Source organism: Streptomyces sp. 5-10, from assembly GCF_014712245.1.
GTDB lineage: Bacteria > Actinomycetota > Actinomycetes > Streptomycetales > Streptomycetaceae > Streptomyces > Streptomyces violaceusniger.
In genome coordinates, this window is record NZ_JACVYG010000008.1 from 57,672 (window position 1) to 170,192 (window position 112,521).

Below are 112,521 nucleotides of genomic sequence, written 5' to 3' on the forward strand. Positions count from 1 at the left end.
GTCGCGCCCGTGCGGCTGGGGGGCCGACGCCGGCCCGCGCGAGGAGGCGGGCCTGCGCCGGTGGGCGCGGCGTTCGGTGGCGCGGTGGGCGAGGTCGGCGCGGTAGGCGGTGGGGCCGCCGTTGCGCATCACCTCACGCGTGATCGTCGAGGTCGGGCGGTCCAGGCGCCGGGCGATCTCGGCGTAGGGGAGGCTGTCGGCCAGCCCCAGTGCGATCTGCTGGCGTTCCTGCTGGGTGAGCCTGCCTCCCGGCATCGCGATCTCCTTGGTGATCCTTCGTGGTGGTCCGCTGCCTCCGAGGATAGCGTTCACTTCTCGCTCATTGCAATGGCTGCGATGACTGCCGTTGCGTTACCGTCTCATCCATTGCAACAGTTTCCTTGCTCTCACCTGCATACATGGCCGCTGTATGCAACGAACTCGTTGCCTGATTCTGGAAAGCAACGTAGCGTTTCTGGCATCGGAAACAACGAGCCAGCGCAGGAGAACATGATGCGGAAGTTCGACACCCCCGCCCCGATCCACGCCGTCCTGGCCATCCCCGCCGGGCGCGTCCAGTTCATCGCCGCCGACCGCGCCGACACCACCGTCGAGGTGCTGCCCGCCAACCGCTCCAAGAGCCGTGACGTCCAGGCCGCCGAGCAGACCACCGTGGCCTACGCCGACGGCGTCCTGCGGATCCACGCCCCCGAGCCCAAGAGTCAGCTCTTCGGCCCCTCCGGATCCCTGGAGGTCACCGTCCAGCTGCCCGCCGGCTCCCGCGTCGAGGTCAAGGCCGCGGGCTCCGAGCTCCGTGGCGTCGGCCGCCTCGGCGACGTCGCCTTCGACGGCGCGTACCGCCAGGTCAAGCTCGACGAGGCCGCGAGTGTCCGCCTCACCGCGCTCGACGGTGACGTCGAGGTCGGCAGGCTGGGCGGCCCCGCGGAGATCAGCACCGCACGGGGCGACATCCGGATCGCCGAGGCGGTGCGCGGCAGGGTCGTGCTCCGCACCCAGTCCGGCGACATCTCGGTCGGTGCCGCCGCCGGCGTCTCCGCCGCCCTGGACGCCGACACCGGCTACGGCCGCATCAGCAACGCCCTCAAGAACGACGGCACCGCCGAACTCGACATCCGCGCCACCACCTCCCACGGCGACATCGCCGCCCGCAGCCTCTGAAGGAGCTGAGCCCGGCCTGCCCGGCCGGGCTCGCAAAGGGCTTCCCGGCCATCGCCATGAGTATTGACATGTTCGCGGGCGGTCCTTATGGTCCAGGCCATTCCTGTCCGCATGTGGGAACTGTGTTCTCATCCATGAACAAAAAGAGGTCATCGGATGGCACGAACCAGAACCGCGTTATTCAGTGTTCTCGCCCTGCTGGCCGGTCTGCTGAGCCTTCAGCTCGGCGGACCGGCCCCGCGGGCCACGGCCGCGCCGGCCGCCTTCACCCATCCCGGGGTGCTGGTGAGCCGGGCCCAACTCGACTACGCCCGCTCGAAGGTGCAGGCCGGCCAGCAGCCGTGGAAGGCCGCCTACGACGACATGATGGGCAGCTCCTACGCCTCGCTGTCGCGTACCCCCCAGCCGCGCGCCGTCGTGGAGTGCGGCTCATCGTCCAACCCCAACCACGGATGCACCGAGGAGCGCCAGGACGCCATCGCGGCCTACACCGACGCGCTCGCCTGGTACTTCACCCGGGACAGCAGATACGCCAAGAAGTCGATCGAGATCATGGACGCCTGGTCCGCCACGATCACCGATCACACCAACAGCAACGCCCCGCTCCAGTCCGGCTGGTCCGGTGCCACCTGGCCGCGCGCCGCCGAGATCATCAAGTACACCTACGACGGCGGCTGGCCGGGCGCCGGACGCTTCGCCACCATGCTGCGGGACGTCTACCTCCCCGAGGTGATCAACGGCGCCGCCACCAAGAACGGCAACTGGGAACTGGTGATGACCGAGGCTGCCATCGGCATCGCGGTCTTCCTCGAGGACCGCTCCGCCTACGACAAGGCGGTCAGCACCTACCTCGACCGCGTCCCGGCGTACGTCTACCTGACCAGCGACGGCGACCTACCCAAGCCGCCCGCGGACAGCAGCATCGACACCGAGGCCGAGATCATCAAGTACTGGCAGGGGCAGAGCACCTTCGCCGACGGCCTCGCCCAGGAGACCTGCCGCGACTTCGGGCACACCGGCTGGGGCATCGCCTCCATCGCGGACGTCGCGGAGACCAGCCGCATCCAGGGCCAGGACCTCTACCCGAAGATCCAGGACCGGCTGCGCTACGCCCTGGGCTTCCACACCGCCTACGAGAACGGCACCGCCGTGCCGTCCTGGCTGTGCGGGGGCTCGGTCAAGAAGGGGCTCGACCAGGTCACCGAGGTCGGCTACAACGCCCTCCACAACCGCCTCGGCATCAGCATGTCCAACACCCAGAAGTACACCGAGGCCCACCGCCCGTCCGGCACGGACAACTACTTCAACGCCTGGACCACCCTCACCCACGCGGAGAACCCGTCCTGACCGGACGGTGCCCCGGCCCCCGCTGCCGCCGGGGGGCCGGGGTGCGCGAGCGGTAGACGACATAGGGCCTGGCGAGGTAGCCGACGGGGGCGGTGAAGGCGTGGACGAGTCGGCTGAAGGGCCAGAGGGCGAACAGGGCCATCGCCAGCAGGGCGTGGAGCCGGTAGACCAGGGGCGCGTCGGCCATGGCGGGCACGTCGGGGTCGAGGGTGAACAGGCTGCGGAACCAGATCGAGACGCCCTGCCGGTAGTCGTAGGAGTGGTGTCCGGCGCCGGTGGCGGTGGCGGTGAGCCCGGCGAGCAGGACGGTGGCGAGCAGCGGGTACACGACGCGGTCGCCGCGGCTGGTGGCGGCGCGTACGGCGGGCACGCGCAGCCGCCGGTACAGCAGGATGCCGAGGCCGGTGGCGGTGGCCAGTCCCGCGGTGCCGCCGACGAGCAGGGCGTTGGCGTGGTACAGCGATTCGCTGACGCGCAGCCGTTCGGTGAGCGTTTCGGGGATGAGCAGGCCCACGACATGGCCGGCGATCACGAACAGCAGTCCGTAGTGGAAGAGCGGCCCACCGATGGAGAGCAGGCGGTGTTCGTGGAGCTGGCTGGAGCGGGTGGTGAAGCCGAACCGGTCGTAGTGGTAGCGCCAGGCCGCGCCGGCGATGAAGAGGGTGAGGACGAGGTAGGGCAGGACGCCCCACAGGGCGATGTGCAGGTGGTTCATCGACCGGATCCTCTCGCGAGGGGGGTGTCGGTGGGGGTGGTCGCGGCGAAGGGGGCCAGGCCCACGGTTTCGGTGGGCGGTCCGCCGCGGGCGAGCGCGAGGGCCGCGGCGCGGTCGGCCGGTGAGGGGCCGGGCAGGGTGTCGCAGACGGCGCACAGGACGTCGGCGTACGGACTGCCGTGGTCGGTGAGGGACATCCGCAGCAGTTCCAGGGCGGCGCGGTGGTCGCACAGCAGCTGGGTGCCCGGGGCCGGGCAGCGGGCGGCGAACTCCAGCATCAGCGGCAGGTGGTCGGGGAGTTCGTCCTCGGGGGGCGCCCAGCCGTGGGTGCGGTAGTGGGCCTTGAGCGCGGCGAGGGTGCCGCCGCGGCGGCGGGTGTCGCCGTCGGTGTAGTAGGTGAGGTGCAGGGTGCGGCGGCGGCTGCGGTCGAAGGTCCGGACGTAGGCGGAGGCCAGGTCGAGCACCGGGACGCCGTCGACCCCCGCGCAGAATCGCAGCAGCGGCGCGGCGGCGGGGGTGGTGAGTTCGGTCAGGCAGTCCCGTACCAGGGCGTGGCGGGCGGGCCAGTCCGGCCCGGGGTAGCCGAGGAGGAGGGCGGCGGCCTGGTGCACCGCGGGGGTGGCCGGGTTCACCGGGCGCCCTCGTCGCGCTGGGGGAACAGCCCGGCGGGGCGGCCGCGGCCGTTCCAGTTCAGCAGGTTGAGCCGGCCGGCGAGGCCGGATCCGGCGCCGGCGGGTTCGGGTGCCGGGGGCGCGTGGAAGGCGCCGGCGCCCTCGTACGGCATCATGCCGGGCAGCCCGTCGCCGTCGAGGCTGCAGGTGTCGGTGGGGGCGTCGCCGCCGGGTGTGGCGGTGTAGCTGGTGGGGATGACGTACCGCTCCTCGTACTTGGCGAGGGCGAGCAGCCGGTACATCGCCTCGATGCCGTCCTGGTCCAGGCCGACGGCCGCCGCGATGGCGGGGTCGCGCTCCTCGCCGAGGTTGATCCGGCGCATATGGCTGCGCATCGCGGCCAGCCGGCACAGGGCGGCCTCGACCGGTCCGGGGTCGCCCGCGGTGAAGAGTTCGGCGAGATAGCCCAGGGGGATGCGGAGGCTGTCGATGGCGCCGAAGAGGTTGACGGGGTCCTCGCCGTCGTGGCCGGTGGCGGTGAGCGCGTCGACGACCGGGGACAGCGGGGGGACGTACCAGACCATGGGCATGGTGCGGTATTCGGGGTGCAGCGGCAGGGCGACCCGGTACCGGCTGATGAGCGCGTGCACCGGGGAGCGCCGGGCGGCCTCGATCCAGTCGTGCGGAATGCCCGAGTCGGCGGCGGCGCGGGCGACGTCGGGGTCCTCGGGGTCGAGGAAGCAGCCGAGCTGGGCCTCGTAGAGGTCCTTCTCGTCGGTGGTGGCGGCGGCCTCGCCGACCTTGTCGGGGTCGTAGAGCATGACGCCGAGGTAGCGCAGCCGTCCCACGCAGGTCTCCGAGCACACGGTGGGCTCCCCGGCCTCGATGCGCGGGTAGCACAGGGTGCACTTCTCGGCCTTGCCGCTGCGGTGGTTGAAGTAGACCTTCTTGTACGGGCAGCCGCTGACGCACATGCGCCAGCCGCGGCAGCGGTCCTGGTCGACCAGGACGATGCCGTCCTCGATCCGCTTGTACATCGCGCCGGAGGGGCAGACGGCGACGCAGGAGGGGTTGAGGCAGTGTTCGCAGATGCGCGGCAGGTAGAACATGAACGCCTGCTCGTACTCGAGCCGGACCTTCTCGCTCATCTTCGCCAGGACCGGGTCGCCCGCGAGGTGTTCGGGGCCGCCGCCGAGGTCGTCGTCCCAGTTGGGGCCCCAGGTGACGGCGGTGGGGCGGCCGTCGACGAGGGAGCGGGGCGGGGCGGTGGGCACGTCGTCGCCGAGCGGGGCGGTGGTGAGGGTGTCGTAGTCGTACGTCCAGGGCTGGTAGTAGTCGTCCAGCCGGGGCAGTTCGGGGTTGGCGAACAGCCGGGCGAGGCGGCGGGCGCGGCCGCCGGTGCGGGGCACCAGCTTGCCGCCCTTGAGGTGCCAGCCGCCCTTCCAGGTGTCCTGGTCCTCGTAGCCGCGGGGGTAGCCCTGGCCGGGGCGGGTCTCGACGTTGTTGAACCAGACGTATTCGGTGCCGGAGCGGTTGGTCCAGGTCTGTTTGCAGGTGACCGAGCAGGTGTGGCAGCCGATGCACTTGTCGAGGTTCATGACCATGGCTACCTGGGCCATCACCCGGGGGCTGCGCGGCCGGTGGCGCGGCATGTCAGTACTCCACGTTCTGGGAGCGGCGCCGGATGACGGTGACCGCGTCCCGCTGGTTGCCGGTGGGTCCGTAGTAGTTGGGGGCGAAGGAGAGCTGGGCGTAGCCGCCGATGAGGTGGGTGGGTTTGATGAGGAGCTTGGTGAGGGCGTTGTGCACACCGCCGCGGCGGCCGGTGGCCTCGGACTTGGGCACGTTCACCAGCCGTTCCTGCACGTGGTACATGAACACGGTGCCGGTGGGCATGCGGTGGGAGACCACGGCGCGGGCCACCACGACGCCGTTGGCGTTGACGGCCTCGATCCAGTCGTTGTCGGACACCCCGATGGCCTCCGCGTCGGGGACGCTGAGCCAGATGACCGGGCCGCCGCGGGCCAGGGTCTGCATGAGGAGGTTTTCCTGGTACTCGGAGTGGATGGACCACTTGGAGTGCGGGGTGAGATAGCGGACGGTGACCGAGCGGCCGGTGTCACCGTCCGTCCCGGGCTGGGCCTCGCCGAGGGCGGCGAGGTCCAACGGCGGCCGGTAGACGGGGAGTTGTTCACCGAGCTCGGCCATCCAGGAGTGGTCGAGATAGAAGTGCTGGCGTCCGGTGAGGGTGTGCCAGGGCTTGCGGTGTTCGGTGTTGATGGTGAACGGCGCGTAGCGGCGGTCGGGGGCCTCCTTGCCGGACCATTCGAAGCTGGCGCCGACCTGCACGGGGCGGGCCTGGGTGTCGGAGAACACCACGCGGCGCTCGGCCACCGAGGCGCCCAGTTCGGTGAGGCCGGAGCCGGGGCCGCACTGCTCGGCGAGCCGGGCGAATCCCTCGGCGGCGAGGCGCCCGTTGGTGGTGCCGGACAGCGCGAGGATGGCCTCGCACATCTTGGCGTCGGTGTCCAGGAGGGGCCGGCCCGCCGCGGCGCCGCCGGTGGCGGTGGAACAGCGGTCGGCCAGCCAGGCGACCTCCTGGTCCGGGGTGACGGTGACGCCCTTGACCTGCATGCCCGCCTGCTGGGCCAGCGGGCCGAAGGCGGCGAGGTGGTCGGCGACGGCGGTGTAGTCGCGGGTCACGAGGGCGACGTTCGGCAGGTTCACGCCCGGTACGGCCGGGGTCTGGCCGTCGCGCCAGTCCGGTACGGTCCCGCCGGGCTGGGCGGTCTCGCCCGGGGTGTCGTGCATCAGGGCGGTGGCGACCAGGTCGTGGGCGGTGTCCAGCCGTCCGGCGGCGAGTTCGCTGAGCTTGCGGGCGAGGCCGTGGAAGATGTCGAAGTCGGTGCGGGCCTGCCAGGGCGGGCTGATGGCCGGGCTGAAGGCGTGTACGTAGGGGTGCATATCGGTGCTGGACAGGTCGTGCTTCTCGTACCAGGTGGCGGCGGGGAGCACGAGGTCGGCGAAGAGGGTGGTGGAGGTCATCCGGAAGTCCAGCGCGAGCAGCAGGTCGAGCTTGCCGTGGGGCGCCTGGTCCTGCCAGGCGAGGTCCGCCGGGCGGCGGTCCGGTGGGGTCTCCTCGGCGGTGGAGTTGTCCTGGGCGCCCAGCAGATGGCGCAGGAAGTACTCGTTGCCCTTGGCCGAGGAGCCGATCAGGTTGGCCCGCCACACGGTGAGCACACGCGGCCAGTTCTCGGGCGCGTCGGGGTTCTCGCAGGCGAACTCCAGCTCCCCCGCGGCGAGTTGTTCGGCGACCCACTCCTGTGCCGGGCGTCCGCTCTGCCGCACCCGGCGGCCGAGCTCCAGGGGATTGGCGGAGAAGGTGGGGTAGGAGGGCATCCAGCCCAGCCGCATCGACTGGGCGACCAGATCGGCGGTGTGACGGCCGGTGAACAGCCCCTGGCCGGTGGGCGAGGCGAGCGCGTCGGCGCCGTACCGTTCGTAGCGCCACTGGTCGGTGTGGAGGTACCAGTACGGGGTGCCCGCCATCTGCCGGGACGGCCGCGTCCAGTCGGCGGCGGTGGCCAGCTGCTGCCAGCCGGTGAAGGGGCGCACCTTCTCCTGGCCCACGTAGTGCGCCCAGCCGCCGCCGTTGACGCCCTGGCAGCCGGTGAGCAGCAGCAGGGTGAGGAAGGAGCGGTAGATGGTGTCGGAGTGGAACCAGTGGTTGGTGCCCGCGCCCATCACGATCATGCAGCGGCCGCGGGTCTTCTCCGCCGTGCCCGCGAACTCGCGCGCCGCGCGGATCACGGCCGCGGCCGGGACCGAGGTGATGGCCTCCTGCCAGGCCGGGGTGGCGGGTGCCGAGGCGTCGTCATACCCGGTGGGCCATTGCCCGGTGAGGCCGGGGCGGCCCACCGCGTACTGGGCCAGGAGCAGATCGAAGACGGTGGTGACCAGCCGTCCGCCGAGCCGCCGTACGGGGACGGCGCGCCGGATGGTGGCGCCGGGTTCGTCGAAGCGGGGCAGCTCCACCTCGGCGACCTGGGCGCCGGGGGTGCGGTGGAGGGTGAGCCGGGGGGTGATGCCCTCCAGGTCGAGGTTCCAGCGGCCTTCGCCGCCCTTGCTCCAGCGGTCGCCCAGGGTGCCGTGGGGGACCACGGGCCGGTCGGTCTCCGCGTCGTAGAGCACCGGCATCCAGCGCCGGGCCGCCTCGTCGGCGTGGGCGCCCAGGCGCGGTTCGGTGTCCGCCAGGGCGGCGGCGGTGAGGAAGGCGCCCGGGGTGCGGCGCCCGTCCCGTTCGGTCAGTTCCACCAGGAAGGGCAGATCGGTGAAGCGCCGGACGTAGTCCGTGAAGTAGGGGACCTGGCGCTCGACGAAGCACTCCTTGAGGATGACGTGGCCCATCGCCATGGCGACCGCCCCGTCGGTGCCGGGGTGGGGGTGCAGCCATTCGTCGGCGAACTTGGTGGCGTCCGCGTAGTCCGGGGAGACCACGACCACCTTCTGGCCCCGGTAGCGGGCCTCGGCCATCCAGTGGGCGTCGGGGGTGCGGGTGACCGGCACGTTCGAGCCCCACAGCATCAGATACGCCGCGTCCCACCAGTCGCCCGACTCGGGGACGTCGGTCTGGTCGCCGAAGACCTGCGGGGAGGCGATCGGCAGATCCGCGTACCAGTCGTAGAACGAGATCATGGGCGCGCCGATCAGCGCCATGAAGCGGGCGCCGACGGCGTGGGAGGCCATCGACATGGCGGGGATCGGGGAGAAGCCGGCGATCCGGTCCGGGCCGTGGGCGCGCAGGGTGTGGACATGGGCGGCGGCCGCGATCTCCAGGGCCTCCTCCCAGTCGATCCGCACCAGCCCGCCCTTGCCGCGGGCCGACTGGTAGCGGCGCCGCTTGTCCGGGTCGCCGGTGATCTCGGCCCAGGCGGCCACCGGGTCGCCGAGCCGGTCCCGGGCCTCCCGGTAGAGCTCGACCAGCACACCGCGGGCGAGGGGGTGGCGCACCCGGGTGGGGGAGTAGGTGTACCAGGAGAACGAGGCGCCGCGCGGGCAGCCGCGCGGTTCGTACTCGGGGCGGTCCGGGCCGACCGAGGGGTAGTCGGTCTGCTGGGTCTCCCAGGTGATCAGCCCGTCCTTGACATAGACCTTCCAGGAGCAGGACCCGGTGCAGTTGACGCCGTGGGTGGAGCGGACCACCCGGTCGTGCGCCCAGCGTTCGCGGTAGGGGGAGTCCTCCACGGTCTGGTCGGTCCGGTAGACGGCCCGCAGGTCGGGGGTGGCCGGGAGGCGGCGGAGCGCGGTCCCCGCCGCGAGCAGTCTCTCCGTCACCGCCGAGGCGGCGGTCCCGGCCTTCTCTCGTGCTGTGCGGCGCACCACGGTCCAGCTCCTTCGGCTGAGGCTCCGCGCCGAACGGTCGGCCGGGGCCTGATTGCGTGTCGCGCGACAGCATCACTCGCGCATCAGCCGTGCCGTATGGCTCCTTTAAGTCGTTTAGCATCACCTAGCTCGCTTTTTCCTTGCGGTTTGCCTTTCCTGTGGTGGACATGTGTGCCGATGGAGGCGGTGCGATGAACGGAATTTGACAAGGTGTCATCATTGCCTGGTGGGCAAGCGGGGAGAGCTCACCGGTTCGATGAACAACGTCCGTCGGCCGGATTTTCATGTCTCTTGACCCAGTTTCTGGCTTGAATTCGCCGCCGCCGTCCGATGGCAGCGCACCCCCACCAGACCGGCCGCGACCAGCGACCACACACCCAGCGCCACCCAGACCGCGAGATGTCCGAGGAGCACCAGGCGGTGGATTCCCTCGGCCTCGCCGAGCGTGGTGGTGGACATGGCGTACATGCCCGTGGGGAAGACGATGGTCCACCACGTCGGCTCGTACCTCAGAGGCACCCGGTGCAGCAGATGCCGCCAGATCCCGGCGGCCAGCAGCGGTGGCAGCAGGCAGGTGGCCCAGCCCCACAGGGCGAGCAGGACGACGCGGATCGGCGCCCGGAGCTGGGGGGTGTCGAGCCCCTGGTGCACCAGCCGGGCACCGGCGAGCAGGCTGATCGCGCAGGCCCCCATCGTGATCCAGTACGGCGGTGACAGCTCCCGGGGCCGGATCCCGAACCGCGCCAGCCGGCACGCGACCACCGTGGCCACCGCCGCGTACAGCAGCACCCCGGCCGCCCAGCCGAGCGCTTCGGCCGGCCGGGCGCGACCGGGGGCCAGCGCGGCCACCGCCAGGACGGCGGACTGGAGCCCCACTACGCACAGGAACCAGACCCCGTCCGCGCGCCGCACCATCCCGCCCGCGCCGAGCCGGTGCGCCATGAACGCCACACACCCCAGCAGGAGGACGGCCACGGGTACGGCAAGCACCGGCAGGGCCGCCGCGGCCGCCCGCGCGGGGCCCGGGGCCAGCCGGACGGCGAGCACATCGGAGCCGGCGACGAAGGTGAAGAAGCCGAAGAGCCGCGCGGGATCCCGCAGGTCGGCGGCCACCTCGCGCGGATATCGCGCCACCCGCCACATCAGTCCCACCAGTAACCAGCCGTAGAGCACCACGGCCACGGCCAACAGGGCGTCCGACAGCCGTCGGGCACCCACCGCCGCCAGTCCCTGGGAGACGATTCCGGTCGCCATCACGGGGGCGAAGGCACTGGGCGGCAGGTCACGCGCCGTCACCCCGTTCATCGTTCGCAGCACGCCAGCAGGCTGCCACCCCATCGGAGTCCGGGTGGAGTGGTGGAGAGGGGCGTCGGAACGCGGCAAGGAGTTCGTCGGCCACCGGTTCCCAAGAACCTCACGGGTCCTGCTTGGTGCGCGCTTGAACCAGTGCAGACCTCTGCGATAACCAAGGGGTCCCGGGCCGATCGTGGGAAAGGGGCCACCGTGGCGCGAAGGCGCACCCCGAACACCTGTCCCCGGCCCGTCACGCGGCCGGACGCGTGGGGGCCGTTCTCGACCAGAGCCGACTTCGGGGCTGAACGGCTGAGGCGTGTTCATGAATGCCGACATGGGCCTGACCCCACCACTGGTGGCGGGGCAGGCCCATGTCGGTGGCCGACGGTCAGATGCGGTCGGCCGCGATGAGCAGGTACTGGAAGGAGCCGTCCTTATAGGAGTTGATGAACGCTTCTTCAATGCCTGTGACCAGCGAGGACGTGGCCCGCAACTCCCAGTAGGGCAGGGTCGCGGGAGTGAGGTCGATGACGGCCTGCGGTACGAGGCGGTTGTCGGCCATGGCGCGCAGGTATTCCCGGCGGGAGTGGATATTGCACTCGAAGTGCGCGTTGATCTGGGAGACATACTTCGAGGGCTGGCCGTAACGCGGGTTCCAGCAGCCGGTGATGGTCACGTAGCGGCCGCCGATCGCGAGGATGCGGGAGTGCTCGGCGAAGAGGTCTTCCAGGTCGACATACATGCTTGACTCGTTGTTCCACGAGGCCGCGACCCGCCCGGTCTCGAAGGGCGTACCGAGCATGTCGCAGACGCGGGCGCGGACGTGGCCGTCGATGCCGAGTTCGCGGGCACGCTGGTTGGCGAAGTCGGCCTGCTTGGCCGACAGTGTGACGCCCTCGACCCGGCACCCGAAGCGCTGGTGGGCCATGACCATCGAGCCGCCGCGGCCGCAGCCGGCGTCAACGAGCGTGTCATCACGCTCAATGGGGCCGAGGTGGTCCAGGAGGAGTGCGGCCTGCGCCGACTCCAGGCGGTGGAGCTCGGCGATCAACTTCTTCTCGTAAGTGCTGTCGTCGGAGTCGCCGAGGGCGGTGCGGTCGACGTCCCCAATGCCGTAGTGGTGGTGGTAAAGGCCGTCAACATCGCCGAGACGCAGGTTCACGGGCCTGGCCTCGCGGTCCCAGTAGCGGGCGATGTCCCCCTGGTAGGGGGTCGCCGGGGCGGGGATGAACACGGAGGTGCCGGCGGAGGCGGCGACGTCGGCGCTGAGGTTGGTGCTGAGGTCGGTGCTGGTCACAAGGGTTCCATTCTTCTTACCAGAAGTCGGGCAGGCTGTAGCGGAAGGTGTTGGTCTGGTGCCAGTAGTGGTTGCCGTCGACCCACGTGGCCACGCCCCGGAGAAAGCGCTGCACGGTCGGGACGGGGAAGGCGACGGCCACGGCCGCGGCTTCGGCCTCGAAGTCGTGCATGAGGTCGTTGTGGACCTCGACCGCCTTCAGATAGGCGTCGCGGTCGGAGAGGCCCTCCCGTTCGGCGATCACCACGGGCAGGTTCAGATGCCGGCCGGGGCTGTCCAGTTCCTTGGTGTACGAGTACAGGTCGTTCACGATGGTGGTGGCGTTTCCGGCGAGCGCGATGACCCGCTGCATGGCGGGCTGGGCGTGCAGATCGGCCGGTAGTTCGTAGCCGCCGACGGTGTCGGTGATGGTGGGGCACGGGCGGAAGTTGTTGAACTGGCGCATCGCCAGGTACTCCCACACCTCGGGGACGTGGTCCGTCTGCGCCCAGGCGGCCTCGGCGAGATACCCCATGTGCAGACGGGCCATGTCATGCCGGAACCGGTCGGCCTGGGAGGGGCCGGCCGCTCGGACGAAGTACTCCATGGCGGAGCGGTAGGCGCGTCGGGGCGCGTCCGAGTGGAGCGACTCCGCCCACCGCGGCTGGTACTCCCGCGTCGTGTGCAGGGGGTCGAGGGCGGTGTGCGCCAGCAGAAGGCGTCCGCCGAGGCCGATGGGCGAACCTCCGTGGTCCTCGCAGTAGCAGTCGTCCACCGCGTTCTCCGCCACCATCAGGCGCGTGGCGAGCATCAGGTGGTCGACGGTGGGAGCGTCCGGATGGCAGGCGACCATGTAGCGCCCCACCGAGAAGCCGTCGAACTGGTCCTCCCACTCCCCGGGGTACAGGTCGACCTCGTCCAATGCCCAGGCCTTGATCCTGCGGCCGACCTCCTCCACCCGCACGGGGTCGGGCTCCGGTACCGGGTGGTGGTAGAGGCCCGGGATCGGGTTGCCTTCCGCCGGAACCGGCGGTGGCGTCGGCGGCGCCTCGCGCCGGGCCAGGTGCAGGCCTGCCGTGCCGAGGCCGTTCGGACCACGCAGGATCCGTTCGACGTCGGCGCCGGGTGTCCGCACCTCGGCGGCGGGGAGGTCGACGGCGGGGATGCCGGAGCGGGAAGCGGCCGCGGGCAGGACGGTCATCGGGCGGGCTCTCTTTCGTAGGGGGTGGGTGGCGTGCGTGCGTGGCACCGAAAAGAGGAAGGGAGGGGGCAAACGTTAGGAATCCGTCCAGATCCCCAGGGACACTAGCGGCTGGTGCGCCCAGTCGGCCCTGGGAAGCCGTTGACATTAACTCGATAAGATGATCTAGTCCCGCGCGATGTTTGCCCGGTGTCGCGGCGTCCGGCTCGGCCGCAGGAGCCGCCGCCCTCTCTGACGTCTGAATCTGTAAATCAGATTGGCTTCCACGGAAACATCTGTTGGACAGAACCACGGCCATGTCCAAGGATCCCTCGTGCGGTGGCCCGGTCAACGCGACACCGGGATGAACCGCCGCCCGAGTGGAGGCTGAACGTTGAGTGAAGAGACCGAAGTAGTCGTCGTCGGGGCGGGCCAGGCAGGCGTGGCGATGAGCGAGCACCTGGGGGCCCACGGTGTGCCGCACATCGTGCTGGAGCGGCACCGTATCGCCGAGCGGTGGCGGTCGGAGCGGTGGGATTCCCTGGTGGCGAACGGGCCCGCGTGGCACGACCGGTTCCCGGGGCTGGAGTTCTCCGACGTCGACCCCGACCTCCACCCCGATGCCTTCGCCTCGAAGGACCAGATCGCGGACTACTTCGTCACGTACGCCGAGAAGATCGGTGCCCCGATCCGGTGCGGTGTCGAGGTGACCTCGGTGCGCAGGCCCCCCGGTCGGCCCGGCTTCCGGGTCGAGACGTCGGAGGGCCCCATCGACGCGCGCTTCGTCGTCGCCGCGACCGGACCGTTCCAGCGGCCCGTGATCCCGCCCATCGTCCCGGACGGCGCCGTCCCCGCGCAGATCCACTCCAGCGCGTACCGCAACCCGGAGCGGCTTCCCGAGGGCGCGGTCCTGGTGGTCGGGGCCGGGTCCTCGGGGGTGCAGATCGCCGACGAGCTGCGCCGGTCCGGTCGCCGCGTCTTCCTCTCCGTCGGTCCGCACGACCGCCCCGCCCGCCAGTACCGCGGACGTGACTTCTGCTGGTGGCTCGGTGTGCTCGGGCGCTGGGACGCGGAGACGCCGCCGCAGGGTGCCGAACACGTCACCATCGCGGTGAGCGGCGCGCGCGGCGGCCACACCGTGGACTTCCGTGCCCTGGCCGCCGACGGCATCGAGCTCGTCGGTCTGACCGCGTCCTACGACGATGGCGTGCTGCGCTTCGCGCCGGATCTGGCCACGAACATCGCGCTCGGCGACGCCAAGTACCTCGAACTCCTCCGGGCGGCCGACGCGTACGTCGAGCGCAATGGGCTCGACCTCCCCGAGGAGCCGGAGGCCCACATCCTCGGGCCGGACCCGGAAGGCGTGGCCGACCCCCGGCTGGAGCTCGACCTGGCCGGGGCCGGGGTCACCTCGATCGTTTGGGCGACGGGCTTCGCCACCGACTACAGCTGGCTCGAGGTCGACGCGTTCGACGAGCACGGCCGGCCGGACCAGCGGCGCGGCGTGTCGTCCGAGCCCGGCGTCTACTTCCTGGGCCTGCCCTGGCTGTCCCGCCGGGGATCGAGCTTCATCTGGGGCGTCTGGCACGACGCCCGGTACGTCGCCGACCACATCGCGACCCAGCGGGGCTACCTCGCGTACGGCACCGGCGACCGGCCCGGTGCCGCGCCGACCGCCTGGAAGAACTGAGCAGCGACTGAGGAGCAGATGATGACCTCCACGAGCGAGGGCCGCCGGGCGAAGGCCAAGGCCACCAGGGCCCCGATCGTCGCCGGCGGACACACCCGGATCCGCCCGTTCAACACCCGCGACACCTATCCCGAGCAGAACCTCGACAACGACCTCTGCCAGGCCGTGGTCGCCGGCAACACCGTGTACGTCCGGGGCCAGATCGGCCAGAACCTCGACACCAGCGAGTCCGTCGGCATCGGCGACGCCGAGGCGCAGGCCGAACAGGCCATGGCGAACATCACGACGCTGCTCGAAGAGGCGGGCAGCCGGATCGAGCACCTGGTCAAGCTGACCATCTATCTGATCGACCCGCGCTACCGCGAGGCGGTGTACCGCACCGTGGGCCGCTGGACCAAGGGCGTCCACCCGATCTCCACCGGCCTGGTGGTGTCGGCCCTGGCCCGTCCTGAGTGGCTGTGCGAGATCGACGCCGTCGCCGTGATCCCCGAGGAGGAGCAGGCATGACGTTCTCCCTGGTGGTACGCGACGGCGAGCGGTTCGGCATCGTGGCCAGCTCCTCCAGTCCGGCGGTCGCCGCCCGGGTCGCACATCTGCGGCCCGGGGTCGGCGCGGCGACTTCGCAGAACATCACCGACCCCACGCTCGGCACGAGCCTGCTGGAGGGGCTGGCGGAACACGGCGACGCGGAGCGCGCCCTGGCCGGTGTCACCGGCGCGGCGCGGAACGCGAAGTCCATCGCCTACCGGCAGCTGACCGTGGTGGGCCGCTCCGGGCCCGGGTTCGCCTACAGCGGGTCGCACACGCTGGGCAGGTACGCCTCGGCCACCGCCGAGGGCGCGGTGGCGGCCGGCAACCTGCTGTGCGGCGAGCACATCCCCGACGTCCTCCTCGACGCGTACTCCGCCGCCCCGGGGGAGCTGGAAGAGCGGCTGGTCACCGCCCTGAAGGCGGCCGTCGCGGCCGGTGGCGAGGAGGGGCCGGTGCACTCCGCGGGCCTCGCGGTCGTCGCGGACGTGGACTGGCGGGTGACCGACCTGCGCGTGGACTGGGCCGACGACCCCGTCGACCGGCTCGCCGAACTCCTCGCCGTCTGGCTGCCGCAGCGGGACGACTACGTGCGCCGTGGGCTCGATCCCGCCTCCGCCCCCTCGTACGGCGTACCGGGCGATCGGTGACGGAGGCGATGGAGGTGACGGACGCGATGAAGGCGATGGGGACGTTGGGGCCGCTGAAAGAGGCCGCCCGGTATGAGGTCGACCGGCACGCCGAGGAGCTGATCCGGCTGTCCGAGCGGCTGCACGCCGACCCGGAGACCGCCTGGGAGGAACACCGGGCGGCGGCCGCCGTACCCGAGCCGCTGGACCGCGCCGGATTCGACGTCACCTCGTCCTATCTGGGCCTGGACACCGCCTTCCACGCCCGGTTCGGCAGCGGGCCGGTCCGGATCGCGCTGTGCGCCGAGTACGACGCGCTGCCCGGCCTCGGCCACGCGTGCGGGCACAACCTCATCGCGGCGAGCTCGGTCGGCGCCGCGCTGGGCCTGGCCGCCGTCGCCGACGACGCGGGCCTGACCGTCGAGGTCTACGGCACCCCGGCGGAGGAGGGCGGCGGCGGCAAGATCGAGATGCTCGACCGGGGCGCCTTCGCCGGGGTGGACCTGGCGATGATGGCGCATCCGGCGCCCGTCGACGTCGCCGAGGCCCGTCCGTTCGCGGTCAGCCACTCCAGGGTCTCCTACACCGGCAGGTCCGCGCACGCCGCGGCCTACCCCGAGGCCGGGGTCAACGCGGCCGACGCCTTCACCGTGGCCCAGGTCGCCATCGGGCTGCTCCGCCAGCAACTCCCGGCCTCCGCCCGGGTGCACGGCGTGGTGACCCACGCCGGGGACGCCCCGAACGCCATCCCGGAGCGGGCCACCGGCCGCTGGTACGTCAGGGCGGAAACCCTCGCCGAACTGGCCGAGCTGGAACCACGGGTCATGCGGGCCTTCGAGGCGGGCGCCCTCGCCACCGGGTGCGAGCTGGAGATCGAGCCGGAGAGCAAGCCGTACGCGGAGTTCCGCAACGACGAGACCGCCCTCGGCCACTACCGCGCGAACGCGCTCGCCCTGGGGCGGGAGTTCGCGCCGCCCGGGCAGGCCGCCCGGATGAACCGCGCCTCCACCGACATGGGCAACGTCTCGCAGGTGGTGCCCGCCATCCACCCCTACATCGGCATCGGCTCGCTGCCCGCCACCAACCACCAGCACGAGTTCGCCGCGTTCTGCGTGGGCGGGACCGCCCAGCGGGCCCTGCTCGACGGGGCGACGGCGCTGGCCTGGACCGGTGTGGACCGGAGCCCGGCCCGAGACGCGAGCCACTGACCGAGGCGGCACCCGCACAGCTCCGGCTTCTTCCACCCATCCCAAGGAGGCGCGCAATGCCCACCACTCACACCGACGTCACCACGGCCGAGGTCGAGGTGGCCACCGACGCCGCCGCACTGCGCAGGAGCGTGGCCGCGGGAGCCGTCGGCGTGTTCGTGCACTGGTTCGACTGGGCCGCCTACGCCTATCTCGCCGGTACCGTCGCCACCGTGTTCTTCCCGGACGAGAACGGCACCACCGGACTGCTCGCCGTGTTCGGCGTGTTCGCCGTCTCCTTCGGTATCCGGCCCATCGGTGCCATGGTGTTCGGACCGCTCGGCGACCGGATCGGCCGCAAGCGCACACTGTCGCTGGTCATCTTCATGATGTCCGGCGCGACCCTGACGATTGGCCTGCTCCCCGGCTACGCCGCGATCGGGGTCGGCGCCCCGGTGCTCCTGGTGATCCTTCGCCTGATCCAGGGATTCGCGGCGGGCGGCGAGTTCGGCAGCGCGGCGAGCTTCCTCGCCGAGAGCGCCCCCCGGCGCCGTCGCGGATTCGGGGTGAGCTGGCTGGAGGTCGGCTCCCTGCTGGGCTTCCTCGCCGGTTCGTTCGTCTATCTGCTGCTGTCGACGGGGCTCGACGAGGCCCAGCTGACCTCCTGGGGCTGGCGCGTCCCCTTCCTCATCTCCGCACCGCTCGGCGTCATCGGCTTCATCATCCGCAACAAGATCGAGGACACCCCCGAGTACCGTACCCTCGAGGCCAACGACACCGTGCCGCGCACCCCCGTACGGGAGCTGCTCCGCCACCACAAGCGGCAGCTGCTCCAGGCGGCGGGCCTGATGGCGGCCATGCACGTGCCCTTCTACGCGGTGCTGACGTACCTGGTCACCTACGAGACCGACCACCTGGGGCATTCGGCCGGCAGCGCCGCCCTGCTGTCCACGGTGATCTCGCTGCTGGGGCTGGTGCTGGTCCCGGTGTTCGGGCTGCTGTCCGACCGCGTGGGGCGCAAACCGGTCTTCGTCGGCGCCACCGCGGCCCTCCTGGTCCTCGCCACCCCCGCGTTCCTCCTGATGCGGACCGGGCTCGCCGGAACCTGGGTCGCCGGTCTGCTGCTCGGTGCGATCCTCGCCGCGATCCTGGGCACCTACGCGGTGTGGTCGGCGGAGATCTTCCCCACCCGCACCCGCCAGAGCGGCCTGTCCATCGCCTACAACCTCACCGCCGCGCTGTTCGCCGGCACGGTGCCGTATCTGATGACCGTGCTCATCTCCGCGACCGGTTCCACCCTGGTGCCCGGCCCCTATCTGATGGTCTTCGCCGGCGGCGGTCTCATCGCCGCCCTGACCCTGAAGGAGACCGCCGGTTCCGCCCTGCTGCGCCCCGAGGACGTCTCCAACGCGGCCCCTGAGCGCGACTAGGCGGATAGGTGGCAGCGGCTGCGGTTCGGTGGCGCCCCGAAGGGGCGCGGGGCTGTGCCGATATGCGGCTCCGCGGCGCGGCTGTGTCGATATGCGGCTCCGCCGCGTGGGACCAGCCACGACGGCGCCGCGGACGATCGGCGGCAGGTCAGGGCGCTTCCAGCGGAGCGCTTGGGCGCCACCGCGTAAGGTCGGCACCGGCACGGACACCGATCACCAGCGCGAGGGTCACGCATGACGTCACCGGTGGGTTTCACCCTCCTGCAACTCCGCTACTTCCTCGTCGCCGCCGAGCGCGGTTCGATGACGGAGGCGTCGGGGGCGCTCCACATCGCGCAGTCCGCCGTGTCCGCGGCCATCCACAACCTGGAGCGCGACCTGCGGGTGCAGCTGTTCATCCGCCGCAGGGGCCGGGGACTGACCCTGACACCCGCGGGGGAGCGGCTCCAGAGCCACGCGCGGGAGTTGCTGGCCCGCGCGCGCGAGGTCGAGCGGGAGGCCCGGGGAGACGGCGAGACGATCTCCGGGCCGGTGGCCGTCGGCTGCTTCGTGACGCTGGCCCCGTACTATCTGCCGCCCCTGTTCAGCGAGTGCACCCGCCGCTACCCGGGCATCGAGATCGACGTGGTGGAAGCGGAGACGGACCAGCTCGTCCAGGCCCTGGGCGCGGGGCGCATCGACTTCGCCCTCACCTACGGCCTCGGCCTGTCGGCCGAGCCGGACCTGCGCAGCGAGACGATCGCGCGGGCCCCGGCCTACGTCATCGTCCCGGCCGATCACCCGCTGGCCCGGCAGGGCACCGTGGAGCTGGCCGAACTGTCCGCGGAACCCCTCGTCCTGCTCGACCTGCCGCACAGCCGCGACTACTTCCGCTCGCTGGTGGCCGCCACCGGCACCGCGCCCGATGTCCGCTACCGCACCCGGAGCTATGAGACGGTGCGTTCCCTGGTGGCCCGGGGGCTCGGATACTCCGTGCTGAACCAGCGGCCGGCGACCAGCCAGACCTACGGCGGCGGGGAGATCGCGGAACTGGAGCTGAGGGACGGAAGCCCCCCGCTCGAAGTCAAGATCGCCTCGGTGAAGGGCATGACCCAGACCGCCCGCGCCCAGGCCGTGATGGAGCTGCTGCGGGAGGTCGCCGCCCCCACGCCCCCGTGACCGGCGGTGTGGCGGGCGGACCATCTCTTCAGGACATCGCCGCGCTCTACGGCCGGGATGCGCAAGGGCGGCTGACGTCAGGTTGACGCGGGCGGGGCCTCCTCGTTGAGCCGTCGCAGCAGGCCGAGCAGGGTGGCCCGGTCCGCGGACGGGAGGGGCGAGAAACACTCCTCCAGGACCTTTTCGCTGACCTGGTGGCCGGCGGCCAGGGTCTGTTCGCCGGCGGGTGTGAGGCGGTGTTCGATGCGGCGCCCGTGGCCCGGCCTGCGCTCCACCAGTCCCTGTGCGGCCAGACGGCCCACGAGCGCCCCGAACGCCTGCTCGCTCTGGAACGTCACCGCGGCCAGCTCGCGTGCCGACGCTCCGGGCCGGCCGCTGATGGCACGCAGCGCGTCCCACTGCGCCAGCGTCGTACCGACCTCGCCCAGTGCGCTGTCCAGCGCCCGGTGCTGTCGGTACTGCGCCTGCTTGACCGCGCGCCCCAGAACCTGCAGATCAGCATCCATGTCGCAAGTCTACCCGCAATGAAACTAGCTTAATTAAAGAAGCTTAGTTAGAGTTTGAGTCATGACAACGGACATCAACTCCCTTGCCCATGCGGCCGCGTGCGACGATCTGGCCCTCACCCTCTCCGAGGCGGGCACCGGCCGCCCGGTGCTCGTCCTGCACGGAGGCGGCGGGCCCGCCACGGTCGCCGGTATCACCGCACACCTCTCGCGCACCGCGCACACGCTCGCGCCCGTGCACCCCGGCTGGGAGGGGACGCCCCGCCCCGACTGGCTCACCGGCGTGGACGATCTGGCCCTGACCTACCTGCATCTCCTGCACGACCGCGGCCTGCGCGACACCCTGGTCGTCGGCTCCTCGCTCGGCGGTTGGATCGCGGCCGAGATGGCGGTACGGGACACCGCGGGTGTCATCGGCGGCCTCGTCCTGATCGACGCGGTCGGGGTGGACGTCCCCGGCGAGCCGATCACGGACTTCTTCGCCCTGGACGCCCGCGGTGTGGCGGAGCATTCCTGGCACGACCCGGACCGCTACTACGTGGACCCCGCCGACGTACCGGCTGACCAACGCGCCATCCGGCAGGCCAACATGGCCACCATGCGCGTTCTCGCGGGCGAGCCGTACATGCACGACGCGAAACTGCTGCGCCGCCTGCGCCGGGTGGAGACACCGGCACTCCTGCTGTGGGGGGAGAGCGACCGCGTGGTCACACCGGCCTACGGCGCCGCCTACGCCGCGGCCTTCGCCAACGCCCACTTCGAGGTCATCCCCGGAGCCGGCCACCTGCCCCAGATCGAACAGCCCGAAGCCACGCTCGCTCTGATCGACGCCCACGCCCACCGCACGGCCAACTCCAGCGCCATCTGAAGTCCGGGCGGACGAGCTCTGACGGACAGGCTCTGACGAACGAGCTCTGACGGACAGGCTCTAGTCGAGTGCGGCCAGCGCGGCGCGGAGTTGGTCGAGGGTGTGGCGGGTGAGCTCGGTGAGCGTCTTCCGGCTCGCCGGATCGGCCCACTGGTCGAAGGCGTCGTGGTAGGCGCGGATGCCGAGTTCGGCGGCGAGGCTCGCGGTCGGTTCCGGCACGCCGCGCTTGTGGAGCGCGTCCGTCACGGCCTCGGCGAGCTTCGCGCGCTTCAAGGCCGAGCGCTCCTGCAGTTCGGTGTGGCCTGCGATGACCGGGCGGAGTCTGGCGCCGAACTCGCGGCGGTCGTCGGTGAAGGTGGCCGTGAGGGCGTCGAGTGCGGCGCGGACCGCCTCGAGCGGTGTCGCGGAGCCGGGCGCCGCGTCGATCGCGTCGGCGAGGAGCCGGGTGTGGGTGTCCTGGCCGGCGAAGAGCACTTCCCGCTTGTCGGAGAAGTGCCGGAAGAAGGTGGTCTTGGTCAGACCGGCCCGATCGGCGATCTCGTTGACGGTGGTGGCGTCGTAGCCCTGCTCGGTGAACAGGTCGAGTGCGGCGCGCACCAGCCGTTCCCGCGCGTTCGGTTCCCATCGAGCCATGCGCACAGCATAAGTGATGTGACTTGGTAACGTCACTTCGGCTATGGTGACGGCACCAAGTCACATCACTTCGCTTCGCTTGGGCGGAGCATCCCTCGAGGAGAGCCACGCATGCGTGTTTTCGTCACCGGCGCCAGCGGCCACATCGCGTCGGCCGTGGTGCCCGAACTGCTCCAGGCCGGACACGAGGTCGTCGGCCTGGCACGGTCCGACGCCTCGGCCACCGCCGTCAAAGCCCTGGGTGCCGAGGTGCGCCGTGGCGACATCGACGACCTGGACGGTCTGCGCGAGGCCGCCGCCGACGCGGACGCGGTCGTCCACCTCGCGTTCAACCACGACGCCATCCCCGCCGGGAAGTTCGCCGACGCCGTGGCCGCCGACCTGGCCGTGGTGCGGACACTCGGCGACACGCTGGCCGACACCGGCAAGACCCTCATCGGCGTCGGCTTGACGCCCACCGGCGACGCGGAGCGCGACGCGGCGATAGCGGCCAACCCCCGCTCCGCCGTCTCGCGCGCCCTCCACGACCTCACCGAACGCGGCGTGCGGACCGTGCTCGTCGCGATCCCGCCGGTGACGCACAGCACGCGGGACAGGGGCGGCTTCATCCCGACGCTGATCAAGATCGCCCGCGACACGGGTGTGTCCGGCTACGTCGGCGACGGCACCAACCGCTGGCCCGCCGGTCACACCCTGGACGTCGGCCGCCTCTACCGGCTGGCGCTGGAGAAGGCCCCGGCCGGCTCACAGCTGTACGCCGCGGCCGAAGAAGGCATCACGGTGCGCGAGATCGCCGAGACCATCGGCCGCCACCTGAACGTTCCGGCCGTGAGCATCCCGGCCGAACGGGCCGCGGACCACTTCACGGGCTTCCCGTTCATCACGATGGACATCACCATGCCCAACGCGGACACCAGGCAGTTGCTGGGCTGGGAGCCGGTTCACCCCGGCCTGATCGCCGACCTCGACGACGGCCATTACTTCACCATCGACTGACGCCGACGGGCGCGGCCGGGGCGGGGCCGGGGCGTCCCGGTCCGCACCCGGCCCGAGCGTCTCAGTGGAAGAGCACCATGTAGGACGAGGTGAGGCCCGAGGCCAGCCAGAAGGATCCGAAGGCGATACCGACGATGATCAGTACCGCCAGGGCGCTGTCTATCTTTTCCACCAGGGGGGATGGAGGCCGGGGCTCCAGGTCATGAGAACTCATCCGTCCAACATATGCCAAGAAGTAGGTGTGTGCGGCGGCCTGTTGAGGTTTCCGCCGCACCGGCGGCCGGTCGTCCTCGTGGAGAGGGGCCCCTCGAACCGGCCTCTCAGGTCTGCTCGGTCTGCGGCGTCAAGGACGGCCCCATCCCGTAGGTCGGCGAGTTTTTGTCGGTCAGGCGTCCGTCGACGTGGTGGTGGTCGTGCCGATGCGCGGCAGGACGACGATGAGCACGGCCGCCGCCGCGAGCAGATGCAGCACTTCGAGGGCCACGACGGTCAGGGCCTGATCGGCGCCCACCAGCGGCCCGACCAGTAACAGCGCCACGGCGATGGTCACGATCGCGGCGAAGGTCCGCGTCGGCCGGGCCGTGCGCCGCGCGACGAGCAGCGCGGCGGTGCCGCCGACCAGGCTCACCAGGAAGGCCGCGAGGCACGCCTGAACTGCGGTGACGGTGCTCTCGGTGCCGGACATGGTGACGTCGAAGTCGGCTCCGGCGGCGTCGAAGATCAGGTAGCCCACGAGGACGGCGGCCGCCGCGGCCAGGGCCGCGGGTATGAGGAGGCGGGCGATGGCAGCGACGGGGCGGGTGGATGTGGTGTCAGTCATGGAACTTCTTCCGTGGAGGGGGGAACGTGGGTGGTGAGCAGCCCCGCGGGTCGGGTGGGGCAGGAGTGCGGGGCTGTCAACGGCCACGTCAGTCTGCTCGTTGATCGTTTCGGAGGGCGCGCTTCCGGCCACGGCCCGGCCACCGACGAACATGGCGAAGTCCCCGGGATCTCAGCCCCGCTTCGTTCACCGCTCCGTCGGCGCGGCCAGTGCCGGGTTCTGTCCGGACCGGCCGAGCGCCTCGGCGACGAACCCGGAGGCCGTCAAGTGGGCCACGGTCTCGCTCAGGAAGCGCACGGTCTCCGGACGTCGTGTCCTCGTTGTCCCGACGGCCCGCCGGATGATCATGAAAGCGGGCGGAGCGCGTCAATCCCTTGGGGCGCCGACCGGGCGGCGAGCGGACCTGGTCACCCAGCGTCGGGTGGCCGGATCGCGCTGTGCGCCGACCGGTCTCTTCGCCGTGTCGGCCGCTGAGGCGCTGTGCCGGTTGTGGAGCGATCTTGTGAGATTCGGACACGTTTTTGAACCTCACCCGCCGGTGGCTCGTCATCCAGTGCTGGAGCACCGGGATGTCTTCGCTTCGCGACGGAACGAAGGCCCCCGCGTGATGAACCGCACCACGAACGAATGGACAAGCACACCATGGGGCGACACCGACGCATATCCCGGCTTCCCCGGACCACGCTGGCGTCACGAGCGGCGCTGGCCGCCGGGGCGCTCGTGCCGACGATCGCCTCGGTGGGGTCGGCTCACGCGGCCGCCCCGCAGGCGGCGATCTGCACCTCGGACGAGCCGGGGCTCGCCGACAAGCTCTCCGAAGACATCAACTCGGCGCTGGACGGCTCCACCGCGACGACGGCGATCAGCCTCCACGACCGCGCCACGAACACAACCTGCACTCTCGACGCGGACCGGACGTTCGACTCGGCGAGCACGGTCAAGGTGACCGTGCTCGCCACGCTGCTGTGGGACGCGCAGAAGGAGGACCGCGCCCTGACACAGGAGGAGAGGGACCGCGCCACCGCCATGATCACGAAGTCCGACAACGATGCCACCACCGCGCTGTGGAAGCAGCTCGGAGCGGACAAGATCAACGGATTCCTGCGGGCCGCGGGGATGACCAACACCGTCCTCGACGGCGAGGGGCACTGGGGGCTCACCCAGATCACCGCGAACGACGAGGAGAAGCTCCTCAACCTGGTGACCCACGCGAACCCGGTGCTCGGCGAGGGCTCCCGCGGCTACATCCTGAAGCTGATGGGCGAGGTCGTCCCCGAGCAGCGCTGGGGGACCCCGGCCGGCGCGCCGGGCGACGCACAGGTGCATGTGAAGAACGGCTGGCTGGAGCGGGCCACGAACGGTTGGCGGGTGCATAGCCTCGGCGCTTTCACCGGCGGCGACCACGACTACACGATCACGGTGCTCTCGCAGGACAACGCCACGATGGACGACGGCATCGCCAACATCGAGGGCATTGCCCGCGTGGTCCACCAAGACCTCAACGTGCCCGGGGCCGCGTCCGTGTCCGCGCGCAGCGCTCAGCGCTAGGGGGTGTCCGGCGGGTGATGACGCCTGCGGCGGGCCGCTCCCCTCCCCGCCCCTTCCCGAAACCGGGGCTCCGCCCCAGCCCCCGGGGCTGTGCCCCGGACCCCGAGCCTGGGGCTCTGCGCGAGCGACAAGGTCGCCGCTCAGCGCGCCCAGATCCAGTACACGCTGGGCGAGGGCCCCGCCTCCGGCCGCATACCCAGGGCCCCACCGCCCGCACCGACAGGGAATGCCGTGACGGGCAGCAACCGCAGGCATATCTCACGCAGCCGGGCCGGGCCGCGCATCCGCGGTGGTTCCTCCGTCTACTTGTCGGCAATTCGCCGTCTATTTGCCGCGCCCGGTCACGATGTCGCGGGCCCGGTCGACCAGTCCCGCGCCGGGAGCCAGGAGCTTGTTGCCCGGGGGAGTGTCCGGTGCGCTGGGGTGCGGCCTGGTGGGCGCCATCTTCTTCGCCCTCCGCACGCTCTCACCGAGCTCGTGCAGATCCTCCTTGCCGCACGCCTGACGCAGCTGGGCGAAGAGGGTGGTTTCCTCGTCGTGGACATGGGCCGTGACCTCGGTCTTCAGCTTCAGCACCAGGTCGTTGAAGTCGGCGGCGTCCGCGTCGAGCCCCTCCAGCGCCTTGAGGAGCTGTTCCACCCGGGAGTGATCGGCGATCTCCTTGTCCGCGATCGCGTCGCCGTCCGCGATGTGGCGGCGGACGGCCGGATAGAGGTACTGCTCCTCGGCCACGGAGTGCCACGGAGTGCCGCACCAGTTCGATGGTCGCCTGGTCCATCAGACGCTTCCGCTCGGGGCTTCCCGGCGCGGCGGCCTGGACCTTCTCGAAGAGGTCGTCGACCTCACGGTGGTCGGTGGTCAGCTCGTCAATGACGTCTCCGCCATGGCCCACAACGATCACAACCCTTCTGGTTCGTGGCGCTGACGGTCGCGAGCGCCACGCTCCGTGTCCCCGCGATGCGCGCCTCATAACGCGGCGGAGCGAAGCCCGCACGGCCGGCCCATCGGGGTCAGGAGGTCCCGGTGTGGTGGTCGAGCAAGCGGGTGAGCAACCGCGTGAACTGGTCGCGTTCGGCCGGGTTCAGCGGCGCGAGCAGTTCGTCGTGGAGTTCGTCCAGGACCTTGTCGAGGCGGTGCAGTTGACGGCGGCCCCGGGAGGAGATGGTGATGGTGTTGCGGCGCCGGTCGTCGGGGTCCGGCGCCCGCTCGACGAGGCCGCGCTCGGTCAGTTCGTTGAGCACACCGACCATGTCGCTGCGGTGGATGCCGGTGCGCCTGCTCAGCGTCGCCTGGCTGCCCGGGCCGTATTCCTCCAGCGAGGCGAGCACGGCGTAGTGCCACTTGCGGGCGTCGGCCCGGGCCAGGCCCTCGTTGATCAGCCGGTCCGACCGCATGGTCAGCTGCGACAGCAGCCGGCTCGCCAGCCGACGCAGCCGTCCGGGCGTCTGGGGCGCGCCGGCGTCGGGGACGTCCGCGGCTTCGGCTCTGGTCATGGCGCTCATCCTACCGATTGCGTTGGTCCCACTAACGATGTACGTTCGCACGCGCCAACAACGTTGGTGTGACAAACGTTTGTTGAGCGAACTCCATGGAAGGAACACCTTGCCCACCACGACACTGCGGATCCCCACCCCGGACGGTCAGGCCGACGCCTTCGCCGCCTTCCCCGACGGCGGCGGGCGGCACCCGGGGGTGCTGCTGTACGCGGACGCCTTCGGCATCCGGCCCGTGCTGCGGGAGATGGCCCGCGAACTGGCCGGGCACGGGTACTACGTGCTCGTCCCCAACTTCTTCTACCGGCATGGCCCGGCACCGCTGATCGAACTTCCCGAGCACATCGGAGAAGAGGTCCGGCCCGCGATCGTCGGGCAGTTGATGCCCCTGATCGAGGCGCACACCACCGAACGGATCCTGTGCGACGCCGATGCCTACCTGAGGTTTCTCACCACCCGGCCCGAGGTCGGCGCCGGACCGGTCGGCGTGATCGGCTACTGCATAGGCGGCCTCCTGGCGATGCGCACCGCCGCGGCCCACCCCGGCCAGGTGGCCGCCGTCGCCGCATTCCACGGCCCCCTGGTCGCCGACGGGCCCGACGGCCTGCACGGCCTCCTCTCCAAGGTCACCGCCCAGGTCCACCTCGGCCACGCCGAAACCGACATGACGCCCGAGGCCCTGCGCGAGCTCAACCAGGCCCTGGACGCCGCGGGGGTCGGCTACACCTCCGAGATCTACCCCGGCACCGTCCACGGCTTCACCATGTCCGACACCGACGCCTTCAACCCCTCGGCACTGCAACGCCACTGGGACCGGCTGCTCCCGCTCCTGGACCGCACCCTGGCCGACGGCTGAGGGGGCTGCGGCCCGGAGAGCGAACCTGGCGGACGGATTTCCTACGGCCCAACCTCTTCACGCATCCGGTGCATGCACTGTATACAGAGTATATGAGCCGAGAAGACAGAGGCCGCCGCGGTGATGCCCAAGGCGCCGACGCCCTCACCGACGAGCTGCGCCGGCTGATCGTCGAGGGCGTCTACCCGCCGGGTCACCGACTGGTCCAGGACGAACTCGCCGACCGTTTCGGGGTGAGCCGCATCCCGCTGCGGGAGGCCATGCGCACCCTCGCGAGCGAGGGCCTGCTGCGCTCGACACCGGGCCGCGGCACGTTCGTCACGGCGCTGGACCTCGAGGAGATCGACGAGATCTACAACCTGCGGCGGCTCATCGAGCCGAGTTTCGCCGAGCACGTCACCGAGCGGGTCTCCCGGCGCGACATCAGCCGGTTCGAGGAGATGGCGACCGCGATGGAGCGGGCCGCGGGGTCCGGCGCCGACATCTGGTCGCGGACGAATCTCGCCTTCCACCTGGACATGTACCGGCTGTCCCGGCTGCCCATGCGCTACGAGATCATCTCGCAGATGTACCACCGGCTGGAGCCGTACTCCCGGTTCTACGTCCACGGCACCTCGGCGTACGGCCGGGTCCACCACGAGCACGCCGCGATGGTCCAGGCGCTGGCCGACGGGGACGCGGAGGAGCTGGCCCGGCAGATCACCGCGCACATCGACGGCGGCCAGGAAGGGCTGCACACGGCCTGGGAGAACAGCAGCGGCGCCCTCCAGGCGTACTGGGCGGAGTCGGCCCGGTGACCGCCCTCGCGCTCAACACCGATGTGGGCGAGGGGTTCGGGGTCTGGGGGCCGGCCGACGAGGGTGAGCTGCTGGACCAGGTCACCGCGGCCAATGTGGCCTGCGGGTTCCACGCCGGAGACCCCGACATCCTGCGCCGCACCTGCGAGGCGAGCACCGCCCGGGGCGTGGCGATCGGGGCCCAGGTCTCGTACCGCGACCTGGCCGGATTCGGCCGCCGCTTCATCGATGTGCCACCGGCCACGCTGGTCAACGAACTCCTGTACCAGATAGGCGCGTTGGAGGTGTTCGCCCGGCTCGCGGGCGGTCGCGTCGGCTATGTGAAGGCCCATGGCGCGCTCTACAACGCGGCGGCCCGGCACACCGGGCACGCGGCCGCGATCGTCGAGGCCGTCGCCCTCTACGACCGCGCGCTGCCGCTGCTGTGCCAGCCGCGCACCGCGGTCTGGGATCGGGCGGTGGAGGCCGGGGTGCGCCCGCTGGCCGAGGGGTTCATCGACCGCGGCTACACCGACGAGGGGCTGCTGGTGCCCAGATCCGCGCCCGGGGCCCTGATCACCGACCCGGCCGAGGCGGCCGAACGGGCCCTGCGGATGGCGGAGTCGGGGACCGTGGTCTCGGTGAGCGGCAGTGTCGTACGGATCGCCCCGGACGGCGGGGAGCTGGCCGCGCTGTGCGTGCACAGCGACACCCCCGGCGCGGCCGGGCTGGCCGCCGCCGTACGGGAGGCGCTGGCGTCGGAGGGTGTCGCGGTGGGCCCGCCCGGCCCCACCGCCGACCGGGTCGGAGTAGGGCCATGACCCCGGCGAACGTGCCGTCTGCGGACGCGACCCCTGCGGACCTGCCTCTGGCGGACGGGGCCCCTGCGGACGTGACGTCTGTGAACGTGTCCTCGGCGGACGTGCCTCGTGCGGATGGGCCCTCGGCGGACGGGGCCCGTGCGGACGCGACCCCGGCGGCCGTGCCCTCGGCGGCCGTGCCCCCGGCGGACGCGACCCCTGTGAAGGTGGCCCTGGCGAACGTGAGCTCTGGCAAAACGATTCTGCGGAGGGCCGGTGACCGGGGTTGGCTGATCGAGTGTGCGGATCGGCGGCCCGCCGACGTCGCCGCCTCGATCCGCGCCCAGCCCTGGGCGTCGGGGCTGCGGGAGGTCGTGCCCGCCGCCACGACCGTGCTGGTGGTGGCGGAGACCGCCGCCGGGATGGGTAAGCTCGCCGCCGGGCTGCGCGCCGTGCTCGACGGGCCCGGCGCCCACCGCACCGGACCGCCGCCCGGCCGGCGCATCGTGATCCCGGTCCGCTACGACGGCCCGGACCTGCCCGAGGTCGCCGAACGCCTCGGCCTGGCACCGGAAGAGGTCGCGCGGCGGCACGGCGCGGGGGAGTACCGGGTCGGCTTCTTCGGCTTCGCGCCCGGCTTCGCGTATCTGGACGGCGTACCGGAGAGCCTCCGGCTGCCCCGGCTGTCCAGCCCGCGGCCGAGGGTGGCCGCCGGGGTGGTGGCCATCGCCGGGAACCAGACGGTGGTCTACCCCGGCGGAACCCCCGGCGGCTGGCACCAGATCGGCGTCACCACCACCCGGCTGTGGGATGTGACCGCCGATCCGCCGAACCGGCTCGCGGTCGGCGACCGGGTGGTCTTCGAGGCGGTGGCGCCATGACGGTCGCCTCCGCCGCCCCGGGCCGCCGGGTCCGCACCCGGCACCGGCCACCGGCCCCCGGCACCGGCCCGGAGCCCGCCGTACTGACGGTCATCCAGGCGGGGCCGGCGGCCAGCGTGCAGGACCTGGGCCGTCCGGGGATGGCGCATCTGGGCGTCCCCGCCTCCGGTCCGGCCGACCGGCGCAGCTTCCGGCTCGCCAACCGGCTGGCCGGGAACCCGGAGGACACCCCGGCCCTGGAGGTCACCCTCGGCGGCCTCGCGATCACCCTCTCCACCACCCGCCATGTGGCGGTCACCGGGGCCCCGGCGCCGCTGACGGTCGACGGGGTGCCGGTCGACGGCGCGCCGCGGCTGTGGCTCCGCGCCGGATCGGTGCTCGCCATCGGCCGCCCCTGGGCGGGCTGCCGTACCTATCTCGCCGTATCCGGAGGGATCGAGGCGGAGCGGGTGCTGGGGTCGGCCTCGCGCGACTCCCTCACCGGGCTCGGCCCCGACCCGGTGCGCGCCGGGGCGGAGTACGGCCTTGGCCCGGTGCGCCCGGTCCCGGCGATCCCGCTGGAGCTGGCGTTCAGCGTCGTCCCGTGCGGCGCACCGGCCACCGTCCGGTTCCGCTGGGGCCCGCGGCACGAGCTGTTCGACGCCGCGGACCGGCACCGGCTCACCACCACGCCCTGGCGGGTCTCCGCCCAGTGCGACCGGGTGGGCGCGCGGCTGACCGGGCCGCCGCTGGCCATCGGCTCGGTCGACCTGCCCAGCGAGGGGACGGTGCGCGGCGCCATCCAGGTGCCGCCGTCGGGCGAGCCGATCGTCTTCCTCGCCGACCATCCGGTCACCGGCGGCTACCCCGTCATCGGGGTGGTCACCGACGCCGACATCGATCTCGTCGGCCAGACCCTCCCCGGGGACGCGCTGCGGCTCGCCCCCGTCCACTGAACACCCTGAAACAGACTCCCTGAAACGCCATCAGAAGCCCCATCAGAAGCCCAAGGAGACACGCACATGACCGCTCAGCCCGCCTCCCTCGTCCCCTTCCACCTGGCCATCCCGGTGGACGACATCGAGGCCGCCCGGGAGTTCTACGGCAAGGTGCTCGGCTTCGCCGAGGGCCGCTCGGACACCAAGTGGATCGACTGGAACTTCGGTGGCCACCAGGTCGTCACCCACCAGGTCGGCGACGGCCCGTCCGGGACGCCGCGCGACGGCATCGCCGGGACCAACCCGGTCGACGGCCACCAGGTGCCGGTGCCGCACTTCGGCCTGGTGCTGCCGGTGCCGGAGTTCCAGAAGCTCGCCGAGCGGCTCACCGCGGCGGGCACGGAGTTCGTGATCGAGCCGTACGTCCGCTTCCAGGGCGAGCCCGGTGAGCAGTGGACGATGTTCTTCCTCGACCCGGCGGGCAACGCGCTGGAGTTCAAGGCGTTCGCCGACCTCGGACAGCTCTTCGCCGTCTGATCCGCCACTCCGCCACCGCCCGGCGGTCTTCATCCGCCCGGCGGTCCGCACCGACCCACCGGCGGGCGGCGCCCGGCCCGGCAGGACGACGGTCATCAGCGGGAGGGCTGGTCCCGCGGATGACCGTCGTACGGGCCCCCGGCGCCGTACCGGCGGCACTGACAGCACATCCCGGCAAAGGACAGGTCAGACCCGGAGGAACCCATGACGAGCGTATCAACGGCCTCGACGGCACCCGGAGACACCGGGGGCGCGGCCGCCGTGGCCACCGCGGCGCGCGGCGGCCCGCGCCGGGCGGCGCTGGCGGCGGCCGCCGGCACCGCCATCGAGTACTACGAGTTCGGCGTCTACAGCTATCTGGCCGTGGTCATCGGCCCACACTTCTTTCCCGGGGACGACCCCACCGCCGCCCTGCTGGCCACGCTCGCGGTGTTCGGCAGCGCGTTCCTGATGCGGCCGCTGGGCGGCATCGTGCTCGGCCGGCTCGGGGACCGCGTGGGCCGCAAGCCCGTACTGATCCTCACCGTGACCGGGATGGGCGGCGCCACCGCGGCCGTCGGGCTGCTGCCCACGGCCGAGACCGTGGGCGTGGCCGCGCCCGTCGCCCTGCTGGTGGTGCGGCTCGCGCAGGGGTTCTTCGCGGGCGGTGAGGTGACCGGCTCGGCCACCTACCTCGCCGAGTCGGCCCCGGCCGGGAGGCGCGGCTTCTTCGGGGCCTTCACCCCGGTCGGGGTGGCCCTCGGCGGCGGGGCCGCGGCGCTGGTCGCGGGCGTCACCACGACCGCGCTGAGCGAGCGCCAGCTCGACGCCTGGGGGTGGCGCATACCGTTCCTGCTCTCGCTGCCCCTGATCGCCGTCGCCCTGATCGCCCGCAACCGGCTCGCGGACTCCGAGAGCTTCCTCGCGGCGAAGTCGGAGCGGGCCACCGCCAAGGCGCCGCTGACCGAGGTGTTCACCCGCCACCGCGGCCCGGTGCTGAAGGTGACCCTGCTGGCCATCGGCTCCAACTGCGGCTACTGGGTCGGCCTGATCTTCATGAACATCTACCTGACCACCGACCTCGGCTACCCCAAGGACTCCACCTTCTGGATCATGGGCGGGATCAGCCTGTTCGTGGCCGTCCTGATGCCGGTGTGCGGGGCGCTGTCGGACCGGTGGGGCCGCAAGCGGCTCATCACCGTCGGCTTCGCCGGGTACGCGGTCCTGGTCGTCCCCGCCATGCTGGTCATGGGTCTCGGCAGCTTCCCGCTCGCCGTCGCGGCCATGGTGGTGCTGGCCCTGCCGATGCCGGTCGTCCAGTCCGTCACCTACCCGACGTACGCCGAGCTGTTCCCGACCCGGGTGCGGTACACCGGGCTCTCGTTCAGCTTCAACATCGGCACCATCGTCGGCGGCGGACTCAGCCCCTATCTGTCCACCTGGCTGATCTCGGCCACCGGCAGTCTGCTCGCCCCGGGCTTCCTGCTGATGGCGGCCGTGGTGGTCGCCCTGCTGACGCTGCGCACCGTCACCGAGTCCAGCCACGGGGAACTGGCGTGACGGCCCCGGCCCCTTCGGGAGACGGCCTTCCCGGGGACGTCCCCGCCACCCCGGCGGCGCTGCGGCGCCTGGTGGCGGACGGCCGGTGGACCGGGCCCACGGCCGGTCTGCTGGACGGGTACCAGCAGGCCAACCTCGTGATCGTACCCAGCGAGCTGGCCTTCGACTTCCTGCTGTACTGCACCCGCAACCCCGCGCCCTGCCCCGTCCTCGCCGTCACCGAGCCGGGCGACCCGGTGGTGCGGCTCGGCACGACCGTCGCCGACCTGCGGACGGAGCTGCCCCGCTACCGGGTCTGGCACGACGGCGAATTGGCCGCCGAACCCCACGACATCACCGCCCACTGGCGCCCGGACGCGGTCGGCTTCCTCCTCGGCTGCAGCCACACCTTCGAGGGCCCGCTGCGCGCCGCGGGCGTCCCGGTCCGGTACGCGCCGGAGTCCGCGGCGCCGCCCGTCTACGTCACGGACGTGGCCACCCGACCCGCCGGGCGGCTGTCCGGGCCGCTGGTGGTGAGCATGCGCGCGATACCGGCCCGGCTGGTGGCGCGCGCCGTCGAGATCACCGCCCGCTATCCGGCCGGGCACGGGGCGCCGGTGCACATCGGCGACCCGGCGGCGCTCGGCATCGCCGACCTGGCCCGGCCGGACTTCGGCCCCTCCCCGGTCGTCGAGGACGGCGACGTCCCGGTGTTCTGGGCCTGCGGGGTGACACCCCAACTGGCGCTCCCCGCCACCCGGGCCCCGTACGCCATCACCCACTACCCGGGGCACATGTTCGTCTTCGACCACACGGTCGACGCGGGCCCGGCACCGGGGTGAACGGCCCTCCGCGGCCCGGGCGGCGGGTGATTCAGGGAGCGATGCCCACGCCGTCGATCCGGCTCCAGGCCCGCTCCTGGGCGGACGTCATGGCCGGCCAGGTCAGCCCGCCCGGCCGGGGCCGGACGTGGGAGGCGTAGGGCTTGGGGCGGTAGCCGGGGTCGTAGAAGCACCCGGTGCCGTAGACGCGGTCGAACGTGGCGCAAGAGGCTGCGATGGACCGCGGTGTGGGCTTGTTTCCGGTGCGCACCCAGGAGTCAAGGGCGGCCATGGAATTGGCGTACTCGGCGTTGCTCAGCTCGCTGTGTTCGCTCTCCTCGGTGAAGGTCTGCACGACCTTCTTCCCGCGGTGCGCGCCATCGACGGTCGCCCGGTACGCGGCCTCGTGCTCGACGAATGCCGTGGGGTCGTCGATGGCGTGCATCGTCAGCACTGGGATGGACACGCGGCCGGTGAGGTCGCTGTCGTAGGAGAGGTCACGCCGGGCGTCGGGGGTGGCGGAGAAGCGCTCGACGCCCGCGTTCAGCGCCGTGTCGTCGTGTGAACCGGAGTACCACACGCCCCGGTTGCCGAAGGGATTGCGGTCGCCGAGCCGGCTGTGCACGATGTCGCGGAAGGTGAACACCGAGAAGCGCAGATGGGACTCCAGCGTCCGCTCCGGGATGCGGGTCACGGCGAGGATGTCGTCGAGGTTGCGCTGCTGCGACGCGGTGCGCTCCTGGGGCGCGGAGGCGTAGCCGGTGCACTCCTGGAGGCGGGCGCGCAGCCCGGCCGTCGTCAGGGTCGATCCGGGGCGCAGCCCCTGCCACAGCGGGTACTGGGGCTCGCCGGGGCGGGGCAGGTTGCGGCAGTAGTACTGGTAGACCACCCGCAGATCGACGCGGTAGTCATAGCCCCGGGAGCCGCCGCCCAGGACACCGCTGGTGAGGAGGGCACCGTCGTAGGGGCCGTTCTCCTTGCCGTACGTCTCCACGACCTTGGCGGCGACGTTTCCGCCCCAGGACTGGCCGTGTACGTACGTCCGCTCGGGCTTGCCGAAATCCGCCACGAACAGGCGGCGCAGATTCTCCGTGTCGGCGGCCGCCATCCGCGTCCCGTAGCCACCTCGCCGGTAGGACGAGCCTGCCCAGGCGTAGCCCTCGGACACCATCACCGACCAGCGGTCCAGATCGCCGACGCTCCGCTCGGGATCGGACCCGTCGCCCAGGTCGGGGCCGCCGTGGGAGTGGACGACCAGCGACCCGTTCCACTTCTTCGGAATGGCGATCGCGTAGTACGCCCCGTTGCTGTCCTGGCCGGTGTAGCACGTGGCCTTGTCGCCCACGCTCGCCGGACACGCGACCGGCGCGGGGCGCGGCTGGGCCGCCCGCACCGGACCGGCGTTGCCCAGCGTCCCCGCGACGATGCCCGCGATGCCGACGGCCGACGCCACGGTACGCCGCACACGCGTCAGGCGTCGCGGGGAGGAGGACGGTACGTTCCGACTCGAGCTGTGCACAGCAACGCTCCTGACCTCGGTGGCGCTCCCTCGCGCCAGGCGTTGCGATGGTAGGGACACCTGTTCCGCCGACACCATTGAGCGGGGAGTTGTGTTCTTAACGTGCACGGCGCTTCGGGCGCGCGCTCCTCCGCCCGGCCCCATGGGCCGCCGCCTCGCGCAGCGCGTCCAGTCCGGCCGACACCAGCGGATGTGCGGCACTGCCGCGCCGTACGGCGGTCAGGAACGCGGTCAGGAACCGCCATGCGGGCACCGGTTCGCCCCGCAGGGGGACCCGCGTGACGGCGTGCCGGGGGAGTGGCACGATCCTCGGCACGCGGCAGACGCCGAGCCCCTCGGCGACGAGCGCCGAGACCGCGTACCACTCCTTGACCTGGTGGACCACGCGGGGAGTGAACCCGGCCGCCGCGCACGCCGCCGTCACCAGCGGGTAGGTGTCGTTGTTCCGCTGCTTCACGACGGGGCGGAACCCGCCGGAGGTTCCGCCCCGTCCCCGGTGCGTCAGGTGGCGGCCGTCAGAAGCGGTCCGGGGAGCGCTGCGGAAGCGGGGCCCCGGGACGGACGTCCGGCTTCCGGTCCTCCCGGGCGCCGCCGCCCGAGTCGCCCGTCGCCTCGCAGGTCACATCCTTCGTCGGCAGCGTGCCGGTGGTCAGGTAGTCCGCCACCGTGCCGTCCGTGCACGCGTTGCCACTCGGGTAGACGCCATGGCCCTCGCCACCGAGGACCGTCAGCATCCTCGAGCCCTTCAGATCGGCGTGCAGGGCCTGACCGCTCGGCAGCGGGGTCTGGGAGTCCCACTCGTTCTGCACGAGCAGCGAGCCGACCTCGTTGTTCACGACGGTGGCCCGCTCGACCGACCTGTCCCAGAACGCGCAGGGCTTGATGCTGGACGCGAAGTCGCCGTAGAGCGGGTAGCGGCCCTTGTCCTCGATGGCGTCCCGCCGATAGCTCTCGGGGTCGCGGGACCAGGCGGCCGAGTTGTCGTTGCACACCACGGCCCAGAAGCTCGCGGTCATGTTGTCGCTCGGCACATCGGCGGAGCCGGCGGCCGGGCGCGGCGTTCCGGCCGGATCCGGGAGCCCCTTCGCGGAGGCGGGCTTGCCTGCCGCGGCCTTCTTCAGCGCCACGACCAGGTCGGTACCCTCCCGCACACTGAAGACCGCCCTGCGCATCATGCTCCGGACGTCATCGCCGGTGTACTTCTCCCCGTCCATCTCGATGGGCTTCTCGTCCGCCCGCTGGACCAGGTCCCAGAACGTCCGGTCGACCTTCTTCGGGGTGTCGCCGAGGCCGTACTTCTCGGACCGCGCGGCGGCCCACTCGGTCCACCGGTCGAACGCGGGCTCGGCACCCTCCGCCCACCACTGGATCATCTTCCGCCAGGCGCGCGCCGGATCGACCGCGCTGTCCAGCACGATCCGGTCGGCCCGGCCCGGGAACAGCTGGGTGTAGACGGCGCCGAGGTACGTGCCGTACGAGGTGCCGAAGTACGAGAGCTTCCGCTCGCCGAGGACCGCCCGGAGCAGATCCATGTCCCGCGCCGTGTTGCGCGTGGTGATGTGCTTGAGCGTGGCGCCCGACTTCTCACGGCACTTGCGCGCCACATCCCGCGCCCAGGCGACGTCCTTGTCGAACGTCGCCTTCTTGTACGGCCGCAGCCAGTTCTCCTCCTCCGGCTCCAGACCGCAGGTGACGGGCGTGGACCGGCCCACCCCGCGCGGGTCGAAGCCGATGAGGTCGTAACTCTGCCGTACGGACTCGGGCAGCTCGCTCTTCAACTGCAGCGGCATGTCGAGCCCCGGTCCGCCGGGGCCACCGGGGTTGGCGAGCAGGACACCGTGCCGCTTGTCCGGTGTGGTGGTCCTGATCCGGGATATGGCCATGTCGATCCGCTTGCCGCCGGGAGCCCGGTAGTCCAGCGGCACCTTGATCGTCGCGCACTGGTACTCCGCGGGCTGATCGGCCTCGCACCGCCGCCACTTCGGCTTCTGCTTGACGTACGGCTCCAGGGCGCTCGCGGTGGCGGACGTCGGGGCGGCGGTCTGGGCGGCGGCCCGGGCGGCGCCGACCTGCGCGGTGCCGGTCTGGGCGGCGCTCGCCGTCGAGGTGGCGAGCGCGGGAGCCAACGTCGCCGTGACCCCCACGGCCAACAGCGGCGCGAGACCTCGTCTACGCACGACATCGTTCCTTCCGGTCGCGTATCGGGACAGGAACGATCATTCAGGTGGGGTGCGCCGGGGAACATCGGCCGTGCGTCCCCAACTCCCCTCCCTCTTGGGAGGGATGTGACGGCCGCATGTGGTCCCCTGGGTGTACGGCCCGCCCGTGCCGCCCTCAGGGTTGCGGTACCTCCTGGCCGTTGACGAACACCCGCCGGAAGGTCAGGTCGTCGGTGTGGGCGACGCTGTCGGGGCCGCTGATGCCGGTGAACGTGGAGCGGGAGAGGTGCACACCGCGCAGGTGGTCGGTCTCCAGGCCGACCAGCCGCAGCACGGTCTGGGCGCCGTCGATCTCCATCCGGTCCAGGTCGATGTTCCGCACCGATACCGGCAGCGTCCCGTCCTCGCCACCGTTGTAGTCCATGGTCACGAAGGCGATGTCACGCTCCACGCCCTGCCCGGTGAAGTTCCGGATGTGCACACCGTCGATGGAGCCACCGCGCTTCTTGTTCGCCTTGACGTACAGCGCGTACTTGACGGGGTAACGACCGGGGAAGTCCGGAGGGTTGACCTCGCAGTCCTCGGCGAAGATGTCACGCACCCCGCCGGACATCTCGCTGCCGACCGTCATCCCGCCCCAGCGGCCGGAGAACCGGCAGTCGCGCACGACGATGTTCCGGCTCGGCACGCCCACCCGGTGGCCGTCCTCGTCCCGGCCGGACTTGACCGCCACACAGTCGTCGTTGGTGTTGAACCGGCAGCCGGTGATGAGCACGTCGGAGCAGCACTCCGGGTCGCAGCCGTCGGTGTTGTAGAGCGTGCTGTCCACGGTGACATCGCGCACGGTGACGTTGCTGGAGAGCACCGGATGTACGGTCCACATCGGTGGGTCGACGATGGTCAGGCCGCTGACCAGGACGTTGCGGCAGCGGTAGAACTGCACCAGCTGCGGGCGCAGATGGTGGCCGTCGCCGAAGACGCGCCGCGCCACCGGCACCCCCGTGGAGCCCATCTGGCGCAGCAGCTTCTGGTCGGCCCCCTGCGGTCCGCTGTCGCGGTACCAGCTCTCCCACGGCCCGAGCCGCGCCTGCCCGTCGAGCGTGCCACGGCCGGTGACCGCCACGTCCCGCTCGCCGTACGCGTAGATGAAGGGCGAGTAGTTGTACGCCTCGGTGCCCTCCCAGCGGGTGAGCACCACCGGCAGGAAGTCGCGCGGATCGGGGCTGAAGGCGATGGTGGCGCCCGCGGAGACATGCAGGTCCACCCGGCTGCGCAGATGGATCGCGCCGGTGAGGAACCGGCCCTCGGGGACGACGACATGGCCGCCGCCCGCGCGGTGGCAGGCGGCGATGGCGGCCCGGAACGCGGCGGTGTTCATCGTCCGCCCGTCGCCGACCGCCCCGTAGTCGGTGACCCTGAAGGTACGCCGGGGGAAGGCGGGCGGCCTGATCCGGGCCAGGATCCCCGGCACCGCGCGCCACGCCCCGGTGTAGGCGGCGGCCGCGCCGGTGTGCGGGGTGGCCGCGCCGGTGTGCGCGGTGGCCGCGTACGCCTGCTCCGGGAGCAGCGCGCCCGCCGCCAGCAGACCGCCGGTGCGCAGCGCCGCGCGGCGGGATGGTCTCGGGTGCATGGCCTGCCTCCTTGGCAACGGTGTACGGGGTGTCCGCCGCGTGGCGGGGGCTTCGCCCCTGGGCCCCGGCGTCTGGGGCGGAGTCCCCACGCGGCGGAGCCGCACATCGACGCTGCGTGGGAAGGGGCGGGAAGGGGAGCGGCCCGCCGCAGGCGTCACGACCCGCCGGACACCCCCTGGCTGACGGAGATCCGGTCCAGGTCGGGCGCGGACTCGGTGTCGTTGGAAATCCTGATGGTGTTGGCGCCGGGCTTCAGGGTGACGGGGAGGGAGGTCGTACGTGGCGTGGTGTTCCCGGTGTCGGTCACCGTCACCTTGGCCGCCGGGCCGCCGTTGACGCTCACCTGGAACGAGCGGGTGCCGTTGACCGTGTAGTCGAGGTACAGCGTGTGCTCCCCGCCGTCGGGGACGACCACATCGGGGAACACCATGGCCGCCTGCTCGCTGCCACCGATGTTGCGCACCTTCTCGGCCCCGGAGCAGGGGCCGCAGCCGGTGATGCCGGTGCTGCCGAACCGGTTGGCCGAGTCCTCCGCCTCACGCGCCCATATCCGGCCGGCGGGCAGTGGCCGCACCCGGACCTGGTCCGAGACCGACTTCTGCCGGCCGAGCAGCGCGTAGTCCGCCGTGACGGGGATGTCTGCCGACCCGGCGTCCTGGCCGGGCGGGGAGGTGACGGTCCATGTGCCCCGCACCGTCTGGCCGAGCCGCAGCGACCGGGCCGTCACCGGCCCGCCGTCCGCGGTCCAGCCGGCCGGCAGCCGGGGGGCGAGGCTGACGTCGTCGAGCTGCTCGTCGTCGTCCAGCCGGAGCGTCGCCGTGATGGTGAGGGACCGCTGCCCGGGGCCGACCCACTGCAGACCGTGGGGCCGGACGGTGAGCGTGGTCTTCGGGGTGTACGGGGCCGGGGGCAGCGGGGCCACCGCGATCCGGTCAAGGCCGGGGCCACGGCGGGCGGTGCTGAACACCTTCACCGTATTGGCACCGGCCTTGAGCGGCACGGACACCGCCGTGCTCGCCGGCACCCCGGGGCTGTCCCCGGCCACGGGCACCTCGACCGGTGCCGCGCCGTTGACGCTCACCGACAGGGAGGAGTCGGCCGAGGCGGTGTGGTCCAACTGGAGCCGGTAGTCGCCGCTTTCGGGTGCGCGAACGTCGCGGTACGTCACGGAGTTGCGCGGCCCGCCGCCGAGGCCGTCCACGCGCCGGGCACCCGAGCAGGCGCCGCACGCCACGGAGTGGGCCGCGCCCGACGGCCGGTTCCGCCGTGCCTCGGCCTCCAGCGGCAGCGCGGTGCGGGTGGTCTTCGAGCGGCCGTACGCCACCTGGATCTCGTCGATGCGCAGCTGGTTGTAGAACTCCGGCGCCTGCGGACCGCCCCACAGGCTGCGCACCTCCAGCTTCAGATAGCGGGCGGCGCGGTCGCCGACGTCGATGGTGCGCACCCCGCGCGCACTGGGCAGCGTGCCCGAGCGCACCTGGGTCCAGCGCTTGCCGTCGCCGCTGGCGTAGACGCGGTAGTCCTTGATGCGGGCGGAGTCCTCGGGGCGGCCGAAGGACGAACGGGCGTGCGTCGGGGACCACTCGCGCTGGTTCACCGCCAGCGATGTGGCGTGCTTGCGCGCGCCGAGGTCGAGGGTGACGGAGACGGGCAGCTCGCCGTCGCTGTCCCAGTAGGTCTCGAAGTCGCCGTCGGCGAGGTCGGCCGCCGGGTGTCCGGTGCGTGCGGACGTGGCGGTGGCGCCGACACCCGACTGCGGGTAGAGGGGCCGCCGGCCGTCGGTCTCGACCTTGAAGACGGTGTCGTACGGATCCCAGTCCTCGATGCCGAGGATCGACAGATGGCCGCCGGACTGGCTGAAGCGCATCGCCTCGCCGGTGCGCGCATCGGTGACCCGGCGCACGGTGTAGCCGTTGTCGCCCAGCCGCACCATGTCGGTGCGGGGCCGGGTGACCACGTGCACGTACTGGGTGCGGTCGCCGTTCTCGCCCCGGCCCACGGTGACCACGCCGTGGGCGCCGTCGTTCCAGAAGCCGGGCTGCATACCGCCGTACATGTAGCCGCCGCCCTCGACGCCGTACACCGACTCCCGGATGGGCTCGACCCACTTGCCCATGAAGTCGTTGAACTCCTCCTGCTGCGGCGGGAGTTTGCCGTTCACCATGGGTGTCTCGGCCATGAGCGACTTGATGGAGGAGCCCGCGTTGGTGATGTAACGGCCGGTGCTGAGCCGGGCGTCGACCTCGTGGTCGCCGCCGTCGTACCACCAGTCGCCGGTGGTCGGCAGCTTGTAGTCGGCCTCGGTGAGCCGTGGCATGGGAACCGTCACGGCGGAGGGGTAGTCGTACGCCGGGGTCATGCCGGTCTTCTGCTCATTGCTGACCGTGTCCATGATCGGCGTGTCTTCGTTGTTGTTGCTCAGCAGCCAGTCCGGTCGGCGCTCGCGGATCTTCTCGTAGAGACCGTTCTCCTCCCAGTACTCGTTGTCGTTGTCGATCCAGAACCCCGACAGGTCCGGGTACTTGTCCATGACCTCGAGGAACAGGTCGTAGCTGTACATGCCGAAGCCGCGGCGCGTGGTCAGGTCCACCTGTTGGCCCTTGTACTTCGAGTAGGCGGCCGAATCCAGCGTCTCGGTGCCCGACGCGTTGTGCCACTGCGGGTCGTCGGTCATGTAGAGGACGACGCGCACGCCCTTGGCCTTGGCCGCGGCCACGAGTTCGCCGAGCAGATCGCGCTCGGTGGCACAGCTGCCGGGGACCTTCGAGGGCCAGGGGCGTGCGTAGCCCAGCCTGCTGTGGAAGGTCGCGAGCACGATGTACGAGGCGCCGAGCTTGCGCGCCTCGTCCACCCAAGTGTCGGCGCTCCAGCCGCCCTCGGTGACATCGCGTTCCCAGGTGGCGCAGTCGCGGTGCTGGGGGTGGGTGAACATGCCCCAGTGCAGGAAGAGCCCGGCGGTGGACTGGCGCAGCCACTCCTGCCGGGGGTGCTGGACCTCGGCCTGGGCGGGGGTGGCCAGGAGGCCGATGGCCAGGGCGAGTACGACCGCCGCGCACAGCGCGCGCCACCGGGAGCGGGTGGCACGGGCAGTACGTGCGGTGCGTGCGGTGCGTGCAGCGCATGCGGTGCGGGCAGCACCGGCGGCGCGGGCCGCGGGGATGCGAATGGGGCGGAGCGGGATCCTCGGCGTGGGCATGTCCTGTCCTCCGTGAACGTTCCCGTGAGCGTTCACGGAGCACTGTCCGGCCCACCCGACCGCCGTGTCAATATGTGTGCGAGGTTGGGGTGTTCCGCTGTGGGGTTCCGTTGACGCCCGTCGCCGCCGCGGTGATGATCGAGGAGGAGCGCTACGGGGAACACCTCCGTGAGCGGTCCCGAGTGCCACGTCGTACCACGTCGTGACCCACGTCCGAGGGTGGGAGAGGGGTGGGCCCGTGCCCATGAGCGCCAGGCCGCGCCGCATCACCATCGAGGACGTGGCGCGCTCGGCCGGGGTGTCCCGGCAGACGGTCTCCCGCGCGGTCAACGACAAACCGGAGATCGACCCCGCCACGCGGCAACGGGTCCTGCGGGTGGCCCAGTCGATGGGGTACCGGCCCAGCCGGTTCGCCCGTGGCATGGTCGGCCCTCGGCTCACCACGCTGGGGCTGGTCATCGCGGATGTGCTCAACCCCTTCTTCCCCGAGGTGGTTTCCGGTGTGCTGGCGGCCGCCGACGAGCGCGGCTGGCAGGTCGCCGTCTACAGCACCGGGTCCGCACTGGAACGGGAGACCGCGGTGGCGCGGACCGTGGTGGACCACGTGGACGCGTGTGTCGCCTTCCTGCTCGACCCCGGCGCCATCGAGCTCATCCACCGCTCCGGCATGCCCTTCGTCCTGCTCGACAACGAGCACCGGCCGCCGAGCGTGAACGGGGGGCGGATCGACTTCGCCACCGGCATGCGGCAGGCGGTCGGCCACCTCGTCGAGCGTGGCCACCGGCGGATCGCGATGCTCGACGACCGCGGCCGCCCGGACGCCGGCGGCCACGGCACCCGCCACTCGCTGTTCCTCCGCGCCGCCGCCGAACTCGGGCTGCCCGCCGACGAGGACTGGGTGTTCCCGGCGGCCAACTCCCTCGAGGGCGGGGCGGCGGCCATGGACGACGTGCTGGCCGGCGGCTTCGCGGCGACGGCGGTGCTCGCGTACAACGACCTCATCGCCATCGGCGCCATGCGCCGCGCCCGCGACCGCGGTATGCGGGTGCCGGAGGACTGCGCGTTCGTCGGCTGTGACGGACTGACGCTGAGCCGGCTCGTGGACCCGCCGCTGACCACCCTGACGGTCGACAAGGAACTCCTCGGCCGGGCCGCGGTGCGGCAGGTCGCCGCGCAGATGACCGGCGCCGCGACGGGGGAGACGGTGATCGTGCCACGCCTGGTGGTACGCGCCTCCTCCTGACCTGGTGGTGCTCGTGCTCCGTACCGACGATGACCCCATTTAGTTGTGTCTATATAATGATTATGGCAACACAACCAAATGGAAGGTCCTTCATGCCGGATCTCGCTCCTCGGCGACGATGGCTCGTGCTGGCCATCTGCTGCATGAGCCTGCTGATCGTCAGTCTCGACAACACGATCCTGAACGTCGCCCTGCCCTCCATCCAACGCGATCTGCACACGTCGGTGTCCGGGCTGCAGTGGACGGTCGACGCGTACACGCTGGTGCTGGCGAGCCTGTTGATGCTCTCCGGTTCGACCGCCGACCGGGTGGGGCGGCGCCGTACGTTTCAGGTCGGGCTGGTGATCTTCACCGCGGCCTCGCTGCTGTGCAGCCTGGCTCCCGGGCTCGGCTGGCTGGTCGCCGCGCGGATGCTTCAGGCGGTCGGGGGGTCGATGCTGAACCCCGTCGCCATGTCGATCATCAGCAACACCTTCACCGACCCCCGGGAACGCGCCCGCGCCATCGGTGTGTGGAGCGGGGTCGTGGGCATCAGCATGGCCGCCGGGCCGATCATCGGGGGTGCGCTGGTGGAGTCGGCCGGTTGGCGGGCGATCTTCTGGCTCAACGTGCCCATCGGCCTCGCCGCGCTCTTCCTGACCCGCAGGTATGTGCCGGAGTCCCAGGCGCCGCGGGCTCGCCGGGTGGACCCGGTCGGGCAGGCGCTCGTCATCGTGCTGCTCGTCGCGCTGACGTACGCGATCATCGAATCGCCGAACCTCGGCTGGACCTCGCCCGTGGTCGCCGGGTGCGCGGCCGCGGCGCTGGGCGCGCTGCTGGGGCTGCTGTGGTACGAACCGAGGCGCGCCGACCCGCTCATGGACCTGCGGTTCTTCCGTTCCGCGCCGTTCTCGGGCGCCACCGTGATCGCGGTCGCCGCGTTCGCCGGTCTGGGCGGTTTCCTGTTCGTCAGCTCCCTGTACCTGCAGGACGTGCGGCAACTCGATCCGCTGCACGCCGGGTTGTTCATGCTGCCCATGGCGGTCATGGCGCTGCTGACCGCACCCGTGTCCGGCCGCATGGTGGCCTCGCGGGGGCCGCGTACTCCGCTGCTGCTCGCCGGGGCGGCGTTGTGCGCGAGCGCCGTGCTCCAGGCGCTCACCTACTCCGACCACCTTCCGGTATCCCTGCTGGTCGTCGCGTATCTGCTGTTCGGCACCGGATTCGGGCTGGTCAACGCGCCCATCACCAACACCGCCGTCTCGGGGATGCCCCGTGCGCAGGCCGGTGTCGCGGCCGCGGTGGCCTCCACCAGCCGGCAGACCGGCCAGTCCCTCGGCGTGGCCGTCATCGGTGCCCTCATGGCCGGGGGAGCGCACACGGACGCGGCCGCCTTCACGGACGCGGCACGGACGGCATGGTGGATCATCGCCGGCTGCGGCGCCGCGGTGCTGGTCATGGGTACGCTCACTTCCGGCCGCTGGGCTCGGGCAACGGCCCAGCGCACGGCGAAGCGGCTCGCCGCCGAGGAGACCAAGGAGACAGTGAACGTCTGATGGAGCGCCCACACGACAACGAGCCGCACAAGGGGGAGGAGCGGGACGAGCGGGACGACGAGACCGTCAGGACGGCGGCCCGAGCCTGGCAGGGGCTGAACACACTCCTGATGGAGCGCTACAACCGCCGCAAGGCGGTCGCGGAAAACCTCGGCATGAGCTTCAGCCGCGTCAGAGCGTTGCGCCGACTCGCCGCCGGCCCGATCACCCTTCGCGAACTGGCCGAGCGACTGGGCGCCGACCCGCCCTACACCTCCGTCATCGTCGACGATCTCGTACGGCGCGGCCTCGCCGAACGCATCACCAACCCGGCCGACCGCCGGTCCAAGCTGGTCCACCTCACCGAGGAGGGCCAGGCGTTGGCCGCCCGCGCCATCGCGATCCTCACCACCCCGCCCGACGCCCTGCTCGCCCTGCCTCTCGAGGACATCAAGGCGCTCGACCGCGTGGTGGCCAAGCTCCTCGACTGAACGAGGAGCGTGGTCCACGGTGTGCCGGGCGAATACCGCGGGGGAACGGTACAGCCTGGATCCGGTCAGTCCAGGCCGTGGTCGCGGGCGTAGCGGGTGGCCGCGACGCGGTCGCGGGAGCCGGTCTTGGCGAAGACCCGGTTGATGTGGGTCTTCACGGTGTTGCCGCTCAGGAAGAGGGCGGCGGCGATCTCCGCGTTGGTCATACCGCGTGCCATCAGCGTGAGGATCTCCGCCTCACGACGGGTGAGGCCGTCCGGGAGCGGCCGGCCGGCGGCGTCGGGCCCTCGGGGAGCGGCGGCGGGCCCCGAGGGAGCGGTGTCGGGCTCCGGGGGAGGGGCGGTGGGAGCGCTCGCCGCGGCGAGCAGGGTGGCCTGGACCCTGGGGTCGAGGACGGAGAGCCCCGCGACGGCGCTGTGCAGGGTGCGGGCGATGTGCAGCCGGTCCGCGTCCTTGGTGAGGTAGGCGCGGGCCCCGGCCCGGAGCGTCTCCAGGACGGAAGTGTCGTCGGCGTAGGTGGTCAGGACGACGACGGCGACCTCGGGGTGCTCGGCGGTGAGCCGACGGGTGGCCTCGGTGCCGTCGAGCACCGGCATGTGCAGGTCGAGCAGGATCGCGTCCGGGTGGTGCTCGGCGACCCGGTCGAGCGCCTGTTGTCCGTTGGCCGCGGAGCCGACGACGTCGATGTCCGGCAGCAGGTCGAGCATGAGGACCAGCCCTTCCCGGACGCTGGCCTGGTCGTCGGCGACCACGATCCGCAGCGGCCGGGCGTCCTGGGCGCTCATCGCGGCACCTCGGCCCGGACGCGCCACTGTCCGTCCCGTACGCCCGCGTCGAGCGTCCCGCCCAGCAGCAGGAGGCGCTCGCGCATCCCGGTGAGGCCGTAGCCGCCGTCGACGGTGGCGAGCGCGGGTGCTCGCCGAGGGGATGGCGGTGCGCCGAGCGGGTTGTCGACGGTGAGCGTCACGTGTTCGTCCTCATAGGTCAGGGTGACCTCCACCGGCTGGGCGGGGGCGTGTTTGGCGGCGTTGGTCAGAGCTTCCTGTGCGGTGCGGAAGAGGGGGAGGGCCTGGTCCGCCGGGAGCGGGGAGGGCTCGCCCTCGACCCTGAGCCGTACCGGAACGCCGTGCCGCTGCCGGTGGGTGTCCGCCATCGTGCCCAGTTCCTCGTCGAGCGGCGCGAGGTCGGAGCGCAGGGCGTGCACCGCGCGGCGGGTCTCGGCGAGCCCGTCGGCGGTCAGCCGCCTCGCCCCGTCGAGCACGGTGACCGCCCGGTCGATGTCCCGGTGATCCGTCAACAGAGCACTCGCGGCCTGGATCTGGATGCTCAGGGCGCCCAGCGAATGGGCCAGTACGTCATGGATCTCACGGGCGATCCGGGTGCGTTCGTCCAGTACGGCCACCCGGCGCTGCTCCGCGCGGAGCAGCTCGCTCTGGGCGAGCATGGCGGCCGATTGCTCGGCGCGTATCCGGTAGGCGCGCCGGTTGTGGCTCGCGACCAGGATCAGCGCCACCAGCATCGGATAGCCCAGTGCGAACCGGCGGCTCGCCCCGGCGACCAGGACCCCGGTCTCCAGGGCCACCACCGTGCAGCCCGCCACGGCCCAGCCCACCGGGAGGCTCAGCTCGGTGCCCAGGTGCATGACGGCCATCAGCGAGAGGCCGATGAGCGCTCCGGCGTGCGGGAAGGCGCTGGCGTAGCCGGAGAGGGCGGCGGCGACGCCGAGCAGGATCCGCATCCGCATCCGCGGCGCGCGCCTCGCGGCCTCGTCGCCGCGGGCGTGGGTGAGCTCCCACAGCAGCAGCGCCAGGCCGCCCAGCGCGTACGTGACGACGGCCAGGGTCACCGCCCCGGGCCCGGCCGGAGGGCCGGTGAAGGTATGCAGGCCGATGAACGCGTACGTGCCGACCCTCATCAGCCATGACACCGTACGCAGCACGGATGCAGGATAGCGACCCGCGGACCGCTCGGCCGCGGCGCCGGGGTGTACCGCGTCATGGGCCGAGGGCCCGGCTGTTCCGTCGCCTGGTGTGGGGGCCGCGAGGGTGCCTTCCGGGTGCCGCCGTCCGGTCATCGCCGTCCCCGGCGGCCCCGGTCGCGTAGGAGGTCACTCGCCGATCGGTCGTACGACTCCGTGAGCCGGGGCTGCCGCGTGGGCCGCTCCGCGACGGGCGCCGACGGGCCGCCCGGCCCGCCCAGCAGTCCCGACAGCGCGCCCCGCACATCGAAGGGGCGGCCGTCCTTCTCCGGCGCGAACGGCACACCGGAGGCGAGGGCGCGCGGTGTGACGACGGCGGCCTGGCCGAGCCGGTTGAGGCCGAGCAGCATCAGGATGGGCGCCGAGGAGCCCGCCACGGGAGCGTGCAGCGCCATGGCGACGACCGTCATCACGACCCGCGAGACCACCAGCGCGAGCCACAGCCACAGTCCGTACACCGGCATCCGCGCCCACAGCACCCCGTCGCGCGGCTCCAACCGCAGCAGCGCTCCCTGGGCGGTGCCGATTCCCGCCGCGATCACCGCGCTGATGACGAGGCATGCGAGATCGGTCGTGGTGAGGTGGCGGCCACCCTTGCCGAGGCTGGTGAAACCGATGATGGCGAGGATCGCGGGAAGCAGGATCAGCCGCTTGCCGCGCAGCGGCTCGCCGCGTAGCTGACGTGCGATGACGAAGATCACGACGACGATCGCGGTCAGCACTTGCAGCACGTTCACTGGAGGACTCCCGTCGGCCACGCTTCGGTCGCGTACGCCTGTTGACTCGCCCCGAGGCTAGGAAGGCCCGCGGGGTACCGCGTCACCCCGAGCGGTGACCTCCGGGGTGACTCACGGGGTGATCCGCGGGTGGTACCGGCACCGGGAACCGGTACCACCGGGCGGCCGAAGTGATCACCCCGGAGGTCACCCCCTGCTACGGCGCGCGGGAACGCGTACCGGAACGAGCCTGAGCGGGCCGAATCCGCGGCAAACCGTCCACCGAGAGGCTCGCCATCCCATGTCCACCATCGGTCAAGCCATGATCATCAACGGTGCGGTCCTGCTCGCCGTCCTGGAGGCGGACCTCGGGCCCCACCGCAAGATCGGGAAGCTGCGCATCCTGCGGCCGCTGCTGATGGCCGCCGCGATCGTCCCCCTCTTCATCAAGAGTCCGGCCACCCACGGCGCCGGCCTGGCGCTCGAACTCGCCGCCGTCGTCGCGGGGTTGATCGTCGGCCTGCTGGCGGTGGCCTTCACCACGGTCTACGCCAGCCCCACGACCGGCAAGCCGGTCAGCCGCGCGGGCTTCGCCTACGCGGCGCTGTGGATCGTCGTGATCGGCGCACGGGCCGCGTTCTCGTACGGATCGGAGCACTGGTTCGCCCGGCAGCTGGGCCGCTGGATGGCCGACCACCAGGTGACCGCCGACGCCCTCACCGACGCGCTGCTGCTGATGGCCGTGGCGATGACGCTCACCCGCACCATCGGACTCGCCACGCGAGCGGCCACCGTCGGCCGCGGGGTGCCCGCCGCGCCCGCGGCCGAGTAGCGGTGGAGTGGGGAATGTCGTCGACGAGGCCACAATGAGGTTCGCATTGTCTCGTCTCGTCTCGTCGGATCGGAGAGAAATGCGGCCCGGACAGGATGAAGAAGTGGCCGACGCCGCGGAGCTCGCGGCGCGGCTGCGTCACGTGTTCTGGATCGGTGGCGGGAGTGGCGCGGGCAAGTCGACCATCGCCCGCCGGCTCGCCGAACGCTACGGGTGGCGGCTCTACGCGACCGACGATGTGATGCGGGAACACGCCGGGCGGGCCACCCCCGAGGAGGCGCCGCTTCTGTACCGGTTCATGGCCATGGACATGGACGAGCGATGGGTGAACCGGTCGCCGGAGGTCATGCTCGAGACATTCCACTGGTTCCGGGGCGAGGGCTTCGGCCTGATCGTCGAAGACCTCCTTCGCCTGCCGCCGGAGCCCCGCGTCATCGTCGAGGGCTTCCGGCTGCTCCCGCACCTCGTGAAGCCGCTGCTCGACGCTCCTCAGCGCGCCGTCTGGCTTCTGCCCACACCCGACTTCCGCCGGGCCGCCTTCTGGAGCCGGGCGGTGCCGGGGGAGGGGTTCGTCTGGAGGACCAGCGATCCGGCGAGGGCCGGTCGCAACCTCGCCGAACGGGATCGCATGTTCACCACGCGCCTCGAGGAGGAGGCCGAGCGCCTTCGACTGCACACCATCGAAGTCGACACCACGATGACGGAGGACGATCTCACCGAGCGGGTGGCCAGGGCGTTCCGACTCTGACGCGTCCGTTCGCCCGTGTCAGAGCCGCTGGAACCCGGGCTCACGTACCGAAGACCGCCCGCGCGATCTCATCGGGCGCGGCGCTCGTCTCGGCGAGCAGCCCCCCGTCCGCGGACCAGATGCCCGAACGGCCCGACGTGCGGTCGAAGCCGCCACCGGTCGGACCCGCGAAGGCCGCCGTGGCGACCCACACGCCGTGGTCGGCGGCGACGCGGCGGGCGCGCTCGCCGTGGAGCCCGGCCTCGTGTTCGGCGTGGACCACGCCGGCCACGTAACCGTCGATGCCCAGCGCCGCCGTCTTCGCCGCGTGCTCGGGGAAACCGGTGTCGCGGCAGACGGCCAGCCCCAGCCGCCACCCGTTCACGTCGATCACGGCGGGCTCCCCGGGCACGAAGCGTACGGCCTCGCTGCGGTGCAGGTGGACCTTGCCGTAGACCACCCGTGCGCCATCTCCGTCCAGGGCCAGGACGCCGATGCGCGGACCCGCCACCGGCGCGCCGACCAGGGCGAGCGTGCCGGTCGCGGCGCACGCGGCGACGATCGGGGCCAGCCGTTCGTCGTCCGGGGCGACCGGCGTCGCGTCCAGCTCGTATCCCGTCAGCGACATCTCGGGGAAGACCACCACCCGCGCGCCCGCCGCCCGAACCGCCTCCGCGTGGGCCACCGCGTTGGCCGCCACGTCGTGGGCGGCGCACCTCGGCTGCGCCACCGCGATGCTCAACGGCCGTGCCACCACCCCGAACTCCTCTCGCCGAGTCGCGCGGTCAGCCTACCCAAGCCCGTACGGCGGACCTCGCCGGCAGTCCGGACCACGGGGTCGGACTGCCGGCGAGGGGCCCCGCTCACCGGACCTCAGGCGGACGTGGCGGGCGAGGAGGCCGGCGAGGCCGTGTCGGTTCGGGGCCTCCGGCCGTCGTCCGCCGTGCTCGGGGCCGGCGGCTCGCCGTCGCGTTCCTCGGGGAGCTTCAGCAGCAGTGTGAGGACGAGAGCGACCAGGTAGAGCGCGAGGAAGATCAGGGTGACTCCACCCGCGCCGACGAGGGGGAGGAAGAGGCTGGCGATGGCCGGGCCGACGAAGGCCGCGCCGCCCGCGCCCAGGTTGAGCAGGGCCATCGAGCCGCCCTTGTTCTCCGGCGCCATCGACGGGATGAGGGCCGAGATGGGGACGAATCCCGCGAGGGTCGCGCCGTAGAACATGCCCGCGAGCACCGCGACCCAGTAGTAGTCCGGGCCGAGCCAGGTCGGTACGAAGTACAGCGTCGTGACGCTGATCGCACAGCCCAGCGCGCCGAAGCCCGCGATGGTCGTGCGCCAGCCGATGCGGTCGGAGAGGACGCCGAAGATGAGGTTGAAGAAGATGTTCGTGCCGTAGATGATCGCCAGCAGCTGGAGCCACTTGTCCTCGCCGAAGCCGACGTCGTCGGAGAACATCCGCGGCAGGTACACCAGCATGCCGAACTCCGGGGCCGTGTTGATGATCCGGACCAGGCAGCCCACCAGCACGCGCGGATGGGTCCAGATGATCGAGACGGAGTTGAGCAGGCTCTCGCCGGTGGTGACCTCGGGGGGTGCCATCCGGTCGCCGCCGGGCCGCTTCCGGGCGCCGACCAGGGCGATGGCGCCGCCGATGAGGATGAGGACGAGTGCCGACCACAGCGTGCCCAGGCGGCCGAACGAGGGGATCGTCAGGCTCGACCACAGCGAGCCCAGGGTGGGCAGGCCGCCGGTGAAGGCGAAGTAGAACCAGCCCACCGCGGTGCCCAGCCGGGCCTTCGGCGCCGTGTTGGTGATCCATACGAGGAAGCCGAACGCGAAGAGCGGATAGCCGAAGCCCCGGATGCCGTAGAAGATCAGCATCATCGGGTAGTTCTCCGTGCCCAGCGCGAAGAGCAGATACGCGGCGTCGAACACGGCCCAGATCGCCAGGCCCGTCCACATCACCCGGCGCGGCCCCCACACCTGGCAGAGCGCGCCGGAGAACCACGACGCCAGCATGACGGCGATGCCGTAGACCGTGATGACGTACCCGGCCCGTACGTCCGTCGCCGCGCCGTGATCGGCCATGTACGGAGCGATGAAGCCGGATTCGACACCGTCACCGATCATGAACAGGAGTACGCCCAGATAGCCCAGGACCAAGGGTTTCGGCATCGCTTCCTCCACTCTGCGGGGATGACGGAGTACGACCGCAGATACTCAAGCGAGCCGAGAGAAATATCAAGGGGTCTGGTAAGAATAACGAAATCGGATGGTAACTACTCGGTCTCGACGACTCTCACATCCGTCAGCTCCCGCATCTCCCGCAGCAGCTCCTCGTCCACCGGGCCGGTCAGCAGGACGTGGTCGAAGGAGTCCACGCTCTCCAGCCGGTGCAGCGCCCGACGGCCCACCTTGCTGTGGTCCATGAGCAGCACGCTCGTCGCGCCCGCCTGCCGGGTCGCCCGCTTGATGCTGACGATCTCCTGCTCCTGGTGGAAGGTCATGCCCGCGGTGATCCCGGAGGTGGAGAGCACGCTCAGATCGACCGAGATGCCGCTGATCATGTCCAGCGCCGGCAGGCCGATCCATGAGTCATGGGTGCGCGAGTACTCGCCGCCCACGCAGATCAGCCGGATGCCCTCGGCGCTCCTCAGCTCCTCCGTGATCAGGCGGTAGTTGGTCACCACGGTCAGCGGTCCCACCTCGGGCAACAGCCGCGCCAGGGCCAGCGCCGAGGTCGAGTCGTCCAGCATCACCGACGTACCCGGGGCCACGAACCGCAGGGCGGCGCGGGCCAGCGCCCGCTTCTCGTCGGTGTGCGCGTGCAGCCGGAAGTCCGAACTGGACTCGAAGACCATCGAGGGCTGCGCGGAGACGCCGCCGTGGTACTTGCGCAGGATGCCGCGGTCGGCCAGCTCGGCGACGTCCCGGTGGACCGTCATCAGGCTGACGCCGGTCAGCTCGACCAGTTCGGACACGGTGGCGTCCCCCTGGGCGAGAACGTGGTCGACGATCAGTTGCTGCCGCTGCTGCCGCTGCTGCCGCTGCTGCCGCGCACCGCGCGACGACGGGGGAGTAGTCATGCCCTCCATCCTGCCGCGTTTATTTCTCACATAGAACCAGTGACAACTCACGCCATGACTGTTAATTTCACTGTGGCGGACACCGCCGGGTGCCACCGCCCCGCGGACACCGCCGGGCGCGCGGACATCCCCGTGCCCCGCCAGCCAGACATCATCAGCCGGGAGATCAGGGGTACGCATGGCCGACGCAGTGGTCTTCGACATGGACGGCGTGCTCGTGGAGAGCGAGCACCTGTGGGAGGAGCTGTGGGCCGCCTACGCCGCCGCACGCGGCCGCACATGGGGCCCGGCGCAGACGCGCGACGTCCAGGGGATGAGCGCCCCCGAGTGGGCCGCCTACCTCACCCGGTTCTGCGGGGCGGGTGACTCCGCCACCAGCACCGAGCGGGCCGTCGTGGACGGCATGGTCCAGGCCCTGGCCGACGGCCGCATCGACCTGCTGCCCGGAGCCCGCGAGATGATCAGCGCCGCCGCCGAGCTCGCCCCCGTGGCGCTCGCCTCCTCCGCGCCGCGCCGGGTCATCGACGCCGTCCTCGTCCACCACGGCGTCGACCACCACTTCAAGGCGACCGTCTCCAGTGCCGAGGTGGAGCGGGGGAAGCCGAGCCCGGACGTCTATCTGGCCGCCGCGCGCGCCCTCGGCGTGGCCCCGGAGCGCTGTCTTGCGGTGGAGGACTCCAGCAACGGGCTGCGCGCCGCCGCGGCCGCCGGGATGACCGTCGTGGCCATCCCGAATCCGCAGTACCCACCCGCCGAGGACGCCCTCGCGGCCGCCGCATACCGTTCTGCGGACCACCATGCCGTACGTGACTTCCTGCTCAGCAGGCTCGACCCCCGAGGGGAGTGACCGGACATGACCACGGTCCTGGTATCCGGCGACGACTTCATCGCCCCCGAGCTCTTCTCCGCCGCCCTGAGCGAGCGCCTGCCCTCCGCCGGGCTGACCTTCCGCACCCTGCGCACCCGCTGGCCGAACGAACCCTTCGGGCCGGTGGGGGCCGACGGGCAGGGGAACGGCGGGGTCAAGGAGGCCAGCGGCACCGAGGAGCAGGTGCTGGAGGCGCTCGGCGACGCGAGTGTCGCCCTCACCCAGATGGCGCCCTTCACCGCCCGTGTCATCCGCGAGTCACCCGGTCTGAGGTTCATCGGCGTGGCCCGCGGCGGCCCGGTCAACGTGGACCTGGCCGCCGCCACCGCCGCCGGGATCCCCGTCACCTTCACACCGGGCCGCAACGCCGCCGCGGCCGCCGAATTCGCCGTCGGCCTGATCCTCGCCGCCATGCGCCGCATCACCCACGCCGACGCGGCCCTCAAGGAGGGCATCTGGCGCGGCGACTACTACGCCTACGAGAACGCGGGTCTCGAGCTCGACGGCGCCACCGTCGGCCTCGTCGGCTACGGGGCCATCGGCTCGATCGTGGCCCGGGTGCTGCGCGCCTTCGGCGCACACGTCCTCGTCTCCGACCCGTACGCGGACCCGGCCCGGGCACACGCCGACGGCGTCGAGCTCACCGCCCTGGAGGACCTGCTGCGGCGCAGCTCCGTGGTGAGCCTGCACGCCCGGGTCACCCCCGAGACGCGGCATCTGCTCAACGCCGACAACCTCGCGCTGCTGCCCGAGGGCGCCGTCCTCGTCAACTCCGCCCGCGGTGAGCTGCTCGACTACGCGCCGCTGCCCGGCCTGCTGGAGTCCGGCCGGCTCGGCGCGCTCGCCCTCGACGTCTACGACATCGAGCCGCCCCCGGCCGACTGGCCGCTGCACAAGGCCCCGGGCGTCATCACCACCCCCCACCTGGCGGGCGCCACCCGGCAGACCGCCGACCGGGCCGCCCTGATCACCGCCGGCGAGGCCGCCCGCTTCCTGCGCGGCGAGCCGCTGCGGCACGTGGCCAACCCGGAGGTGCTGACCGGGAGCCGGCCATGATCGTCGGAGTGGACATCGGCACCTCGGTCACCAAGGCCCAGCTGATCTCCCGCGACGGCCGGACCACCCCCGCGCACGAGGCCCGCAGCACCGTCTACACCCTGCCCGGACACCGCGTCGAGCAGGACCTGGACGACGTCGTGGGCACCGTGGAGACCGTCATACGGGCGGCGCTCGCCGACGCCGCGCAGCTGGGCGACGAACCGGCCGAAGCCCTCGCCCTCACCGGGCAGGGCGACGGCCTGTGGCTGCGCGACGCCAAGGGCGCCCCGGTCGGCCGCGCGCTGTCCTGGATGGACGGCCGGGCCGCCGACCGGCTCGACCGGTGGACCGCCGACGGCACCCTGCACGCCCTGCACCGGCGCACCGGCGTCGGCCTCTTCCCCGGCTCCGCGGCGCCCCTGCTGGCGCACCTGGCCGAGCACGAGCCGGAGCGGCTGGAGGCGGCCGAGGTCGCCGGGTACTGCGTGGACGCCGTGGTGCAACGGCTGACCGGCGCCGTGACCGTCGACGTCTCCGACGCCTCGCAGCCGTTCCTCGACGTGGCCACCCGCCGTTACGACGAGACCGCGCTGGAGCTGTGCGGGCTGTCCGCACACCGCCGGCTGCTGCCGGACCCGGCGCCGCCCGGCACCCTGCACCGGCTGCTGCCCGACGCCGCCCGGCGGCTGGGCCTGCCCGCGGGGCTGCCGGTCTCCGCCGGCCCGTTCGACATCCCCGCCTGCGCCTTCGGCTCGGGGGTCGCCGAACCGGGCGAGGGCAACCTCATCATCGGCACCACCCTCGCCGCCCAGGTCCTGGACACCGAGCCGCGCCCGGCCCTCGCCGAGGACCCGGCCGGGATGGTGCTGGCCACCCCGTACGAGGGCCGGTTCCTGCGGGTCATGCCCGCCATGATCGGCACCGCGGGCCTGGACTGGCTGCTGAAGCTGCTCGATGTGAAGATCGAGGCGCTGGACGCGCTGCTCGTCCAGTCCCCGCCCGGCGCCGCGGGCGTCACCGCGCTGCCGTTCCTGTCCACCAGCGGTGAGCGCGCGCCCTTCGTCGACCCGCGGGCGCGTGGCCGGTTCGACGGGCTCTCCCCGCTGGCCGGCCGCGCCGACCTGGTACGGGCGCTGTGCGAGGCCGTCGCCTACTCGGCCCGGCACTGCATGGAAACCCTCGGCGTCACCCGCACCGTCACCGCCTGCGGCGGTGGCGCGCGCTCCGGGGAGTGGGCGCGCGTCTTCGCCGGTGTCCTCGGCGGCGACCTGGAGGTCTGCGACGACGCCGTGGGCATCCGCGGCGCGGCCCACGTCGCCTGGCGCTCCCTGGGCACGCCGGTGGACCCCGGCGCCTGGCGCGCCCGCCTCCGTACCGTCACCGCCGAGCGCGGGCTGATCGACCACTACGCCGAGGGCTACGCCGCCTACCGCCAGGCCCTCGACACCGCACGCGAAGGCTGGAGCACACGATGACCAGGCTCTTCAACGACCCCGCCCGGTTCACCGACGACATGATCACCGGCTTCGCCGCCGCCCACCCCGGGCACGTACGGGCCGTGCCCGGCGGTGTGGTGCGCGCCCGCCCCGCCCGCGCGGGCAAGGTGGCCGTGCTCACCGGCGGCGGCTCCGGCCACTACCCCGCCTTCTGCGGTGTCGTCGGCCCCGGATTCGCCGACGGCTCGGTCATCGGCGATGTCTTCACCTCTCCGTCGGCCGCCCGCGCCCGCTCGGTCGCCGAGGCGGCGGAGGCGGGCGGCGGTGTCCTCTTCCTCTTCGGCAACTACGCCGGGGACGTGATGAACTTCGGGCTCGCGGCACGGCAGTTGGAGGGCGACGGGATCCCCGCCCGCTGTCTCGCCGTCACCGATGACATCGCCTCCGCCCCCGCCGACCAGACGGCGCGACGGCGTGGCATCGCGGGTGGCTTCGTCGTCTTCAAGACCGCGTCGGCGGCGGCCGAGGAAGGCGCCCCGCTGGACGAGGTCGTCCGCGTCGCCGAGCACACCAACGCCCGTACCCGCACGCTCGGCGTGGCCTTCGACGGCTGCACCCTGCCGGGCGCCGAAGCGCCCCTGTTCACCGTTCCGCAAGGCCGTTTGGGCCTCGGTCTCGGCATCCACGGCGAACCGGGGGTCAGCGAGGACACCCTGGGCACCGCGGAGGACCTGGCCCGCGCCCTGGTGACGGGGCTGCTCGCGGACCGGCCCGCCGACGCGGGCGACGACGGGCGGGTCGCGGTCGTCCTCAACGGACTCGGCGCCACGAAGTACGAGGAGCTGTACGTGCTGTGGGGCGCCGTGGCCCGCCAACTGGACGAGGCGGGGCTCACGCCCGTACGCCCCGAGGTCGGCGAACTCGTCACCAGTCTCGACATGGCCGGCTGCTCGCTGACCCTGAGCTGGCTGGACGAGGAGCTGGAGCGGCTGTGGCTCGCCCCGGCCGACACCCCGGCCTTCCGCCGTACGCCACCGCCGGAACCCCCGGTGGACGACGCCGCCGCACGGCCCGCCGCCTCCCGCCGCCCGGAGCGGGCCGCCGCCAGGGCGTCCGGCGCCGCGGCCGAGGTCGCGGAGCTGGCCGTGCACGCACTGCGCGCCGCCCGCGACGTACTGCACCGGGACGCGGAGGAGCTGGGCCGGCTGGACGCGGTGGCGGGTGACGGCGATCACGGCCGTGGCATGTGCAAGGGCGTCGACGCGGCGCTGGCGGCCGCCGAGAAGGCGCACACCGACCGGCTCGCCCCCGCGGCGGTGCTGGCCGCCGCCGGTGACGCCTGGGCGGCGGAGGCCGGGGGCACCTCGGGGGCGCTGTGGGGGGTGGGGCTGCGCGCCGTCGGCGCGGCGCTGCCCGCCGACCGGGCGCCGGGGCGCGAGGAGTTGGCGTCCGCCGCCGCGGACGCGCTCACCGCGGTCACCTCGCTCGGCGGGGCCGAAGTGGGCGACAAGACCCTGGTCGACGCCCTCGCGCCGTTCGCCACCGCCTTCGCGACGGGGCTGCGGAGCGGAGCCCCGGTGTCCGAGGCGTACGCCTCCGCCGTGTCCGAAGCCCGTACGGCCGCCGAGAACACCGCCGGGCTGCGCCCCCGCCTGGGCCGCGCCCGCCCCCTCGCCGACCGCAGCGTGGGCACCCCCGACCCCGGAGCCACCTCACTCACCGCGGTGCTGACCGCGGTGGCCACTCTCCGCGCGACGACAGGAAGCGAGTCCGTATGACCACCGCACACGCCTTCCGGATCGTCGTCGGCTGCGACGACGCCGGTTACGACTACAAGGAAGTCCTCAAGCGGGATCTGCTGGCCGACCCCCGGGTCGCCGAGGTCATCGACGTCGGCGTGGGCAGCGACGAACACACCGCCTATCCCCATGTCGCGGTGGAAGCGGCCCGCCGCGTGGCCGAAGGCGCCGCCGACCGCGCCCTGTTGGTGTGCGGCACCGGCCTCGGCGTGGCCATCAGCGCCAACAAGGTCCCCGGCATCCGCGCGGTCACCGCCCACGACAGCTACTCCGTGCGCCGCTCGGTCCTCAGCAACAACGCCCAGGTGCTCTGCTTCGGCCAGCGCGTCATCGGCCTGGAACTCGCCCGCGCCCTCACCGACGACTGGCTCGCCCAGCGCTTCGACGAGACCTCCCCGTCGGCGGAGAAGGTCGCCGCCATCCGGAGCTACGAGGGCTGACTTCGCGGTCAGCACGCAGCGCTACTTTCCGCGGAAGATCCGCGCGCTCGGGGTGAGCAATGCCTCCGCCGTGGAGATCGCGAACGACTACTTCCGCGAGAGGCGGGACGTCCCCGCGGCGACGAGGGACCCAGTGCCAGGAGGCCACGGGGGCGCCACTGGTTTCATCAGCGCCAGCCGGGTGGCCGGCGGGCGCCGGGTGGACGGGACGGGGCAGTGGGTCAGCCGGCCAGGTGCTTGCCGAAGAAGGCGGTGAGCTTGTCGACGGCGGGGGTGACGTATTCGTCCCTGTCGTACAGGTCGATGTGGCTGGCGCCGTCGATGATGACCAGCTCCTTGGGCTCGGCCGCCTTCTCGATCGCCTCCCTGCTGAAGTAGGCGGTCTCCGCCTCCGAACCGGCGATCATCAGCAGGGGGCGGGGCGAGATGAGCCGGATCATCGCGTACGAGTCGTACTGGGCGATCAGGTCGATGGAGCGCAGCACCCATCCCTGGTTCGCGCGGGGGTGGTAGCCGCGCGGGGTGCGGTAGAACTCGTACGTCTCCCGGAACTGCCGGGTGGCGGTCTCCAGCAGTTCCTCCGCGTTGTCGGGAATCCACGCCTCCAGCCGAGGGGCCTCGCCGTGTGCTTCCGCGGTGCGCAGGGCGCCGGCCTGGTCGAGCATGGCCTGGAGGACCGCCGGGTCCTGGGTGCGGCCCAGTCCCTCGCGGAAGACCGACCCGAGGTCTGCGGCGCTGATCGTGGCGACGCTCTTGATGCGGTGGTCGGTCTGCGCGGCGTAGGGAACGTAACCGCCGGACGCGCAGATGCCCAGAGCCCCGATACGGTCCGGGTCGATGTCGTCACGGGTGGTCAGGTAGGTCACGGCGGACTTGATGTCCTCGGCTCGCTGGAAGGGGTTCTCCAGACCTCGCGGCTCGCCCTCGCTCTCGCCCTGGTAGGCGGCGTCGAAGACGAGCGCGGCGAAACCGGCGCCGGCCAGCCGCTCGGCGTAGATGCTCGGGCTCTGCTCCTTCACGCCGCCTCCCGGGTGGGAGATGACCACGGCCGGCAACCGGCCGCCGGTGTGGCCATCGGGGGTGAAGAGGATCCCGGCGATGGCGAGATGGTTGCTGGGGAAGGTGACGATGGCCTTCATGGTTCCGTGGCTCCTTGGGTGGGGTGAGTGGGGCGGGCCGTCCGCCGGCCACGTCACGGACGCTCGCACGCGGTACACGGGCGGGTAAGGGGCGTCTTCTGTCCCCGGACAACGCTGTCCTGGGACAGGCCAGGCCCCCTGTCACGGGCCTCGTTGTTTGTCAGACTTGTGGCCATGAGCAGCAGCAACGCGCACCACAGCGAACTGGGCGCCTTCCTCAAGGCGCGGCGCAGGGAGCTGAGCCCGACCCAGGTCGGGCTGCCCGATTCGGCGGGCAGGCGCAGGGTCAAGGGGCTGCGCCGGGAGGAAGTGGCCTTGCTGGCGTCGATCAGCCCCGACTACTACACGCGTCTGGAGCAGGGCCGCCGCCAGGCTTCCGAACCGGTGCTGGACACCCTCGCGCGCGTTCTCCGGCTCGACGACGGCGAGCGTGCCTACCTGTTCGAACTGTCCGGCCGGGACGCCGCCCGGCCCCGTCGGCGCACCACGCAGAAGGTCCACCCACAGCTGCGGCGACTGCTGGACGACCTCGCCACCACGCCGGCCGTCGTCCTGGGCCGGCGCACGGACATCCTCGCCTGGAATCCCATGGCCGCCGCCCTGTTCACCGATTTCGCACGCATCCCGGTGGAGAAGCGCAACTTCGTACGGCTGGTCTTCCGCGAACCGGCCATCAGGGCGCTGTACCCGGACTGGGACTGGGTGGCCCAGACCAGCCTGGCGCAGCTGCGCATGGAGGCCGCCCGGGACCCGAACGATCCACGGCTGGCCAAACTGGTGGGCGAGCTATCGCTTCAGGACCCCGACTTCCGCCGCTGGTGGGGCGCCCATCGCGTCGCCGTCCAGGGCACGGGCACGAAGGTCCTGCACCATCCGGTCGTCGGCGAGCTCACCCTCGACTGGTCCTTCCTCACCTGCACCGACGACCCCGACCAGCGGCTCATCACGCTGACCGCCGAGCCCGGCACACCCAGCCACGACCGGCTGCGCATCCTCGCTTCATGGGCGGCGCGATCGGCCGACCACCCGGTGGCGGATGGCTGACGCACGGTTCTGAAGCGAATGGGTTCCGCCGGTGGTGGTGCGGTCAGATCACGCGGAAGAGGTCGGCGGCCGCGTGGACGTCGGTGAGGTCCTCGATGGAGCGGAGGTTGTCGCACAGGGCCTCCAGGACCGAGCCGGTCCCGGCGGCGCTCGGGGCGCCGATGGCCACGCCGAAGACCCGGAACCCCAACCGGTGCTTGGCGTCGTGCCAGCCGCGCATCCACTCCTCGGTGACACCGCATTCGTCGTCGGTGATCATCACGATGTCGCCACGTGTGCGGGCGGCGTCGTTGAACTCCTCCTCCAGCAGTCCGGCGGCCGCCGTCAGCGGCGCCTGGTAGCTGGTGCCGCCGCCGAGGAAGGTCTCCGCGAAGTCGAGGATCCGGCCGATACCGGCGGGCTGCGGCCCGTCGGCGGGGAAGCGGAAGACCTGGAGCTTGTCGGCGGCCGAGAACAGGATGCCGACGAAGTCACGCCCCGCGTGGCGGGCCTGGTCCAGCAGGGCCAGGGCGCACGCCTTGGACCACGCCTCCCGGGTGACGCCGCCGGGCCCCGCCGCGTACATGGAGTGTGAGGTGTCCACGCACGCGATGATGGCGCCCCGGCCGGTGGTCTGCTCTCCCTGGGCGTCGTAGAGCATGAGCTCCCCGGCGGCGTAGCGTGCGGCGAACACCGCGCGCAGCTCGGGCAGGCCGAGGCCCGCCAGCTCGGAGGGGATGACCCGGGAGAGGTCGTCGCCGAGCGTCACGCCGACCAGCTCCCCGGTGGCGTTCTCCACCTTGCGGGCGCGCTCACCGTCGGCCATCCGCCGGAAGCGGCCGATCAGTTCGGCCCACTGGGCGAGGCGGCCGGTGCGCAGCCGCTCGGCCAGCCGGGCGCGCCGGTCGAACGGCATCCGCTCCAGCTCGCCGGGGGCCACGCCCCAGGCCCGCATCAGCGTGGCCTCCTCCCGTACGGCCTCGGCGGCCTTGCCCGCCGCGTTCCGCGCGGCGGCGCGGATGCCGGGGGCCGCCGCCGCGAGGGCCTGTGCGGCGTCCCGGGCGGCCCGCCGCGCAGCGGCCTCGGCGGCCTCCGCGGCGTCCACCGCCCGTTGTACGGCGTCGGCGGCCGGGGCCGGTACGGTGCCGTCCTCGTCGGCCCCGTCCGCGGCCCGCCGCAGCGCCTCGTCCACCGTGGCCGCCGCGTCGTCGGCGTCCCGCTGGGCCCTGTTCGCCCGCTCGGTTCGCCCCTGGGCCGCCCGGGAGCGCTCCAGCAGCCCGCGCACCGTGGCGGCCTGGGCGAGCAGGGCCATGGCGGCGGCGTACGGGTCACCGGCCGTCTCCCGGCGCAGTTCGGCGAAGTCAGGTGACTCCACCAGTGCGGTGATGACCTGGTGGTTGACCAGCCGGGAGGGGGCCATCTCGGCGCGCTCGCGCAACCGCGGCCTGACCTTGTAGGCGGCCAGGAACACGTCGATCAGGAGATCGGTGGCGTGGTCGTGGCGCTCGTTCAGCTCCTCGGCCACCTCGCGCAGTCCGGCCGACTGCTCGTACGTGTCGCGCCACGTGATCCGGTCGAACCGGTCCGCGACCACGGCCGCGGTGTGCCGTACGGGAGTGGCGGCGGACCGGCCCAGCCACGTTCCGGCCCGGCTCACCAGTGCGTCGAGCGCGGGCTCGTCGCGCTTGCTCACAGCTGGGCCCGCACCATGCTCGCGTCCACTCCTAGCGCCTCGGTGAGCACGCGGGCGCGGACGGCGCGCTGGCGGCCGGTGACCCGGTCGATGGCGGCGGTGGAGCGGCCGGCGCGCGCCGCGTCCTCGCGCAGCTTCTCCAGCCGCTTCCCCGCCATGGCGAGCTTGTTGTGGGCGTGTCTGATGACCCACTCGCTTAGCGCCTCGCGGGACTGCCCGGCCATGGCGTCGAGCTGGGCCTCCAACTCCTCGATGGCGTCGGCCAGGTCGAGCGCCTCCTTGGCGTCGGGGTTGACCAGGTGCAGCACCTCGCGCTCGACGGTCGGGCGTTCGGCGGGGGAGTCCCACAGCACATGGGTCAGCACCGACAGGTCGGTCTCGGCGACCGCCGGGCGGCCGTCGAGGTACGCGGACGCCTGGAGCAGGCCCACCGCCTGCCGCCAGCGGCGGTCGGAGGCGATGAGCTCCTTGCGGCGCAGGGCGGCCCGCAGCGTGCACACCGCGTCCACGATGCCGTCGGGGACGTCCACGGCCGGGACGGCCTCGGCCACGGCGTGCCGCAACGCGGCCAGCTCGACCGTGGTCCGTGGCGGTGCCGCCGGGCGGCCGACGGCGGAGCGGACCAGCGCGGCGAAGTTCGAGGGGTCCTCCAGGTAGCCGACCTCGATGCGCACCAGCAGCCGGTCGTAGATCGCGGCCGTGTCCTCTCCGCCGGGCAGCTCGTTGCTCGCCGTGATGGCTCCGATCAGGGGGCAGCGGATCGGCTCGCCGCCGTTCTCGGGGTGGTAGATCCGCTCGTTGAGGTAGCCCAGCGTCTCGTTGAGCGCCGCCGTGGAGCACTTGAAGATCTCGTCGATGAACGCGATGTGCGCGGTCGTGGCGCGGCCGTCGTAGACCTGGCGGTACTCGCCCCGGGCCAGCGCCGCCACGTCGATGGGGCCGAACATCCGCGTGGGCGCGGTGAACTTCGACAGCAGGATCTCCCAGTACGCCGCGCCCTCGACCCTGCCCGTGAGCTCCCGGGCCAGCTCGGACTTCGCCGTCCCGGGCGGGCCGAGCACCAGGGAGTGCTGCCCGGCCAGAAGCGTCACCACCAGCGTTCGCACCACGTCGGCCCGCTCGTAGAAGCGGTCCGACAGCTCGTCGGTGATGGCCCGCAGCCTCTTGGCGGTGTCCTGCGCGTCCGGGGTGTCGTGTGCGTCCATGTCCGACATTCAACTCCCGCCCGCGACGCCACACGACACCGCCACGTCCGACACCGCCACGTCCGACGACGGCGTCTTCAAGGAGCTGGGCGCCGTGATTCAGCGGTGGGTCGGCACACGCTGAGCATGCCGCCGTCGCTCACCGCCCCAGGATCCGGTCGACATCGGCCATCTGCCCGGCCGTGAGCGGCCCCTTCGCGATCGCGCCCGCGTTCTCCTCGGCCTGGGCGACCGTACGGAAGCCGGGGATCGGGATCGTCCGCGGGCTGCGGGCCCAGATCCAGGCGAGGGCGCCCTGGGCGAGGGTACGGCCGTCGCTGGTGAGGATGGACCGCAGGGCGTCGACCCGCCGGAGCCAGGCCGGGTCCGCGCCCGCGTTCGGGATGAACCCCGGCAGCCAGGCGGGCGGCGCGTTGCGGATGTCCCCGTCGTCCAGGGCGCGCCCGGCGGTGTGCTGGCCGGCGAGCAATCCCATGGCGAGCGGGCTGCGGTTGACGCTGGCGAGGTCCGACTCCGCGCAGAGCGCGAGGAGTTCGGGCGCGTCCTGGAGGATGTTCAGGCGGTGCTGGACGGCCGCGCAGTGCGGGCCCTCGGCGAAGACGGCGGCCCGGTCGGGGTCATCGGTGCTCCACGCGTACGCGCGGATGAGCCCTGCGCGGACCAACTCCTCGCATACCTCGCGGAGTTGGGCGGCCCGTTCCGGGTCCGCGTCGGAGATGTGGAGCTGGTACAGGTCGACGTGGTCCGTGTTCAGGCGTCGCAGCGAGGCGGTCAGGGCGCGGCGTACGTGCTCCGGGGAGTCGTCCTGGCCCTCGCGGGTCCGGGTCCGCTCGTCGAAGACATTGCCCCATTTCGTGGCGACGACGACATCGCCGCGGTGCTTGCCGAGGGCGCGGCCGAGCACGCGTTCGCTGTGGCCGGTGCCGTACGCGTCGGCGGTGTCGAAGAAGGTGACGCCGAGGTCGAGTGCGCGCCGGATCGCGCGCACCGATTCGTCATCGTCGACCTTGCCCCAGCCCAGGGGCTGCCCGTCGGTGGACCACCACTCACCGCCGATGGCCCAGCAGCCGAAGCCGAGAGGACTCACATCGATGCCGCTGCGGCCCAGGGTTCTGTTGTGCGCCATGGTCTCCATGCCGGTGAACGGTAGGAGTTGAAGCGCGCACGAAGGCAAGCCCCGGTCATGGGCGCCATCGACGCCCATGACCGGGGCGAGCCCGTCGGGCCGGGTCAGCGCCGGGAAGGGCTCAACGGCCGTAGTAGGTGTCGAAGTTCTTCGAGAACTCGCCGCCGTTGAAGCCGTCCCAGTTGATCGACCAGGCCATCAGCCCGCGGAGGGCGGGCCAGCTGCCGTGGGGCTCATAGCCGCCGCAGTCGCTCTTCTTCGTCAGGCAGTTGAGGGCCTTGGTCACATCACCGGGCGTGGTGTGGCCATTGCCCGCGTTGGCGCTCGCGGGCAGGCCGATCGCCACCTGGGACGGGTCCAGCGCGGGGAAGACGTTGTTGGTGTCCCCCGCGACGGGGAAGCCGCTGAGCAGCATGTCGGTCATCGCGACGTGGAAGTCGGCATTGCCCATGGTGTGGAACTGGTTGTCGAGCCCCATGATCGGTCCGGAGTTGTAGTCCTGGACGTGCAGCAGGGTGAGATCGTCCCGTAGCGCGTGGATGACCGGCAGATACGCCCCGGAGCGGGGGTCCTGGCCGCCGGAGGCGCCCGAGCCGTAGAACTGGTAGCCCAGCTGTACGAAGAAGGTTTCCGGAGCCATGGTGAGGACGAAGTCGGATCCGTACTTCGCCTTGAGCGACTTCACGGCCGCGATGAGATTGACGATCGCGGGGGTTTTGGGGTTCTTGAAGTCGGTGTCGCCGTCGTCCAGCGACAGCGAGTGGCCCTCGAAGTCGATGTCGAGGCCGTCCAGTCCGTACGTGTCGATGATCGCCCCGACCGACTCGACGAACTTGTCGCGGGCGGCGGTGGTGGTGAGCTGCACCTGGCCGTTCTGCCCGCCGATGGATATCAGCACCTTCTTGCCCGCGGCCTGCTTGGCTTTGATGGCGGCCTTGAACTCGTCCTCCGACTCGACGTTCGGGCATTCGCTCTGGGGGCAGAGGCTGAAGCGGATGTCGCCGGAGGTGGTGGAGGTGGGTTCGCCGAAGGCCAGGTCGATGATGTCCCAGCTGTCGGGGACATCGGCCATCCGGGTGTATCCGGAGCCGTTGGCGAAGCTCGAGTGCAGATAGCCCACGAGCGCGTGCTCGGGGAGCGCCGCCTTCGTGGTGGCGGAGGTGGTATCCGCGCCGGAGGCGGTGCCCGCGTCGGCGGTCGTCGTCGAGACCGTGGCGAGCAGCCCGGCCGCGGCGACGGAGGCGCACACGCCGGTCAGGACCTTCTTGGTCAAGGGGAAACGGAGGCTCATGGGGGCCGCTCCTTGGTGTGGGGGGAAAGCGGAGCTGAAGTGAGGGGGGGAGGGACGGTCGTAAGGCATGGGGGAGTTGTGCGCCCATGAGACAACAGGACTAGACCAGTAGTGTCAATGGTACGGACCACATCGGGCGGCGGATCGTTGCGTTCAGTGTTGCGTTGCCGTGGTGTTTGCTCCACGGCTGGTGGGCCGTACGCGTGGGCTCGGGCGCCGGGCGGTGCCGGGTGGCGGCCGATGTCAGACCGTGGACAGGTCGATGGCCCGGTCGATGTCGTCGGGACGCAGCACCCGCAGGATGCCTTCGAGCAGGTAGTAGTCGGCGTAGGGGAGCGAGATCTCGACGCCGTCCTCGCTCGGGCGGTTGCGGGTGCAGCGCGCCACGATCGCCTCGGCACGGGTCGACTTCGTGGTCAGGCAGGTCCGCGACAGCGCGGTGAGCAGCCGCAGCGCCGCATCGCGGTAGCGCGGTTCGCCGGTGGCCTTGGACAGGTCGAGCAGGCCGCAGGCCATGACCGCGCCCGCGGAGGCGTCCTTGATGTCGTGGGGTGCTTGTGGCGCGAGGTAGTCCCACACGGGGACGTTGTCCGGGGTGAGCGCGCCCAGGGCGAAGTCGGCGAGTTTCCGCGCGGTGGTGAGGAATTCCCGGTGGCCGGTCCGGCGGTGGATGGTGGTGAATCCGTAGATCCCCCACGCCTGCCCGCGTGACCAGCAGGAGGCCGGGCTGTAGCCCTGCACGGTGGCCGGGCCGAGGGGAGTGCCGGAGGACGGGTCGAAGTCGTAGACGTGCGGGGTGGATCCGTCCGGGCGGGGGAAGTGCCGCTGCGTGGTTCTCGCGTGTTCCACGGCGATGTCGAGGTACGTGCCGTCCCCGCTCTGGCTGCTCGCGAACGCCAGCAGATCGAGGTTCATCATCGTGTCGATGATGACCCGGCCCGCGTTCGCCTGCTCGTCCAGCGCTCCCCAGGCCCGGATGAAACGGCCGCGCGGGTTGTACCGCCGGATCAGCGAGGAGGCCGCCCCCAGTGCGCCCGCCCGCCAGGTGTCCTCACCGGTGAGCCGCCACGCGGTGACCCACGACGGATAGAAGAGGAATCCGAGGTCGTGGGTGCCGGTGTCGTGCTGGCGGGGGGCGAGCTTCTCCGCGGAGGCGAGGGCCAGGGTACGGAACCGTTCCTCACCGCTGTACAGCCAGGCCATCCACAGGGTGCCCGGCCAGAACCCGCCGACCCAGCCGCCGTTCTGGGAGTACGTCCACTTCTCGAACTTCGTCCCGACCGGAAAGCCACTCACCCCCGGGGCGACCGCGCGCAGCTTCGCCACCGCGTAGTCCGCCGTCTCGCGGAAGGCGCGGAGCATGGCGGCGTGGCCGGGGACCTCCTCCGCCACCGCCTGGGCCGGGGGAGCGATCGAGGTGGCCGCCACCGCGGTACCGGCCGCGGTGGTCAGCAGGGCTCGCCGGGAAACGCTCATCAGTGTCCGCCCTTCACGAGTGGTGAATCCGACAACGACATGACGACATGCGGTCCGTGCGTGGCAGCCGCCCGTGGGGCGCGGGCGACGTACCCGCGCCCGACAGGCGGACTGGTGGAGCCGGTGGAGCGTGTGACGGCCGCCGCAGCCCGCGACATGCGGTGTCCGGTCGGAAGGTCACGGCCGGACTCTCGGGCCCATATATTTCGGGAGTTGAACGTGTCCCGTCAATAGTCCGCGCCAGTGAATGACATGCCTTCAAAGGCCGAACTCGCGGGCCGTGTCGCCGACGTCCTCGGCGGCGAACGGCCCTCCGCGCGGTACGTGTTGGCATATCTGGTCCATACCAAGCCCTTGACAGGCTTTTCCCTCACTTCTTAACTCACGTAATGAACTAAGGACCGCTGAGATCGCTCACGCACCCGGTCGGCGCCGCAACCGCTTGGTTCGCATGCGCCTCATGCCTCTCCGCGCCCGTCATTCACCTGCCTCTGGAAGGGAGAGTCATGGACTCCCCGCGCTTACCCCGGCGACTGCTGCTGTCCGTCGTCTCGGTCCTCGCCCTCGTGTCGCTGTCCACCGGACTGGCACCGGGCACCTCGGCCTCCGCGGCGAGCCCCGCCGCGAAGTCCACGGCGAGACCCGCCACGGCGGCCGCCGTCACGTTCTCCGACGAGTTCGACGGGCCCGCCGGCTCCGCCGTCAACGGCGGCAAGTGGCAGATCGAGACGGGGGACAACGTCAACAACCACGAGCGGCAGTACTACACGGCGGGCAACAGCAACGCCGCCCTCGACGGCCAGGGCCACCTGGTCATCACCGCCCGCCGCGAGAACCCGGGCAACTACCAGTGCTGGTACGGACGGTGCGAGTACACCTCCGCCCGGTTGAACACCTCCGGCAAGTTCACCACCACCTACGGCCGGGTCGAGGCCCGGATGAAGATCCCGCGCGGGCAGGGCATGTGGCCCGCGTTCTGGATGCTGGGCAACGACATCGGACAGGTCGGCTGGCCCAACTCCGGTGAGATCGACATCATGGAGAACGTGGGCTTCGAGCCCTCCACGGTCCACGGTACCCTCCACGGCCCCGGGTACTCGGGCTCCGGTGGCATCGGGGCCGGGTACTCCCTGCCTGGTGGCCAGGCGTTCGCCGACGCGTACCACACCTTCGCCGTCGACTGGAGCCCGAACGCGATCAGCTGGTCCGTCGACGGCACCGTGTACCAGCGGCGCACCCCCGCCGACCTCGGTGGCCGGCAGTGGGTGTTCAACAAGCCCTTCTTCGTGATCCTCAACCTCGCGGTCGGCGGCTACTGGCCCGGGGACCCCGACGGCAGCACCTCCTTCCCCCAGCAGCTCCTCGTCGACTACGTCCGGGTCAGCACCGACGGCGGACAGCCGAGCGGCGGTGCCATCACCGGCATCGGTGGCAAGTGTGTGGACGTGGCGGGTGCCAACAACGCCAATGGCACGCCGGTGCAGCTCTACGACTGCAACGGAACTGCCGCGCAGCAGTGGAGCGTTGGTTCCGATGGCACGATCCGTGCGTTGGGGAAGTGTCTGGATGTGGCGTCGGGGGGTACGGCCGATGGCACCCTGGTGCAGCTGTGGGACTGCAATGGGAGTGCGGCTCAGCAGTGGGCGGTTCCGGCGGCGCGTGACATCGTGAATCCGCAGGCCGACAAGTGTCTGGATGCCACGGGTGGGAGTTCGGCGAACGGCACCCGGCTGCAGATATGGACCTGCACCGGTGCCGCCCACCAGAAGTGGACGGTAAGCACCTCGCGCGGCTGACCCACGGCACGACACGCCCATTTCCTAGAGGAATCCGGGAGGCGAGATCCGGCGCCAGACCCACAGGGGCGCCGGGTCTCGCGTTCTCCGGGCGTCTCGCAGGGGGTTTGCCGAGAGCCTTGACGGGGCGACTCGGCCGGCACACCGCGCGGCTCGTGCTGTTCCCGCCTGTGACACCGTCACGGTTGTGCGCGACGGCGCCTCCGTGAGCCGAGCCGGGCCCGGGCCATCGGAGGGAGGGGGTCAGCCGGTGGCCGGGGCGTTGAGCCGCAGGAGCGATGCCCGGCCGTCCCGCAGGCGCAGTTCGGTCAGGGCGCCGTTCTCCAGCCGGGGAAACACCTGGCGGTAGCGGGCGAGCGGAATGCCGAGCAACTGGCACAGCGCGAGGCGGACGAGGGTGGAGTGGGCGACGACCAGGACACGCCCCTCGGGCACCTCATGGGCGAGGTCCGCCAGACAGGCGATCGCGCGGCCGGCGGCCGCCGCCGGGTCCTCGCCGCCGGGCAGGTGATGGGCGACCGGATCGGCCAGGAAGGCGCCCAGCTCCGCCGGGAACCGCTCCCGCATCTCCGCCCGGGTCAGCCCCTCGCCGCGCCCGAAGTCCACCTCGTACAGCCGCTCGTCGACGCGCGGGGTGAGGCCGAGCGCGGCGGCGGCGGGCTCGGCGGTGAGCCGGGCGCGGGACAGCGGTGAGCTGAGCACCGCGTCCAGCCGCTGCCCCGCGGCCCAGGCACCGAGCTCGGCGGCCTGCCTGCGCCCGTGTTCGGTCAGTGGCACATCGGTGCGGCCGGCGTAGCGGTTCTCCGCGTGCCACACGGTCTCCCCGTGCCGTATGAGGACGAAGTCGGTCACTGGCTGGCCTTTCTGTGGGCGTGGGCGGCCACCTCCGGCTCCAGCCAGCCCCGGCGGACCAGTTCGTCCACGAAGCCGAGGTAGACGGGCAGCAGCCGTGCGGTGCGGGCGGCATCGGGGTGCAGCTCGACTCCGTCGCGCACCATGGAGGCGGCGGCCCGCTCCAGCGTGATACCCGAGGCGGTGGCGGCGAGCACCGCCATGCCGACGGCGCTCTCGGCCTGCGCGGGCAGGGTCACGCTCCGGCCGAGGAGGTCGGCGCGCAGCCGCGACCAGTAGCGGTTGCGGGCGCCGCCGCCGGTCAGGCTCAGCGGGCCGTCCACGGGAGCGCCGATGTGGTCCAGGTGGTCGAGGCACAGCCGTTCCACACAGGCCACGCCGAGCAGACAGGCGTGGAACTCCTCGGCCACGCCGGAGGGTTCGCCCAGGACGAAGGGGTGCGCGTCGGGCGCCCGGAACGGGAAGCGTTCGCCCCGCTCGCCGACGAGCGGGTAGACGACCGCGGTGGAACCGGTCGTGGCGGCCGCTTCGGTGAGCGCGTCGAGGTCGGCGCCGGGGAAGCGGCGGGTCAGCACGCCCGCGCCGCTGCTGGAGGCGCCGCCGGGCAGCCAGCCGCCGCCGGGCGCGCGGTGGCAGTAGACCACCCCGGCGGGGTCCTTCACCGGACGGGGGCCGGCGCCCTTGAGGACGAGGGTGGTGCCCAGCACCGAGTTCCAGGCGCCCGGCCCGAGCGCGCCGGCCCCGATCTGCGCCGCGCAACCGTCGGTCATCCCCGCGACCATGGGGGTGCCGACGGGGATTCCGGTGACGGCGGCGGCCCGCGCGCAGACCGTGCCGATCACCGTGCCGGGCCGTACGACCTCCGGCAGCAGGCCATCGGGGACGCCGAGGGCGGCCAGCTCCTCGGCGGGCCAGCGGTCGGCGAGCAGGTCGTAGCCCGTCTTCAGGGCGTGGCTGGCGTCGCCGGGGGTCTGTTGTCCGGCCAGCCGCCAGGTGATCAGGTCGGCCTGGTGGAGCAGCCGGGCCCCCGGCGGCACATCGGTGTGCTGGAGCAGCCACAGGAGTTTGGGCAGGGCCCAGGACGGCTGCATGGTGCGGTAGCCGAGCCTGTCCCACACCTCACCGCCCACGGTGTTGACGCGGTCGGCGTGGCCCGCGGCGCGCCCGTCGTCGTACATCAGGGCCGGGGTGAGGGGCGTTCCGGAGGGGTCGGCGAGGAGGATGGTCCCGGAGGTGGCGTCCACCGCCACACCCCGCACCCGCCCGTCGTCGATGCCGCTCAGGGCCTCGCGGCAGGCGGCACCGGCGGCGGACCACCACTGCTCGGGGTCCTGTTCGTGGCGTACGCCGTCGCGGTGGCCGGTCAGGGGGCGGGAGGCCGCGGCGAGCAGCTTCCCGGTGCCGTCCACGGCGACCGCGCGCACGCTCTGCGTACCGAGGTCCAGGCCGAGGTGGACGGCGTCGGGGGAGAGGGCGTCAGACATGTGGGGTTTCCGGGCGGGGGTCGTGGGGGCGCTGAGCGGGGGTGTCGGTGGGTGGCCGGCCCGGTGCTCGGGACGGCGACGAGGCCGGTCCCTGAGATGGCGACAAGCCCGATCCCTGAGACGGCGACGAGCCCGGTCCCCGGGATGGCGACCAGCCCAGGGACCGGGCCGCGTCCCGCCAGGCCAGGTGTGCCGCGGACAGCTCGTCGTAGAGCGCGGCCCGGGCCGGGTGCGGCGCCCAACCGGCCTCCATACGGACGTACTTGGCGGCGGCCTCCTCCATGCTCCGCTCGGCGCCGGTGAGCACCAGACCGGTGAGGAAGGCGCCCTTCGCGCCCGGCTCGGTGTCGGTGCCGCGCGCCGTCGGGACGCCGGTGGCGTCGGCGATGAGCTGACACCAGCGGTCGCTGCCCGCGCCTCCGCCGCACAGCCGCAGCTCGTGCACCTCGGTTCCGGAGGCGCGCAGGCAGTCCCGTACGACGAGGGACAGGCCCTCGAAGATCGCACGGGCCAGGTCGGCGCGGGTGTGATCCAGTGACAGGCCCCAGAACGTGCCGCGGGCCCGCCCGTCGAGGAACGGCGCGCGTTCCCCGGCGGGTGAGAGGTAGGGGAGGAAGCCCAGCCCGGCGGCGCCGGGTTCGGACGCGGCGGCGAGGTCACCGAGGGCGGCGGGGCTCTCGACGGCCAGCGTCCGGCACGCCCAGTCCAGCACCTCGGTGCCGGAGAGGGTGGGAAGGGCGCGCAGCAGGCGGTCGTGGCGGCCGAAGGCGATGGTGATGCCGCACGGCTCGCCCGAGGTGTCCACGGTCCGGCGCACCACCTCGGTGCACAGGGTGGTGCCGAGGACGGCACACGCCTGTCCGGGGTCGACGACCCCGGCGCCACGGGCGGTGGCGGCGATGTCGTAAGGGGCCATCACGACGGGAAGGCCGGTGGGGAGGCCCAGTTCGGCTGCCGCGTGGCGGGTGAGCTCGGCGACGCACTCGTCGTGCCCGAGGACGCGCGGCAGCAGCCGACGCGCCCACGCCAGGCCGAACAGGTCCACGATGGACGGGTCGTACGCGCCCGTGGCGTGGTCGAGGAAGGGGGCCGACGCGTCGGAGGCGTCGATCGCCATGACGCCGGTGAGCTTCAGAAACAGCCGGCCCGCCGCGGTCAGCGCGGTGTGCGAGCGCTCCAGGCGCGCCGGGTCGTGCTCGGCGAGCCAGGTGAGCACCGCGTTGGGCATGCCCGCGCAGGTGAGGGAGCCGTTGCGGCGGTACGCCTCCGCCAGGACCCCATCGGCCTGCCAGCGCGCGAGCAGATCACCGGCGCGCCCGTCGGACCACAGGATCGCCGGGCCGGTGGGGCGCCCGTCGCCGTCGACCAGCCAGCAGCCGTCCCCCTGGGCCGTGAACGCGATCAGCCGCACCGCGCCGTGCCCGGGCCCCAGCTGGGCCAGAGCGCCGCGCACGGTGGAGACGACCCCGCGCCACACCGCGTCCATGTCCTGCTCGGCCCATCCGGGGTGAGGCCGCAGCACCTCCGTACCGACGCGGGAGACCGCCACTTCCCTTCCCTCGGCGTCGAACACGACGGACTTGATGACCGACGTGCCGACGTCGACAGTGAGAACCGTCATGACCGAAGTACCTGCCCTTCACCACGGCGGGGGCGGCGGCGTACCGGTGAATAGCCACCGCTCCGACGAATCGACGCCGTCGGCGGAATTCCGCGCCGACAAACCGAGAGAATCGCCGCCGGGAAGCCACGTCAATCGGGGTGCGGGATTATCCCGCGGCCGGCCCACGGCACCGTGCGATGTCCTGGGCCACCGGCCCCGCAGAAGGGGGAGGCGGCGCCCCGAGCCCGTGTTACCTTCGCGTGAGTTTCACATCAGGTCGTCTCACACCGGTCCGTCGCGGGCACCGCGCCGCGGCACCGCGCCGGGGTGGTGCGGAAGGGATGAGGAGCCGCAGGCCATGACCCGTACGGATGGGCAGGAGGAGCGGCGGCACCGGCTGCGCGAACTGGTCACGACCAAGGGTTTCGTCCGCACCTCGGACCTGTCGGCCGAGTTCGCCGTCAGTGTGATGACCATCCACCGCGACCTGGACGCCCTCCAGGCGCAGGGCTGGCTGCGCAAGGTGCGCGGCGGCGCGAGCTGTCTGCCGTCCACGCAGTTCCACGGCAGTGTCGGCGAGCGCATGACGACGATGGCGCAGACCAAACAGCGGCTGGCGCGGGCGGCGGCCGAGGAGCTGGTTCCCGGCCAGATCGTGGTGATCGACGACTCCACCACCTGCCTGGGCCTGACCCACCACCTGCCCCACCACACACCGATCACGGTGATCACCAACTCGCTGCCCGCCATCACGGCTCTGGCCAAGGAGCCCGGAGCGGCGCTGGTGGCGCTCGGCGGCACCTACTTCCCGGCGTACGACGCGTTCATGGGACCGCACACCGCGCAGAGCATGTCCGCCTTCCGCGCCGATGTGCTGTTCATGTCCACCACGGCCGTCACCGCGGGCCGCTGCTACCACATGTCACCCGAGACGGTGCAGGTCAAGCAGGCGATGCTGGCCGCCGCGGCACGCCGCGTACTCCTCGTCGACCATACGAAGTTCGCCAACCAGGGCCTGTACGCCCTGGCGCCGCTCACCGACTTCGACCTGGTCGTGGTGGACGACGCGGCACCGGCCGGGGAGGTGCGCGGGCTGCGCGAGCGCGGCGTCGATGTGCGCATCGTCCCTCGGTGATGTCACGTGAACATCACGTCGTTTTCACCCCCGTGCGCCTCCTCTTTTCTGGGAAAGGAATCCCCCTCGATGGCCCTCCCCGCCTGGTTCACCGAAGACCGCTTCGGCATGTTCATCCACTGGGGCCTGTACGCCCTGCCCGCCCGCCACGAGTGGGTGAAGAACCGCGAACGCATCACGGACGAGGACTACGACCGCTACTTCCGCCACTTCGAACCGGACCTCTTCGACCCCCGCGCATGGGCCCGGTCCGCCAAGCGCGCCGGAATGAAGTACATGGTGCTCACGACCAAGCACCACGACGGCTTCTGCCTGTGGGACTCCAAGCTCACCGACTACACCTCGATGAACACCCCGATCGGCAAGGACCTCGTCGCCGAGTTCGTCGAGGCCGTGCGCGCCGAGGGGCTGCGCGTCGGCTTCTACCACTCGCTCATCGACTGGCACCACCCGGACTTCGTCATCGACGGCCTCCACCCGCGCCGGGACGACCCGCCGGAGGAGATCAAGCGGCTCAACGAGGGCCGCGACATGGCCCGTTACCGCGCCTATCTGCACGGCCAGGTGGAGGAGCTGCTGACCGGCTACGGCACCATCGACTACCTCTTCTACGACTTCTCGTACAAGGACGACGACCACCACGACGTGTGGAACGGCAAGGGCAAGGAGGAGTGGGGCTCGGAGGAACTCCTCGCGCTCACCCGCAGGCTGCAGCCCGAGATCATCGTCAACGACCGGCTCGCCGTCCCCGGCGACCTCGTCACCCCCGAGCAGTACCAGCCCGACAAGCCCATGGAGGTCGACGGGCAGCCGGTGGTGTGGGAGGCGTGCCAGACCCTCAACGGCAGCTGGGGCTACGACCGCGACAACCTCCAGGTGAAACCGGTCGACCTGCTGGTCCGGATGCTCGTCGACGGCGTCTCGAAGAACGGCAACATGCTGCTGAACGTCGGCCCGACCGGACGCGGCGACTTCGACGCCACCGCCCTCGCCACGCTGGAGGGGATCGGGGCGTGGATGGCCCGCCACCAGCGCTCCATCCACGGCGCAGGCCCCTCCGCGTACCGCGCCCCGGTCGACACCCGCTACACCCAGCGCGGCAACCGCCTCTATCTGCACCTCTTCACCTGGCCCTTCGGCCATGTCCACCTGCCGGACCTGGCGGGCAAGGTCGAGTACGCGCAGTTCCTGCACGACGCCTCCGAGATCAGGTACCGCGAGATCGACCCGTCGATCAAGGCGCAGAACACCGGCCTCGGCGGCCAGCCGCCGGGCACCCTGACCCTGACCCTCCCGGTCGTCCGCCCCGATGTCGCGGTACCGGTGGTGGAACTGTTCCTGCGCCAGGGCACCTGACACGTGATCGGGGCGCGCGCCCTTGCCTCCGGTGAGCTCAGAAGCGGCCCGCGCCGCTGCCGACGTCTCACCAGGTGGCCGGTCTTGGCCAGGGATCCGACACGCGGTACCGTCGATGCGATATCGACGATGGCCTGACGGAAGCCGGTGGGAATCCGGCACGGTCGCGCCACTGTGAACGGGACGTATCCGAAGGGGACGTCCCGTGAGTCAGACCCGCGGCCATCGTCCTGTGCACCACCGAGATGGGACGCGAACTCCCGCAAGGAGGCCACTGCCATGGCGCAGCATGTCGCCCAGCCGACTGCCACCACTCCCGCCCTCCCCGCCCCGCTGCCGCTGAAGGCGATAGCTCCCTGGGCCGTCTTCTTCGGCATCCTGATGCTGGTCCTGCTGTACTTCGTCGGCGCCGAGCAGGGCGCCACCGCGGTCGTCTCCGGCGCGGGCGTCCACGAGTGGGTGCATGACGCCCGCCATCTTCTCGGCTTCCCCTGCCACTGACGCGAGGGACGCCGCACGCCCATGAACTCCGCAACAGTAAGAAACCTGCTGGTGCGGGGCATGCTCGCCGGTCTTGGTGCCGGTGTGCTCGCCCTGATCGCCGCCTATTTCCTCGGTGAGCCGAACGTCGACCGCGCGATCGGCTTCGAGGAGGCCCACGCCCCCGCGCACGAGCACGAGGTCGAGATCGTCTCCCGTAGTCTGCAGTCCACCGCCGGTCTGGCCACCGGTGTGCTGATCTACGGGATCGCGTTCGGCGGCATCGCCGCCCTCGCCTACTGCGTCGCCCTCGGCCGCGTCGGCCGCTTCACCCCGCGGGCCACCGCGCTGCTGCTGTCCGGCTGTGCGCTGCTCGCGGTCTATGTCGTGCCGTTCCTGAAGTACCCGGCCAACCCGCCCGCCGTCGGCAACGGCGACACCATCGGCAAGCGGACGACGCTGTACTTCCTGATGATGGTGCTCAGCGTGCTCCTCGCGATCGCCGCCACCATCCTCGGCAAGCGGCTCGCCCCGAAGCTGGGCACCTGGTACGCGACCGTCGCCGCGGTTGCCGCCTTCGCCGTCGTCATCGGGCTGGCGTACGCCTTCCTGCCCGTCATCAACGAGGTACCGGCGGACTTCCCGGCCACCGTCCTGTGGCGGTTCCGGCTGTCCGCCCTCGCCATGCAGATCATCCTGTGGGGTGGCTTCGGCCTCCTCTTCGGCGAGCTCGCCGAGCGGATGCTGAACCCCAAGCCCGCGAAGGCCGAGGAGAGCAGGGCGATGGCGGCCGCCCCGAACTGACCATCTGTCCATGCCGAGACGCACGAGGGCCCGCGGAACCGTCCGCGGGCCCTCTCGCGTTGTGCGGGCACGTCCGCTCCCCTGAACCGCCTGTCGTCACGTTCGCGGGGGCGGGTGCCGCAGTCCGTTCTCCAGCAGCGCGAACGCGTGCTCCGCGTCGGCCACCGCACCCGCGTAGCGCTCGTCGGCCGGTTCCCCGTATGCCACGCGTTCGGCGTTGTCCTGTGCCAGTGACCACTGGACGGCGACGATCTGGACGGCGGCCAGCCGCGCGGTGAGCTCCGGGGTGTCCGCCGTCTCCCGCAGCGCCTGCGCGAGCGCGCGTTCGGCACCGGCCTTGAACCGCTCCATCCGGGCCACCAGCGAGGGTGTGTCGAGGATCATCCGGGTGAGCTTCAGGATCTGGGGATGGTCGTTGAGCCCGGTGACCGGGTCCCGTTCGCGCAGGCCCTTGAGGAAGTGCTCGCGCAGCGCGGTCAGCGGGGCGGTGCGGGGCGGGCGGGCCCGTACGACGCGGGCGCTTTCGGTCTCGTGGTCGGCGAGGCGGTGCACCACGAGGTCTTCCTTCGCCGGGAAGTAGGCGAAGAGCGTGCGCTTGGACACCTCGGCCGCCTCGGCCACCTGGGCCACCGAGACCTGGTTGAAGCCGTGTTCGAGGAAGAGCGTGATCGCCGCCTCGGAGATCGTGGCGTGGGTCCGCTGCTTCTTCCGCTCCCGTAGCCCTGGCTTGCCGTCCACGGCGCCCACCGTAGCAGAGCAATTGCCCCCAGGAGATTTCTGCACCTGGTATACATATAGACCGAGGCGAGGAATCGAGGAGGAGTGAGCGTGTCGACGGAGAAGACGGAGGAGACGGGGATGACGGAGGAGACGGGGATGACGGAGAGCACGACCGACGTCGTCATCGCGGGTGCCGGCCCGACCGGGCTGATGCTGGCGTACGAGCTGGCGCTGGCCGGGGCCCGGACCCTGGTCCTGGAGAAGCTGGACCAGCGCGTCGAGCAGGTGAAGGGCGGCGCGATCCAGCCCCGTACGGCCGAACTGCTGGAGTCGCGCGGGCTGTTGGAGCCCATGCTGCGGCGCGCCACCCCGCGTGACCCGGTCGGCGGGCACTTCGCGCTGCTGCCCGTGCCCTTGGACTGCACCCCCTGGCAGACCAGGCACAACGGCCCCATCGCCATCCCCCAGTGGAAGATCGAGGAGGTGCTGGAGGAGCGGGCGACCGCCGCGGGCGCGCGGATACGGCGCTCCACCGCCGTCTCGGAGGTCGAGGCGGACGAGGACGGCGTCGCCGTGACGGCGGACGGCCTGCGGGTGCGGGCGCGCTATCTGGTGGCGTGCGACGGCGGCCACAGCACGGTGCGCAAACTGCTCGAGCTGCCGTTTCCCGGGCGGGCCGGGACCCATCAGGCGGTGCTGACCGACATCCGGCTGACCGCGGTGTCCTCGCTGGTGCCGAAGCGGATGGGGCACATCAGCACTATGACCCGTCGTGTGGGCGACTACTGGGCCATGCTGGTCCCGGTCGGCGGTGACCTCTACCGCTTCACCTTCGGGCGCGCGGACCAGGCGGACACCGCCCGCGACGCCCCCGTCACCCGTGAGGAGATCGCCACCGCGCTGCGGGAGGTGTACGGCGAGGAGACCACCCTGGGGGCCGTGGAGAACGCCTCGCGCTTCAGCGATGCCACGCGACAGTTGGAGCGGTACCGCGTGGGCCGCGTGCTGTTCGCGGGCGACGCCGCCCACATCCATCCGCCGCTGGGCGGCCAGGGGCTCAACCTCGGTATGCAGGACGCGATCAACCTCGGCTGGAAACTGGCCGCGGTCGTCCAGGACCGGGCGCCGAGCGGGCTCCTGGACAGCTACCACGCCGAACGGCACCCGGTCGCGGCCCAGGTCCTGCATCACACGTCGGCCCAGCGGGTCCTGGCGGACACGAACCCGAGCGAGGACGTGGCCGCCCTGCGTGACATCGTCATCGACCTGCTGCGGCTGCCCGACGCCAACCGCCACCTCGCGGGACTGATGTCCGGCCTCTCGCTGCGCTACGAACTGCCCGGCGAGCATCCCCTCACCGGGCAGCGCGTGCCGGACGCCGACCTGGTCACGGAGGCCGGTGCCACCCGGCTGTCGGCGCTGTTCGGCACGGGCCACGCCGTTCTGCTCGATCTGGCCGGAGCCGTCCCGGACGGCCTCCGGCTCCCGCCACGCGTCGACCTCGTCCGGGCCACCTGCGCCGCCGACCTGGGCGCCGCCGCCCTGCTCATCCGCCCCGACGGCTATGTGTGCTGGGCGGCGGACACCTCGGCCGACCGCGGCGAGACCCTGCTCGCCACCATCGAGAGCGGGCTGACGACGGTGCGCTGAGCCGGGCGGTGCTCAGCCGTCCAGGGGAAGCAGGACGCGGAAGGTGGCGCCCTCGGCCGGGGCCGTGCGCACCTCCACCCGGCCGTGGTGGGCCGTCACCAGGGAGTGGACGATCGCGAGGCCGAGCCCCGCGCCTCCGCGTTCGGTGCGGCCGCGGGCGTCATCCGCGCGGTAGAAGCGGTCGAAGGCGCGGGCGGCCTGCTCCTCGGACATCCCCGGACCCTCGTCGTGCAGTTCCAGCACCGCCAGACCGCCCTGGGTGCCGACGCCGATCCGGACCGGAGTGCCGGGCGGGGTGTGCGCCACCGCGTTGCCGACGAGGTTGGAGGTCACCTGGCGCAGTCTCGCCTCGTCGCCGAGCACCGGCGCGCCACCCGGCGGCCCGCCGCCGGGGCCGGTGAGGGTGACGGGGCGCCGTGGATCGAGCGCGCGCAGGTCGTGCAGGGCGTCGACGGCCAGGGTGCGCAGATCCATCGGGGTGAGGTGCAGCGGGGGGTCCGCGGCGGCGGCGTCCTCGTCGAGGCGGGCGAGCAGCAGCAGGTCCTCGACCAGCCGGACCAGCCGTGCCGCCTCCCGCTCGATACGGCCCATCGCGGCGTCGACATCGGCGCGCTCGGGCATGCCGCCCATCCGGTACAGCTCGGTGAACCCCTTGACGCCGAAGAGCGGGGTGCGCAGCTCGTGGCTGGCGTCCGCGATGAAGCGGCGCATCCGCTCGGCGGCGGCCGCCCGCGCGGCGTCGCTCTCCTCGACCCGGTCCAGCATGCCGTTGAGCGCCCTGGCCAGACGGCCGAGCTCGGTGCGGGAGGCGGCCGGCTCCGGGACGCGGCTGGACAGGTCGCCGTCCGCGATGGCCGCCGCGGTGGTCTCGACCCGGCGCAGCGGGCGCAGCCCGGCGCGTACCGCGAACCACCCGGCCCCGCCGAGCAGCGCCAGCACCAGGGAGTCGATGAGCAGCATCCGGGCGCCGAGCTGTCTGATCGTCGCGTCGACCTGGGCGAGGGAGGCCGCGACGACGACGCTGCTGTGGGTGTGCTCGGCCTGTTTGTGTTGTTCCCCCGGCGCGTTGAGCGGTACGGCGATCACCCGCCAGGCCTCACCGCCGTCGGCGGCCGGGGCCTCGAAGGGCCGACCGCCGCGCTCGCCGACCGCCGCCGCGTCGAGCGGGGGCAGGGCGGGGGCGCTGTGTGCCGCGGGCCGGATGACCCGCCGGACACGGCCGTTCGGGCCGAGGGAGGCCAGATGGACATCGCCGGTCAGCTGCTGCTCCACGGCGTCGCGCGCCCGCGAGGTCCGATCGCCCGCCACGTCGGACGGGTCGGTGAGGCGCGCGGTGGCCGTGGCGGCGGTGCGGAGCCGAGTGTCCAGCTGACGCACCAGGTCGCGCTGGAGCAGGACGACGGCCAGGGCGTTGCTGCCGAGCAGGGCGACCACGAGCAGCAACAGGGCGATGGCCAGCAGCCGGCCGCGCAGCGAGAGCCGACCGCGCAGTGGGAACCGGCCGCGCAGTGAGAACCGGCCGCGCTCGGGGCTCTCGCTCACCGCGGCGGCCTGCGCAGCACATAGCCGGTGCCGCGCACCGTATGGATCAGCTTCGGTTCGCCCACATCCACCTTGCGCCGCAGATAGCTGATGTAGGAGGCGACGATGCTGTCGTCGCCCCCGAAGTCGTACTGCCAGACCAACTCCAGGAGTTGGGACTTCGACAGCACCTGCCCGGCGTTCTCCATCAGCACGCGCAGCAGGCCGAACTCGGTCGGGGACAGCCGCACCGGCTGCCCGTCCCGGGTCACCTGATGGCTGTCGGGGTCCAGCTCCAGATCGCCGACGACCAGGCGGCCGTCGGACTGGCGGCCGCTGACGCGGCGCAGAATGGCCCGGATGCGCAGGACCAGCTCCTCCAGGTTGAACGGCTTGGTGACGTAGTCGTCACCGCCCGCCCTGAGCCCGCTGATCCGGTCCTCGGGCGCATCGCGGGCGGTGAGGAACAGCACCGGGGGATGGCCCGCCGCGGCGAGCGGATGCTGCCCGCGCAGCCGACGGACGACCTCGAAGCCGTCGATGTCGGGCAGCATCACATCCAGCACGATCAGCTCGGGACGCCGCTCCCGCACCGCGGCCAGCGCCTGTTCGCCGGTCGCGACCGCGACCACGGCGAAGCCCGCCAGCCGCAGACTCGCGGAGAGCAACTCGCGCAGCGTCGGCTCGTCCTCCACCACCAGCAGCCGTTCCGATGCCGTCATCCGTCCCGCCCTCGCCCGATCGTCCGCCCCCTAGTGTCCCCCGCCTGTGCGGCGGTGGGTCCGCAGGAGGATGACGACGACCACGGCGGCGGCGAGGAACGCGCCGGTGGCCATGGCGATGTAACTGTGCACGCCCAGCGCCGAGTTCACCGTCTCCCCGTCGACAACCGTATGGGTGGACTTGAGGACGGCCGAACCCATGAACTTGAGGATCACCGCCCCGGTCGCCACCATCACCATGACCATGCTGGACACCACGCCCTGTCGTTCCGGGGGCGCGAGCGTCGCCGCCATGTTGAAGCCGGAGGTCACGAGCGTTCCCGCGGTGAGGCTCAGCAGGAAGGAGCAGATGACCGCGAGAGGGAGCACGGAGTCCCCGAAGAACATCCCGATGGTTCCCACCGCCCCGATCGCCACTCCGCCCGCCAGTGCCACGGCCGGGCCGACGCGGGTGCTGAGCACCCCGGCCAGGGTGCCGCCGAGCACGATGCCGATCGCCGGTATGCCGTACAGCAGGCCCAGCGCTCCCGGGGCGGCGAGTCCGTACCCGAGGTCCTGATCCGCCGAGACCTTGGCGATCAGGCCGAAGAGCGTGAGCATGCTCTGGTAAGCGCCGGTTCCGAAGACGACCACGAGGAGCGTGAGCACCAGCGGCCTGCCGAGGTTCCTGATGTCGATCACGGGCTCGGGAATCCGGCTCGCCACCAGGAACCACCGGGCCAGTGCCGCGCCGCCGCCGATGAGGAGCGCGAGCGGGCCCACGGCGAACCAGCCGAACTCCGACCCGAGGCTGACATAGCTGAGCACCGCCGCCAGCCCGCCACCGAGGAGTACGGCCCCCGCGATGTCGACCTTGCCCGGTGTCCTGATCGTGGACTGGGGAACGAGCCGGTGCACCAGCACCGCCGCGATGGCCGCGAAGATCGCCGATGCCACGAACACACTCCGCCAGCCGAACTCCGCGGCCGTCAACTCGAAGAGGGCGGGCATCACGATGCTGAGGAGCGCGGAGCCGGAGGTCACGACGCCCGTGACGACCATCGCCACGTCCGGTGCGCACATGTCACGGATGAGGGCGACCGTGAGGAACACGGCTCCCACGGCCGCTCCCTGGAGCAGGCGCCCGAAGATGAACACCCAGAGGTTCGGGGCGACGAGACACACCAGGGCGCCCGCCAAGGCGGTGAGCAACGTCGCCACCAGCACTCTGCGCTTGCCGTGGATATCGGCGCTCTTCCCGAGCAGCGGCGCCCACATCGCTCCCGCCAGCAGCGAGCTGGCGTCGATCCACGCCGACTGATCGGTGCCGAAGTGGTCGAGCATCTCGGGAAGGACGAGGAGCGGTGCGGTGACGACGGTGTCCACCATGGTGTTCACCAGAATCAGGATGGCCACCTGGCCGATGAGCCGTCTGTTCCACCTCGTGTGGTGTTCGCTGCTGAGCGGTCCGGTGCCGGTGCTTTTGCTGATGCCGGTGCTGGTGCCGGTGCTCGTGCTGGCGCTGCCAATGCTGCCGTTGGGCATGAAGCGCTCTTCCTCCTGTCCCTCTGGACCTGGTTGCGGTCGCCCCGACGTCGTCGTGGCGCGTCGCATCACCGTGATCCGCTGTTCTGGGACAGCCCTGTACGAGTCTGGGTGCCGCATGAGAACCGGGAGTCCGGCTCCGGGGAAACCGGCAGGCCGCGGCAGCCGACCGGCCGGTGATTCCCAGAAACTCCCAGAAAGCGGCTGCCCGCGAGGACGACACGCGAAGCGCTTACCCCACCTCGTCGGCGATCCGGTGTCGCAGATGGTCGTAGGCCCAGGCGGCGAGGGTGGTCGGGGTGGTGGTCCGGAGGGTGCGGCGCTGCTCGGGCACGAAGTCCTCGCGTAGCCCGGTCGACATGCCGATCACGGCCTCGACCAGGCTCTCGGCCATACCCGCCCGGCGGAGTCGCGCGCGCATGGCGTCGTCGGTGATCCGCTCGACGCCGATCCGCCGGCCGGTGGCGGCGGTGAGGATGTCGCCGACCTGTCGCCAGGTGAGGTCGGCGGGCCCGTGAACGGCCTGGACGCACCGTCCGGACCAGGCGGGGGACAGCAGACGGGTGGCGGCGACCTCGGCGATGTCGCGCGGCGCCACCCAGGCCATGGGCAGGTCGAGCGGCAGGATCACCTGGAGGGTGCCGGCGCGCAGGGCTTCGAGCTCGAATGCGAGATTGCTGAAGAAGTAGCCGCAGCGCAGATGGGTGACGTCGACGCCGGTGCCGTCCAGCGCGATCTCGGTCTCCACCAGGCCGTCGATATCACCGGCACCGTGGCGCTTCTCGGCGCCGACGCTGCTTTGGAACACGACGCGGCCGATCCCGTTCTCGGTGACGGCGCGCACCACGCTGCTGGTGGCGCGCGCGTATTCGGCGAGGGGATCCCCGTGGCCGCTGGTCGGGTTCACCCAGAACAGGGCGTCGATATCGCGGGTGGCGGCCACCACCGCGTCGGCGTCGTACTGGTCGACCGGCACCGCGTCCACCTCGTCCCGGAGGCCGGGCGCCAGCCGCCCGGGGTCGCGCAGCAGGACGCGCGGCCGGACCCCGGCGCGGACGAGCGTGGCGACGACGTGGCGGCCGACGTTTCCGGTCGGCGTGGTGACGGCGATCCGCATGGTTGCTCCCTTTCATCGATGGCTCGGTGGCTCGGTGGCTCGGTGGCACCTTAGGAACCGAGGCGGCCGGAAGCTGTCCTCCTCTCCTGGAAGGCTGGGGGAATGGAGCGCGATCCGACGATCAGGACCTTGACCATGCTGACGCTGCTGCAGTCAGGCGGCGAGTGGACGGCCACCGAGCTGGCCGAACGCCTCGGCACGAGCGTCCGCACCGTGCGCCGCGACGCCCAGCGGCTGCGCCGTCTCGGGTACGCCGTCGAGGCCCGCCCGGGACCGGGCAGCGCCTACCGGCTGAGCCCCGGGACCAGGATTCCGCCGCTGCTGTTCACCGCCGACGAGATCACCGCGCTGGTGGCCGGGCTGCATCTGATCCGCGCCTTCCTCCCCGAGGAGGCGGTCGCCTCGAGCGCGCTGCTCAAGCTGGACCAGGTGCTGCCCCGGCCGCTGCGCCGCCGCGCGGCCGCCACCGACCTGGCCACCGAGGTGCTGCAGCAGCCCGGCGCCGTGGTCTCGGCGGCGACCGTCGGTGTGATCGCCGACGCGGTGGCCGAGGACGGCAGACTCCGCTTCCACTACACCGATCAGCACGGCCGCCCCTCCATCCGCCTGGTCGAGCCGTACCGCCACTTCCTGCGCGCCGGACACTGGTACCTGGTGGCGTTCGACGTCGACCGGGACGACTGGCGCACCTTCCGCCTCGACCGGATCACCGACATCTCCCGCGTGCCGGGCACCTACCGGCCGCACGCGTTCCCCGATGAGTCCATCGAACACTGGCTGACCACCGACTTCGGCCGGGCCACTCACGGCGTGGCGTGACGTTCCGGGACCTCTGAGCCCCGCTGGAAGGTCCGCCGGTAGGCGGAGGGCGTGGTGCCGAGGGTGTCGCGGAAGCGGGCACGGAGGTTGGTGCTGGTACCGAGGCCGCTCTGGGCGGCGATCCGCTCGATGCCGAGGTCGGTGACTTCCAGGAGTTCGCGGGCGTGGTTGACGCGGGCGGTGAGCAGCCACTGGCGCGGGGTGATGCCGGTCTCCTGGCGCCACATGCGGACCAGGGTGCGGGTGGAGACGCGGGCGTGGCGGGCGAGGGCCTCCAGCGTGAGGGGTTCGTCGAGATGGCTCAGGGCCCAGTCGCGGGTGTCGGCGAGGGTGTGCGCGGTGGGCTCGGGCAGGGACCGGGCGATGTACTGGGCCTGGCCGCCATCGCGGTGCGGCGCGGCCACCAGTTCGCGGGCGATGTCGTTGGCGACGGCGGCGCCGAGGTCCTTGCGGACGATGTGGAGACACAGGTCGATGCCCGCGGTCACACCCGCGGAGGTCAGCAGCGGATCGTCGTCGATGTAGAGGACACCGCGGTCCACCCGGACCCGGGGGTAGAGCGTTTCGAGCTCGTCGGCGCTGGCCCAGTGCGTGGTCACCGTACGGCCGTCGAGCAGCCCGGCCGCGGCGAGTGCGAAGGCGCCGGTGCAGATGGAGGCGATACGGGCGCCTCGGCTGAAGGCGAGCTTCAGGGCCGCCGCCACCTCGGGCGCCGGTGGCCGCTGATACTCCCAGTAGCCGGGCACGATGATCGTGTCCGCCTGCGCCAGGGCGGGCAGCCCGGCGGTGTCCCCGACCGTGAACCCGGTGCTGGTCATGACGCTGCCACGGGCTCCGCCACACACCGTGAGTTCGTACGGCGTGTTGGGCCGTGCGTTGAAGATCTGCGTCGGGATGCCGAGGTCGATGGGGAGGACCCGGGGCAGCACCAGGACCGCGACGCGATGAGGGGCCATGGCTCTTATGTTACGGCCGTAACTTTCCCGCCAGACGGACAGCCGGGCGGAGACCTGGGGCGACCACCGGTGACCGTGTCCCGAAAGTTGCGAAGGGTGGCACACGAGCGTGTGGTCGATCGAGAAGGGCTGGCCGACGATCGAGCCATGAGCAGCGTGAACACCACGAAAACCCCCATCGGCCGCTACTTCGACGTCAAGGGCGGCCGGGTCTACGGCCACGTTCGCGAGGGTGACGGACCGGCCCTGGTCTTCCTCCACTACTGGGGCGGCTCCCACCGCACCTGGCGGCCGGTCATCGAGCGCCTCAGCCCCACGCAGGCGTTCGTCTCGTACGACCACCGCGGCTGGGGCGAGTCCACCGAGGTGCCCGGCCCCTACGGCATCGAGCAGCTCGCCGACGACGCCGAGCGCGTCATCGAGCAACTGGGCCATGGCACATGCGTGGTGGTGGGCCACTCGATGGGTGGAAAGGTGGCCCAGGTGCTGGCCTCCCGCCGCTCTGCCGGACTGAAGGGCGTGGTGCTCGTCGCACCCGCTCCGCCGGCTCCGGTCGGTGTGACGCGGGAGTTCCAGGAGGCGCTGGCGCATGCCTACGACAACGACGAGGCCATCGACCGCAGCATCGATCTCGTCCTCACCAGCGCCGAGCTGTCCGCCGAGGCGCGCCGCCAGGTGCACGAGGACAGCTCCCGGGCGGGCGAGGCGGCCCGTATGGCGTGGCCGCGCGAGGCGCTGGTCGAGGACTTCGCGGACCGGGTCGGTGCGATCGACGTTCCCGTACTGGTGCTGGCCGGAAGCGAGGACAAGGTGGACCCGCCGCACGTCCTGCGCGACCACCTGCTTCCGCTGATCCCCACGGCCACCCTCACCGAGCTCGGCGGCACCGGCCACCTGTCGCCCCTGGAAGTGCCCGACCAGGTCGCCTCCCACATCAGCGCGTTCATCGCCCGTCTCTAGAGGGCCGCTACCGGTCGTCCGGCTCCAGAGGCCGCCCGGTACCGAAAGGCCGCGGCCCCGCCCCGGTCGCCAGGTCCCCCACGCGCCGCGCCACGGGCGACGCGCCACGTTGACCGGGGCGGTGCCGCTCGGTTATCCACGGGGCAAGGACCCTTTATCGAGAGGACACCCACCCTTGTCCGACATCCACGACGGCGGCGCCGTGCCCGGCTTCGGCATCGACGCGATCCACGAGGCCGCGCGGCGCCTGGCCGGCCATGTGGTCAGGACGCCGCTGCTCAACTCCCCGATGCTGGACGACCTCGTGGGCGCCCGCGTCCTGGTCAAGGCCGAATGCCTCCAGCTGACCGGCTCGTTCAAGGTGCGCGGGGCGCTCAACGCGCTGCTCGCCCTGGACGAGGACGCCCGCCGTGCCGGGATCGTGGCCTACTCCGCCGGTAACCACGGGCAGGGCGTGGCCGCCGCGGCGCGGCTCGCCGGGTGTCCAGCGGTCATCGTCATGCCGCGCACCGCCCCCCGCATCAAGGTCGACAACTGCCGCTGGTGGGGCGCCGAGACGGTCCTGTACGACCCGGGGACCGAGGACCGGGAAGAGGTCGCGCGGAAGATCCTCGAGGAGCGCGGGATGACGCTGATCCCGCCCTTCGACGACCCCCGCGTCATGGCCGGGCAGGGCACCGTCGGCCTGGAGATCGCCGAGCAGGCGCGCGAGCTGGGCCTGGCACCGGACACGGTCCTGGTGAACTGCAGTGGCGGCGGGCTCGCCTCCGGTGTGATCACCGCGCTCGACGACGCGTTCCCCGGCCTGGCGAACCACATCGTCGAACCGGCGGGCTTCGACAAGATGGCCAGGTCCCTCGCCACCGGCCGCGTGTGCGCCAACCCCCACCCGCCGGACGGCCTCATGGACGCCCTCTCCGGCCCGGCGGCCGGTGCGCGCCCCCTGGCCGTCCTGCGCCACTACGACGTGACCGGCCTGACCGCCACCGACGAGGAGGCGCTGGCCGCCATGGACACGGCCCACCGCCTCCTCAAGATCGTGCTCGAGCCGGGCGCCGCCGCCTCCCTGGCGGCCCTGCTGTCCGGGAAGGTGGACGTCCGGGGCAAGGTCGTGGCGCTCGTGGCCTCGGGCGGCAACGTCGATCCGGCGGTCTTCCGCAGGGCCCTGGCGGACTGAAACCGCCCCAGCCGAGGAGCGCTACGCCGACGACGCGCCGGATGACGGACGCGCGTGCCGCCTGCCCCGGACGTCGAGGGCCGTCGAGAGCCGTCGACGTCCGGGGCGCGGGGGCGCCCTGCCTCAGGCGCTGGGGACGAGGGAGTCGTCCTCGGGGTGGGCGCCGGGGAGCTGGTGGCGGGCGGCGATCAGGGCGGCGTCGATGTCCCGGGTGCCGGTGACGACGCACAGCGTGTACGAGACGTCGGCGAGCCGCTGCCGCGCCTCGGGGCTGCCGTTCTCGGCGTGCAGCATGCGAAGGGTCTCGTACTGCTGGATGAGGTCGGTCAGAACGGCGGGGTGGGCCATGAGCATGGCAGGCTCCTTCTTCTCCGGGGCGGGGGCGGGGGCGGGGCGTTGCTACGCGGGGGCCGGGATCCGGTCGGGCCGGGGCTCGGTCTCCACCTGGTCGCGGATCCGGGCGCAGCTGCGGGAGATGAGGCGGGAGACGTGCATCTGGGAGATGCCCAGCTCCTCGGCGATGCCGGCCTGGGTCATATCGCGGAAGAACCGCAGATACAGGATGTGCTGCTCCCGCTCCGGGAGCCGGTTCAGGCAGGGCTTGACCGCTTCCCGGGCGATGACGGTGTCGTAGCGGGTCTCGGAGCGGCCGAGGGTGTCGGCCAGGGAGTAGCCGTCGTCCGCGCCGGCGAGTTCGGCGTCCAGGGACAGGGAGCGGAAGCTGTCGATGGCTTCCATCCCGGTGAGGACGTCCTCTTCGCTCATGCCGGCGGCCCGGGCGACCTGGGACACGGTGGGGGAGCGGTCGGTGCCCTCGGCCGCGGCGAGGTCCTGAACGGTGGCGCGGACCCTGTTGCGCAGCTCCTGCACCCGCCGGGGGACGTGGAGGTCCCAGGCACAGTCGCGGAAGTACCGCTTGAGCTCCCCGACGATCGTGGGGATGGCGTAGGGCTGAAAGGCGCCTCCGCGTTGGGGGTCGTAACGGTCGACGGCCTTGACCAGGCCGAGGGCGGCGACCTGCTCCAGGTCCTCCAGGTTCTCCCCGCGGTTGCGGTAGCGGCGGGCGAGGCGGTGGGCCATCGGCAGCCATGCCTCGACCAGCTTCTCGGCCAGGGCGTCCCGCTCGGGTCCCTTGGGCAGGGCGGCCAGCCGAGCGAAGTCGGCCGCGGTGTCAGGAGTGTCGTCGTGGCGGCGGCGGGCGCCTGCACACGTGGCGCTCATCAAGTCCTCTTTCTCCCTGCTTGGTTCGTTAGTCGAGCAAGCGGGAGGACGGCATGGCACGTCTGGGGTTCACAGCGCGCGGCGCGCGCCTCCCGCCAGGTGTGCCTGCCTTCCGAAGCACGTTGGTCACTCACTCTTCTAGCCAGGGCCACGGACCCCAAACCGATGAATTCATGAATTCTGGTTCGTGTTCGCTTCTCTCGGAACTGCCGCTGGTCACGGCGACCGGGCGCGGAGTGACGTCGGCCACGCCGGGTTTACGGTCGCGTCAAGTGCCCATGACGCGACGCCAGATGGCGACGGTGGTCGCGGTCGCGGCGGGGTAGTCCTTCTCGGGGGAGCAGGCGGCGCGGTAGAAGGTCCGTTCCGTCAGCCAGCACAGTGCGTGGGCCAGGGCGGCGGCTCCCTCGGGGCCGCTCTCGTCGGGGATCCCCGCCCGCGTCAGCACCTGGGTCATGGTCCGGGCGAAGGCATCGACCGTGTCGTTCCAGGCGGTTCCGATCACCGGGTGCAGCGCGGAGTAGTCCACCGCCGCCCGCATGACCGTGCCGTGCTCGCGCCAGACCCGCTCCACGCCGTGGACGGCCCGCTCCATCACCTCGACGGGTGGGGACGTCGCGTCCTGCGCCGTGCTGTCGGCCTCGGCCCGGATGGTGCGCAGGGTGCGCTCGACGAGGGCGGCGAGGACTTCCTGCTTGTTGCCGAAGTAGAAGTAGAGGGAGCCGCGGGAGATCCCGGCGCCTTTGGCGATCGCCTCGACCGTGAGCTCCTCGAGGCCGGTGTGCTCGAGCAGCGCTTCGGCGGCGTCCAGGAGGGCCTGCTCGCGCAGGTCTCCCTTTCTCGGGGCGGCACTGCGCCTTCCCACGGTGATCTCCCCTGATCGACTCTTGCGAGCACTGTACTTCCGGTGGACGGGGGCAAGGGCCACGCCTGGGCCTTTGCCCCGTCCGGCGGCTCTTGTCCCCGTCCGGCGGCGGGTTCACGCGCTGGCGATCTGCGCCCCGTCGGGGAAGTCCGTCGTCCGGGACAGCTTCTCCCAGCCGCGGATGTCGTCGTCCACCGCCTGCCGGGCCGCCGCGACCAGGCGCAGCGCGTCCGACCCCAGCACCAGGTGGGCGGGGGGCTCGGGGACGTCGAGGATGTGCAGCAGCGCCTCGGCGGCCTTCCGCGGGTCGCCGAGCTGTTTGCCGCTGGCCGCCATCCGTGCCTCGCGGATCGGCGTGAACAACGCGTCGTAGTCGGCGATCGTGCGCTCCGCGCGGGTCATCGACCGGCCGGCCCAGTCCGTACGGAACGAGCCGGGCTCGATGGCCGTGACATGGATGCCGAACGCGGTGACCTCCTTACGGATGCTCTCGAGCATGCCCTCCAGTGCGAACTTGCTGCCGCAGTAGGCCGACATCCCCGGCACCGCCATCAGACCGCCCATGGAGGTCACCGCCATCAGATGGCCCGCGCGGCGCTTGCGCATATGGGGGAGGACGGCCTGCAAGGTCGCCGCGGCTCCGAACACATTGGTCTCGAACTGCGCCCGGACCGCCGACAGCGGTGTCTCCTCGAAGATCCCCTCCAGGCCGTACCCGGCGTTGGCGATGGCCACGTCGAGCGGGCCGACGGCCGCCTCGACCTCGTCGACCACGGCGCGTACGGCCATGTCATCGGTGACATCCAGCCGACGCGCATGGGCCCGTCCCGGTGCCAGGGCCTCGAACACCTCCCGGTCGGCTTCCCGGCGCACGGTGCCGACCACCGTGTGCCCCGCATCGAGCGCCCCCTCGGCGAACGCCCGGCCGAGCCCACTGCTCACGCCGGTGATCAGGAAGGTCTTCATTTCCGCTCACATCCCTTGGCCGCGGCAGCCGCGCCGCGCATAGGCTCCCGTCTCTCTCCTTCACAAATCTACACCACGTCGATTTTTTTCGTCGTGACGTAGATCGGCTGCCGTCACTCCCGGTGTCTCAGGCGGCGACCGTGGCTTGAGACACCAAAAGGTGTCCATTGACAGCGGCTCCCGTGGTCACGACCATAGGGGTATGCATTCGACGCATCCGGGCGTGCTCTGCCGCTACGTGGACTATCTGCGCACCTCCAGCGCCCTCTGTCGCTGACCTGACCGGACGGTCGCACCCCCTCCGGAGGCCCGGCACCCGTAGCCGACCGCCTCCTGCCACCGGCCCGGCCCGGAATTCCTCTCCCTCACCACCGTGCGTTCCGTACGCGCATGTGCGGTGTTCGTGTGCGCGGCGCGGCCTCCGCCGCCCCTGCCGCGCCCAACTCGCCCGCCCCGAAAGGCAATTGAGCCATGCCCGCATCCGCCCCGTCGCCCGCGTCGTCGGTCGAGTTCATCGGCATGATCGAGACCCAGGAGGTCTCCGAGACCCGGCCCGCCACCGGTCCGGCCATCGACCCGGAGTACACCACCCGCTTCGCCCGCGCCCACGAGGACGCGGGCTTCGACCGGATCCTCATCGGCTACAGCTCCCGCCGGCCCGACGGAACCCAGGTGGCCGCGCACGTGGCGGCCCGTACCGAGCGGATCGGCCTGCTCATCGCCCACCGCCCCGGTTTCGTCGCCCCCACCCTCGCCGCGCGCAGCTTCGCCACCCTCGACCAGTTCACCGGCGGGCGCGTGGCCGTGCACACCATCACCGGTGGCAACGACGCGGAGCAGCGCAAGGACGGCGACTACCTGGGCAAGGAGGAGCGCTACGGCCGCACCGACGAGTACCTGGGCATCCTGCGGCGTGCCTGGTCCTCCGCCGAGCCGTTCAGCCACGAGGGCCGCCACTACCGGTTCGAGGACTACTCCGCCCAGGTCCTGCCGCACCGGGCCACCGGCATCCCGCTGTACTTCGGCGGCTCCTCCGAGGCCGCCTACCGGGTGGGCGGCAAGCACGCCGACACCTTCGCGCTGTGGGGCGAACCGCTCGCGGAGACCGCCGAGCAGATCGCCTCCGTACGCGCCGCCGCGGCAGCCGCCGGACGTGCCGAGGCGCCCGGGATCAGCGTGTCCTTCCGCCCGATCCTGGCCGCCACCGAGGAACTGGCCTGGGAACGGGCCCACCGCATCCTGGACACCATCAGGACCGGGACCGGACGCCCGTTCTTCCACCAGCAGAACGGCGAGCGCGCACCCCAGAACGCCGGATCCCAGCGGCTCCTCGCGGCCGCCGCCAAGGCCGACCGCCACGACCGGGCGCTGTGGACCCCCACCGCCACCGCGACCGGCGCGGGCGGCAACACCACCGCCCTCGTCGGCACCCCCGAGACGGTCGCCCAGGCGCTGCTGGACTATGTGGACATCGGCGCCACCACCCTCCTCATCCGTGGCTACGACCCGCTCGACGACGCCATCGACTACGGCCGCCATCTGATCCCCCTCGTACGCCAGGAACTCGCCCACCGCGCCGCCACCGCGGCGCCCGCCCTGTCCGGGTGAAACGCTCCGCGACAATGGAACGGCAATGGTGTGCGGCGGAGTACGCCGCGGACGCTGGAGGAATCCTGTGCCGCTGACCTCGAAACCCCTGCGCAAGCTGGGATTCTTGACCATTGGGCTGTTCGACGAGGCCGACCCCCGCCGGGGCCATGAGTCGACACTCGAGATCATCGAACTGGGCGAACGGCTGGGTTTCGACAGCGCCTGGGTGCGCCACCGCCATCTGCAATACGGCATCTCCTCTCCCATGGCCGTCCTCGCGGCGGTTTCGCAGCGCACCAGCCGCATCGAACTGGGCACGGCCGTCATCCCCATGGGATGGGAGAACCCGCTGCGGCTGGCCGAGGACCTGGCGACGGTCGACATCCTGTCCGGGGGCCGTCTCAACCCGGGGGTCAGCGCCGGTCCGCCGCACCACTACGACCAGGTCAAGGGCGCGCTCCACCCGGACACCGCCGACGCCGAGGACTTCAGCCACGAGCGTGTGCGACGGCTGCTGGACTGCGTACGCGGCGAACCGGTCACCGACTTCAGCGGTGTCGAGGGCTTCGAGGTGTTCTCCGACCGCGTCCAGCCGCACGCCCCGGGGCTCGGCCGCCGCATGTGGTACGGCGGCGGCAGCCTGCGGTCGGCCCAGTGGGCCGGTGAACACGGAATGAACCTGCTCACCAGCAGTGTGGTGAAGGCGGAGGAGTCCGAGGACTTCGCCGAGATCCAGCTCTCGCACATCCGGACCTTCCGCGCCCACCACCCCGACGGCGACCGGGCCCGGGTCTCCCAGGGGCTCGTCGTCATCCCCACCGACACCGCCTCACCGGAGCAGCGCGCGAAGTACGAGCGGTACGCCCAGCAGCGGCTGCCGCGTACCGCCACGCCCCAGGGGCCCGCACGCATGATGTTCGCGCCCGACCTCGTCGGCACCTCGGAGGACATCGCCGAACGGCTGACCTCCCACGCCGCGTTCCGGGAGGTCGAGGAGGTGGCGTTCGCGCTGCCCTTCACCTTCGACCACGAGGACTACGTGCAGATCCTCACCGACATCGCCACCAGGCTCGCCCCGGCACTGGGCTGGCGGCCGGCCCCGTGAACGACGGGATCACCAGAGCGACAGCGAGCGGTCGAAGATCCCGGCGAGGTCGTCCTCGGTGACCTCGCGCGGGGCGGTGGCCAGCAGCCGCTGCTGCTTCATGGCGCCTTCCACCAGTGCGGGGATGTCGCCCTTGTCGTAACCGACACCGCCGATGCCGTCGGGCATGCCGATGTCGCGCATCAACCGCTGGATCGCGGTGGGCAGGTGCTCGGCCGGGTCGGCGGGGCGTGCCATGTCCGGGGCGAGGAGTTCCGCGGCCCGCAGATGCCGCTCGGGCCCGGCGCTGAAGGTGAAGCGGAACGCCTCGGGCGCGGTGAGCGAGACGGCCATCCCGTGCGGCACCATCGGCTCGTGCGCGGGGTAGCCGGCGGGGTGGAAGTCCTTCACCCGCCCGGCGATCGGGTACGCGTTGGCGTGCGGGATGTGCACGCCCGCGTTGCCGAAGCCGAGTCCGGCGAAGGTGGCCGCCAGAGCCATGTCGGAGCGCGCCTCGGGGTCGCCCCCGTCGCGGACCGCGGTACGGAAGGACCGCGCGAGCAGCTGCAGCGCCCTCTCCGACCACGCGTCGGAGAGGGGATTGGCGCCGCAGTACGGCACCCGCTGCTCGGGGCGTTTGCGCGGGTAGGTGTCGTACGGGCGGGCCGTGTAGCTCTCCAGCGCGTGGCACAGGATGTCCATGCCGCTGGCGGCGGTCACCCCGGCGGGCAGGGTGAAGGTCAGGTCCGGGTCGATGACCGCGAGCGTGGGCCGCAGCCGGGCGTGGCTGATGCCGGTCTTCACCTTGAGCTCCAGCACGTCGAGCACGCAGATGGTGGTGGACTCCGAGCCGGTTCCGGTGGTGGTGGGTACCGCGACCAGCGGTTTGAGCGGCTTCTCGGGTGCCAGCGCCCTGCCCACGGGCGCGTTGATGTAGTCCATCAGCGTGCCGGGGTTGGTGCTGAGCAGGTTGACGGCCTTGGCGGTGTCGATGCTGGAGCCGCCACCCACCGCGACGAAGGCGTCCCACGGGCCCGACGCCCGCGCGTGGTCGACCGCCTCCCGCAGGCTGACGTCGGTGGGCTCCACATGCACGCCGTCGAAGACATGGGCCTCGATGCCGAACGCGGTCATCCGTTCGGCGATGCGGTGTGGCGCGCCGGTGGCGGCCACCCCGGCGTCCGTGATCACGAGGACCCGGTGGACCCCGTGCTGGGAGAGGTCGAAACCGATCTCGTCGGATGCTCCCGGCCCGAACTTCAGCGCCGGGGCGCCGTAGGTGAACACGGACTCGGATCGGGCCGGAACGGTGCTGCTCATACGCGTCCCTCCTGGGGATCGGAGAAGGTCCCGGTGGCGCGGCGAGCCGGGCTCGGAGCACCGGCCGGGTCCGGACGATCAAGCGTAGAAGCCATCGGGGGCGAGCCGCATCGAGCGCGGCTGCTCGGCGCCGTGCGGGAATGGGACGGGACGACGTCGATGCCCGCCGCGATCACCGAGGCCGGCCGGTGCGGTCTTCGCCGAGCAGGGTTGCGCCGTCGACGTCCGCGAGATCGCCCGGCGCGGCGGCGTCGGCAGGGGCCCGCTCCACCGCCACTGACCGGCTTCTTCGAGCAGGCTCCCGCGCCGCCACGCACGAACCCGTCAAAATGCTTGCGGCAGCCTATGAGCCCCGGCCACGGGGCATGCTCCCCTCGCGTGGGCTGTTTCGGGACGGGTCCCGGAGGAGGGCGCGGATCCTGGTGGTGTGCGTGTCCGCGCGCGTGTCGAGAATCGCCCGAACCGAGGAGACCGCCGATGCCCCTCTCCGCCAGCCTCGCGCGCGGAGTCGCGCCCAGCACGCCCGGGATGCTGCACGCCCGCACCGTGACCGGCGACCTGAGCGCCCCGCCCCGGCCGGGGCTGACGGTCCGCTTCGGGCGGGGCGAGAAGCCGGACGTGGACCTGGGCGTCGGCGTGGACGACCTCCGGGTGAGCCGGCGGCACGGCGAGCTGACGTATCGCCAGGGGCAGTGGTGGCTGCGGAACACCGGGCGGCAGCTCGTCCGGCTGCCGCGCGGCACGATGATGCACCTCAGCACCGAGCCGATCCCGCTCGACACCGGCTACACCCCGCTCTTCGTCAAGGGCTCCGGCTACCGTGAGCACCTGGTCGAGCTGTATGTGGCGGGCCATGACGACCAGGGGCCGGTGTCGCGGCGGCGCGCCGAGACGCTTCGGCCGGAGATCTGGCCGCTCGACGACGACGAGCGGCTGCTGCTGGTCGTCCTCGGCCAGCGGTATCTGCTGTACGAGGAGGATCCGCGCCCCCTGACGTACGCCACGGCGGCCAAGCAGCTCACCTACCTCCGCCCGGGCGCGGGCTGGAACGAGCGCAAGATCGAGTACCGGGTCGAGGCCGTACGCCGCCGTCTGCACGGCACCGGCTTCAGATACCCGGTGATGCACGACAAGTCCCAGGGCCGCCCCGCCGACAACGGTCTGCTGCACAACCTGCTCAAGGGGCTGGTGGAGTCCACCACGCTGGTACCGCCCGATCTGGACCTCATCGAGGACGACGCCCTCTGGCCCGATCCCGCGCCCGAGGCGTAGCCCGGGCCGCTCCGCGCCGGCCGCCGCCGTTTCCGGGACCCGTCCCGGTAACGGCGGCGAACCATGCCTGTCGTCAACCGAACAGGAAGGAGCACCCCATGAGGTGCATGCGCACCGCCGTCCTCGCGGGCATCACCGTGACGGCCTCGACGGCCGCCCTCGCGCTCCCGGCGCAGGCCGACGTCCCCGCCCGCCACCGCACCCCGGCCGCCCAGTGCGAGTACCCCGCCGATGTCCTCGACCTGACCAACTGGAAGCTGACCCTGCCCACCGGCGAGGACGAGGACCCGACCGAGGTCACCCAGCCCGATCTCGCCACCTTCTCCGCCGAGCCCTGGTTCCAGGTCACCGGGGACTGCGACGCGGTCCAGTTCCGGTCCTCCGTCAACGGTGTGACGACGGGTGGCTCCAACTACCCGCGCGCCGAGCTGCGGGAGATGACCGACGACGGGGAGCAGGAGGCCGGCTGGTCGACCACCGAGGGCACCCACACCCTCGTGGTCAAGGAGGCGTTCACCGCGCTCCCCAAGGAGAAGCCGCACCTGGTCGGCGCCCAGATCCACGGCGGGGACGACGATGTCACGGTCTTCCGCCTCGAAGGCAGCAAGCTCTACATCACCGACGGCGACGACGCCCACCACCACCTCGTCACCGACGACTACGAGCTGGGCACCGAGTTCGAGGCCAAGTTCGTGGCGCGGAACGGGAAGATCGACGCCTATTACAACGGGGAGCGTGAGACCACGATCTCCTCCGACGGCGACACCAACTACTTCAAGGCGGGGGCGTACACGCAGGCCAACTGCGGCAACTCGGACCCCTGCGACGACGACAACTACGGCGAAGTCCGCATATCCAGCCTCAAGGTCACCCACTCCTAGCCGGAAGGGGGCGGTGCCGGGGCATGTGACCGTGGCGCCTGCCCCCGTCGCATGTGCTTCCGCAACACCGCAACCTCCACAAAGGTGAAGATTTCTGGAGTGGTGGGTGAATTCCCCTCTCAATCGGCCAGGTCCGATGCGCCTCTGGCCCGGGCCGAACCCCGTACCGCCCTCACGAGGGCCGCAAACGGTACGTGTCTTTCCGCGTACGCAGTAAGTTCGACCCGCGTGCGGTAACGGCAGACAGCAGCGGTTCTGGTCTCGCGGGAGGGGAGTGTCGTCGTGCGGCGGGGGGAGAAGGTCGGCAAGTACCGGCTCACCAAGGGGCCCGTTGAGGGAGGGAGGGGCGCGGTCTGGTTCGCCGTCGACACGGAGCTGGGTCGGTCCGTCGTCCTCAAGCGGGCCCTGCTCGAGGACAGCGGCCAGGCCGACTTCGACGAGTTGCTGGCCGAAGCCCGCGCTCTGGCGAAGTTCAGCCACCCGAACGTGGTGACCCTCTACGACGCCGTCCGCGCGGGCAAGGGCAGGAACGCCACGTTCTGGCTGGTGATGGAGCATGTGACCGGCGGCAGCCTGGACGTCCCGGTCAAGATGGCCCCCGAACTCGCGGCGCACATCGGCGCACAGATCGCGGCCGCGCTGGCGGCCCTGCACGACAAGGGCATCGTGCACTGCGACGTCAAGCCCGGCAATATCGTGATCACACCCGACCGGGTCGCCAAGCTGACCGACTTCGGCGCCGCGTACCGGGTGGACGGCAGTGAGACGATCACGCCCAACGGGCCGGTCAGCCTCACTCCCTTCTTCGCCGCCCCCGAGGCGTTCCGGGGAGCGCCCGAGCGCGCGTCCGACGTGTTCTCCCTCGGCGCCACCATGCACTGGCTGGTGACGGGGACCCCGCCGCTGCGCGGCGCCGGGCGGGTGGTCCGGCTGGAGGCCATCAGCCCCCAGGTCGGACCGCTCGGGGGCCTCCTCACCGCGATGCTCCAGCGCGACCCCGGGGCCCGGCCCACCGCCGCCGAGGCGCTCGCCGCCCTCACGGACATCGCGGGACCCCCGGACCAGTTCCCGACCCTCCCGACGGCCCCGGCGACCACGCCCTACACGGACGTCCTGACGCGCGGCCAGATCCCGGCGGGAGGACTCACGCGCCGCACGGCGACGCTGGTCGGGCGCCGTCCATTGCTCCTGGCCTGCGCCGCCGCCGTCACGGCGCTGGCCATCGCCGTTCCGTTCACCGTGATGAGCCTGGGGGACGGATCCGGGGACAAGGCCACCCCGGCACCGGGCAAACCGGCCGCCGCGGGCTTCATCGGCGACCCCCGCACGGCCGACCCCTGCGCCCTGCTGAAGCCCACCGTGTTCCATCGGTACGAAGTGGCCGAACTGAAGCGTGATGAGGGCAACTTCAACCGCTGCGACGTCAACCTGAAGGAGCGTGACGAGGAGGTCGTGGGCGTCAGGGTGGAGCTCGACGCCGATGCGCTGCCGGAGGCCGTGAAGAGGAAGACCAGGGGCAGGGTCACCGTCGTGGAGCGCGCCGCCGAGGGCGACGAGTGCGTGCGAGCCATGGCGGTGACCGGCGCTCACGACAACAGCCTACGGATCACCGCGGTCGCGAGACGGCCTGCCGAGATCAAGCAGCCGTTGTGCGACACCGCCGATATCGCCACGCGATTCGCGGTCGACGTGCTCAACCGCGGTGAGATCCCCCGGCGTTCCCCGAGCTTCCCGTCCAACTCGCTGGCTCACCAGGACGCGTGCACGCTTCTTGACGTCAAGACACTGGAGAAGGTGCCCGGTATCGACGCCCGGGACCCGGACGTCGGATTCGGCCGCTGGGACTGTCAGTGGAAGAGCACCACTAACGAGTTGGAGGTGGACCTGCGATTCGACCAGGGCAAACTGCCGAGCGACAAGGGCGCCCGGTCCACCAAGCTCAGCGATCACCAGGCCATCGTGCTGCCGGAGGACGAGGGCCCGGGGAGCTGCCGCGTCGAGGTGGTCCACCGTGAGTACACCGGCCTGGACCGGGTGCAGGGCACCGAGCGGGTGGCCCTCGTCCTCAAGGGGGCGGGCCCCAAGGGGCGGCCCTGCGAACTGGCCACCGATCTCGCCGGATCGGCCGCTGCCGCGTTGCCACCCGCCTGAGGCGCCGTGGTGCCAACGCCCGCCAAGGCCGCCGCCGCGCACCCGCCCGTGCGCCCGGCGTCCCCGTCAGTCCGTGGAGTCGGGCTCGGTCCGCTCGGCCGCGAGCAGATGAATGAGCAGCAGTACGATCCCGGAGATCAGGAAGACGCGCGTGGCGGCCTCCAGCCCGTTCCACGTCTTGGACTGCCACATGGCGAACCACTCGCCGCCGATGGCGATGAACCCGGCGCCGAACAGCAGCATCAGCATCAACAGCCCCACGGTGCTGGCCTGACGGGCGCGGCGGACGCTGCCTCCGCGCAGTCCCGCGCCCCACATGGCCGTCCCGGCGAGGAGGACGAGGGCGGCGATGCTCTCCCAGACGATGATGGCCACGTAGGCGGTGTCCTGGAGTGCGGTGGACGTGATGGCCCGCCACATCAGGTCGTCGTCCTTGAACGTGGTGTCCATCGCCAGGACATGGCGGACGAATTGCTGATTGGTGTCGAAGTCGGTGATGTTGCCGAAGGCGACCAGCGCGATGTACAGCGCGATCGTCCCGGTGAGCACCGCCGAGACGGCGGAGTAGGTACGAAGGGATCGTATTCTGCCGGCTCGCTCGCTCACGATGACTCTGTCTCCCCGTTGTATTCCGTCGATCGGACCGAGCCGTAGCGTACAACTGTTTGGCTCAGTGGGCCCGGTGGCGGGGAGACGCAGGTCACACGCGGCCGTGTCACAGGGGGCGGGCCATCTCGTCCGAGGGCTCGTTGATGAACATGGTGTACCGGCTGAACGTCATCACCCTGCGGAAGCCGGCGGCCACCGATGCGCGACTGGTCGGGCCCGTCGGCGGCCGGACCGACCTCGAGACGTGGCCGTTCGACGCTCTTGGTAGTCTCGGGGAGCCAGTCGTGCCACATCCGAGGCCAGGGAATCCGGTGCGAATCCGGAACTGACGCGCAGCGGTGAGGGGGACGGGCGGGGCATGTGACACCACTGGGAGGAGTTCGTGACGGCCGTGGGGCCGTCGCGGACGAGCACCGGGAAGGGGCCCCGTCCGGACGAGCCCGAGTCCGAAGACCTGCTGGCACCTCCGCGCCCGGTGCGCGGAGGACGTCCGTAGGCCAGGCTCCGCGTACGAGCCCCGACCACCGAGGCTGCCCGTGCTCCGCTCCGCCCGCCGTACCGCGGCGTTCCTGCTCGCCCCCGCCCTTCTGCTCACCGCGTGCGGCGGCTCCGGCCATGACGGCGCGGACGCCGGAAGGCCCGCCGGTCCGGGCTATCCGCGCACGATCGACAACTGTGGTCACAAGGTCACCTTGACGTCCGCCCCGAAACGGGCCCTCTCGCTCAACCAGGGCACCACGGAGATCCTGCTCTCGCTCGGCCTCGCCGACCGCATGGCGGCCACCGCCACCTGGACCGACCCGGTGATGAAGGGCCTGGAGAAGGCCAACGCCACGGTGGAGCGCCTGGCGGACAACGCGCCGTCCTTCGAGAAGTCCCTGGACGTCGAACCCGACTTCGTCACCGCCTCGTTCGTCTCCACCCTCGGCAAGGGCGGCGTGGCCACCCGCGAGCAGTTCGAGAAGCTGGGCGTGGACACCTATGTCTCGCCGTCCGACTGCGCGGCGGGCAGGGACACCGACAGCGGTGGCGACGGCTCCCGCGCCAAGCCCCTCACACTTGATGTCGTCTACGGCGAAATACGCGACCTGGCCCACGCGTTCGGTGTCGACGAGCGCGGCGAGAAGCTCGTCGCACGGCTGAAGGAGCGCGTGCGCAAGGCCACGGAGGGACTGGACGCCTCCGGTGTCTCCCTCATGTACTGGTTCGCCAACTCCCAGTCGCCGTATCTCGCCGGCTGCTGTGGCGCGCCGGGCGCCATCACCCGGGCCGTCGGGGCGAAGAACGCCTTCTCCGACACCCACGACGAGTGGCCGCAGATCAACTGGGAGACCGTGGCCGACCGCGACCCGGACGTCATCGTCCTCGGCGATCTCACGCGCAAGCAGCAGACCGCGGAGACCGCCAGGGCCAAGATGCGTTTCCTCGAGACCAACGCCGCCACCCGCAATCTCACCGCGGTGAAGAAGAAGCGGTACATCCTGCTGAGCGGGCAGGCCATGAACCCGTCCATCCGCACGGTCGAAGGGGTGGAACAGGTCGCCGCCGGGCTGCGCGACGCGGGGCTCGCCAAGTGAGCACCCGCCACCTGAGCGCCCGCCACCTGAGCACCCGTCTCCTGCTGCTGGTCGCGGGAGGGCTGGCCGCGCTGCTCGCGTCGGTCGCCGTCGCCGTGACCATCGGCCCGGCCGACATCTCCACGGCCGACGTATGGGCGGCGGTCACCGCCCATCTCGGCCTGGGGGAGAGCACCTTGCCGCCGCTCCGGGACGGCATCGTGTGGAACCTGCGCATGCCGCGCACACTGCTCGCCGCCGTGTGCGGGGCGGGTCTTGCCCTCTGCGGGGCCGTGATGCAGTCCCTGCTGCGCAATCCCCTGGCCGACCCGTTCGTGCTCGGGGTGTCCTCGGGCGCCTCCACGGGCGCCGTCACCGTGGTCGTGCTCGGCGTGGGCGGCGGGGCCGTGTCCCTGTCGGCGGGCGCGTTCACCGGCGCGCTGCTGTCGTTCGGCCTGGTCCTGGTGCTCAGCCACAGCCTCGGCGGCAGCACCGACCGCGTGGTGCTGTCCGGAGTGGCCGCCATGCAGCTGTTCTCCGCGCTGACCTCGTTCATCGTCCTCACCTCCGCGGACGCCGACACCACCCGGGCCGTGCTGTTCTGGCTCCTCGGCTCGCTCACCGGCGCCGGGTGGGGCGATGTGCTGCTGTGCACCGCCGTCCTGGCCGCCGTCCTCGTGGTCTGTCTCGGCTACGCCCGCACCCTGGACGCGTTCGCCTTCGGGGAGGAGGCCGCGGCGGCGCTCGGCGTCCGGGTGGCCCGTACCCGTCTCGTCCTGCTGTGCGCGACCGCGCTGCTCACCGCGACCCTGGTCAGCTCCGCCGGGGCCATCGGCTTCGTCGGCCTGGTCCTCCCGCACGCCACCCGCGCCCTCACCGGCCCCGGCCACGCCCGTCTGCTGCCGGTCACCGCACTGGCCGGGGCCATCTTCCTGGTGTGGGTGGACACCGCCGCCCGCACCGTCATCGACCCGCAGGAGGTCCCGGTGGGCGTGGTGACGTCCCTCATCGGCGTACCGGCCTTCGTGGCCGTGCTCTACCGCGACCGGAGGAGGACATGACCGACTCCACCGCGGAAACCCCGGGTACGGAGCCCCCCGCCACCGCGGAAACCCCCGGGACGGAGTCCCCCGCCACCGCGGAGGCGGTGCCCGGGCTCCGCGCGGACCGCGTCAGCCGCCGCACCGACGGCCGGCTGATCGTCGACGGCATCACCCTCACCCTGCGCCCCGGTGAGACGGTGGGTCTGCTCGGCCCCAACGGCTCCGGGAAATCAACCCTGTTGCGGCTGCTCGCCGGGATCCTCGCCCCCTCCGCCGGGATCGTCACCCTGGACGGCCGTGCCCTGCCACGGGTCGGCCGCCGCGCCACGGCCCGCCGTATCGCCACCGTCGAACAGCACGCCCACACCCAGACCGAACTGACCGTCCGCGAGGTGGTGGCCCTCGGCCGTATCCCGCACCGGCGCGCCTGGGCATCGGCCTCCGCCGCGGACACCCGGGCCGTCGACGCGGCCCTGGAGCGCAGCGGACTGACCGGCCGGGCCGGTCAGTCGTGGCACACCCTCTCCGGTGGCGAACGCCAGCGCACCCAGATCGCCCGGGCCCTCGCCCAGGAACCGCGCGAGCTGCTGCTCGACGAGCCGACCAACCACCTCGACATCCAGCACCAACTCGACCTGCTCGACCTCGTCGTCAGCCTGCCGATCGCCACCGTGATCGCCCTCCACGACCTCAACCTCGCCGCGATGTACTGCGACCGGCTGCTCGTCCTCCGCGAGGGACACGTGGTGGCCGAAGGCACCCCCGGCGACGTGCTGACCCCGTCCTTGATCAAGCGGGTCTACGACGTCCAGGCCGAAGTCACCCACGGTCCGGGCCACCCGGTCATCCGCTTCCTGCGCCGGGCCCCGAAGCCCTGAGCACCCCGGTCGCCGAGGCCGTGAGACGGTGGGCGGTATCCTGCCAACCGGTCGCACGAGCGAAGGAACCACCACGTGAGCGATGCGGCGGACGCACGGCCTCCCGCGGACACCCCCATCCGTGTGTTGATCGCGGATGACCAGGCGATGGTGCGCACCGGGTTCCGGCTGATCCTCGCCTCCCAGCCCGGAATCGAGGTGGCGGGCGAGGCCGCCGATGGCTCCGAGTGCGTGGAGCTGGCGCGGCGGCTCCGCCCCGAGGTGTGCCTGGTCGACATCCGGATGCCGAACCTGGACGGCCTGGAGGTGACCCGGCTGCTCGCCGGGCCCGGAGTGGTGGATCCGCTGCGGGTCGTCGTGGTCACCACGTTCGACCAGGACGACTACGTGGACACCGCGATCCGCAATGGAGCCTGTGGCTTCCTGCTCAAGGACGCCGGGCCCGAACTCCTGGTGGAGGCGGTGCGGTCGGCCGTGCGCGGTGGCGCGATGGTGTCCCCGGCGGTCACCGTGCGTCTGCTCCGGCAATGGGCCAACCGCCCCCGCCGCGCCACCCGGGCGAATCCCCTGACCGGCCGGGAGCTGGACATCGCCCGGCTGGTGGCGGTGGGCCGGACCAACCAGGAGATCTGCGCCGAACTGCACCTGTCGCTGTCCACGGTGAAAACGCACCTGAGCAACATCCAGGCCAAGCTCACCGTCCGCAACCGCGTCGAGATCGCGGCCTGGGCCTGGGACACCGGAGCGGTGCGCACCCGTTAGCCCGGGCGTACGGCGCCACCGTCGGCCCGCCGTACGGCGCGCCCGCGAGCCCGGCGTAGGGCGCGCCCGCGAGCCGTCAGGACGTGCGCCAGTCGGGGTGTCCGGGCATGGCCGGGAGCTTCTCGGCGTACAGCCAGGACCGGAGGAACGGCCCCAGGTCGCGGCCGGCGACGCGGCTCGCCAAGCGGATGAAGTCGGCGGTCCCCGCCGTGCCGTCGCGGTGCTCCGCCACCCAGGCGCGCTCGATGCGCCGGAACGTGGCCTCGCCGACCTTCTGCCGCAGCGCGTACAACACCACAGCGCCGCCCTGATAGGCGCCCCAGCCGTAGGGCGCCATGTCCTCGGGAGTGAAGGCGCCGCGCCGGGGGTCGGCGACCGGCCCCTGTTTCCGCAGTTGGGCGGCGGAATCCTGGTACCTCCTCTTCATGCCGTCGGCCAGATCGGAGCCGCCCTTCGCCTGGTCCCACAGGCTCTGGTAGTAGACGGCGTGGCCCTCGTTGAGCCACAGGTCGCTCCACCTGCGCGGAGAGACGCTGTTGCCGAAGTACTCATGGGAGATCTCGTGCGCGACGACCGTGTCCGAGCCATTGGCCCGCATCCCCTCCTCGGTGAGCTCCTCCGTGCCGAGCAGGGTCAGGGACTGCGTCTCGAGCTCACCGCCCAGAGGTGAGGCGTAGATGCCGTACGTCCGCAGCGGGAACGGCCCCAGCCGTTGGGTGAGGAAGCGCAGCGCCTTGGGCACGACCGCGTCGATCTGCGGCATGAGGTCGTTGACCTGGCCGGTGGGCAGGGCGTAGCGCAGCTTGATCCCGTCCGGGCCCGGCCGCTTGACCACCGTGAAAGGGCCGACACCGATCTGGATGAGTTCGGGCGCGAGCTTTTGGCGGCTCTCGAACCGGCGGACGGTGTACGCCCCCTCGCGCCGCGTGGCGGTGAGTTCGCCGTTCGCGATGGTGTTCACGCGCGTGGGAGCGGCGATGGTGATGGTGGTCGGCGCCTTCTGGGCCGGGTGGTCGGCGAACGCCGCGATCCGGTGTGCGCCCGAGGGCTGGTTGATGGTCTGGATGACGCCCTTGGCCCGCACCATCCCGATCGCCGCGGTGCCGAGTTTCCCGGCCGCCTCGGGGCCCGCCACGGGTGCGCGCACGGTGACCTCCACCGAGAATCCCCGGCCGCTGGGCACCGGGGCCGGGGGAGTCACCCGCAGCTCCTGACCGGAGCGTGTCCAGGTCGCCTTGCGGCCGTCGACCGTCACCGAACGGACCGTGGTCCCGGTCAGGTCGAGGTTGAAACGGGAGAGGGAGCGGGTGGCCCGGCCGTGCAGCGTGGTGGTCGCCGTGTATGTCGTGAGGTCCTCGGCGAAGCGCAGCGCCAGGGCGGTATGGCGCACCGTATAGCCGCCGTTGCCGAGACCCGGGTGCAGCGTGTCCCCGATTCCGGCGGCTCCGGGCGCGGGGGTGTGGGTCTCGTGTGCGGACGCCGCGTCGGGGGTGCAGCCGGCAACACCCGTCAGGGTGGTGGCCAGCGCCGTGACGATCCATGGCGTGAGGGTCGCGTTTCGTGTGTGACGAGCCATGCGCCCAGGGTTGCCCGGGCGGCAGCGGCCGTGGATCACCCGGATAGCGGGTTCATGGCCCTCGGTATCGGCCAAAAGGACGACCGGCGCGGTGGTCCCCGCGGCGGCACCTGTTGGGCCACGCCCGGCGATCTGGAGCGCTGGCTGCGGGACCATCACCTGCTCGTAGGCGACACCCCTGACACTCGCGCTCATCAGGGCCACCTGACCCGAGCCCGCGAGCTGCGTACGGCCCTGCGGGCCGTGCTGCGCCAGGACCCGGAGGGTGGCGAGGGTGACGGCCAGGGCGGCGATGCCGTGGTCGGCTACTCCTTCCACGTCACACTGACCGCCGGCCACGGCGCCCACCTGACCATCGCCGCCGACCCCGTGGACACGGCCCTCGCGCACATCGTCATGTCCGCGCTGACCGCCACGGTGAACGGCACCTGGCATCGGCTCAGGATGTGTCCGGCCCCCGACTGCCAGTGGGTCTTCTATGACAACTCCCGCCCGGGCCGGGCCAAATGGTGCTCGCCGCAGCTGTGCGGCAACCGCGCGAAGACGCAAGCGTATCGCCGCCGCCGATCGACCTGAATCGCCACGCGGCGACCCGGCTCCGGCTTCCGGGGTAGAGCCATGCTGATGCGGCAGGCGGTGTCGGCGGGCTCGGCCGGCCCACACGCGGGCGGCTTGTAGGGTACGTGGCATGCCGGACGCCCCGCCCCGACCCGAGCCGTTCACCCCGCGGACCGACCCCGCCGCCCTCGCGGACCTCCGCGCGCGGCTGCGCGCCACGCGCTGGCCGGACGCGCCCGAGGACGCCGGGTGGGCGCTCGGGACCGACCTCGCCTACCTCCGTGAGCTCGTCGCCTACTGGGCGGACGGGTTCGACTGGGCGGCGCAGGAGGCGGCGCTCGCCCGGCTGCCGCGCTTCCGCGCCCGGCTCGGCGGCCTCGGGATCCACTTCGCACACGTCCGGGCCGCCGCCCCGGCCGGGCCCGTTCTGCCGCTGGTGCTCAGCCACGGCTGGCCGGACTCGTTCTGGCGCTATACGAAGGTCATCCCGCACCTCACCGACCCCGGTGCGCACGGCGCCGACCCCGCCGACGCGTTCGACGTGGTCGTGCCCGACATGCCGGGCTACGGGTACTCCGACCGGCCCACCGGCCCGCCGCTCGACTCCATCGCAGTCGCAGGGTTGTGGGCCGAGCTGATGGACGTCCTCGGCTATGAGCGGTTCGGTGCGGCGGGCGGGGACATCGGCAGCCATGTGAGCCGCTACCTCGCGCTCGACCACCCCGACCGGGTGGTGGCCGTGCACCGCATGGACGGCGGCCTGCCCGTCTTCACCGGCGACCCGGCGGACCTCGCGCCCGAGGAGCGCGCCTGGTTCGAGGGCGTCACGGGCTGGGGCGCGGCCGAGGGCGCGTACGCCGCCATGCACCGCACCAAGCCACAGACCGCCGCCTTCGGGCTCACCGACTCACCGGCCGGGCTGGCCGCGTGGATCGTCGAGAAGCTGCGGGCGTGGAGCGACTGCGACGGTGACGTCGAGCGGTGCTTCACCAAGGACGAGATCCTCACCAACGTCACGCTCTACTGGCTCACGGGGACGATCGGCTCCTCGATGCGCATGTACCACGCCAACGCCGCCATCCCGCCCGCGCAGCACGCCCGCCGGGTCGAGGCGCCGTCCGGCTTCTCGCTCTTCCGCGGCGACATCGTCCGCCCGCCGCGGGAGTGGCTGGAGCGCACGACGAACCTCGTGCGGGTGACCGAGCCCGCGCGCGGCGGACACTTCGCACCGTTCGAGGAGCCCGAACTCTACGCCGAGGAACTGCGCGCCTTCTTCCGCCCCTACCGGGCGGCGGCCACGGACTGACACCGCCGCCGGAGTGGAACGGCGTGGCCGCGGGCGAGCTGTTCGACCGGCTCCACGCCCTGCTGAGCGCCCCCGCGGCGGCACACACCGCGGGATCTTCCCCGCGCGCTAGGGCAGCGGCGTGCCCCCGGTGGCGTTGACGATCTCGGCGGTGATGTAGCTGGCCTGCTGCGAGGCCAGGAAGACGTAGGCGGGGGCCATCTCGGCGGGCTGTGCCGGGCGGTTCAGCGGGCTCTGTTGGCCGAAGGTCGAGGTGTCCGGCAGGGTGGCGGGGATCAGGGGTGTCCATACGGGGCCGGGGGCCACGGCGTTGACCCGGATGCCGCGCTCGGCGAGATTGCCCGCCAGCCCCTGGGTGAAGGTGACGATCGCGCCCTTGGTGGTGGCGTAGTCGAGCAGGTGGGAGCTGGGCTTGTACGCCTGCACCGAGGTGGTGTTGATGATGCTGCCGCCCTCCGGGATATGCGGAAGGGCCATCTTGCACAGCCAGAACATGGCGTAGAGGTTGGTGTGCATCACCCGGTCGAACTGCTCGGTCGGGATCTCTTCCAGCCCCTTGGGCCGTGACATCTGGTAGGCGGCGTTGTTGACGAGGATGTCGATCCCGCCGAATGCCTCGACCGCCTGGTCCACCAGCCGCTGACATGTGCTTTCCTCGCGGATGTCGCAGGGGGAGGGGACGGCCCGGCGCCCGGCCGACTCGATGAGACGCACCGTCTCCCGGGCGTCCTTCTCCTCCTCGGGCAGATAGCTGAAGCACACGTCGGCGCCCTCCCTGGCGAAGGCGAGGGCCACCGCACGGCCGATCCCCGAGTCGGCCCCGGTGATCAGGGAGCGCCGGTTCTTCAGCAGCCCGTGGCCTTCGTAAGTGTCCTCACCGTGGTCGGGCCGGGGCTCCATCTCCTCCGTCTCGCCGGGGTGCGCCTGTTCCTGCTGGGGGAACTCCGGCTGCGGATGCTGTTCCACCGGGTGACGCTGTTCCTTCTGGTTCACGGGGACACCTCCTGGCCACGGATATTCGGACGGACCTTCCGGCCCCGGGTGCCCCATGGCCCACCTGGACAAACGCAAGTCGAGGTCGAAAGCGGCCCTGACATCCGATCTATTTTGATGATTGATATGGACGCGTCATGCACTGAGCGCTAGCTTCTGGGGAAGGTTCAGACCTGCGTCACGACTGCCCGAGAGGATTGATCGGATGTTAAGGACACGGATCCGCACACGGATCCATCTGCTCTGCGTCACCGGCGCCCTGGTCGGCGGCCTCACCCTCAGCGGTGGCACCGCGGAGGCCGGCACCCGGGGCGACGCGGATGTCCGGGCGCTGCCCGCCGGGGTCTACTTCCAGAACGAGGGCACCGTCCAGGGGTGGTCCAACTACCCGCAGAAGCCCCAGAAGCAAGGCGTCATCCGCGATGTCACCACCCCCGCCTACAAGGGCGGCAACGCCATCGAGGCCAAGCAGACGTACATCAACGAGGGCGGCGGCTACCACTCCGAGACCATTCAGGCGTCCACTCAGGCCGTCGGTCAGGACCGCTACTACGGCCAGGCCATCTACGTCGCCCCCAACTGGCAGTTCCACAACCAGAACGTCACCTTCCAGCAGTGGTCGCCCGAGGACCCCGAGGGCCCCTGGGAGCTGATGTTCCTCCAGAACGACGAGCTGCGCATCGGCGGATCCGGCGGCTTCAGCGCGAACGTCGCGAAGGTGACCGATCTGCGGGGCACGTGGATCCGGATCGTCACCCGGCTGAAGTTCCACGCGACCGACGGCGCCATCGAGATCTGGGTCAACGGTGTGAAGAAGTACAGCAAGACCGGGGTCACCGTGCTGCCCAAGACGTCGAAATCGGTCCGCTGGTCGTCCGGGATCTACTGCACGGGCTGGCGCGAGAACCCGCCCGCGGGCCCGTCGGAGCTCTCCGTCTTCCATGACCAGGCCCGCATCGCCAACTCCTACGGCCTGGCCGAGCCCGCCAACTGGTGACACGGCGCCGCCCGCCGTCCCGTAGGCGGTGCGGACACCCGCGCCGCCTACGGGACGCGCCGCTACCTGACCGCGGGGAGGGCCGTCAGGAGCGCTTTTCGATGGTGATGTACGGGTCCCACCTGAAGTACCCCACCACCTGCTGATCGCTGTCCAGGATCTGGAAGAAGAAGTGGTAGGTGACCTGGCCGACCTTGTTGACGTCCGCCTCCCAGAAGTGATCCTCGTAGTCCTGTGTTGCGAAGTCCGGTTGGTCGGTGGCCCCCTCCTTCGGGATCGGATAGGTGCCGTCGGCGATCACGATCCGCGGTGTGCTGATGAGCGGGTCGTCGCTCACGTACCGGTACAGCAGGGCGCAGTACTCACTGTTGAGCGACAGCGTCGTCTCGCGCCACCTGATGATGTCCCTGGGGTTGGCGCGGAAGTTCAGCTCGGCCCCCGAGGTGCCGATGACGCGGTCCTGGCGCGTCGTCATATAGATCAGGCTGTGGTCGACGAACGTCGGCGCGTCGCAGTCCTTCGATGCGTCGGGGTACCGCTTGGCGATCGAGTACGCGTCGAACGAGATCAATACATTGATGATTTCCGACATGCTCCTACTCCCCTTTCACTTTGTATGCCATCGCCCGCGGATAGTCGTGCCGGTGCGGGCGGACCCGGACCAGCAGTGGTCCGGAGTTGACCGGATCGGTCGGGTCGGTGAGGCGGGCCAGCAGTTCGTCCAGCTCGGAGGCGTGCGCCACGCTGATCCCGTGCGCTGGGGTCTTTTTGCCGGAGAAGACATCCGCCAGCCGCTCGTAGTGCCACGGGTGGAGGACGTTGTAGAAGTCCGCGCCATCCGTGTCATCGGCGCCGTGGGCGTCCCGGTCCGCGTAGTAGGACGGGTGCACCAGCATCTGTTCGATGCCGTAGAAGTGCCCGTTGTCCATCACGAACACCACCGATCGCAGCCCGAGCCTGGTGTGGGTGGAGATTTCCTGGCAGGTCTCCTGGAAGGCGCCGTCGCCGACGAACACCATCGGACGGGCGTGGCCGCGCTCGGGGGCGAGCGCCGCGCCGGTGGCCGCGCCCACGGACCAGCCGATGGACAGCCAGCTGACCTGTGACAGGAACCCGCCCGCCGGCAGGGTCAGGTTCATCGAGCCGATCAGGGAGAACGCGGCGTCGGAGACCACCGTCCAGCTCTCCCGGGTCTCCTTGGCCAGGAAGTGGTTGATCCGGTCGAACACCGCGTCGTACGTGAGCCGTTCGCCGGACCCGGACGACGAGCCGCCGGCGCGGAGCATCGTGGCGCGGTGGTCCTCGAGCGAGGCGGGACGGTCCTCGGGCGCGCCGTGGTGGGCGTGGGCCTCGGCGTAGTAGTCGGCGGTCAGGCCACCGGAGCCGAAGCGCGCCACCAGCGCGTCCTGGAGGGCCGGGATCAGCCGGGTGAGCTGGACATCGGGGAAGTACTGGGTGCCGACGCTCACACCGCCCCGGGCCGCCACCACCCAGTCCGTGCCGGCACACAGTTCACCGCCGAGGTTCTTCGAGGTGGACCAGGTGCCGAGGCCGATCCGGCAGGTGGCCCAGCCCTTGAAGACCGCGTGCACATCCGGGTGGCTGGCCTTGCCGTTGTAGACGCCGTGGAACTGCGGCAGCCGCTCGTCGACGACGGCCTTGGCGCCGACGGTGGTGCAGAACGGCACCCCGGTGGCTTGCGTCAGATCGATGAGCTGCCCGTCGAGACGGAACCGCTCGACCTCCTCGCCCGCCCACACGATCGGGCGGGGCCTGCCGTCCGGGCCGGGGTGCTCATCGACCAGCGCGAGTATCGCGGCGACGGCGCCCGCCAGCATGGCCTGGTTGCGCGCGCTGAACGGCCGCTCGCGGCGCAGCAGCGGATGCTCGGCGACGGCACACGGCTCGTCCCACAGGTCCTCCATCACCTCCAGATAGACGGGCCTGCGCTCGGACAGGCAGGCGGTGAGCGCGGCGTCGATCTGGCCCGGGGCGAGGCCCGGGTTGGAGACGACCTGCGCCTCCACGGTGACCTGCCGGTAGGCGTCCAGGTTGCTCTCCCGGCGCGGGCTCATATGCGAGGTGAGCAGGCCGAGGGCGCGGTAGTTCTGCCACTGCTCGTACGGCGGGCAGGCGTTGATGGCGATGAGCGGGACGTGCTCCACATACGCCCCGCCGCACGCGTTGAGCAGGTTGAACGCGCCGACGCTGTAGGTGACCGCGGCCGCGCCGATGCCGTGGAGACGGGCGTAGGAGTCGGCGGCCTGGCCCGCGCCGCCCTCGGTGGGGGTGCCGACCCACTCGACGTCGCCCTCGGCCCGCAGGGTGGTGAGGAACGGGCCGAGGTGGTTGCCGGGCACCCCGAACAGATGGGTGATGCCCAGCTCGGCCAGGCGGCGGGCCAGATAGCGGGCGACCGTGCACTCGGGGGTGGTCGCGGTCACGAGCGGCCCTCCTGGTTCGGGCCCGGCGTGGTGAGGGGCGGGGCCTGGTGGACGGCGACGGCGGCGCGGACGGCGCTCTCCAGGGCGCCCTCGATCCAGGCGTGTTTCAGCGAGGTGTGCTCCCCGGCGAAGTGCACCGGGCCCTCGGGGCGGGAGGCGTCCAGGTGGAAGCTGGTCATCTGGTGCGGGGTGTACGTGGCGGCCTCGCCGAAGGCGTACGGGTCGCGGGCCCAGCTCTTGGTGGCGCCCAGGCCGGTGAAGAACACCTCGATGCGGCGGCCGTGCAGGGCCTGGAGGTTGCGCAGGGCGTAGACATAGCGCTCCGCCTCGCGCATGGAGTCCCAGCGCGCGGCGTCGTCGGACCAGGAGTACGAGGCGAGCACCACACCGCCGGTGCTGCCCTCGACCGGGTGCGAGGGGTAGTACATGAACCGGTTGGGGTTGTCGGTGGCGGAGCCGCCACCGAAGCAGTGGGTGGCGGGCCGCACGGCGGGGCCGCGCAGCGGCATGGCGCTGTTGACCTGGCGTAACTCCTCGGTGACACCGGTGTCCTTGACCGCGGCACCGAGCAGGTCGCGGCCCGCCTCCGCGAGCGC

General features: G+C 71.7%; 101 protein-coding genes, 2 pseudogenes and 2 riboswitches (2 of these 105 running past the window's edge). Of the genes and pseudogenes, 52 read left to right on the forward strand and 51 right to left on the reverse strand.

The window, feature by feature from the left end; genetic code table 11:
• Positions 1-255 carry the start of a helix-turn-helix domain-containing protein gene (locus IEJ02_RS12715; protein WP_191064940.1) on the reverse strand. Its footprint begins 465 nt before the window's first position, so 255 of the gene's 720 nt are visible here — the first part of the coding sequence; its start codon is at positions 253-255; the stop codon falls past the left edge of the window.
• 237 nt (positions 256-492) lie between these two features.
• Between IEJ02_RS12715 and IEJ02_RS12720 the strand changes: the two genes are divergently transcribed.
• On the forward strand, positions 493-1,158 hold the full coding sequence (locus tag IEJ02_RS12720; RefSeq protein ID WP_191064941.1) for a DUF4097 family beta strand repeat-containing protein: 666 nt from the start codon (positions 493-495) through the stop codon (positions 1,156-1,158).
• A 156-nt stretch (positions 1,159-1,314) separates the two neighbouring features.
• A complete protein-coding gene (locus IEJ02_RS12725) occupies positions 1,315-2,505 on the forward strand; it encodes an alginate lyase family protein (RefSeq protein WP_191064942.1) in 1,191 nt (396 codons plus the stop codon).
• Here the strand turns inward: IEJ02_RS12725 and narI are convergent.
• From narI to IEJ02_RS12760, 7 genes are all read right to left on the reverse strand, one after another.
• Positions 2,480-3,220 (reverse strand): respiratory nitrate reductase subunit gamma, encoded by a 741-nt coding sequence (narI, locus tag IEJ02_RS12730; protein ID WP_191064943.1) that lies wholly within the window; start codon positions 3,218-3,220, stop codon positions 2,480-2,482. The genes IEJ02_RS12725 and narI overlap by 26 nt on opposite strands.
• Positions 3,217-3,852, reverse strand: coding sequence for a nitrate reductase molybdenum cofactor assembly chaperone (narJ, locus tag IEJ02_RS12735; protein ID WP_191064944.1), 636 nt, complete (start codon positions 3,850-3,852; stop codon positions 3,217-3,219). Before narJ ends, narI begins: the two co-directional genes overlap by 4 nt.
• Positions 3,849-5,483, reverse strand: a complete 1,635-nt coding sequence (gene narH / locus IEJ02_RS12740) for a nitrate reductase subunit beta (RefSeq protein ID WP_223863728.1) — start codon at positions 5,481-5,483, stop codon at positions 3,849-3,851. The genes narJ and narH overlap by 4 nt, the downstream gene beginning before the upstream one ends.
• A gap of 1 nt (position 5,484) precedes the next feature.
• Positions 5,485-9,210, reverse strand: a complete 3,726-nt coding sequence (locus IEJ02_RS12745) for a nitrate reductase subunit alpha (protein WP_370467032.1) — start codon at positions 9,208-9,210, stop codon at positions 5,485-5,487.
• 285 nt (positions 9,211-9,495) lie between these two features.
• Positions 9,496-10,530: a tellurite resistance/C4-dicarboxylate transporter family protein gene (locus tag IEJ02_RS12750; RefSeq protein ID WP_317985781.1), complete on the reverse strand. Its 1,035-nt coding sequence runs from the start codon at positions 10,528-10,530 to the stop codon at positions 9,496-9,498.
• Between the two features lie 364 nt (positions 10,531-10,894).
• Positions 10,895-11,803, reverse strand: coding sequence for a geranyl diphosphate 2-C-methyltransferase (locus IEJ02_RS12755; protein WP_191064945.1), 909 nt, complete (start codon positions 11,801-11,803; stop codon positions 10,895-10,897).
• A gap of 16 nt (positions 11,804-11,819) precedes the next feature.
• Positions 11,820-12,983: a family 2 encapsulin nanocompartment cargo protein terpene cyclase gene (locus tag IEJ02_RS12760; protein WP_223863729.1), complete on the reverse strand. Its 1,164-nt coding sequence runs from the start codon at positions 12,981-12,983 to the stop codon at positions 11,820-11,822.
• A gap of 373 nt (positions 12,984-13,356) precedes the next feature.
• Between IEJ02_RS12760 and IEJ02_RS12765 the strand changes: the two genes are divergently transcribed.
• From IEJ02_RS12765 to IEJ02_RS12790, 6 genes are all read left to right on the forward strand, one after another.
• Complete coding sequence (locus IEJ02_RS12765; protein WP_191064946.1) at positions 13,357-14,652, forward strand: flavin-containing monooxygenase; 1,296 nt, start codon at positions 13,357-13,359, stop codon at positions 14,650-14,652.
• A 21-nt stretch (positions 14,653-14,673) separates the two neighbouring features.
• The gene (locus IEJ02_RS12770; RefSeq protein WP_223863730.1) at positions 14,674-15,159 is read left to right on the forward strand and encodes a RidA family protein; all 486 of its coding nucleotides are present in this window, start codon (positions 14,674-14,676) and stop codon (positions 15,157-15,159) included.
• Positions 15,156-15,830 carry a DUF1028 domain-containing protein gene (locus tag IEJ02_RS12775; RefSeq protein ID WP_191064947.1) on the forward strand — a complete coding sequence of 225 codons (675 nt, stop codon included), beginning with the start codon at positions 15,156-15,158 and terminating at the stop codon, positions 15,828-15,830. The genes IEJ02_RS12770 and IEJ02_RS12775 overlap by 4 nt, the downstream gene beginning before the upstream one ends.
• 8 nt (positions 15,831-15,838) lie before the next feature.
• Positions 15,839-17,017, forward strand: a complete 1,179-nt coding sequence (locus IEJ02_RS12780; protein WP_370467033.1) for a M20 family metallopeptidase — start codon at positions 15,839-15,841, stop codon at positions 17,015-17,017.
• A gap of 56 nt (positions 17,018-17,073) precedes the next feature.
• Positions 17,074-18,426: an MFS transporter gene (locus tag IEJ02_RS12785; protein ID WP_191064948.1), complete on the forward strand. Its 1,353-nt coding sequence runs from the start codon at positions 17,074-17,076 to the stop codon at positions 18,424-18,426.
• A 234-nt stretch (positions 18,427-18,660) separates the two neighbouring features.
• Complete coding sequence (locus IEJ02_RS12790) at positions 18,661-19,584, forward strand: LysR family transcriptional regulator (RefSeq protein WP_191064949.1); 924 nt, start codon at positions 18,661-18,663, stop codon at positions 19,582-19,584.
• 77 nt (positions 19,585-19,661) lie between these two features.
• On the opposite strand, the gene IEJ02_RS12795 is transcribed toward IEJ02_RS12790, so the two are convergent.
• Positions 19,662-20,090: a MarR family winged helix-turn-helix transcriptional regulator gene (locus tag IEJ02_RS12795; protein ID WP_191064950.1), complete on the reverse strand. Its 429-nt coding sequence runs from the start codon at positions 20,088-20,090 to the stop codon at positions 19,662-19,664.
• Between the two features lie 61 nt (positions 20,091-20,151).
• On the opposite strand from IEJ02_RS12795, the gene IEJ02_RS12800 reads away from it, so the two are divergent.
• Complete coding sequence (locus IEJ02_RS12800; RefSeq protein WP_191064951.1) at positions 20,152-20,958, forward strand: alpha/beta fold hydrolase; 807 nt, start codon at positions 20,152-20,154, stop codon at positions 20,956-20,958.
• Positions 20,959-21,018: 60 nt separating this feature from the next.
• Here the strand turns inward: IEJ02_RS12800 and IEJ02_RS12805 are convergent, their stop codons facing one another.
• The gene (locus tag IEJ02_RS12805) at positions 21,019-21,591 is read right to left on the reverse strand and encodes a TetR/AcrR family transcriptional regulator (protein ID WP_191064952.1); all 573 of its coding nucleotides are present in this window, start codon (positions 21,589-21,591) and stop codon (positions 21,019-21,021) included.
• 111 nt (positions 21,592-21,702) lie between these two features.
• Between IEJ02_RS12805 and IEJ02_RS12810 the strand changes: the two genes are divergently transcribed.
• The gene (locus tag IEJ02_RS12810; protein ID WP_191064953.1) at positions 21,703-22,587 is read left to right on the forward strand and encodes an SDR family oxidoreductase; all 885 of its coding nucleotides are present in this window, start codon (positions 21,703-21,705) and stop codon (positions 22,585-22,587) included.
• Between the two features lie 61 nt (positions 22,588-22,648).
• Here IEJ02_RS12810 and IEJ02_RS12815 read toward each other — a convergent pair whose 3' ends face one another.
• Entirely contained in the window at positions 22,649-22,801 is a 153-nt protein-coding gene (locus tag IEJ02_RS12815) for a hypothetical protein (RefSeq protein ID WP_165556232.1), read from the reverse strand.
• 171 nt (positions 22,802-22,972) lie between these two features.
• Positions 22,973-23,407, reverse strand: coding sequence for a DUF6069 family protein (locus IEJ02_RS12820; RefSeq protein WP_191064954.1), 435 nt, complete (start codon positions 23,405-23,407; stop codon positions 22,973-22,975).
• Between the two features lie 642 nt (positions 23,408-24,049).
• Here IEJ02_RS12820 and IEJ02_RS12830 point away from each other — a divergent pair.
• Entirely contained in the window at positions 24,050-24,955 is a 906-nt protein-coding gene (locus IEJ02_RS12830) for a serine hydrolase (RefSeq protein ID WP_191065079.1), read from the forward strand.
• 324 nt (positions 24,956-25,279) lie between these two features.
• Here IEJ02_RS12830 and IEJ02_RS12835 read toward each other — a convergent pair.
• Positions 25,280-25,847 (reverse strand): annotated as a pseudogene (locus IEJ02_RS12835) (hemerythrin domain-containing protein).
• A gap of 118 nt (positions 25,848-25,965) precedes the next feature.
• Entirely contained in the window at positions 25,966-26,448 is a 483-nt protein-coding gene (locus IEJ02_RS12840) for a MarR family winged helix-turn-helix transcriptional regulator (RefSeq protein WP_191064955.1), read from the reverse strand.
• A 109-nt stretch (positions 26,449-26,557) separates the two neighbouring features.
• Here IEJ02_RS12840 and IEJ02_RS12845 point away from each other — a divergent pair, with 109 nt between their 5' ends.
• The 8 genes from IEJ02_RS12845 (at position 26,558) to IEJ02_RS12880 (ending at position 33,575) form a co-directional block, all read left to right on the forward strand.
• Entirely contained in the window at positions 26,558-27,304 is a 747-nt protein-coding gene (locus tag IEJ02_RS12845) for a dienelactone hydrolase family protein (RefSeq protein ID WP_191064956.1), read from the forward strand.
• 92 nt (positions 27,305-27,396) lie between these two features.
• Positions 27,397-28,101 carry a GntR family transcriptional regulator gene (locus IEJ02_RS12850; RefSeq protein WP_191064957.1) on the forward strand — a complete coding sequence of 235 codons (705 nt, stop codon included), beginning with the start codon at positions 27,397-27,399 and terminating at the stop codon, positions 28,099-28,101.
• On the forward strand, positions 28,098-28,901 hold the full coding sequence (locus IEJ02_RS12855) for a LamB/YcsF family protein (protein ID WP_191064958.1): 804 nt from the start codon (positions 28,098-28,100) through the stop codon (positions 28,899-28,901). The genes IEJ02_RS12850 and IEJ02_RS12855 overlap by 4 nt, the downstream gene beginning before the upstream one ends.
• A gap of 221 nt (positions 28,902-29,122) precedes the next feature.
• Positions 29,123-29,761 (forward strand): 5-oxoprolinase subunit B family protein, encoded by a 639-nt coding sequence (locus IEJ02_RS12860; protein WP_317985783.1) that lies wholly within the window; start codon positions 29,123-29,125, stop codon positions 29,759-29,761.
• The gene (locus tag IEJ02_RS12865) at positions 29,758-30,696 is read left to right on the forward strand and encodes a 5-oxoprolinase subunit C family protein (protein ID WP_191064959.1); all 939 of its coding nucleotides are present in this window, start codon (positions 29,758-29,760) and stop codon (positions 30,694-30,696) included. The genes IEJ02_RS12860 and IEJ02_RS12865 overlap by 4 nt, the downstream gene beginning before the upstream one ends.
• Before the next feature lie 66 nt (positions 30,697-30,762).
• Positions 30,763-31,215, forward strand: coding sequence for a VOC family protein (locus IEJ02_RS12870; RefSeq protein WP_137976900.1), 453 nt, complete (start codon positions 30,763-30,765; stop codon positions 31,213-31,215).
• A 204-nt stretch (positions 31,216-31,419) separates the two neighbouring features.
• Entirely contained in the window at positions 31,420-32,754 is a 1,335-nt protein-coding gene (locus IEJ02_RS12875) for an MFS transporter (RefSeq protein WP_191064960.1), read from the forward strand.
• Positions 32,751-33,575 (forward strand): putative hydro-lyase, encoded by an 825-nt coding sequence (locus tag IEJ02_RS12880; RefSeq protein WP_191064961.1) that lies wholly within the window; start codon positions 32,751-32,753, stop codon positions 33,573-33,575. The genes IEJ02_RS12875 and IEJ02_RS12880 overlap by 4 nt, the downstream gene beginning before the upstream one ends.
• Before the next feature lie 31 nt (positions 33,576-33,606).
• On the opposite strand, the gene IEJ02_RS12885 is transcribed toward IEJ02_RS12880, so the two are convergent.
• The 5 genes from IEJ02_RS12885 to IEJ02_RS12905 all read right to left on the reverse strand — a co-directional run bounded on the left by IEJ02_RS12885 (position 33,607) and on the right by IEJ02_RS12905 (position 42,059).
• Positions 33,607-35,019: a hypothetical protein gene (locus IEJ02_RS12885; protein WP_370467028.1), complete on the reverse strand. Its 1,413-nt coding sequence runs from the start codon at positions 35,017-35,019 to the stop codon at positions 33,607-33,609.
• Positions 35,020-35,170: 151 nt separating this feature from the next.
• Positions 35,171-35,530, reverse strand: coding sequence for a LysR substrate-binding domain-containing protein (locus IEJ02_RS12890; RefSeq protein ID WP_317985784.1), 360 nt, complete (start codon positions 35,528-35,530; stop codon positions 35,171-35,173).
• A 58-nt stretch (positions 35,531-35,588) separates the two neighbouring features.
• Positions 35,589-37,250, reverse strand: a complete 1,662-nt coding sequence (locus tag IEJ02_RS12895) for an alpha/beta hydrolase (RefSeq protein ID WP_191064962.1) — start codon at positions 37,248-37,250, stop codon at positions 35,589-35,591.
• Between the two features lie 157 nt (positions 37,251-37,407).
• Positions 37,408-38,862 (reverse strand): glycoside hydrolase family 28 protein, encoded by a 1,455-nt coding sequence (locus tag IEJ02_RS12900; protein WP_191064963.1) that lies wholly within the window; start codon positions 38,860-38,862, stop codon positions 37,408-37,410.
• Between the two features lie 155 nt (positions 38,863-39,017).
• Entirely contained in the window at positions 39,018-42,059 is a 3,042-nt protein-coding gene (locus IEJ02_RS12905) for an alpha-L-fucosidase (RefSeq protein WP_223863731.1), read from the reverse strand.
• 244 nt (positions 42,060-42,303) lie between these two features.
• Here IEJ02_RS12905 and IEJ02_RS12910 point away from each other — a divergent pair, with 244 nt between their 5' ends.
• The 3 genes from IEJ02_RS12910 to IEJ02_RS12920 all read left to right on the forward strand — a co-directional run bounded on the left by IEJ02_RS12910 (position 42,304) and on the right by IEJ02_RS12920 (position 45,307).
• Positions 42,304-43,302 carry a LacI family DNA-binding transcriptional regulator gene (locus IEJ02_RS12910; RefSeq protein WP_223863732.1) on the forward strand — a complete coding sequence of 333 codons (999 nt, stop codon included), beginning with the start codon at positions 42,304-42,306 and terminating at the stop codon, positions 43,300-43,302.
• A 92-nt stretch (positions 43,303-43,394) separates the two neighbouring features.
• The gene (locus tag IEJ02_RS12915; protein ID WP_191064965.1) at positions 43,395-44,837 is read left to right on the forward strand and encodes an MFS transporter; all 1,443 of its coding nucleotides are present in this window, start codon (positions 43,395-43,397) and stop codon (positions 44,835-44,837) included.
• A complete protein-coding gene (locus IEJ02_RS12920; protein WP_191064966.1) occupies positions 44,837-45,307 on the forward strand; it encodes a MarR family winged helix-turn-helix transcriptional regulator in 471 nt (156 codons plus the stop codon). Before IEJ02_RS12915 ends, IEJ02_RS12920 begins: the two co-directional genes overlap by 1 nt.
• Before the next feature lie 65 nt (positions 45,308-45,372).
• Here the strand turns inward: IEJ02_RS12920 and IEJ02_RS12925 are convergent, their stop codons facing one another.
• The 3 genes from IEJ02_RS12925 to IEJ02_RS12935 form a co-directional block, all read right to left on the reverse strand.
• Complete coding sequence (locus IEJ02_RS12925; RefSeq protein WP_191064967.1) at positions 45,373-46,092, reverse strand: response regulator; 720 nt, start codon at positions 46,090-46,092, stop codon at positions 45,373-45,375.
• On the reverse strand, positions 46,089-47,246 hold the full coding sequence (locus IEJ02_RS12930; RefSeq protein WP_191064968.1) for a sensor histidine kinase: 1,158 nt from the start codon (positions 47,244-47,246) through the stop codon (positions 46,089-46,091). Before IEJ02_RS12930 ends, IEJ02_RS12925 begins: the two co-directional genes overlap by 4 nt.
• A 131-nt stretch (positions 47,247-47,377) precedes the next feature.
• Positions 47,378-48,022 carry a hypothetical protein gene (locus IEJ02_RS12935; RefSeq protein ID WP_191064969.1) on the reverse strand — a complete coding sequence of 215 codons (645 nt, stop codon included), beginning with the start codon at positions 48,020-48,022 and terminating at the stop codon, positions 47,378-47,380.
• A gap of 301 nt (positions 48,023-48,323) precedes the next feature.
• On the opposite strand from IEJ02_RS12935, the gene IEJ02_RS12940 reads away from it, so the two are divergent.
• Both IEJ02_RS12940 and IEJ02_RS12945 read left to right on the forward strand, forming a co-directional pair.
• A complete protein-coding gene (locus tag IEJ02_RS12940) occupies positions 48,324-48,833 on the forward strand; it encodes a hypothetical protein (RefSeq protein WP_191064970.1) in 510 nt (169 codons plus the stop codon).
• Between the two features lie 103 nt (positions 48,834-48,936).
• A complete protein-coding gene (locus tag IEJ02_RS12945) occupies positions 48,937-49,581 on the forward strand; it encodes an AAA family ATPase (protein ID WP_317985785.1) in 645 nt (214 codons plus the stop codon).
• A 40-nt stretch (positions 49,582-49,621) separates the two neighbouring features.
• Here IEJ02_RS12945 and IEJ02_RS12950 read toward each other — a convergent pair whose 3' ends face one another.
• The 3 genes from IEJ02_RS12950 to IEJ02_RS12960 form a co-directional block, all read right to left on the reverse strand.
• Positions 49,622-50,314, reverse strand: coding sequence for a carbon-nitrogen hydrolase family protein (locus IEJ02_RS12950; RefSeq protein WP_191064972.1), 693 nt, complete (start codon positions 50,312-50,314; stop codon positions 49,622-49,624).
• Positions 50,315-50,433: 119 nt separating this feature from the next.
• Positions 50,434-51,732 carry an MFS transporter gene (locus IEJ02_RS12955; protein WP_191064973.1) on the reverse strand — a complete coding sequence of 433 codons (1,299 nt, stop codon included), beginning with the start codon at positions 51,730-51,732 and terminating at the stop codon, positions 50,434-50,436.
• A gap of 104 nt (positions 51,733-51,836) precedes the next feature.
• On the reverse strand, positions 51,837-52,643 hold the full coding sequence (locus tag IEJ02_RS12960) for a DeoR/GlpR family DNA-binding transcription regulator (RefSeq protein ID WP_191064974.1): 807 nt from the start codon (positions 52,641-52,643) through the stop codon (positions 51,837-51,839).
• A 178-nt stretch (positions 52,644-52,821) separates the two neighbouring features.
• Between IEJ02_RS12960 and IEJ02_RS12965 the strand changes: the two genes are divergently transcribed.
• Genes IEJ02_RS12965 through IEJ02_RS12985 form a run of 5 tightly spaced genes read left to right on the forward strand, consistent with a single transcriptional unit; the run spans position 52,822 to position 58,224 of the window.
• Positions 52,822-53,490, forward strand: a complete 669-nt coding sequence (locus IEJ02_RS12965) for an HAD family hydrolase (protein WP_191064975.1) — start codon at positions 52,822-52,824, stop codon at positions 53,488-53,490.
• Between the two features lie 6 nt (positions 53,491-53,496).
• Positions 53,497-54,567 carry a 2-hydroxyacid dehydrogenase gene (locus tag IEJ02_RS12970; protein ID WP_191064976.1) on the forward strand — a complete coding sequence of 357 codons (1,071 nt, stop codon included), beginning with the start codon at positions 53,497-53,499 and terminating at the stop codon, positions 54,565-54,567.
• Positions 54,564-56,024, forward strand: a complete 1,461-nt coding sequence (locus IEJ02_RS12975) for an FGGY-family carbohydrate kinase (protein WP_191064977.1) — start codon at positions 54,564-54,566, stop codon at positions 56,022-56,024. Before IEJ02_RS12970 ends, IEJ02_RS12975 begins: the two co-directional genes overlap by 4 nt.
• Positions 56,021-57,763, forward strand: a complete 1,743-nt coding sequence (locus IEJ02_RS12980) for a dihydroxyacetone kinase family protein (protein ID WP_191064978.1) — start codon at positions 56,021-56,023, stop codon at positions 57,761-57,763. Before IEJ02_RS12975 ends, IEJ02_RS12980 begins: the two co-directional genes overlap by 4 nt.
• Positions 57,760-58,224, forward strand: coding sequence for a ribose-5-phosphate isomerase (locus IEJ02_RS12985; RefSeq protein WP_191064979.1), 465 nt, complete (start codon positions 57,760-57,762; stop codon positions 58,222-58,224). The genes IEJ02_RS12980 and IEJ02_RS12985 overlap by 4 nt, the downstream gene beginning before the upstream one ends.
• Before the next feature lie 221 nt (positions 58,225-58,445).
• Here the strand turns inward: IEJ02_RS12985 and IEJ02_RS12990 are convergent, their stop codons facing one another.
• Positions 58,446-59,363, reverse strand: a complete 918-nt coding sequence (locus IEJ02_RS12990) for an alpha/beta hydrolase (protein WP_191064980.1) — start codon at positions 59,361-59,363, stop codon at positions 58,446-58,448.
• 174 nt (positions 59,364-59,537) lie between these two features.
• Between IEJ02_RS12990 and IEJ02_RS12995 the strand changes: the two genes are divergently transcribed.
• A complete protein-coding gene (locus IEJ02_RS12995) occupies positions 59,538-60,407 on the forward strand; it encodes a helix-turn-helix domain-containing protein (RefSeq protein ID WP_191064981.1) in 870 nt (289 codons plus the stop codon).
• A gap of 43 nt (positions 60,408-60,450) precedes the next feature.
• Here the strand turns inward: IEJ02_RS12995 and IEJ02_RS13000 are convergent, their stop codons facing one another.
• Together IEJ02_RS13000 and IEJ02_RS13005 are read right to left on the reverse strand one after the other, a co-directional pair.
• Positions 60,451-62,079 carry a vWA domain-containing protein gene (locus tag IEJ02_RS13000; RefSeq protein ID WP_191064982.1) on the reverse strand — a complete coding sequence of 543 codons (1,629 nt, stop codon included), beginning with the start codon at positions 62,077-62,079 and terminating at the stop codon, positions 60,451-60,453.
• Entirely contained in the window at positions 62,076-63,284 is a 1,209-nt protein-coding gene (locus IEJ02_RS13005) for an AAA family ATPase (protein WP_191064983.1), read from the reverse strand. The genes IEJ02_RS13000 and IEJ02_RS13005 overlap by 4 nt, the downstream gene beginning before the upstream one ends.
• On the opposite strand from IEJ02_RS13005, the gene IEJ02_RS49855 reads away from it, so the two are divergent.
• The gene (locus IEJ02_RS49855; protein WP_263407939.1) at positions 63,283-63,408 is read left to right on the forward strand and encodes a hypothetical protein; all 126 of its coding nucleotides are present in this window, start codon (positions 63,283-63,285) and stop codon (positions 63,406-63,408) included. The genes IEJ02_RS13005 and IEJ02_RS49855 overlap by 2 nt on opposite strands.
• A 15-nt stretch (positions 63,409-63,423) precedes the next feature.
• Here IEJ02_RS49855 and IEJ02_RS13010 read toward each other — a convergent pair whose 3' ends face one another.
• From IEJ02_RS13010 to IEJ02_RS13020, 3 genes and pseudogenes are all read right to left on the reverse strand, one after another.
• Positions 63,424-64,419: an aldo/keto reductase gene (locus IEJ02_RS13010; RefSeq protein ID WP_191064984.1), complete on the reverse strand. Its 996-nt coding sequence runs from the start codon at positions 64,417-64,419 to the stop codon at positions 63,424-63,426.
• A 112-nt stretch (positions 64,420-64,531) separates the two neighbouring features.
• Positions 64,532-65,548: pseudogene (locus IEJ02_RS13015) on the reverse strand (chitinase); the annotation flags it as partial.
• Between the two features lie 396 nt (positions 65,549-65,944).
• Positions 65,945-67,177: a YyaL domain-containing protein gene (locus IEJ02_RS13020; RefSeq protein WP_191064986.1), complete on the reverse strand. Its 1,233-nt coding sequence runs from the start codon at positions 67,175-67,177 to the stop codon at positions 65,945-65,947.
• A 506-nt stretch (positions 67,178-67,683) separates the two neighbouring features.
• Between IEJ02_RS13020 and IEJ02_RS13025 the strand changes: the two genes are divergently transcribed.
• A complete protein-coding gene (locus IEJ02_RS13025) occupies positions 67,684-68,973 on the forward strand; it encodes a glycoside hydrolase family 16 protein (RefSeq protein WP_191064987.1) in 1,290 nt (429 codons plus the stop codon).
• A gap of 243 nt (positions 68,974-69,216) precedes the next feature.
• Here IEJ02_RS13025 and IEJ02_RS13030 read toward each other — a convergent pair whose 3' ends face one another.
• The 3 genes from IEJ02_RS13030 to IEJ02_RS13040 are packed head-to-tail and all read right to left on the reverse strand — an operon-like array spanning position 69,217 to position 72,930.
• Positions 69,217-69,825 (reverse strand): histidine phosphatase family protein, encoded by a 609-nt coding sequence (locus tag IEJ02_RS13030; protein ID WP_191064988.1) that lies wholly within the window; start codon positions 69,823-69,825, stop codon positions 69,217-69,219.
• Positions 69,822-71,309 carry an FGGY-family carbohydrate kinase gene (locus IEJ02_RS13035; protein WP_191064989.1) on the reverse strand — a complete coding sequence of 496 codons (1,488 nt, stop codon included), beginning with the start codon at positions 71,307-71,309 and terminating at the stop codon, positions 69,822-69,824. Before IEJ02_RS13035 ends, IEJ02_RS13030 begins: the two co-directional genes overlap by 4 nt.
• Positions 71,302-72,930, reverse strand: coding sequence for an FGGY-family carbohydrate kinase (locus IEJ02_RS13040; protein ID WP_191064990.1), 1,629 nt, complete (start codon positions 72,928-72,930; stop codon positions 71,302-71,304). The genes IEJ02_RS13035 and IEJ02_RS13040 overlap by 8 nt, the downstream gene beginning before the upstream one ends.
• A gap of 340 nt (positions 72,931-73,270) precedes the next feature.
• Between IEJ02_RS13040 and IEJ02_RS13045 the strand changes: the two genes are divergently transcribed.
• The 4 genes from IEJ02_RS13045 (at position 73,271) to IEJ02_RS13060 (ending at position 76,687) form a co-directional block, all read left to right on the forward strand.
• A complete protein-coding gene (locus IEJ02_RS13045; RefSeq protein ID WP_191064991.1) occupies positions 73,271-74,047 on the forward strand; it encodes a DeoR/GlpR family DNA-binding transcription regulator in 777 nt (258 codons plus the stop codon).
• Between the two features lie 69 nt (positions 74,048-74,116).
• The gene (locus tag IEJ02_RS13050) at positions 74,117-75,403 is read left to right on the forward strand and encodes an alpha-L-fucosidase (RefSeq protein ID WP_191064992.1); all 1,287 of its coding nucleotides are present in this window, start codon (positions 74,117-74,119) and stop codon (positions 75,401-75,403) included.
• A gap of 113 nt (positions 75,404-75,516) precedes the next feature.
• A riboswitch (cobalamin riboswitch) is annotated at positions 75,517-75,644 on the forward strand.
• A gap of 38 nt (positions 75,645-75,682) precedes the next feature.
• Positions 75,683-75,904, forward strand: a complete 222-nt coding sequence (locus IEJ02_RS13055; protein ID WP_191064993.1) for a CbtB domain-containing protein — start codon at positions 75,683-75,685, stop codon at positions 75,902-75,904.
• A gap of 21 nt (positions 75,905-75,925) precedes the next feature.
• Complete coding sequence (locus IEJ02_RS13060) at positions 75,926-76,687, forward strand: CbtA family protein (RefSeq protein ID WP_191064994.1); 762 nt, start codon at positions 75,926-75,928, stop codon at positions 76,685-76,687.
• A 96-nt stretch (positions 76,688-76,783) separates the two neighbouring features.
• Here IEJ02_RS13060 and IEJ02_RS13065 read toward each other — a convergent pair whose 3' ends face one another.
• Positions 76,784-77,425 carry a TetR/AcrR family transcriptional regulator gene (locus IEJ02_RS13065; RefSeq protein WP_191064995.1) on the reverse strand — a complete coding sequence of 214 codons (642 nt, stop codon included), beginning with the start codon at positions 77,423-77,425 and terminating at the stop codon, positions 76,784-76,786.
• Between the two features lie 120 nt (positions 77,426-77,545).
• Between IEJ02_RS13065 and IEJ02_RS13070 the strand changes: the two genes are divergently transcribed.
• Positions 77,546-79,057, forward strand: a complete 1,512-nt coding sequence (locus tag IEJ02_RS13070) for an FAD-dependent monooxygenase (protein WP_191065083.1) — start codon at positions 77,546-77,548, stop codon at positions 79,055-79,057.
• 12 nt (positions 79,058-79,069) lie between these two features.
• On the opposite strand, the gene IEJ02_RS13075 is transcribed toward IEJ02_RS13070, so the two are convergent.
• The 4 genes from IEJ02_RS13075 to IEJ02_RS13090 all read right to left on the reverse strand — a co-directional run bounded on the left by IEJ02_RS13075 (position 79,070) and on the right by IEJ02_RS13090 (position 83,941).
• Positions 79,070-80,599 (reverse strand): sensor histidine kinase, encoded by a 1,530-nt coding sequence (locus tag IEJ02_RS13075; RefSeq protein WP_317985786.1) that lies wholly within the window; start codon positions 80,597-80,599, stop codon positions 79,070-79,072.
• Positions 80,596-81,300, reverse strand: coding sequence for a response regulator transcription factor (locus IEJ02_RS13080; RefSeq protein WP_191064996.1), 705 nt, complete (start codon positions 81,298-81,300; stop codon positions 80,596-80,598). The genes IEJ02_RS13075 and IEJ02_RS13080 overlap by 4 nt, the downstream gene beginning before the upstream one ends.
• A gap of 30 nt (positions 81,301-81,330) precedes the next feature.
• A complete protein-coding gene (locus IEJ02_RS13085) occupies positions 81,331-82,824 on the reverse strand; it encodes an MFS transporter (protein WP_223863733.1) in 1,494 nt (497 codons plus the stop codon).
• Positions 82,825-83,056: 232 nt separating this feature from the next.
• Positions 83,057-83,941: an NAD(P)H-binding protein gene (locus IEJ02_RS13090; protein ID WP_191064997.1), complete on the reverse strand. Its 885-nt coding sequence runs from the start codon at positions 83,939-83,941 to the stop codon at positions 83,057-83,059.
• Between the two features lie 135 nt (positions 83,942-84,076).
• Between IEJ02_RS13090 and IEJ02_RS13095 the strand changes: the two genes are divergently transcribed.
• The gene (locus IEJ02_RS13095) at positions 84,077-84,760 is read left to right on the forward strand and encodes a helix-turn-helix transcriptional regulator (RefSeq protein WP_263407942.1); all 684 of its coding nucleotides are present in this window, start codon (positions 84,077-84,079) and stop codon (positions 84,758-84,760) included.
• On the opposite strand, the gene IEJ02_RS13100 is transcribed toward IEJ02_RS13095, so the two are convergent.
• Complete coding sequence (locus IEJ02_RS13100) at positions 84,745-85,716, reverse strand: GlxA family transcriptional regulator (RefSeq protein ID WP_191064999.1); 972 nt, start codon at positions 85,714-85,716, stop codon at positions 84,745-84,747. The two genes, IEJ02_RS13095 and IEJ02_RS13100, sit on opposite strands and share 16 nt — an antisense overlap.
• 147 nt (positions 85,717-85,863) lie before the next feature.
• On the opposite strand from IEJ02_RS13100, the gene IEJ02_RS13105 reads away from it, so the two are divergent.
• Together IEJ02_RS13105 and IEJ02_RS13110 are read left to right on the forward strand one after the other, a co-directional pair.
• Positions 85,864-86,676, forward strand: coding sequence for an alpha/beta fold hydrolase (locus IEJ02_RS13105; protein WP_191065000.1), 813 nt, complete (start codon positions 85,864-85,866; stop codon positions 86,674-86,676).
• Positions 86,677-86,851: 175 nt separating this feature from the next.
• Positions 86,852-87,853, forward strand: a complete 1,002-nt coding sequence (locus tag IEJ02_RS13110) for a threonine ammonia-lyase (RefSeq protein ID WP_223863734.1) — start codon at positions 86,852-86,854, stop codon at positions 87,851-87,853.
• Between the two features lie 123 nt (positions 87,854-87,976).
• Here IEJ02_RS13110 and IEJ02_RS13115 read toward each other — a convergent pair whose 3' ends face one another.
• The 4 genes from IEJ02_RS13115 to IEJ02_RS13130 all read right to left on the reverse strand — a co-directional run bounded on the left by IEJ02_RS13115 (position 87,977) and on the right by IEJ02_RS13130 (position 90,905).
• Positions 87,977-88,207 (reverse strand): DUF5133 domain-containing protein, encoded by a 231-nt coding sequence (locus IEJ02_RS13115; RefSeq protein WP_137976854.1) that lies wholly within the window; start codon positions 88,205-88,207, stop codon positions 87,977-87,979.
• Positions 88,208-88,252: 45 nt separating this feature from the next.
• Positions 88,253-89,074 carry a SigB/SigF/SigG family RNA polymerase sigma factor gene (locus IEJ02_RS13120; RefSeq protein WP_191065001.1) on the reverse strand — a complete coding sequence of 274 codons (822 nt, stop codon included), beginning with the start codon at positions 89,072-89,074 and terminating at the stop codon, positions 88,253-88,255.
• A gap of 268 nt (positions 89,075-89,342) precedes the next feature.
• Positions 89,343-89,939: a TetR/AcrR family transcriptional regulator gene (locus IEJ02_RS13125; protein WP_191065002.1), complete on the reverse strand. Its 597-nt coding sequence runs from the start codon at positions 89,937-89,939 to the stop codon at positions 89,343-89,345.
• 114 nt (positions 89,940-90,053) lie between these two features.
• On the reverse strand, positions 90,054-90,905 hold the full coding sequence (locus IEJ02_RS13130) for an oxidoreductase (RefSeq protein ID WP_191065003.1): 852 nt from the start codon (positions 90,903-90,905) through the stop codon (positions 90,054-90,056).
• A 471-nt stretch (positions 90,906-91,376) separates the two neighbouring features.
• Here IEJ02_RS13130 and IEJ02_RS13135 point away from each other — a divergent pair, with 471 nt between their 5' ends.
• Together IEJ02_RS13135 and IEJ02_RS13140 are read left to right on the forward strand one after the other, a co-directional pair.
• Entirely contained in the window at positions 91,377-92,513 is a 1,137-nt protein-coding gene (locus IEJ02_RS13135; RefSeq protein ID WP_191065004.1) for an LLM class flavin-dependent oxidoreductase, read from the forward strand.
• A gap of 67 nt (positions 92,514-92,580) precedes the next feature.
• Positions 92,581-93,600, forward strand: a complete 1,020-nt coding sequence (locus IEJ02_RS13140) for an LLM class flavin-dependent oxidoreductase (protein ID WP_191065005.1) — start codon at positions 92,581-92,583, stop codon at positions 93,598-93,600.
• A 9-nt stretch (positions 93,601-93,609) separates the two neighbouring features.
• On the opposite strand, the gene IEJ02_RS13145 is transcribed toward IEJ02_RS13140, so the two are convergent.
• Positions 93,610-94,899, reverse strand: coding sequence for a hydroxyacid-oxoacid transhydrogenase (locus tag IEJ02_RS13145; protein ID WP_191065006.1), 1,290 nt, complete (start codon positions 94,897-94,899; stop codon positions 93,610-93,612).
• 477 nt (positions 94,900-95,376) lie between these two features.
• On the opposite strand from IEJ02_RS13145, the gene IEJ02_RS13150 reads away from it, so the two are divergent.
• The 3 genes from IEJ02_RS13150 to IEJ02_RS49860 all read left to right on the forward strand — a co-directional run bounded on the left by IEJ02_RS13150 (position 95,377) and on the right by IEJ02_RS49860 (position 99,203).
• Positions 95,377-96,171, forward strand: a complete 795-nt coding sequence (locus IEJ02_RS13150) for an FHA domain-containing protein (RefSeq protein WP_137976848.1) — start codon at positions 95,377-95,379, stop codon at positions 96,169-96,171.
• Positions 96,172-96,269: 98 nt separating this feature from the next.
• The gene (locus IEJ02_RS13155; protein WP_191065007.1) at positions 96,270-97,052 is read left to right on the forward strand and encodes a polysaccharide lyase family 7 protein; all 783 of its coding nucleotides are present in this window, start codon (positions 96,270-96,272) and stop codon (positions 97,050-97,052) included.
• Between the two features lie 282 nt (positions 97,053-97,334).
• Entirely contained in the window at positions 97,335-99,203 is a 1,869-nt protein-coding gene (locus IEJ02_RS49860; protein ID WP_191065008.1) for a serine/threonine-protein kinase, read from the forward strand.
• A gap of 66 nt (positions 99,204-99,269) precedes the next feature.
• Here the strand turns inward: IEJ02_RS49860 and IEJ02_RS13165 are convergent, their stop codons facing one another.
• On the reverse strand, positions 99,270-99,809 hold the full coding sequence (locus IEJ02_RS13165; protein ID WP_275559033.1) for a DUF2165 domain-containing protein: 540 nt from the start codon (positions 99,807-99,809) through the stop codon (positions 99,270-99,272).
• Between the two features lie 265 nt (positions 99,810-100,074).
• A riboswitch (cobalamin riboswitch) is annotated at positions 100,075-100,288 on the forward strand.
• Positions 100,289-100,348: 60 nt separating this feature from the next.
• Between IEJ02_RS13165 and IEJ02_RS13170 the strand changes: the two genes are divergently transcribed.
• The 4 genes from IEJ02_RS13170 to IEJ02_RS13185 all read left to right on the forward strand — a co-directional run bounded on the left by IEJ02_RS13170 (position 100,349) and on the right by IEJ02_RS13185 (position 104,051).
• Positions 100,349-101,389 carry an ABC transporter substrate-binding protein gene (locus IEJ02_RS13170; protein ID WP_370467031.1) on the forward strand — a complete coding sequence of 347 codons (1,041 nt, stop codon included), beginning with the start codon at positions 100,349-100,351 and terminating at the stop codon, positions 101,387-101,389.
• 26 nt (positions 101,390-101,415) lie between these two features.
• Complete coding sequence (locus tag IEJ02_RS13175; RefSeq protein ID WP_191065088.1) at positions 101,416-102,429, forward strand: FecCD family ABC transporter permease; 1,014 nt, start codon at positions 101,416-101,418, stop codon at positions 102,427-102,429.
• Between the two features lie 86 nt (positions 102,430-102,515).
• Positions 102,516-103,289 (forward strand): ABC transporter ATP-binding protein, encoded by a 774-nt coding sequence (locus tag IEJ02_RS13180; protein ID WP_191065090.1) that lies wholly within the window; start codon positions 102,516-102,518, stop codon positions 103,287-103,289.
• A 75-nt stretch (positions 103,290-103,364) separates the two neighbouring features.
• Positions 103,365-104,051: a response regulator gene (locus IEJ02_RS13185; RefSeq protein WP_317985787.1), complete on the forward strand. Its 687-nt coding sequence runs from the start codon at positions 103,365-103,367 to the stop codon at positions 104,049-104,051.
• Positions 104,052-104,127: 76 nt separating this feature from the next.
• On the opposite strand, the gene IEJ02_RS13190 is transcribed toward IEJ02_RS13185, so the two are convergent.
• Entirely contained in the window at positions 104,128-105,627 is a 1,500-nt protein-coding gene (locus IEJ02_RS13190) for a M1 family metallopeptidase (RefSeq protein WP_191065009.1), read from the reverse strand.
• A 54-nt stretch (positions 105,628-105,681) separates the two neighbouring features.
• On the opposite strand from IEJ02_RS13190, the gene IEJ02_RS13195 reads away from it, so the two are divergent.
• Complete coding sequence (locus IEJ02_RS13195; protein ID WP_191065010.1) at positions 105,682-106,203, forward strand: CGNR zinc finger domain-containing protein; 522 nt, start codon at positions 105,682-105,684, stop codon at positions 106,201-106,203.
• Positions 106,204-106,315: 112 nt separating this feature from the next.
• Positions 106,316-107,491: an epoxide hydrolase family protein gene (locus IEJ02_RS13200; RefSeq protein ID WP_191065011.1), complete on the forward strand. Its 1,176-nt coding sequence runs from the start codon at positions 106,316-106,318 to the stop codon at positions 107,489-107,491.
• A 108-nt stretch (positions 107,492-107,599) separates the two neighbouring features.
• On the opposite strand, the gene IEJ02_RS13205 is transcribed toward IEJ02_RS13200, so the two are convergent.
• Positions 107,600-108,484, reverse strand: a complete 885-nt coding sequence (locus tag IEJ02_RS13205; RefSeq protein WP_275559038.1) for an SDR family oxidoreductase — start codon at positions 108,482-108,484, stop codon at positions 107,600-107,602.
• 205 nt (positions 108,485-108,689) lie between these two features.
• Between IEJ02_RS13205 and IEJ02_RS13210 the strand changes: the two genes are divergently transcribed.
• Complete coding sequence (locus IEJ02_RS13210) at positions 108,690-109,481, forward strand: heparin lyase I family protein (RefSeq protein WP_191065013.1); 792 nt, start codon at positions 108,690-108,692, stop codon at positions 109,479-109,481.
• Positions 109,482-109,566: 85 nt separating this feature from the next.
• Here IEJ02_RS13210 and IEJ02_RS13215 read toward each other — a convergent pair whose 3' ends face one another.
• The 3 genes in view from IEJ02_RS13215 to IEJ02_RS13225 are tightly spaced (at most 4 nt apart) and all read right to left on the reverse strand, a layout consistent with a single transcriptional unit that may run on beyond the window.
• The gene (locus IEJ02_RS13215) at positions 109,567-110,073 is read right to left on the reverse strand and encodes an inclusion body family protein (RefSeq protein WP_191065014.1); all 507 of its coding nucleotides are present in this window, start codon (positions 110,071-110,073) and stop codon (positions 109,567-109,569) included.
• Between the two features lie 4 nt (positions 110,074-110,077).
• Positions 110,078-111,925, reverse strand: coding sequence for a thiamine pyrophosphate-binding protein (locus IEJ02_RS13220; protein ID WP_191065015.1), 1,848 nt, complete (start codon positions 111,923-111,925; stop codon positions 110,078-110,080).
• Positions 111,922-112,521: the 3' portion of a flavin monoamine oxidase family protein gene (locus IEJ02_RS13225; RefSeq protein ID WP_191065016.1), read on the reverse strand. 1,437 nt of this gene lie beyond the right edge of the window; the window shows 600 of its 2,037 coding nt (coding positions 1,438-2,037); the start codon falls outside the window, past its right edge — the gene reads right to left on this strand; it ends in the stop codon at positions 111,922-111,924. Before IEJ02_RS13225 ends, IEJ02_RS13220 begins: the two co-directional genes overlap by 4 nt.

What these genes read in the sequence shown, in the direction of transcription:
- IEJ02_RS12720 (WP_191064941.1), top strand. Translation starts at nt 493, where the DNA reads ATGCGGAAGTTCGACACCCCCGCCCCGATCCACGCCGTCCTGGCCATC.
- IEJ02_RS12725 (WP_191064942.1), top strand. Translation starts at nt 1,315, where the DNA reads ATGGCACGAACCAGAACCGCGTTATTCAGTGTTCTCGCCCTGCTGGCC.
- narI (WP_191064943.1), bottom strand. Translation starts at nt 3,220, where the DNA reads ATGAACCACCTGCACATCGCCCTGTGGGGCGTCCTGCCCTACCTCGTC.
- narH (WP_223863728.1), bottom strand. Translation starts at nt 5,483, where the DNA reads ATGCCGCGCCACCGGCCGCGCAGCCCCCGGGTGATGGCCCAGGTAGCC.
- IEJ02_RS12760 (WP_223863729.1), bottom strand. Translation starts at nt 12,983, where the DNA reads ATGACCGTCCTGCCCGCGGCCGCTTCCCGCTCCGGCATCCCCGCCGTC.
- IEJ02_RS12770 (WP_223863730.1), top strand. Translation starts at nt 14,674, where the DNA reads ATGACCTCCACGAGCGAGGGCCGCCGGGCGAAGGCCAAGGCCACCAGG.
- IEJ02_RS12775 (WP_191064947.1), top strand. Translation starts at nt 15,156, where the DNA reads ATGACGTTCTCCCTGGTGGTACGCGACGGCGAGCGGTTCGGCATCGTG.
- IEJ02_RS12780 (WP_370467033.1), top strand. Translation starts at nt 15,839, where the DNA reads ATGGAGGTGACGGACGCGATGAAGGCGATGGGGACGTTGGGGCCGCTG.
- IEJ02_RS12785 (WP_191064948.1), top strand. Translation starts at nt 17,074, where the DNA reads ATGCCCACCACTCACACCGACGTCACCACGGCCGAGGTCGAGGTGGCC.
- IEJ02_RS12790 (WP_191064949.1), top strand. Translation starts at nt 18,661, where the DNA reads ATGACGTCACCGGTGGGTTTCACCCTCCTGCAACTCCGCTACTTCCTC.
- IEJ02_RS12795 (WP_191064950.1), bottom strand. Translation starts at nt 20,090, where the DNA reads ATGGATGCTGATCTGCAGGTTCTGGGGCGCGCGGTCAAGCAGGCGCAG.
- IEJ02_RS12800 (WP_191064951.1), top strand. Translation starts at nt 20,152, where the DNA reads ATGACAACGGACATCAACTCCCTTGCCCATGCGGCCGCGTGCGACGAT.
- IEJ02_RS12805 (WP_191064952.1), bottom strand. Translation starts at nt 21,591, where the DNA reads ATGGCTCGATGGGAACCGAACGCGCGGGAACGGCTGGTGCGCGCCGCA.
- IEJ02_RS12810 (WP_191064953.1), top strand. Translation starts at nt 21,703, where the DNA reads ATGCGTGTTTTCGTCACCGGCGCCAGCGGCCACATCGCGTCGGCCGTG.
- IEJ02_RS12815 (WP_165556232.1), bottom strand. Translation starts at nt 22,801, where the DNA reads ATGAGTTCTCATGACCTGGAGCCCCGGCCTCCATCCCCCCTGGTGGAA.
- IEJ02_RS12820 (WP_191064954.1), bottom strand. Translation starts at nt 23,407, where the DNA reads ATGACTGACACCACATCCACCCGCCCCGTCGCTGCCATCGCCCGCCTC.
- IEJ02_RS12830 (WP_191065079.1), top strand. Translation starts at nt 24,050, where the DNA reads ATGGGGCGACACCGACGCATATCCCGGCTTCCCCGGACCACGCTGGCG.
- IEJ02_RS12840 (WP_191064955.1), bottom strand. Translation starts at nt 26,448, where the DNA reads ATGACCAGAGCCGAAGCCGCGGACGTCCCCGACGCCGGCGCGCCCCAG.
- IEJ02_RS12850 (WP_191064957.1), top strand. Translation starts at nt 27,397, where the DNA reads ATGAGCCGAGAAGACAGAGGCCGCCGCGGTGATGCCCAAGGCGCCGAC.
- IEJ02_RS12865 (WP_191064959.1), top strand. Translation starts at nt 29,758, where the DNA reads ATGACGGTCGCCTCCGCCGCCCCGGGCCGCCGGGTCCGCACCCGGCAC.
- IEJ02_RS12870 (WP_137976900.1), top strand. Translation starts at nt 30,763, where the DNA reads ATGACCGCTCAGCCCGCCTCCCTCGTCCCCTTCCACCTGGCCATCCCG.
- IEJ02_RS12875 (WP_191064960.1), top strand. Translation starts at nt 31,420, where the DNA reads ATGACGAGCGTATCAACGGCCTCGACGGCACCCGGAGACACCGGGGGC.
- IEJ02_RS12900 (WP_191064963.1), bottom strand. Translation starts at nt 38,862, where the DNA reads ATGCACCCGAGACCATCCCGCCGCGCGGCGCTGCGCACCGGCGGTCTG.
- IEJ02_RS12905 (WP_223863731.1), bottom strand. Translation starts at nt 42,059, where the DNA reads ATGCCCACGCCGAGGATCCCGCTCCGCCCCATTCGCATCCCCGCGGCC.
- IEJ02_RS12910 (WP_223863732.1), top strand. Translation starts at nt 42,304, where the DNA reads ATGAGCGCCAGGCCGCGCCGCATCACCATCGAGGACGTGGCGCGCTCG.
- IEJ02_RS12915 (WP_191064965.1), top strand. Translation starts at nt 43,395, where the DNA reads ATGCCGGATCTCGCTCCTCGGCGACGATGGCTCGTGCTGGCCATCTGC.
- IEJ02_RS12920 (WP_191064966.1), top strand. Translation starts at nt 44,837, where the DNA reads ATGGAGCGCCCACACGACAACGAGCCGCACAAGGGGGAGGAGCGGGAC.
- IEJ02_RS12925 (WP_191064967.1), bottom strand. Translation starts at nt 46,092, where the DNA reads ATGAGCGCCCAGGACGCCCGGCCGCTGCGGATCGTGGTCGCCGACGAC.
- IEJ02_RS12940 (WP_191064970.1), top strand. Translation starts at nt 48,324, where the DNA reads ATGATCATCAACGGTGCGGTCCTGCTCGCCGTCCTGGAGGCGGACCTC.
- IEJ02_RS12955 (WP_191064973.1), bottom strand. Translation starts at nt 51,732, where the DNA reads ATGCCGAAACCCTTGGTCCTGGGCTATCTGGGCGTACTCCTGTTCATG.
- IEJ02_RS12960 (WP_191064974.1), bottom strand. Translation starts at nt 52,643, where the DNA reads ATGACTACTCCCCCGTCGTCGCGCGGTGCGCGGCAGCAGCGGCAGCAG.
- IEJ02_RS12965 (WP_191064975.1), top strand. Translation starts at nt 52,822, where the DNA reads ATGGCCGACGCAGTGGTCTTCGACATGGACGGCGTGCTCGTGGAGAGC.
- IEJ02_RS12970 (WP_191064976.1), top strand. Translation starts at nt 53,497, where the DNA reads ATGACCACGGTCCTGGTATCCGGCGACGACTTCATCGCCCCCGAGCTC.
- IEJ02_RS12975 (WP_191064977.1), top strand. Translation starts at nt 54,564, where the DNA reads ATGATCGTCGGAGTGGACATCGGCACCTCGGTCACCAAGGCCCAGCTG.
- IEJ02_RS12980 (WP_191064978.1), top strand. Translation starts at nt 56,021, where the DNA reads ATGACCAGGCTCTTCAACGACCCCGCCCGGTTCACCGACGACATGATC.
- IEJ02_RS12985 (WP_191064979.1), top strand. Translation starts at nt 57,760, where the DNA reads ATGACCACCGCACACGCCTTCCGGATCGTCGTCGGCTGCGACGACGCC.
- IEJ02_RS12990 (WP_191064980.1), bottom strand. Translation starts at nt 59,363, where the DNA reads ATGAAGGCCATCGTCACCTTCCCCAGCAACCATCTCGCCATCGCCGGG.
- IEJ02_RS12995 (WP_191064981.1), top strand. Translation starts at nt 59,538, where the DNA reads ATGAGCAGCAGCAACGCGCACCACAGCGAACTGGGCGCCTTCCTCAAG.
- IEJ02_RS49855 (WP_263407939.1), top strand. Translation starts at nt 63,283, where the DNA reads ATGTCCGACATTCAACTCCCGCCCGCGACGCCACACGACACCGCCACG.
- IEJ02_RS13005 (WP_191064983.1), bottom strand. Translation starts at nt 63,284, where the DNA reads ATGGACGCACACGACACCCCGGACGCGCAGGACACCGCCAAGAGGCTG.
- IEJ02_RS13010 (WP_191064984.1), bottom strand. Translation starts at nt 64,419, where the DNA reads ATGGAGACCATGGCGCACAACAGAACCCTGGGCCGCAGCGGCATCGAT.
- IEJ02_RS13020 (WP_191064986.1), bottom strand. Translation starts at nt 67,177, where the DNA reads ATGAGCGTTTCCCGGCGAGCCCTGCTGACCACCGCGGCCGGTACCGCG.
- IEJ02_RS13025 (WP_191064987.1), top strand. Translation starts at nt 67,684, where the DNA reads ATGGACTCCCCGCGCTTACCCCGGCGACTGCTGCTGTCCGTCGTCTCG.
- IEJ02_RS13035 (WP_191064989.1), bottom strand. Translation starts at nt 71,309, where the DNA reads ATGTCTGACGCCCTCTCCCCCGACGCCGTCCACCTCGGCCTGGACCTC.
- IEJ02_RS13040 (WP_191064990.1), bottom strand. Translation starts at nt 72,930, where the DNA reads ATGACGGTTCTCACTGTCGACGTCGGCACGTCGGTCATCAAGTCCGTC.
- IEJ02_RS13045 (WP_191064991.1), top strand. Translation starts at nt 73,271, where the DNA reads ATGACCCGTACGGATGGGCAGGAGGAGCGGCGGCACCGGCTGCGCGAA.
- IEJ02_RS13050 (WP_191064992.1), top strand. Translation starts at nt 74,117, where the DNA reads ATGGCCCTCCCCGCCTGGTTCACCGAAGACCGCTTCGGCATGTTCATC.
- IEJ02_RS13055 (WP_191064993.1), top strand. Translation starts at nt 75,683, where the DNA reads ATGGCGCAGCATGTCGCCCAGCCGACTGCCACCACTCCCGCCCTCCCC.
- IEJ02_RS13060 (WP_191064994.1), top strand. Translation starts at nt 75,926, where the DNA reads ATGAACTCCGCAACAGTAAGAAACCTGCTGGTGCGGGGCATGCTCGCC.
- IEJ02_RS13070 (WP_191065083.1), top strand. Translation starts at nt 77,546, where the DNA reads ATGACGGAGGAGACGGGGATGACGGAGAGCACGACCGACGTCGTCATC.
- IEJ02_RS13080 (WP_191064996.1), bottom strand. Translation starts at nt 81,300, where the DNA reads ATGACGGCATCGGAACGGCTGCTGGTGGTGGAGGACGAGCCGACGCTG.
- IEJ02_RS13085 (WP_223863733.1), bottom strand. Translation starts at nt 82,824, where the DNA reads ATGCCCAACGGCAGCATTGGCAGCGCCAGCACGAGCACCGGCACCAGC.
- IEJ02_RS13090 (WP_191064997.1), bottom strand. Translation starts at nt 83,941, where the DNA reads ATGCGGATCGCCGTCACCACGCCGACCGGAAACGTCGGCCGCCACGTC.
- IEJ02_RS13095 (WP_263407942.1), top strand. Translation starts at nt 84,077, where the DNA reads ATGCTGACGCTGCTGCAGTCAGGCGGCGAGTGGACGGCCACCGAGCTG.
- IEJ02_RS13100 (WP_191064999.1), bottom strand. Translation starts at nt 85,716, where the DNA reads ATGGCCCCTCATCGCGTCGCGGTCCTGGTGCTGCCCCGGGTCCTCCCC.
- IEJ02_RS13105 (WP_191065000.1), top strand. Translation starts at nt 85,864, where the DNA reads ATGAGCAGCGTGAACACCACGAAAACCCCCATCGGCCGCTACTTCGAC.
- IEJ02_RS13115 (WP_137976854.1), bottom strand. Translation starts at nt 88,207, where the DNA reads ATGCTCATGGCCCACCCCGCCGTTCTGACCGACCTCATCCAGCAGTAC.
- IEJ02_RS13120 (WP_191065001.1), bottom strand. Translation starts at nt 89,074, where the DNA reads ATGAGCGCCACGTGTGCAGGCGCCCGCCGCCGCCACGACGACACTCCT.
- IEJ02_RS13130 (WP_191065003.1), bottom strand. Translation starts at nt 90,905, where the DNA reads ATGAAGACCTTCCTGATCACCGGCGTGAGCAGTGGGCTCGGCCGGGCG.
- IEJ02_RS13135 (WP_191065004.1), top strand. Translation starts at nt 91,377, where the DNA reads ATGCCCGCATCCGCCCCGTCGCCCGCGTCGTCGGTCGAGTTCATCGGC.
- IEJ02_RS13145 (WP_191065006.1), bottom strand. Translation starts at nt 94,899, where the DNA reads ATGAGCAGCACCGTTCCGGCCCGATCCGAGTCCGTGTTCACCTACGGC.
- IEJ02_RS13150 (WP_137976848.1), top strand. Translation starts at nt 95,377, where the DNA reads ATGCCCCTCTCCGCCAGCCTCGCGCGCGGAGTCGCGCCCAGCACGCCC.
- IEJ02_RS13155 (WP_191065007.1), top strand. Translation starts at nt 96,270, where the DNA reads ATGAGGTGCATGCGCACCGCCGTCCTCGCGGGCATCACCGTGACGGCC.
- IEJ02_RS13190 (WP_191065009.1), bottom strand. Translation starts at nt 105,627, where the DNA reads ATGGCTCGTCACACACGAAACGCGACCCTCACGCCATGGATCGTCACG.
- IEJ02_RS13195 (WP_191065010.1), top strand. Translation starts at nt 105,682, where the DNA reads ATGGCCCTCGGTATCGGCCAAAAGGACGACCGGCGCGGTGGTCCCCGC.
- IEJ02_RS13200 (WP_191065011.1), top strand. Translation starts at nt 106,316, where the DNA reads ATGCCGGACGCCCCGCCCCGACCCGAGCCGTTCACCCCGCGGACCGAC.
- IEJ02_RS13210 (WP_191065013.1), top strand. Translation starts at nt 108,690, where the DNA reads ATGTTAAGGACACGGATCCGCACACGGATCCATCTGCTCTGCGTCACC.
- IEJ02_RS13215 (WP_191065014.1), bottom strand. Translation starts at nt 110,073, where the DNA reads ATGTCGGAAATCATCAATGTATTGATCTCGTTCGACGCGTACTCGATC.